The 96,182-nt window shown below is 71.3% G+C and carries 78 protein-coding genes and 12 pseudogenes; 40 read left to right on the forward strand and 50 right to left on the reverse strand.

The genetic code is table 11. The features are described from left to right. Positions 1-90: 90 nt before the first annotated feature. Positions 91-297 carry a hypothetical protein gene (locus ACIQHQ_RS28255; protein WP_283972647.1) on the reverse strand — a complete coding sequence of 69 codons (207 nt, stop codon included), beginning with the start codon at positions 295-297 and terminating at the stop codon, positions 91-93. Between the two features lie 214 nt (positions 298-511). Next, positions 512-1,621 (reverse strand): PP2C family protein-serine/threonine phosphatase, encoded by a 1,110-nt coding sequence (locus ACIQHQ_RS28260; RefSeq protein WP_402616801.1) that lies wholly within the window; start codon positions 1,619-1,621, stop codon positions 512-514. 565 nt (positions 1,622-2,186) lie between these two features. Here ACIQHQ_RS28260 and ACIQHQ_RS28265 point away from each other — a divergent pair. Further along, positions 2,187-3,077 (forward strand): GNAT family N-acetyltransferase, encoded by an 891-nt coding sequence (locus ACIQHQ_RS28265; RefSeq protein ID WP_402616804.1) that lies wholly within the window; start codon positions 2,187-2,189, stop codon positions 3,075-3,077. Here ACIQHQ_RS28265 and ACIQHQ_RS28270 read toward each other — a convergent pair. Beyond that, positions 3,055-3,999 carry a Gfo/Idh/MocA family protein gene (locus ACIQHQ_RS28270; protein WP_402616807.1) on the reverse strand — a complete coding sequence of 315 codons (945 nt, stop codon included), beginning with the start codon at positions 3,997-3,999 and terminating at the stop codon, positions 3,055-3,057. The two genes, ACIQHQ_RS28265 and ACIQHQ_RS28270, sit on opposite strands and share 23 nt — an antisense overlap. Positions 4,000-4,099: 100 nt before the next feature. Beyond that, positions 4,100-4,510 (reverse strand): VOC family protein, encoded by a 411-nt coding sequence (locus ACIQHQ_RS28275; RefSeq protein WP_402616810.1) that lies wholly within the window; start codon positions 4,508-4,510, stop codon positions 4,100-4,102. A 292-nt stretch (positions 4,511-4,802) separates the two neighbouring features. Between ACIQHQ_RS28275 and ACIQHQ_RS28280 the strand changes: the two are divergent. Beyond that, positions 4,803-4,979 (forward strand): annotated as a pseudogene (locus tag ACIQHQ_RS28280) (aldo/keto reductase); the annotation flags it as partial. A gap of 51 nt (positions 4,980-5,030) precedes the next feature. Here ACIQHQ_RS28280 and ACIQHQ_RS28285 read toward each other — a convergent pair. Next, positions 5,031-5,261 (reverse strand): hypothetical protein, encoded by a 231-nt coding sequence (locus ACIQHQ_RS28285; protein WP_402616813.1) that lies wholly within the window; start codon positions 5,259-5,261, stop codon positions 5,031-5,033. Between the two features lie 181 nt (positions 5,262-5,442). On the opposite strand from ACIQHQ_RS28285, the gene ACIQHQ_RS28290 reads away from it, so the two are divergent. Then, on the forward strand, positions 5,443-7,164 hold the full coding sequence (locus ACIQHQ_RS28290; protein ID WP_402616816.1) for a hypothetical protein: 1,722 nt from the start codon (positions 5,443-5,445) through the stop codon (positions 7,162-7,164). 71 nt (positions 7,165-7,235) lie between these two features. Here the strand turns inward: ACIQHQ_RS28290 and ACIQHQ_RS28295 are convergent, their stop codons facing one another. The 6 genes from ACIQHQ_RS28295 to ACIQHQ_RS28320 form a co-directional block, all read right to left on the reverse strand. Then, on the reverse strand, positions 7,236-7,877 hold the full coding sequence (locus ACIQHQ_RS28295) for a cutinase family protein (RefSeq protein WP_402616819.1): 642 nt from the start codon (positions 7,875-7,877) through the stop codon (positions 7,236-7,238). A gap of 151 nt (positions 7,878-8,028) precedes the next feature. After that, on the reverse strand, positions 8,029-9,249 hold the full coding sequence (locus ACIQHQ_RS28300; protein ID WP_402616822.1) for a PucR family transcriptional regulator: 1,221 nt from the start codon (positions 9,247-9,249) through the stop codon (positions 8,029-8,031). A 122-nt stretch (positions 9,250-9,371) separates the two neighbouring features. Continuing rightward, the gene (locus ACIQHQ_RS28305; protein WP_402616825.1) at positions 9,372-10,322 is read right to left on the reverse strand and encodes an alpha/beta hydrolase; all 951 of its coding nucleotides are present in this window, start codon (positions 10,320-10,322) and stop codon (positions 9,372-9,374) included. Positions 10,323-10,344: 22 nt separating this feature from the next. Continuing rightward, positions 10,345-14,313, reverse strand: a complete 3,969-nt coding sequence (locus ACIQHQ_RS28310; RefSeq protein ID WP_402616828.1) for an acyltransferase domain-containing protein — start codon at positions 14,311-14,313, stop codon at positions 10,345-10,347. Then, positions 14,310-16,067 (reverse strand): fatty acyl-AMP ligase, encoded by a 1,758-nt coding sequence (locus ACIQHQ_RS28315; RefSeq protein WP_402616831.1) that lies wholly within the window; start codon positions 16,065-16,067, stop codon positions 14,310-14,312. The genes ACIQHQ_RS28310 and ACIQHQ_RS28315 overlap by 4 nt, the downstream gene beginning before the upstream one ends. A gap of 61 nt (positions 16,068-16,128) precedes the next feature. Beyond that, entirely contained in the window at positions 16,129-17,703 is a 1,575-nt protein-coding gene (locus tag ACIQHQ_RS28320) for an acyl-CoA carboxylase subunit beta (protein WP_402616834.1), read from the reverse strand. 253 nt (positions 17,704-17,956) lie between these two features. Here ACIQHQ_RS28320 and ACIQHQ_RS28325 point away from each other — a divergent pair, with 253 nt between their 5' ends. Next, positions 17,957-18,814: an aldo/keto reductase gene (locus ACIQHQ_RS28325; RefSeq protein WP_402616837.1), complete on the forward strand. Its 858-nt coding sequence runs from the start codon at positions 17,957-17,959 to the stop codon at positions 18,812-18,814. Positions 18,815-19,004: 190 nt separating this feature from the next. After that, positions 19,005-19,256 (forward strand): DUF5133 domain-containing protein, encoded by a 252-nt coding sequence (locus tag ACIQHQ_RS28330; RefSeq protein WP_283972632.1) that lies wholly within the window; start codon positions 19,005-19,007, stop codon positions 19,254-19,256. Between the two features lie 56 nt (positions 19,257-19,312). Here ACIQHQ_RS28330 and ACIQHQ_RS28335 read toward each other — a convergent pair. Next, positions 19,313-20,275, reverse strand: a pseudogene (locus ACIQHQ_RS28335) (GlxA family transcriptional regulator); the annotation flags it as partial. A 185-nt stretch (positions 20,276-20,460) separates the two neighbouring features. Here ACIQHQ_RS28335 and ACIQHQ_RS28340 point away from each other — a divergent pair. Then, a complete protein-coding gene (locus ACIQHQ_RS28340; protein WP_402616840.1) occupies positions 20,461-20,916 on the forward strand; it encodes a hypothetical protein in 456 nt (151 codons plus the stop codon). A 139-nt stretch (positions 20,917-21,055) separates the two neighbouring features. Beyond that, complete coding sequence (locus ACIQHQ_RS28345; protein WP_031111422.1) at positions 21,056-21,259, forward strand: hypothetical protein; 204 nt, start codon at positions 21,056-21,058, stop codon at positions 21,257-21,259. 43 nt (positions 21,260-21,302) lie between these two features. On the opposite strand, the gene tgmB is transcribed toward ACIQHQ_RS28345, so the two are convergent. From tgmB to ACIQHQ_RS28380, 7 genes and pseudogenes are all read right to left on the reverse strand, one after another. Further along, a complete protein-coding gene (gene tgmB, locus ACIQHQ_RS28350) occupies positions 21,303-22,286 on the reverse strand; it encodes an ATP-grasp ribosomal peptide maturase (RefSeq protein WP_402616843.1) in 984 nt (327 codons plus the stop codon). Positions 22,287-22,302: 16 nt separating this feature from the next. Then, positions 22,303-22,494 carry a putative ATP-grasp-modified RiPP gene (gene tgmA, locus ACIQHQ_RS28355; protein WP_402616846.1) on the reverse strand — a complete coding sequence of 64 codons (192 nt, stop codon included), beginning with the start codon at positions 22,492-22,494 and terminating at the stop codon, positions 22,303-22,305. Positions 22,495-22,625: 131 nt separating this feature from the next. Then, positions 22,626-22,937 (reverse strand): YkvA family protein, encoded by a 312-nt coding sequence (locus tag ACIQHQ_RS28360; protein ID WP_402616849.1) that lies wholly within the window; start codon positions 22,935-22,937, stop codon positions 22,626-22,628. A gap of 440 nt (positions 22,938-23,377) precedes the next feature. Beyond that, positions 23,378-23,807, reverse strand: a pseudogene (locus ACIQHQ_RS28365) (molybdopterin cofactor-binding domain-containing protein); the annotation flags it as partial. Between the two features lie 34 nt (positions 23,808-23,841). Next, the gene (locus ACIQHQ_RS28370; RefSeq protein WP_402616852.1) at positions 23,842-24,990 is read right to left on the reverse strand and encodes a hypothetical protein; all 1,149 of its coding nucleotides are present in this window, start codon (positions 24,988-24,990) and stop codon (positions 23,842-23,844) included. Between the two features lie 107 nt (positions 24,991-25,097). Beyond that, complete coding sequence (locus ACIQHQ_RS28375) at positions 25,098-25,421, reverse strand: hypothetical protein (RefSeq protein WP_402616855.1); 324 nt, start codon at positions 25,419-25,421, stop codon at positions 25,098-25,100. A 321-nt stretch (positions 25,422-25,742) separates the two neighbouring features. Further along, the gene (locus ACIQHQ_RS28380; protein ID WP_402616858.1) at positions 25,743-26,036 is read right to left on the reverse strand and encodes a hotdog domain-containing protein; all 294 of its coding nucleotides are present in this window, start codon (positions 26,034-26,036) and stop codon (positions 25,743-25,745) included. A gap of 169 nt (positions 26,037-26,205) precedes the next feature. On the opposite strand from ACIQHQ_RS28380, the gene ACIQHQ_RS28385 reads away from it, so the two are divergent. Next, on the forward strand, positions 26,206-26,634 hold the full coding sequence (locus ACIQHQ_RS28385; protein ID WP_402616861.1) for an ATP-binding protein: 429 nt from the start codon (positions 26,206-26,208) through the stop codon (positions 26,632-26,634). 59 nt (positions 26,635-26,693) lie between these two features. Beyond that, a complete protein-coding gene (locus ACIQHQ_RS28390) occupies positions 26,694-27,056 on the forward strand; it encodes a hypothetical protein (RefSeq protein WP_402616864.1) in 363 nt (120 codons plus the stop codon). Between the two features lie 45 nt (positions 27,057-27,101). Here ACIQHQ_RS28390 and ppk2 read toward each other — a convergent pair whose 3' ends face one another. Then, a complete protein-coding gene (gene ppk2 / locus ACIQHQ_RS28395; protein ID WP_402616867.1) occupies positions 27,102-28,058 on the reverse strand; it encodes a polyphosphate kinase 2 in 957 nt (318 codons plus the stop codon). Between the two features lie 309 nt (positions 28,059-28,367). Next, a complete protein-coding gene (locus ACIQHQ_RS28400; protein ID WP_402617449.1) occupies positions 28,368-29,093 on the reverse strand; it encodes an SDR family NAD(P)-dependent oxidoreductase in 726 nt (241 codons plus the stop codon). Between the two features lie 440 nt (positions 29,094-29,533). On the opposite strand from ACIQHQ_RS28400, the pseudogene ACIQHQ_RS28405 reads away from it, so the two are divergent. Next, positions 29,534-29,779 (forward strand): annotated as a pseudogene (locus ACIQHQ_RS28405) (MerR family transcriptional regulator); the annotation flags it as partial. A gap of 95 nt (positions 29,780-29,874) precedes the next feature. Here ACIQHQ_RS28405 and ACIQHQ_RS28410 read toward each other — a convergent pair. After that, positions 29,875-31,250, reverse strand: a pseudogene (locus ACIQHQ_RS28410) (glycoside hydrolase family 43 protein). A gap of 715 nt (positions 31,251-31,965) precedes the next feature. After that, positions 31,966-32,364 (reverse strand): cupin domain-containing protein, encoded by a 399-nt coding sequence (locus tag ACIQHQ_RS28415; RefSeq protein WP_402616870.1) that lies wholly within the window; start codon positions 32,362-32,364, stop codon positions 31,966-31,968. Positions 32,365-32,521: 157 nt separating this feature from the next. On the opposite strand from ACIQHQ_RS28415, the pseudogene ACIQHQ_RS28420 reads away from it, so the two are divergent. After that, positions 32,522-32,946 (forward strand): annotated as a pseudogene (locus ACIQHQ_RS28420) (hypothetical protein). 53 nt (positions 32,947-32,999) lie between these two features. Here the strand turns inward: ACIQHQ_RS28420 and ACIQHQ_RS28425 are convergent. Next, positions 33,000-33,947 (reverse strand): MIP/aquaporin family protein, encoded by a 948-nt coding sequence (locus tag ACIQHQ_RS28425; RefSeq protein ID WP_402616873.1) that lies wholly within the window; start codon positions 33,945-33,947, stop codon positions 33,000-33,002. A gap of 195 nt (positions 33,948-34,142) precedes the next feature. Here ACIQHQ_RS28425 and ACIQHQ_RS28430 point away from each other — a divergent pair. Then, positions 34,143-34,477, forward strand: a pseudogene (locus tag ACIQHQ_RS28430) (GTP cyclohydrolase I); the annotation flags it as partial. Between the two features lie 82 nt (positions 34,478-34,559). Here the strand turns inward: ACIQHQ_RS28430 and ACIQHQ_RS28435 are convergent. After that, complete coding sequence (locus ACIQHQ_RS28435) at positions 34,560-38,213, reverse strand: LamG-like jellyroll fold domain-containing protein (protein WP_402616876.1); 3,654 nt, start codon at positions 38,211-38,213, stop codon at positions 34,560-34,562. A gap of 346 nt (positions 38,214-38,559) precedes the next feature. Between ACIQHQ_RS28435 and ACIQHQ_RS28440 the strand changes: the two genes are divergently transcribed. From ACIQHQ_RS28440 to ACIQHQ_RS28460, 5 genes are all read left to right on the forward strand, one after another. Then, positions 38,560-39,582 carry a LacI family DNA-binding transcriptional regulator gene (locus tag ACIQHQ_RS28440; protein WP_402616879.1) on the forward strand — a complete coding sequence of 341 codons (1,023 nt, stop codon included), beginning with the start codon at positions 38,560-38,562 and terminating at the stop codon, positions 39,580-39,582. A 130-nt stretch (positions 39,583-39,712) separates the two neighbouring features. Next, entirely contained in the window at positions 39,713-40,954 is a 1,242-nt protein-coding gene (locus tag ACIQHQ_RS28445; RefSeq protein WP_402616882.1) for an extracellular solute-binding protein, read from the forward strand. Positions 40,955-40,964: 10 nt separating this feature from the next. Then, positions 40,965-41,948 carry a carbohydrate ABC transporter permease gene (locus ACIQHQ_RS28450; RefSeq protein WP_402616885.1) on the forward strand — a complete coding sequence of 328 codons (984 nt, stop codon included), beginning with the start codon at positions 40,965-40,967 and terminating at the stop codon, positions 41,946-41,948. After that, positions 41,945-42,763 (forward strand): carbohydrate ABC transporter permease, encoded by an 819-nt coding sequence (locus tag ACIQHQ_RS28455; protein ID WP_402616888.1) that lies wholly within the window; start codon positions 41,945-41,947, stop codon positions 42,761-42,763. The genes ACIQHQ_RS28450 and ACIQHQ_RS28455 overlap by 4 nt, the downstream gene beginning before the upstream one ends. A 31-nt stretch (positions 42,764-42,794) precedes the next feature. Beyond that, positions 42,795-44,537, forward strand: a complete 1,743-nt coding sequence (locus ACIQHQ_RS28460) for an MGH1-like glycoside hydrolase domain-containing protein (protein ID WP_402616891.1) — start codon at positions 42,795-42,797, stop codon at positions 44,535-44,537. A 16-nt stretch (positions 44,538-44,553) separates the two neighbouring features. On the opposite strand, the gene ACIQHQ_RS28465 is transcribed toward ACIQHQ_RS28460, so the two are convergent. Further along, positions 44,554-45,915, reverse strand: coding sequence for a pyridoxal phosphate-dependent decarboxylase family protein (locus ACIQHQ_RS28465; protein WP_402616894.1), 1,362 nt, complete (start codon positions 45,913-45,915; stop codon positions 44,554-44,556). Between the two features lie 126 nt (positions 45,916-46,041). Between ACIQHQ_RS28465 and ACIQHQ_RS28470 the strand changes: the two genes are divergently transcribed. Next, the gene (locus tag ACIQHQ_RS28470; protein WP_402616897.1) at positions 46,042-46,524 is read left to right on the forward strand and encodes a MarR family winged helix-turn-helix transcriptional regulator; all 483 of its coding nucleotides are present in this window, start codon (positions 46,042-46,044) and stop codon (positions 46,522-46,524) included. A 191-nt stretch (positions 46,525-46,715) separates the two neighbouring features. Here the strand turns inward: ACIQHQ_RS28470 and ACIQHQ_RS28475 are convergent, their stop codons facing one another. Together ACIQHQ_RS28475 and ACIQHQ_RS28480 are read right to left on the reverse strand one after the other, a co-directional pair. Next, on the reverse strand, positions 46,716-48,656 hold the full coding sequence (locus ACIQHQ_RS28475; RefSeq protein ID WP_402616900.1) for a rhamnogalacturonan lyase: 1,941 nt from the start codon (positions 48,654-48,656) through the stop codon (positions 46,716-46,718). Between the two features lie 403 nt (positions 48,657-49,059). Beyond that, positions 49,060-49,221, reverse strand: a complete 162-nt coding sequence (locus tag ACIQHQ_RS28480; protein WP_402616903.1) for a hypothetical protein — start codon at positions 49,219-49,221, stop codon at positions 49,060-49,062. Between the two features lie 384 nt (positions 49,222-49,605). Here ACIQHQ_RS28480 and ACIQHQ_RS28485 point away from each other — a divergent pair, with 384 nt between their 5' ends. The 4 genes from ACIQHQ_RS28485 (at position 49,606) to ACIQHQ_RS28500 (ending at position 54,141) form a co-directional block, all read left to right on the forward strand. Then, positions 49,606-50,697 carry a rhamnogalacturonan acetylesterase gene (locus tag ACIQHQ_RS28485; RefSeq protein WP_402616906.1) on the forward strand — a complete coding sequence of 364 codons (1,092 nt, stop codon included), beginning with the start codon at positions 49,606-49,608 and terminating at the stop codon, positions 50,695-50,697. A 35-nt stretch (positions 50,698-50,732) separates the two neighbouring features. After that, positions 50,733-51,599 carry a GDSL-type esterase/lipase family protein gene (locus ACIQHQ_RS28490; protein ID WP_402616909.1) on the forward strand — a complete coding sequence of 289 codons (867 nt, stop codon included), beginning with the start codon at positions 50,733-50,735 and terminating at the stop codon, positions 51,597-51,599. Between the two features lie 110 nt (positions 51,600-51,709). Beyond that, on the forward strand, positions 51,710-52,417 hold the full coding sequence (locus ACIQHQ_RS28495) for a GNAT family N-acetyltransferase (protein WP_402617452.1): 708 nt from the start codon (positions 51,710-51,712) through the stop codon (positions 52,415-52,417). Positions 52,418-52,800: 383 nt separating this feature from the next. Beyond that, positions 52,801-54,141: a ricin-type beta-trefoil lectin domain protein gene (locus tag ACIQHQ_RS28500; RefSeq protein WP_402616912.1), complete on the forward strand. Its 1,341-nt coding sequence runs from the start codon at positions 52,801-52,803 to the stop codon at positions 54,139-54,141. 30 nt (positions 54,142-54,171) lie between these two features. Here the strand turns inward: ACIQHQ_RS28500 and ACIQHQ_RS28505 are convergent, their stop codons facing one another. The 10 genes and pseudogenes from ACIQHQ_RS28505 to ACIQHQ_RS28550 all read right to left on the reverse strand — a co-directional run bounded on the left by ACIQHQ_RS28505 (position 54,172) and on the right by ACIQHQ_RS28550 (position 65,994). Next, positions 54,172-57,003, reverse strand: coding sequence for a SpoIIE family protein phosphatase (locus ACIQHQ_RS28505; protein ID WP_402616915.1), 2,832 nt, complete (start codon positions 57,001-57,003; stop codon positions 54,172-54,174). 47 nt (positions 57,004-57,050) lie between these two features. Then, positions 57,051-58,148 carry an ABC transporter substrate-binding protein gene (locus ACIQHQ_RS28510; RefSeq protein ID WP_402616918.1) on the reverse strand — a complete coding sequence of 366 codons (1,098 nt, stop codon included), beginning with the start codon at positions 58,146-58,148 and terminating at the stop codon, positions 57,051-57,053. Positions 58,149-58,452: 304 nt separating this feature from the next. Beyond that, positions 58,453-59,055 (reverse strand): annotated as a pseudogene (locus ACIQHQ_RS28515) (NAD(P)-dependent oxidoreductase); the annotation flags it as partial. Positions 59,056-59,072: 17 nt separating this feature from the next. Next, positions 59,073-59,780, reverse strand: a pseudogene (locus ACIQHQ_RS28520) (aldehyde dehydrogenase family protein); the annotation flags it as partial. Then, the gene (locus ACIQHQ_RS28525; RefSeq protein ID WP_402617455.1) at positions 59,758-60,489 is read right to left on the reverse strand and encodes an ABC transporter permease; all 732 of its coding nucleotides are present in this window, start codon (positions 60,487-60,489) and stop codon (positions 59,758-59,760) included. The pseudogene ACIQHQ_RS28520 and the gene ACIQHQ_RS28525, both read right to left, overlap by 23 nt. 126 nt (positions 60,490-60,615) lie before the next feature. Further along, positions 60,616-61,296 (reverse strand): haloacid dehalogenase type II, encoded by a 681-nt coding sequence (locus ACIQHQ_RS28530; protein WP_402616921.1) that lies wholly within the window; start codon positions 61,294-61,296, stop codon positions 60,616-60,618. Between the two features lie 54 nt (positions 61,297-61,350). Next, entirely contained in the window at positions 61,351-62,430 is a 1,080-nt protein-coding gene (locus tag ACIQHQ_RS28535; RefSeq protein ID WP_402616924.1) for a phosphotransferase, read from the reverse strand. 23 nt (positions 62,431-62,453) lie between these two features. Next, positions 62,454-63,803 (reverse strand): aspartate aminotransferase family protein, encoded by a 1,350-nt coding sequence (locus ACIQHQ_RS28540; RefSeq protein WP_402616927.1) that lies wholly within the window; start codon positions 63,801-63,803, stop codon positions 62,454-62,456. 91 nt (positions 63,804-63,894) lie between these two features. Next, positions 63,895-64,452: a hypothetical protein gene (locus ACIQHQ_RS28545; RefSeq protein WP_402616930.1), complete on the reverse strand. Its 558-nt coding sequence runs from the start codon at positions 64,450-64,452 to the stop codon at positions 63,895-63,897. A gap of 264 nt (positions 64,453-64,716) precedes the next feature. Continuing rightward, positions 64,717-65,994: an NAD(P)/FAD-dependent oxidoreductase gene (locus ACIQHQ_RS28550; protein ID WP_402616932.1), complete on the reverse strand. Its 1,278-nt coding sequence runs from the start codon at positions 65,992-65,994 to the stop codon at positions 64,717-64,719. Positions 65,995-66,688: 694 nt separating this feature from the next. Between ACIQHQ_RS28550 and ACIQHQ_RS28555 the strand changes: the two genes are divergently transcribed. Continuing rightward, complete coding sequence (locus tag ACIQHQ_RS28555) at positions 66,689-67,858, forward strand: ROK family transcriptional regulator (RefSeq protein ID WP_402616935.1); 1,170 nt, start codon at positions 66,689-66,691, stop codon at positions 67,856-67,858. Between the two features lie 52 nt (positions 67,859-67,910). On the opposite strand, the gene ACIQHQ_RS28560 is transcribed toward ACIQHQ_RS28555, so the two are convergent. After that, positions 67,911-68,942 carry a saccharopine dehydrogenase family protein gene (locus ACIQHQ_RS28560; protein ID WP_402616938.1) on the reverse strand — a complete coding sequence of 344 codons (1,032 nt, stop codon included), beginning with the start codon at positions 68,940-68,942 and terminating at the stop codon, positions 67,911-67,913. 102 nt (positions 68,943-69,044) lie between these two features. Between ACIQHQ_RS28560 and ACIQHQ_RS28565 the strand changes: the two genes are divergently transcribed. After that, positions 69,045-69,989: a helix-turn-helix domain-containing protein gene (locus tag ACIQHQ_RS28565; protein WP_402616940.1), complete on the forward strand. Its 945-nt coding sequence runs from the start codon at positions 69,045-69,047 to the stop codon at positions 69,987-69,989. 12 nt (positions 69,990-70,001) lie between these two features. Here ACIQHQ_RS28565 and ACIQHQ_RS28570 read toward each other — a convergent pair whose 3' ends face one another. Beyond that, positions 70,002-70,661 carry a 1,4-alpha-glucan branching protein gene (locus tag ACIQHQ_RS28570; protein ID WP_402616942.1) on the reverse strand — a complete coding sequence of 220 codons (660 nt, stop codon included), beginning with the start codon at positions 70,659-70,661 and terminating at the stop codon, positions 70,002-70,004. Between the two features lie 132 nt (positions 70,662-70,793). Here ACIQHQ_RS28570 and ACIQHQ_RS28575 point away from each other — a divergent pair, with 132 nt between their 5' ends. Beyond that, positions 70,794-71,414 (forward strand): dihydrofolate reductase family protein, encoded by a 621-nt coding sequence (locus ACIQHQ_RS28575; protein WP_402616945.1) that lies wholly within the window; start codon positions 70,794-70,796, stop codon positions 71,412-71,414. Between the two features lie 208 nt (positions 71,415-71,622). Here the strand turns inward: ACIQHQ_RS28575 and ACIQHQ_RS28580 are convergent, their stop codons facing one another. Together ACIQHQ_RS28580 and ACIQHQ_RS28585 are read right to left on the reverse strand one after the other, a co-directional pair. Next, complete coding sequence (locus ACIQHQ_RS28580; RefSeq protein ID WP_402617457.1) at positions 71,623-72,204, reverse strand: acetoacetate decarboxylase family protein; 582 nt, start codon at positions 72,202-72,204, stop codon at positions 71,623-71,625. Between the two features lie 157 nt (positions 72,205-72,361). Then, positions 72,362-74,250 (reverse strand): annotated as a pseudogene (locus tag ACIQHQ_RS28585) (ATP-binding cassette domain-containing protein). Positions 74,251-74,896: 646 nt separating this feature from the next. On the opposite strand from ACIQHQ_RS28585, the gene ACIQHQ_RS28590 reads away from it, so the two are divergent. From ACIQHQ_RS28590 to ACIQHQ_RS28640, 11 genes and pseudogenes are all read left to right on the forward strand, one after another. Further along, a complete protein-coding gene (locus ACIQHQ_RS28590; protein WP_402616947.1) occupies positions 74,897-75,487 on the forward strand; it encodes a hypothetical protein in 591 nt (196 codons plus the stop codon). 1 nt (position 75,488) lies between these two features. After that, the gene (locus tag ACIQHQ_RS28595) at positions 75,489-75,923 is read left to right on the forward strand and encodes a phage holin family protein (RefSeq protein WP_402616949.1); all 435 of its coding nucleotides are present in this window, start codon (positions 75,489-75,491) and stop codon (positions 75,921-75,923) included. Further along, complete coding sequence (locus tag ACIQHQ_RS28600) at positions 75,899-76,570, forward strand: DUF3618 domain-containing protein (RefSeq protein ID WP_402616951.1); 672 nt, start codon at positions 75,899-75,901, stop codon at positions 76,568-76,570. The genes ACIQHQ_RS28595 and ACIQHQ_RS28600 overlap by 25 nt, the downstream gene beginning before the upstream one ends. Positions 76,571-76,675: 105 nt before the next feature. Further along, a complete protein-coding gene (locus ACIQHQ_RS28605) occupies positions 76,676-77,119 on the forward strand; it encodes an SPW repeat protein (RefSeq protein WP_402617460.1) in 444 nt (147 codons plus the stop codon). Between the two features lie 89 nt (positions 77,120-77,208). Continuing rightward, on the forward strand, positions 77,209-78,018 hold the full coding sequence (locus tag ACIQHQ_RS28610) for a YsnF/AvaK domain-containing protein (RefSeq protein WP_402616954.1): 810 nt from the start codon (positions 77,209-77,211) through the stop codon (positions 78,016-78,018). A 75-nt stretch (positions 78,019-78,093) separates the two neighbouring features. Then, positions 78,094-78,195, forward strand: a pseudogene (locus tag ACIQHQ_RS28615) (RNA polymerase subunit sigma-24); the annotation flags it as partial. Positions 78,196-78,478: 283 nt separating this feature from the next. Further along, complete coding sequence (locus tag ACIQHQ_RS28620; RefSeq protein WP_402616957.1) at positions 78,479-78,907, forward strand: hypothetical protein; 429 nt, start codon at positions 78,479-78,481, stop codon at positions 78,905-78,907. Beyond that, positions 78,904-79,740 (forward strand): hypothetical protein, encoded by an 837-nt coding sequence (locus ACIQHQ_RS28625; RefSeq protein WP_402616959.1) that lies wholly within the window; start codon positions 78,904-78,906, stop codon positions 79,738-79,740. Before ACIQHQ_RS28620 ends, ACIQHQ_RS28625 begins: the two co-directional genes overlap by 4 nt. Positions 79,741-79,778: 38 nt before the next feature. Next, complete coding sequence (locus tag ACIQHQ_RS28630) at positions 79,779-80,300, forward strand: roadblock/LC7 domain-containing protein (protein ID WP_402616961.1); 522 nt, start codon at positions 79,779-79,781, stop codon at positions 80,298-80,300. Positions 80,301-80,357: 57 nt separating this feature from the next. Then, positions 80,358-80,732: a hypothetical protein gene (locus ACIQHQ_RS28635; protein WP_398802004.1), complete on the forward strand. Its 375-nt coding sequence runs from the start codon at positions 80,358-80,360 to the stop codon at positions 80,730-80,732. Between the two features lie 107 nt (positions 80,733-80,839). After that, positions 80,840-82,354, forward strand: a complete 1,515-nt coding sequence (locus tag ACIQHQ_RS28640) for an FAD-dependent monooxygenase (protein WP_402616964.1) — start codon at positions 80,840-80,842, stop codon at positions 82,352-82,354. Between the two features lie 11 nt (positions 82,355-82,365). Here ACIQHQ_RS28640 and ACIQHQ_RS28645 read toward each other — a convergent pair. The 6 genes and pseudogenes from ACIQHQ_RS28645 to ACIQHQ_RS28670 form a co-directional block, all read right to left on the reverse strand. Next, positions 82,366-82,638, reverse strand: a pseudogene (locus tag ACIQHQ_RS28645) (alpha/beta fold hydrolase); the annotation flags it as partial. A gap of 94 nt (positions 82,639-82,732) precedes the next feature. Beyond that, positions 82,733-83,227: a lamin tail domain-containing protein gene (locus ACIQHQ_RS28650; RefSeq protein WP_402616967.1), complete on the reverse strand. Its 495-nt coding sequence runs from the start codon at positions 83,225-83,227 to the stop codon at positions 82,733-82,735. A 142-nt stretch (positions 83,228-83,369) separates the two neighbouring features. Then, on the reverse strand, positions 83,370-84,734 hold the full coding sequence (locus tag ACIQHQ_RS28655) for an FAD-dependent oxidoreductase (protein WP_402616970.1): 1,365 nt from the start codon (positions 84,732-84,734) through the stop codon (positions 83,370-83,372). A 128-nt stretch (positions 84,735-84,862) separates the two neighbouring features. Continuing rightward, positions 84,863-87,598 carry a SpoIIE family protein phosphatase gene (locus ACIQHQ_RS28660; RefSeq protein ID WP_402616973.1) on the reverse strand — a complete coding sequence of 912 codons (2,736 nt, stop codon included), beginning with the start codon at positions 87,596-87,598 and terminating at the stop codon, positions 84,863-84,865. Positions 87,599-87,728: 130 nt separating this feature from the next. Beyond that, positions 87,729-88,274, reverse strand: coding sequence for a hypothetical protein (locus tag ACIQHQ_RS28665; RefSeq protein WP_402616976.1), 546 nt, complete (start codon positions 88,272-88,274; stop codon positions 87,729-87,731). 28 nt (positions 88,275-88,302) lie between these two features. Continuing rightward, entirely contained in the window at positions 88,303-88,920 is a 618-nt protein-coding gene (locus ACIQHQ_RS28670; protein ID WP_402617463.1) for an ATP-binding protein, read from the reverse strand. 205 nt (positions 88,921-89,125) lie between these two features. Between ACIQHQ_RS28670 and ACIQHQ_RS28675 the strand changes: the two genes are divergently transcribed. Together ACIQHQ_RS28675 and ACIQHQ_RS28680 are read left to right on the forward strand one after the other, a co-directional pair. Next, on the forward strand, positions 89,126-89,356 hold the full coding sequence (locus ACIQHQ_RS28675; RefSeq protein WP_402616979.1) for a DUF397 domain-containing protein: 231 nt from the start codon (positions 89,126-89,128) through the stop codon (positions 89,354-89,356). A gap of 152 nt (positions 89,357-89,508) precedes the next feature. Next, a complete protein-coding gene (locus ACIQHQ_RS28680; RefSeq protein WP_402616981.1) occupies positions 89,509-90,423 on the forward strand; it encodes a helix-turn-helix domain-containing protein in 915 nt (304 codons plus the stop codon). A gap of 54 nt (positions 90,424-90,477) precedes the next feature. Here the strand turns inward: ACIQHQ_RS28680 and ACIQHQ_RS28685 are convergent, their stop codons facing one another. Together ACIQHQ_RS28685 and ACIQHQ_RS28690 are read right to left on the reverse strand one after the other, a co-directional pair. After that, a complete protein-coding gene (locus ACIQHQ_RS28685) occupies positions 90,478-91,302 on the reverse strand; it encodes an SAM-dependent methyltransferase (protein WP_402616983.1) in 825 nt (274 codons plus the stop codon). Positions 91,303-92,139: 837 nt separating this feature from the next. Further along, positions 92,140-93,366, reverse strand: a complete 1,227-nt coding sequence (locus ACIQHQ_RS28690) for an NlpC/P60 family protein (RefSeq protein ID WP_402616986.1) — start codon at positions 93,364-93,366, stop codon at positions 92,140-92,142. 448 nt (positions 93,367-93,814) lie between these two features. Between ACIQHQ_RS28690 and ACIQHQ_RS28695 the strand changes: the two genes are divergently transcribed. Continuing rightward, a complete protein-coding gene (locus tag ACIQHQ_RS28695) occupies positions 93,815-95,497 on the forward strand; it encodes a hypothetical protein (protein WP_402616989.1) in 1,683 nt (560 codons plus the stop codon). 363 nt (positions 95,498-95,860) lie between these two features. Continuing rightward, positions 95,861-96,034, forward strand: coding sequence for a CsbD family protein (locus ACIQHQ_RS28700; protein WP_104782404.1), 174 nt, complete (start codon positions 95,861-95,863; stop codon positions 96,032-96,034). Positions 96,035-96,182: the final 148 nt, after the last annotated feature.

Consider the following 96,182-nt stretch of genomic DNA (forward strand, 5'->3'; position numbering starts at 1 on the left):
ATCCACACCGAACCCGGAAGGCCCTCACCTGTTCAAGATCCCTCAACCGAGACCTGGCTCACCTGTCCACAACCTCCCCGGGCAGAACAGCTAGGGGAGCAGCTTCTCCAGGGCGGCCGGTCCCTCCGCCGCCAGCTTGCGCTTGGCCCACTCGATGGTGTGCGGGGTGAGGTCCTTGCCCGAGGCGAGGACCAGGTCCTCCGGCGACACGTCGGTGCCGGTGCGGGCGTGGAGCAGGCGGTCCGGGGTGGCGCGGTCCTCGGGCTGCTGGGACGCGGCGGGCTGTGATGTCGACATGTTCTCTGCTCCTAGGGTCCGGATCGCTGGTGCGGCCCCGGTGCTGAAAAACGGGTCCGATATCACCATTCCCCGCGGGAGCGCCGCGTGCATCCGGAGAGCGCGGGCCCGGCCCCGAACGTGAACGGTCTCCTGAACCCCGCGTTCGACCAACCAGTGTGAGATCAAGGACTGTGACGTACCGGTCGTACGGCCCCGCCGAGGGCGGCCGTTGTCATGGCCCTCCGCGCGGGCGGGGCGCGAGCACCAGCATCGTGACGTCGTCCCGCACATCCGGGCAGTGCCCCACGAGGTCGCTCCAGACCCGCTCGGCCAGCGCGGCCGGGTCCTCGGCGGCGAGACCCGCAAGCCGCTCTACCAGCGGATAGAAGACCCCGTCGGCGTCCCTGGCCTCGGTGACGCCGTCGGAGGCGAGGAAAAGCCGGTCACCGGCCCTCAGCGGCACCGAGACGGCCCGGGGCGGAGCGGCCTCGGCGAGTCCGAGACCGAGGGGAGTGCACGGCTCGACGTCCAGCTCCACGACCCGCCCGTCCCGCAGCAGCAGCGGTCCGGCCTGCCCGCACGCCACGATCCGCACCAGCCTGGCGTCGGCGGAGAAGTCGAGCAGCACCGCCGTGGCGAACAGCTCGGCGTGCGGCTCGCCCGCCGAGTCCACCGCCAGCCTCCGGTCGAGCCGGGCCGCCACGGCTTCCGGGGCCGGCTGGTCCAGCACCGCCTCCCGAAAGGCGCCCAGCAGCGACGCGACCGTCGCCACGGCCGACAGCCCGTGCCCCTGCACATCGCCCATGACGGCCCGTACGCCGTAGGGGCCCGCCCGTACGTCGAAGAAGTCGCCGCCGACCAGCGTTCCGCTCTGCGCGGCCCGGTACAGGCCAGCACACCGCACCGGCCCGACCCGTTCCGGCAGAGGCGGCACGACGGCGCGCTGGGCGACCTCGGCGACGGCCCGCTCGGTGACCAGTTGCGCGTCCCGCCTGGTGCGGACGTACGACAGCAGCACGCTCAGCACCGAGACGAAGCACACCGTCAGCAGGTCGGTGCTGCCGGGATCGTCGAGGTTGAAGACGGGCACGGTCAGCACGACCACCACCAGCGCGCCGAGCACAGCCGTCGTCACCGGTCCGTGCGCCAGCACGGCCAGGGGCGGGATGGCGCCCAGCAGAAAGCCGATGTCGAGGGGCTCCGGACTGATCAGCTCCGCCGCGCACACGGCCGCCAGCAGTGCCGACGGCAGCACCCGGGCCCAGCCGGGCGGCGGTGCACCGCGCAGCCAGCCCCGCCGGTCCGGGTCCCGGCGCGCAAACCGGCCGCGCACACTGTTCACACCACCACGCTGCTACGCCCGACCGGCCGCCGCACGCCGGGCCCGCGCCACCTTCAGGTCCCGGCCGGGTGCGGACTCGCCACCTCGTCGATGGCGGGCGCGAAGCAGTCCTCGTGTGAACAGTCGGGCGTCCAGCCCGTTGGACCGGCGCGATGACGCCGCGCGAACCCGGGGACTTGCCCCACCGCGGCGACACGCCCGCCCGCCGTCACGCAGCGTGCCGGTCGCCCGGTCCCTCGCCCAGGTCACCGGGAGCTGAGGGGCACACTGAGCACTCGACCATGGTCGTTCGGGGGACATGCCCAGGAGCTGTACGTGAATGCGGCGCAGTCGTGCAGCGCCCCCGCGGCCGGGGACCGACGTGACCCGGCCCGCGTGCCGGGAAAGCGATGGACGGCCCGCCGGGGATCCCGTAGCGTGTGGCGCGCCACGCCCTGAGACCGGCGAAAAGGAGGGCAGAGCCGTGCAGTTCACCCCGTACCCGCGCTCCCTCCCCGTTGTCCCGGCGTGCCTCGACTGACCGACCGGGAGCGCTCCGAGCAGCTTGCGTCCCGGAGGACATCCCATGACCGATCCGGTCATCCGCGCGCTCGACACGAGCGATGCCGAACTCTTCGACACCCTGCCCGACCCGCTGGGCGCCCGTGAGGGCCACCGGCTGACCCGCCACCGCCCCGACTGGAAGCGGGTGGCCCTGCGCGACGGCCGTGTCGTCGCCCGCGGCGCCTGGTGGGGCGGGCCCGACGACACCGAGCCCGTCAACCTCAACTGGTTCGACGTGGCCGAGGGCGAGGAGGAAGCGGGCGCCGCGCTCCTGCGCTCCGCCCCCTGGCAGGTCGAACTGGAGCTGAACCTGCCCACCGGCTGGCGCGACGACCCGGAACTGCGCGCCGCCGCCGAGACCCGACTCGCCGCCGCCCGCAAGGCCGGTTACGTCCTCCTGGTCGAACGCCTCCTGTATCGCTGGACCCCGGAGCACGGTCTGCCCGAGCGGCCCGGGCGCCTGGAGTTCCGGGCCGAACCGGACGACGCCGTGTTCTTCGACGCGCTGCGCCGCATCCACTCCGCCACCCTGGACGCCCACGCCCTCAAGGCCATCGAGCGGGGCGGACTCGACCAGGCGGCGCAGGAGGAGCTCGACTTCTTCCACTGGTGCCCGTCGCCCCGCGAGTGGTGGCAGGTGGCCTACACCCCGCAGGGCAGGATGGCCGGCATCCACATCCCGGCCCACAACCCGTCCGGCCCCTGCATCGGCTTCATCGGCGTCCTGCCCGACCAGCGCGGGCACGGCTACGCCTACGACCTCCTGGCCGAGTGCACCCACTTCCTCGTCGAACAGGGGGCGGAGTCCGTCGCCGCGGCCACGGACCAGGGCAACTTCCCCATGGCGGCGAACTTCGCCAAGGCCGGCTTCCCGGTGGTGAAGGAACGGCTCAACTTCGACCCGGCGCGGTAGCCGGGCCGTCGACCGGGAACCGGTCGGGGACATCCCCTGGCCAGGACCCGTCGTTCAGCAGGTCCTGGGCCGCCATGAGGATCTCCGTCACCCGCAGCCCGAACGCCGCGTCACAGGCATGCGGGTGGCCGGTCCGGGCGGCGTCGAGCAGGGCGTCCGCGGCCCGCATCAGCGCGGGCACCGCTCCGTCGGCGCTGTCGGGGAGCACCGCGACCCCGGCCTCTCCCCGTAGCTCCACGGCGGCACCGGCAGCGGCGGCCGGTGCCGTGAGGCTCAGGGTCAGGGTGCTCGACGCGCCCTCCGAGTGGTCGAGGACGAGATGGGACGTGTCGCCGGGCCCGTACGCCGCCGCCGTCACCCGCCGCACGTCGCCGAGGACCGGCAGCAGCACGGACAGGGCGTGCGGGCCGACGTCCCACAGGGCGCCCTTCTCCCGCCGCCACGGCGTCGCGAAGGGACTCTCGCCGGTGAACACCGCCCCGAGCCACTCGGCCCGCCCGGTGAACCAGCCCGGCACCGCGGCCTGCTCGGCGATCCACGCCGCCGGCTCGGGCTGGAAGCGCGTCGTGAAGAACACGATCGAGGCGACACCGGCCTCCTCGGCCGCCTCGACCACCGCCCGCCCCTGCTCCACCGTCGGCGCGAGCGGCTTGTCCAGCAGCAGATGGCATCCGGCCCGTGCCGCCCGCGCGGCGAGCCCGGCCTGCACCTCCGGCGGCAGCGCCACGGCCACGGCGTCCACGTCGGCGAACAACTCGTCGACGTCGTCGTACGCCCGCGCGCCGTGCCGCTCGGCCAGCTCCTCGGCGGCCTCCGGACGGCGGCCCCACACCCCGGCGAAGTCCAGCCCGTCGTGTTCGCTCAACGCGGGTGCGTGGGCCATCCGCGCCCAGGGTCCGGTGCCGAGCAGTCCTATCCGCATACCGCCGCCTCTCCGCGCTGCCAGGACGAAGAGCGTGCCACAGGACAACGGCACGGGCGGCCTTCGGGGCGGACGGTCCCGAACCGCCGGGCTCCGCTGCTCAGCTCTCCGAGCTGATGTTGACCATCCAGGGGACGCCGAAGCGGTCGGTGCACATGCCGAACACGTCGCCCCACATCTGCTTCTCCAGCGGCACCGACACCGAGCCGCCGTCGGACAGCTTCTCCCAGTAGCCGCGCAGCTCGGCGGCGTCGTCGCCGCTCAGGCTCACGGAGTAGGAGCTGCCCTGCTCGGTCTCCATGCCCGGCGGGTTGTCGGCGCCCATCAGGGTGAAGCCGCCGGTGGTTTCCAGCATGCCGTGCATGATCTTGTCGGCGTTCGCTGCGTCCGCCTGCCCGAAGTCTCCGTAGCTGTTGAGGGAGAGCGTGCCGCCGAAGACCTCCTTGTAGAACTCCATCGCCTGCCGGGCGTCACCGTTGAAGCTGAGGTACGGATTGAGACGCGAGGCCATGAGAACCTCCCAAAAGGGGATAAGAGGTGGTTGCGCGCAGCGTATCGCCGGGCACCGGCACCGGCTCGTCGAGCGGGCCGCGCTGGATCGGGGTCACGTGCCGCAGCAGCCGGAGTGCTCGCCGACTGCCCTGTTGATGTGGCCCCTTGAGCGGAGGGGGAGGCGGCGGCTCATGACATCCACGGTCCGCATCGGGGGAGATCTGGAGGTGCGCCGGCTCGGCTTCGGCGCGATGCACCTGCCGACCGGCCCCGGCCTCGACCGGGAGAACGCCCTCGCGGCCGCCCGGCGGGCCGTCGAGCTCGGGGCCACGCCCACGCAGGTCGCTCTGGCCCGGCTCCTCGACCGTGCGCCGGTCGTCCTGCCGATTCCCGGTACGGCCCGGATCCGGCACCTTGAGGAGAACCTCGCAGCGGCCGACCCGAAGCTGACGCCCGCCCAGCGCGACCGTCTGGACCGGTGGGCGAAGGGGCCGCAGGGGCTGGAGCGGACTGAACATCCGGGCCCGCCGTGCGCAGGCTCACGCCTCCTCGGACGCCCCGTTGTTCCAGTCGTACGGGCCGCCGCCCCGCCACTCGATCAGCTGGGTGTCGTCTACGGCCGTGTCGGTGGTGGGCAGGCCCTCGCGGTGCAGCAGATCCAGCACGTCGAAGAGACTGTAGGCGACGCCCATGCGCTCGCCACGGATGGTCACCAGCCGTCCGCCGTCCGTCGCGGGCGGCTGCACGACCACAGGGGGTTGACCGTCCATAGCCCCACCATGCTCCCGAAACGGCTGGTTCGCAGCTCGGTGGCGCCCGGAAGCGTTACGCACCCGTGCCGCGCCCCGGCGCCGGGGCGCGCTGTGCGCCGGTGACAAGGCACGATCCGGAAGCTGAGTTCTCATCAGCAGTGGCTGAGAGCGGTGACGGCGCCGCCCTAGCGTCCCTGGCATGGACATGAACCGTATGCGTAGAGGGAAGTGGTGCGGTGCCGTGCTGGCGGTGCTGCTGACCACCGGGACACTCACGGCTGCCGCCCCCGGCGCCCGAGCCGACGGGACGCGCACCGAGACGCCGGTGAAATCGACCTCGCCGGTGACCGGAGTGGTCGAATCGGTGGTGCGGGTGAAGGTGCCGTTGCCTACATCGGCCGGGGCTCGTCCGGCGGCGTGCGACTGGCTGTCGTACCTGCGCTACCGCTCCGCGGGCGGACCGGCCGCCTCGGCCGACGCGGACCGCGTCCTCATCGCCCAGCCCGGCATCCTCGAAGGAGCCGGCGCCTTCGACAGCGTCGCCCGCAACACCGTCACGAAGGCCGCTGAGCAGGGACTGCACATCGAGTTCTGGGCGCTGGACCGGCGCTCCAACTGCCTGGAGGACCGCACCGGCATCGCCTCCGGCGACCAGCACACCGCGGTCGACTACTACTACCGCGGCAAGCAGGTCGGCGGCCGGACCTTCGGCGGCTACGCCGGCAACGCCCAACTGGGCTGGATGGCGAAGCTCGGCATCGAGCAGACCGTACGCGACCAGTACGACCTCCTCACCGCCGAGTTGCCCTCCCAGGCGCTCCGCAAGCGGAAGGTGCTGTGCGGCGGGCACTCGCTGGGCGGTGTGATCACCGGTTACTTCGCCGCCGCCGACTTCGACGGCGACCGCGCCACCACGGCGGACGCCGGGTACAACCAGTGCGCCGGCTACTTCGCTCTCGACACGACCGTCTCCACCTCGCTGGCCGACCTCAGCGGGAGCATCCCCGACGACACCAACCTGCCCGACATCGGTCTCGGTCACGGCGTCGTGCAGGCCGGGCTCGACAGCGGAGTACTGCCGCGCACACTGTCCGCGCCGGTGCTGCTCAACCCCGAGACCATGACCCTGCTCGGCATCGCCGGTCTCGGCGCCCTGAAGGACCTGGAGGGCGAGGCCGACCTGCCCCGCTACCTGCCCTCCAACCTCAACATCGAGGCGACCCACCGATTCCTGTTCGCCAAGGACACCGCGGCCTTCCTCAGCGGCAAGCCCGCGGTGAAGGACTTCCGCCTCACCAACGGTGCCGTGCTCGGGGCGCTGCTGGACGACAACTCCGTACCGCTGGCGTTCCTGCAGACCAGCGTGGGCTTCTTCGACGGCGGACCGATCGCCGACAAGAGCTTCCCCGTCGCCAACGGCGGTGACGGGCAGGCCGGACCGTACGGCACCGCGTACAAGGCCATCCCCGACAAGCCGAAGGGCCCGCTCTACACCTGGCGCAACTACGACCGGGTCGGCGATGCCGACGACCCGGGGTACCGGTCGGCCGACGGCACCCCGTTCACCGGCGCCGGCGAAGAGGTCACCGACGTGCGGCAACTGGCCCGCAGCCTCGCCGAGCAGCCGCTGGACTTCACCGAGCAGTACTTCCCGACCAAGCTGGTCACGGACATCCAGCTGGCCACCTCCCCGCAGGTGAAGCAGCTCGTCGTCCATCCCGAAGGGCTCAAGGCCAATCCGGTGCTCACCGTGCTCGCCGGTGAGGGACTGCTGGCCGGCCGGGTCCCGGCCGAGCTGCACCCCGTGGTCGCCGACGGCTACCAGCACCTAGACGTGCTGACCGCCGCGCCCGTGCAGAACGACGGCCGGCCGGAGCCCGTCTCCACCAGCCTTGCCGGCTTCGCCCGGGCACCTCGCTAGCTAGCCGTCCGGCCCGCACGCCCGGGGCCCGGGAGGATCTCCTCCCGGGCCCCTTCGTGTACCGGCGTGACTCAGAGCCTGCCCGCGGCGAACGTGGCCGCCTCCTCGGCGTCGTCCCGGTAGCTCAGGTGCGCGCCGACGTCGCCCCCGCCGTTCTCGCAGACGGGGTCGCCCTTGGCGCAGAGGTCGAGCGTGCGGCCCTGGTACGTGCCGGTGACGCTCTTGCCGAGCGCCCGGATCGGGTTGCCGAACAGCAGCACCGCGGCGACCTTCGGCTCGAGAGCCGCGGGCAGCGTGGCCACGATGGGGCTGCCGACCACCGCGCCCGCGCTGCTGATGCCGATCGAGTTGTCGACGACGTTCGCGCCCTGCGAATAGCCGACGAGAACGAACTTCTGATTCGGGCAGGAAGCGGCCTGGCTCTTCACATGGTTCACCAGGTCCAGATTGCCCTGCGCCGCGGATGTGGGGGAGAGGTCGGCGGGGTAGTTCACCTTGTAGCTTGACAGATTCTTGCCCGCTGCCTTCTTCTGCAGCGCGGAATACACCGGGTCGCCGACGATGAAGCCGAGGGTGCCCGGCTCGAAGGTGCCGCGGGCTGCGACGACCTCGACGTCCGAGCAGGCCGCGGCCATGGCCGGGGGCGCCGTGAGGGTGGCGAGTCCGGCCCCGCCGGCCAGCGAGAGCGCCGCGAGACACATACGGATACGCATGGGGGATCCTCCGCGTGGGAGGCGCGTAGAGCGCCTGCGAAAAAGAACGCCCCGAACGTATTCGCTTTCTTCCGACCCCTGTTATGGACGGGATTATGGAAAAGTCGCCGGTTTTTGTCGCCGATTGAGTGCGCCGCCTGAATTCAGGACGTCAGTCCTGTGGCGGGCGCAGTGATTCCGCGCGCAACGCCAGAATGAGGTCGAGGCGGGTCTCCGGGTCGTGCAGGCAGTCACCGAAGAGCTTCTCCAGCTGGCGCAGGCGGTAGCGGACCGTCTGCGGGTGGATGTGCAGCCGCACGGCGACGTCCGGCACGTTGCTGCCGCTGAGCAGCCAGGCCAGCAGTGTCTCGGCGAGCCGGTCGCGCTGCCCCGCCGACACGGTGCCGAGGGGCGCGAGGACCCGTGCCCCCAGCCGCTCCAGCAGTGGCTCGTCGCCATACAGCAGCAGCGTCGACAGATGCTCCGAACAGCGCACCACGCCCTGACGGGGGAGCACCCCACGGCCCATCAGTCCGAGCGCCCGGGTGGCCAGGCGCAGCGACTGCGCGGCCTCGGTGACCGCGACCGTCGGCCCGACCGCGGCGGGCCGGCCGCGCAGCGCGAGCGTGAACGCCCGGCCGCCGATGCCGCCCGGACCGTCCGGTTCGGGCACCAGCATGCGCGGCGGACGGGGCCCCATGTCCACCAGGGCACCCGCCGCCGCCAGCGGCCGGTCCTCCTCCCGCCGGTCCGGCGCCGCCGCGAGCGCCACGACGGCGACCGTCCGGGGCACCGGCCAGCGCGCGCTGTGCGCCAGGTCCTGCACGGCCTCCAGCGGCACCGGCCCGTCCTCCAGGAGCAGGTCGAGCAGGCGCTTGCGGCGGCGCTCCACCTCGTCGCTGCTGCGCAGCTGGGCCTCCGCGTACCCGGCCGCGGCCGCCTGGGCGACCTCGTGCACGGTCCTGAACGCCAGCTCCCCCAGCCCGGCCACGACCGCCGAGTCCAGCCCCAGTTCCTCCGCCGTACGCCCCATCAGCCGCCAGGCGCGCATGCCGCCGACGCGCAGCGCGGACTGCAGCGCGTCCAGGCTGCGGCCCTCCAGGGCCTCACCCCGCCCGAGTTCGTAGTACGTCGCCGCGATCGCGCCCCCGTCGTCGCGCGGGTCGGCGATGTGGTCGACGAACAAGGTCAGCGCCTGCACCACCCCGGACCGGAGGTTCTGGCGGTAGGTCCCGTCGGCGGGCCGCGCGTACTCGGGGACCTGGCGGCAGACTTCCTCCTCCACCTCGTCGGCGACGGCCGCCAGATTGGCGCGCAGCAGCTCCGCCAGCTCGGGCGGCACCTGTGGCGCGGCGGGGCGGTGCGGCACGCCGTGTGGAGTGGGCACGGCCATCACGGACACTCCTTTCGACCGGAAGCGGCTCACCCGCGGGCTGTCGCCTGTGGGACGAGTGGGAAGTCCCGTGTTGGACGGACGACCCCTCCGCTCCGTTCCGTGCCCCGACGGCACCCCCGTCACTCGGGCACCCCCAGTGCACGGGCGAGGACAGGCCACGAGGCCGTGAACTCCGGCTTCCAGTGCGCCCAGTCGTGCCCGCCTCCCCCGTAGAAGTGCGTGGTGGCCGGTACCCCCAGGAGGGCCAGCGTGCGGGCGAAACCCTGGGCCGAGGGCCACAGGGCGCTCTCCAGTATTCCGGGCAGCGGATCACCGCCGCCGCCCACCCCGCTGCCCTGCGAGACGTACAGGGCCGTGCCGCGCAACCCGGTGGCGCGGGCGCGCGGGTTGAAGTCCCGCCAGGTCAGAAGGTTGAGCAGTGGATTGCCCCACAGGGACGCGGCCGGCAGGTTCTCGCGGGCCACGATCGCGTCAATGATGGCGGGAACACCGGGGGCGGTGGTGTCCAGGATGCCGCTGTAGGAGGCCGCCGCGGCGAACGCCCCGGGGTGGCGGGCCGCGTGGGCCATCGCCCCGTAGCCGCCGGTGGAGACCCCGGCGACCGCCCGGACGCCGGAGGCCCGGTAGTCCCGGGCGAGCAGTGCCGGCACCTCCCTCACCTGGAACGTCTCGTAGTCGGGGCCGCCGCGCCAGACGCTCGGGATGCCGGTGGGGCCCGCGTCCGGCATCGCCACGATCAGGTCGCGGCCCGCGGTGAACGCCTCGATGTCCGTCTCGCGGGTCCAGGAGGTGTAGTCGTCGTGGGCGCCGTGCAGCAGGTACAGCACGGGGTACTTCTTCTCAGGGCGCGTACCGAAGTCCGACGGCAGGATCAGCCGGACCGGTGCGTTGCGGCCGAGGGCGGCGGAGGGCACGGACACGTCCAGCGTGCGCGGCCCGAGCCGGCCGGCCGCCCGGGCGGGGGCGGTGCCGGCCGAGGCCCCGAACAGGGCGGCGAGACCGGCGGCCGTCGCTCTGGCGACGGTGCGGCGGGACACTCCGGCAGCGGGCTGGTGCGGCAGGTCGGGCATGACGGCTCCTCGGGCTCCAGGGTCAGGGGGCCGGCTCGGCGAGCAGGCGGCTCAGATGGGCGGCGATCGCGTCGACGTGCGGCGGATCGAGCAGCGACAGATGGTGGCCGGGCACCGGCACCACCTCCAGACGGGGGCACACCTCGTCCCAGCCCAGCGCCGGGTCGTCCCGCTCGTACGCCGGGTCGCGCACGGTGTGCGGCGCGGATTCGGTGGCCCGGTAGAGGACGACCGGCCCGCCGTGGCCGCCGGGCCGGTGAGCCTCGCCGATGCCCATGTCCAGGTAGGAGGCCCGCTGGTGCTCCAGCGCGGCGGACGGCACGTCGGCGGCCTCGCGCAGGGCCCGCAGCACGGAGTCGATCCGGGCCGCGTCGTCGTCCATGGCCACGAGCGCGTCGTACGGCAACTCCAGCCGCACGCCGTAGGCGTCGGCGACATGGTGGGCGAAGCCCTCGAAGTGTGCCCGGATCCGGTCGGCCCGCGTCAGGCCCGGGCGGGGGAGGGGCCGTACGGAGTCGATGAGCACGACCAGCCGCACCTCCCGCCCGGCGGCGGTCAGGTGCCGCGCGGTCTCCTGGGCGACGAACCCGCCGAAGGACCAGCCGCCCAGCAGGCAGGGCCCGTCCGGGTGGGCGGCGTTGATCGCCTCGGCGTAGCGCCGCGCCTTCTCGGGCACGGTCCGGGCCTCCTCGATCCGCTCCAGCCCGTACACCGGCTGGTCGGCGCCGAGGCGTTCGGTGAGCGCCCGGTAGACGGTGACCGGGCCGCCGGCGGCGTGGACGAGGAACAGTGGGGGCCGCGTGCCGCCGGTGCGCAGGGGCCGAACCGGCCCGTCCTCGCCGGGGAGGGCGCGCTGAACGCGGGTGGCGGCGTCCTCGACGGTGACGGCGGCGAACAGGTCGCGCAGGGGCAGTTCGACGCCGAAATCGCGTTCCACCGCCGTGCGGATCCGCACGGCCATCAGCGAGTCCAGCCCGAGGTCGGTCCACGCGGTGCCCGGGGCGATGCGGGCGGGGGAGTGGCCGGTGACGGCTGCCGTGTGGTGGATCAGCCGGGCCAGGACCGAGGAGGATTCCGTCGGTGCGGCAGCAGGCTCCTCGGGCAGCGGCTCCGAGCTCGCCCTCCGGCCGTCGGTCCACCAGTGCCGTACGTGCCGCCACCGGGGCAGCGGCAGATCGATGACCCGCCCCGGCGGCACGGGCAGCCGCTGTCCCGCCGCGTACAGGGCACCCAACTGCCCGGCGAACGCCTCCGATCCGTCGGCGTCCCGGCGCAGGGTGGCCAGGGCGAGGGCGCCGGGCACGGTGTCGGCGACGGCACCGGTCAGCACGGGGTGGGGGGAGATCTCGACGAAGGCCGTGTGGCCGTCGGCCGCGGCCGAGGCGAGGGCCCGGTCCAGCCGCACCGGCCGACGCAGGTTGGCCGCCCAGTGCGCGGCGTCGAAGAGGCAGTCTCCGCGCGGGTCGTCGAGGACCGTGGAGTGGACCGGGACGCGTGGCGGCCGTCCCCGGATCCCCGACAGCGCGTCCATCAGCTCCGGCAGCAGCCCGTCCACCTGCGGCGAGTGTCCGGCGCCGACGACCCGCATGGCCCTGGCCGCCCGGCCCTGTCCCTGCAGCCGGCGCACGAGCGCGGCCACCGCCGCCCCCTCGCCGGTGACGACCTTCTGCCGGGGGGAGGAGTGCACGGCCACATGCACCGCCGGGAAGTCCCGCGCCAGGCCGTCCAGTTCGGCGTCGTCCAGGTCCACCACGGCCATCGCGCCGCCGCGCAGACCGCTCAGCAGCCGGGCCCGTACGGCGATGACACGCGCCCCGTCCGCCACGTCCAGCGCGCCCGCGCACACCGCCGCCGCCACCTCGCCCATGGAGTGGCCGATCACGGCGGCGGGCTCGACCCCGTGGGAACGCCACAGCTCGGCGAGCGCCAACTGCACTCCGAACAGCACCGGTTGGGCGACCTCCAGACGGTCGAGACCCTCACCCGAGGCCAGATGGTCGTAGAGGGACAGGCCGCACTCCGGGGCGAGCTGCGGGTCGAGCTTCTCGACGGCGGCGGCGAAGGCGGGTTCCTCGGCCAGCAGCCGGCGCCCCATGCCGGGCCACTGGCTGCCGTAGCCGGAGAAGACCCACACCGTGCCCCGCCCGAGGCGGTCGCGGTCCCCGGTCGTCACCCGCGCGTCGGGGTGTCCGGCCGCCAACGTGTCCAGGACGTCCGCCAGTTCGGCGCGGTCGCGGGCGACCACGGCGGCGCGTACCGGGCCGCGGCCCGTGCGCCCGGCCAGGGTCCGGGCCACGTCGGCGGGGTGCGCGGCGCTGTCACGCAGCCGGGCCGCGAGCCGGCCCGCCGTGTCGCGGAGGCGCTCGGTGTCGACGTCGGAGAGCAGATGCAGGCGGGCCGCCGGCTCCTCGGCCGGCCGGACGGGAGCCAGGCCGGGCGGCCCTTCCTCCAGCACCACATGGGCGTTGGTGCCGCCGAACCCGAACCCGGAGACGCCCGCGACGGCCGTGCCGCCGTAGCGGGGCCAGGGCTCCGGCTCGGTCACCACCCGCAGCCGGGCATCGGCCAGCGAGCTGCCCTGCTCGCAGTGCAGCGACGGCGGGATGGTGTCGTGGTGCAGCGCCAGCACGGTCTTCACCAGGCCCGCGACACCCGCCGCGGACTCCAGATGACCGATGTTGCCCTTGGCGGACCCCAGCAGCAGCGGCTGATCGGGGTCGCGGCCCGCGCCCAGCACCGCGCCGAGCGCACCCGCCTCGATCGGGTCGCCCAGCGGGGTGCCGGTGCCGTGGGCCTCCACGTAGTCGACGTGCTCGGTGGCGAGCCCGGCCTGCGCGTACGCCCTCTCCAGCAGCGCCCGCTGTGCGGCCGGGTTGGGCGCCATGAGGCCGTTCGAGCGGCCGTCGGAGTTGACGGCGCTGGCCCGGACGACGGCCAGCACACGGTCGCCGTCCCGCTCGGCGTCGGACAGCCGCTTCAGGATCACGGCCGCACAGCCCTCGCCGCGCCCGATGCCGTCGGCCGCCGCCGAGAACGGCTTGCAGCGCCCGTCCGGCGCGAGGGCGCCCGCCCTGCGGAAGGCGACGGTGACGGTGGGTGACAGCAGCAGGTTGACGCCCGCGGCGATCGCCGTGTCGCTCTCTCCCGTGCGCAGGCTGACGCAGGCGTGGTGCACCGCGACCAGCGAGGAGGAGCAGGCCGTGTCGACGGCCAGGCTCGGCCCCCGGGTGTCCAGGACGTAGGCGAGCCGTCCGGCGGCGACGCCGAGGGCACCGCCGGCGGGCGCCCAGGGATCCACGGCGGCCGGGTCGGCGCCCGTCAGCTGCCCGTACTCCGGCGCGGAGATGCCCACGAACACGCCGGTGGCGGTGCCCGCCAGGGACCCGGCCGGCACGGCGGCGTGGTCGAGCGCCTCGTGGACGACCTCCAGCAGGAGCCGCTGCTGGGGGTCCATCACCGCGGCCTCGCGCGGGGTGACGCGGAAGAAGTCCGCGTCGAACCCGGCGATGTCGTCGAGATAGCCCCCGTAGGGGTGCGCGTCGGCGGGCGGGAACGCGGTGAAGTCGCGCCAGCGGTCCTCCGGGACGCGCCGGATCGCGTCGACGCCGTCGGTGAGCACACGCCAGTAGCCGTCCGGGCCGTGCGCCCCGCCGGGCAGGCGGCAGCCGATCCCGATGACCGCGACCGGCTCGGCCGCGGTGCCCGAAGCCGTGGGACGCGACGCCGGCGCCGCCCCGGCCCCCACACCCTCCGGGGCGCACAGCCGCGCCACCAGGGCGTCCCCGGTGGGCGCCTCCCACAGCAGCGTCGTCGGCAGCTCACGGCCCGTGGCGCGGGACAGCTCACCGGCCAGGGCGACGGCGTCGCGGGAGGCCATGCCGAGGTCCGCGAGCGGCCGGTCCATCGGGACGTCCTGAGGGGACGCGCCGGTCCAGGCGGCCACCCGCTCGGCGATCAGCCGGCGCAGCGCGCTCTCGTCGACGCGCCTCATTCCGCGGCACCCGCCCGGTCCTGCCCGCCGTAGACGCCCTCCAGGTACCGGGTGCGGGTCAGCGCCCGGGACACCTTGCCGCTGGAGGTCCGTGGCACCGTGCCCGGCGGCACCAGGACCACATCGGTCAGCCGCAGCCCGTGCCGGGCGGAGACGGCACCGCGCACGGCACGCACCAGAGCCGCCACGTCCAGCTCGGCGAGCCGCACGGTCCGGGCGTGCTCCGCCACCACGACCGCGCGCTCGCCACCGGCGCCACCCGGCACGGCGAAGGCGGCCAGCCGGTCCCGGCGCACCGCCTCGTGTGCCTCCTGGGCCGTCGCCTCGACGTCCTGCGGGTAGTGGTTGCGCCCGTCGACGATGATCAGGTCCTTCAGCCGTCCCGTGACGACCAGCTGCCCTTCCAGCACCGTTCCCAGGTCTCCCGTGCGCAGCCAGCGGCCCGGACCGGCCGCGGTGTCCGCGAACTGCGCGCCGAAGACCTCCTTCGAGTCCCGGTTCCGGTAGCCGCGGCCCACGTTCGGCCCCTGCACCCAGATCTCCCCGACCTCGCCCTCCGGCAGCGGCACCCGCGTCACCGGGTCGGCGATCCGGACCCGCTGACCCGCCGGGGTGCCGCAGCCCGCCAGCAGCACCGCCCGGGGATCACCGGGAGGGGCGGGCAGGGCCTTTCCGGCCGCCAGGGCGTCGCGGTCGAGCGCGAACCGGCTCAGCGGCTCACCCGGGCGGGCCGCGCACACGAACACCGTGGCCTCGGCCAGCCCGTACGACGGACAGTGCGTCCCGGGCGCCAGGCCCTGGCCCGCGAACGCCGCGTGGAAACGGTCGGCCGTGCCCGGGCGGACCGGCTCACTGCCGTTGATCAGGGCGGTCACCTTGTCCAGCCGCAGACCCTCCTTCTGGTCGGCGGTGACGGTCGCGACGCAGTAGTCGTAGGCGAAGTTGGGCGCGGCGCTCACGGCGTTCGGATGCGCGGCGAGCAGCCGCAGCCAGCGCACCGGCTCGTGCAGGAACGCCGCCGGGTCCATCAGCACGGACAGCTCCCCGCGCACCACCGGGGCCGCGACGCTGAGCACCAGCCCCATGTCGTGGTAGAGCGGCAGCCAGCCCACGCAGGTCACCGGGCCGCTGTCCACGCCGTAGGCGGCCAGCGCCTGGCGGGCGTTGGCGACGACGTTGCCGTGACTGATCTCCACGCCGGCCGGGGCCCGGGTCGAACCGGAGGTGTACTGGAGGTAGGCGGGTGCCCCGGCGTCCGGGGCAGCCGTCTGCCGGTCCCGGCCCTCGTCGTCGGGCACCTCGTCCGCGACGACGATCCGCGGCCCTCCGGACCCGAGGAAGGCCCGCACCTCGTCCCGGGCCCGGCTCGTGGTCACCACGACCGAGGGGCGCGCGTCGGCCAGGACGCCCGCGAGCCGGTCCGCGTGCCCGGGCAGACCCGGCGGATACAGCGGCACGGCGACCAGCCCGGCGGTCAGGGCCGCGAGGAAGGCGGTCACGTACTCCGTGCCCTGCGGGCACAGCAGCGCGACCCGGTCCCCGGGGCCCGCCTGGTCCGCGAGGCGGGCGGCGAGCGCCCGGACCCGCACGTCCAGGCGGCGCCAGGTCAGGGTGCGGTGGACGCCGCGGGAGTGCGGGGCCGGGTGCTCGACGTAGGTGAAGGCCCGGCGTTCGGGGGTGGTGTCGGCCCAGTGCCGTACGTACTCCGGCAGTGTGGGGCACACGGGCGCGAGCGGGGGGCGGCGGCTGTCCATCAGGCGGGGCTCCTCACGGCGCGGATCGGCCTAGGGGTCGCAAAAGGGGGGGAGGGGACGGCTAGAGGGGGATGTTGCCGTGCCGGCGTTCCGGCATCGGGGCGCGTTTGCCGCGCAGTGCGCGCAGGGCGCGGCAGACCTGCTCCCGGGTCTCGCGCGGTGCGATGACGGCGTCGACGTATCCGCGCTCGGCGGCGAGGTACGGAGTGCCGTGGGTGTTCTCGTACGCGGCGAGGAGGCGGGCGCGCAGCGCCTCCGGGTCCTCGGACGCGGCGAGTTCACGCCGGTGCAGGACACCGACGGCCCCCTCGGCGCCCATGACGGCGATCCGGGCGGTGGGCCAGGCGAGATTGACGTCGGCGCCCAGGTGCTTGGAGCCCATCACCGCGTATCCGCCGCCGTACGCCTTACGCACCACGACCGTGACCTTGGGGACGGTGGCCTCGGCGTAGGCGTACAGCAGTTTCGCCCCGCGCCGGATGATGCCGGCCTGCTCCTGACGCACCCCGGACAGATAGCCGGGCACGTCGGTGAAGGTCAGCAGCGGGATGCCGAACGCGTCGCAGAACCGCACGAACCGCGCCGCCTTCTCGGACGCGTCGATGTCGAGGACCCCGGCGGAGTGCAGCGGCTGGTTGGCGACGACGCCCACCGAGCGGCCCTCGACGCGGGCCAGGGCGCAGATGATGTTCGGCGCGAACAGCTCCTGCACCGGCAGCAGTTCACCGTCGTCGACGACCGCGCGCAGGATGTCCCGCATGTCGTAGGCCTCGCCGAGCCGGTCCGGGACGACCTCGTCGAGCCCGGTCCCGGGCGGAGCGTGCCCCCGGGCGTACTCCGGGGGCCGTTCCAGGTTGTTGGCCGGCAGGTACGACAGCAGGTCCCGCACCGTGTCGAGGGCGTCCTCCTCGTCGGCGGCCAGGAAGTGCGCGTTGCCGTTGACCGTGTTGCTGGTGCGGGCGCCGCCCAGCTCCTCGGCGGTGGTGCGCTCGCCGGTGACCGTCTCGATGACGTCGGGGCCGGTGACGAACATGTGCGAGGCGCCGTCCACCATCACCGTGAAGTCGGTGATCGCCGGCGAGTACGCGGCGCCGCCCGCACACGGGCCGAGGACGACCGAGATCTGCGGGATCACCCCGGACGCCTTGACGTTGCGGCGCACCAGTTCGGCGTAGAGGGCCAGCGAGGCGACGCCCTCCTGGATGCGGGCGCCGCCGGAGTCGTTCAGGCCGATCACCGGGCAGCCCGTCTTCAGGGCCAGCTCCATCAGGGCGACGGTCTTCTCGCCGAAGGCCTCGCCCATGCTGCCGCCGAACACCGTGGAGTCCTGGGCGAAGACGCACACCGGGCGGCCGTCGACCGTGCCGTACCCGGTGACCACCCCGTCGCCGTAAGGGCGGCGCGCGTCGTGCCCGGCGGGCCGGGCCCGGACGAACAGGCCGGTCTCGGTGAAGGAGTCCTTGTCCAGGAGCCGTTCGATGCGCTCCCGGGCGGAGAACTCCCCGCGTCTGCGCGGCCCGCCCGGGGCCACCGCCCGCTCCCGGCGGTGCTCCAGGCCGGCGACGCGCTCCGCGGTGCCTCCGGGCGTGTGCGTCACCGTCTCCCCCGGACCGGATGCTGTCACCTCTGTGCTCACAACCACCTCCGAAGTGGTTCTCGAATATGGCAGCGAGGCGGAGGCATGCCCTACGGATCGACGGTCTGTGTGGGGGAGATGAGTCCTCGGACGCGGGGTTTCATCCCCCTGTGACAAGGGGGCTTCCGGGGGTCCGGCGCGATTCAGTGGCCGGAGTGCTGAATGCGTTCTCCTTCTTCTATTGGACCCCCGGCCGTGCGGCGTCCAGGCTGGAGTGCACCATCGCCCGACAGCCGGAAGAGGTCACGAACCCATGCACACCCGCCGCATCGGTGACGTCGAGGTCAGCGCGATCGGCCTGGGCGCCATGCCCATGTCCATCGAGGGACGACCGCAGGAGGAGCGCTCCCTCGCGACCATCCACGCCGCCCTCGACTCCGGTGTGACCCTGATCGACACCGCGGACGCCTACCACCGCGACGCCGACGAGGTCGGTCACAACGAGACCCTGATCGCCAAGGCCCTCGCCTCCCACGACCGCGGCGGCGACGTCCTGGTCGCCACCAAGGGCGGCCACCTGCGTCCCGGCGACGGCAGCTGGACGCTCGACGGCAGCCCCCGCCACCTCAAGGCGGCCTGCGAGGAGTCCCTGCGCCGGCTCGGCGCCGAGGCCATCGGCCTCTACCAGTTCCACCGTCCCGACCCGCGCGTCCCGTACGCCGAGTCCGTCGGCGCGATCCGGGAACTGCTGGACGAGGGCAAGATCCGCATGGCCGGTATCTCGAACGCGAACCCCGAGCAGATCCGGCAGGCGAACGAGATCCTCGGCGGCCGCCTGGTCTCCGTGCAGAACCAGTTCTCCCCCGCCTTCCGCTCCAGCGAGCCGGAGCTGCGCCTGTGTGACGAACTCGGCATCGCCTTTCTGCCCTGGAGCCCCCTCGGCGGCATCTCCAAGGCCGGCGAACTGGGCTCGGGCCACGCCTCCTTCGCCCGCATCGCCGACGCGCACGGCGTGAGCCCCCAGCGCGTGTGCCTGGCCTGGATGCTCGCCCAGTCGCCCGTGGTCGTCCCGATCCCGGGCGCGAGCAGGCCCGAGACCATCCGTGACTCGCTCGCCGCCGCCGACCTCGTCCTGAGCGCCGAGGAGCTGGCGGAGCTGGACGCCGCCTGAGCGGCCCACGGGACCCGGGGACGGCCGCCCGCCGCCCCGGGTCCGGTGCTGTCGACGAAGAAGCGCCGGCTTGCACGTACGCCCCCGCGCATCCGATCGGTTCTCGTCAAATCCGCCTCAGGTGAGAAAAAGGTGTGAATGTTTGCGTGCGGCTCGGGCATACGCAGCGAAAAGAGAGAGGGGCGCTTACGTGCTTGTACCGGACCGGAAGATCGTCAGGGAGCTGCTGACGCGGTACGCGTCGCTGAGGATCGCACAGTCGGAGAGGCACGTGCCGACGGCGGCACGCGAGCTGGAGGACGTCAGCTACACGCTGTGCGTGATGATGGGGACGTCCGACATAAGCGACGCCATCGCCAAGGCGGACGTCCTGCTGCTCACCGAGGGGCGGCCCGACGCCGCCGACGCGGACGGGGAGAACGGCCTGAAGCTGGTCGGCTGACAGGTGGAGAGGCCCGGCACGGACCGGGTGGCGCGCCTCGGCGGCTCCCGGGAAGGGGCCGCCGAGGCGTTTCTCCGCCCGTGGAACGCCGTGCGGTACGTGTGCGGCGTGGTGCCCACCACCTTGCGGAACCGCTCCCGGAACGCGGTCGGCGAGCCGAACCCCGTCTGGCGCGCGATCCGCTCGACGGAATGGTCGGAGTTCTCCAGCAGGTACTGGGCGCGGCGCACCCGTGCCCGCAGCAGCCATTGCAGCGGTGTCGTGCCGGTCTGCTCGCGGAAGCGGCGGCTGAAGGTCCGCTCGCTCATTCCGGCCCGTGCCGCCAGCCCGCCCAGCGTCACCTCGTGCGCCAGGTTGTCCTCGATCCACTCGAGCAGCGGTTCCAGCGCCGAGCCCCGGGGCACGGGGGGATGCTCGTGCACGATGAACTGGGCCTGCCCGCCCTCCCGCTCCAACGGCATGACCGACATGCGGGCGATGTTCGCGGCGACGGCCGATCCCAGGTCCCGCCGGATCATGTGCAGACACAGATCCAGGGCGGCGGCCGCCCCGGCCGAGGTGAGGATCTGGCCGTTGTCGACGTACAGCACGTCCGGCTCGACCTCGACCAGCGGGAAGCGGCGGGCCAGTTCGCCTGCGGCCACCCAGTGCGTGGTGGCGCGCAGCCCGTCCAGCAGCCCGGCCTCCGCCAGCACGAAGGCGCCGACACACACCGAGGCGATCCTGGTGCCGGCCTCGGCCGCCTCCCGCAGGGCCGCCAGCACCCGCGCGGACGGCGGGGCGCCGTCGGGGGAGCAGCCCGGCACGATGATGGTGTCCGCCTCCGCCAGCGCCTCCAGCCCTCGCTCGATCCGCAGGGTGAAGCCCCCGTCCGCGCGCACCTCGGGTGTCTCGGCGCACAGCCGGACCCGGTAGGCGGGCCGCCCGTCCGGCATCTGGGTCCAGGCGAACGTCTGCTGGGGCGCCGCCATGTCGAACGGCACCACATGATCGAGGACAAGGATCGCCACGGAGTGCATGAACGACCACCCTAGGCGCATTCCCGCCAGCCGCGCGGAGCGGGGCCTCGCGGCCCGGGGCGAGGGGGAGGCAGGTCAGCACAGTTGGCGAGAACCCGTTGGAAGCTGTCGTTTCAGCCTCTGGGGCGATCACGCCGGGGCGTCCTACCGTGGGCGCCGTTGATCACATCCTGGAAAGAGCCCCGGTGACCAAGATCCTGCTGTCCCTCCATGTTCTGGCCGCCATCGTCGCCATTGGCCCCGTGACCGTCGCGGCCAGCATGTTCCCGCCCGCGGCGCGGCGCGCCGCCCCCGACGCGGCGGGGGTGGGAACCGTCGCGCTGCTGCACCGCATCTGCCGCGTCTACGCCGGCGTCGGGCTGACCGTCCCGCTCCTCGGGTTCGCCACCGCGGCCGTCATGGGCGTCCTCGGCAGCGGATGGCTCGTCACCTCCATCGCCCTGACGGCCGCGGCCGCCGGCATCCTGGTCGCCTTCGTCCTGCCCCGCCAGGAGGAACTGCTCGGCCGGTTGAAGTCGGAGCAGGGCGTCGACCGGGGGAGCACCGCGCAACTGGCCATGTTCACCGGCGTCTTCAATCTGCTGTGGGCGACGGTCACCGTACTGATGATCGTCCGGCCGGGTTCCACGACGGGAGCCTGAGAAGGCGCCGCTTTCCCTGTCACGGATGTCCGGTCTGCGTCAAGTCATCCCAAGGAATTCACACTCAGGGACATCCAGCCGCCTACACTCGCAGTCTCGCCCCCGCACGGGGCCGACGAGCAGAAAGGCACGTTGACGGGTGTTCCAGGATTCCCCCATCTACGACCGACTCATCGCGGAGCGTGGCGATGTCCCCGCACAGGTGCGCCGCGAGGCCGAACGTGTGAGCAGGGAACTGGAGCTGGTCATGCGGCCCTCACAGTCCCTCGGCTACGACCGCCCGCACTCCCCGGGCGCCGGCTGGCAGCGCGCGGGCATGCTCCCCGGCCCTCGGCCCCAGTGACCCGGGCGGGGGAACCGGGCCCGGTCCGGGCCGGGCCCGGTACTCAACGAACCTTCGTGTTCCAGCCGTTCACATGGGACGGCTGGACCGGAACGGGCCGGGACAGCCACTCGGCGATGCTGCGGGCGATCGGCTGACCCGTCTCCACCTCGACGAACCCGAACTGCCCCGACTGGTTGCACTCCAGGAACCACCACGTCCCGTCGGAGTCCTCCACGAAGTCGAAGGCACCGTAGGCCAGTTCCGCCTCACGCAGGTAGGACAGGACGCCCGGGGCGACGGAGGCCGGCACATCGACGGGGTCCCACGGCGAGCCGGGCGGGGCGAACCGCACGTCGACCTCGTCCGGGTCCGTGTCCCGGACGGTCGCCTTGCGGGCGGCGAGCATCCGTTCGCCCACGACGGTGAGCCGGATGTCGGCCCTCTTGGAGATCCGCCGCTGCAACAGCGTCGGCCCGAACGCGACGGCGGAGAAGTCGGTGTCCGGCGCGACCCGGCTGGTCGGCACGGCGCGCGGCGGATCCTGCGGATGCGCGCCGGACACCGGCTTGACCACCAGGTCCGGGTAGCGCTCGGCGAACTCGCGGGCGGCGCGCGGAAAGGTCGTGATCAGCGTCGCGGGCACGGGCAGGCCGCATCTCTGGGCGAGACGCAGCTGCCATGGTTTGTGCCGGGCGCGGCGCGCCGCGTCGGGCTGGTTCATCCAGCGCGCGTCCGAGCCCCGCAGCATGCCGTAGAGCGCCTGGGCGGCCTCCTCGGTGAGCCATGCGGACGGCTGGGCCGCCCGCGCGGCCGGGACGCCCGGGCGGCGTACCCACACGGAACGGAGCCCCCCGATGCTCACCAGCCGCCCCCCGGCGGACAGATGACCGCGGAACCGGCCGTGCACGTACTCCCCCGACAGCGCGACGCCACCGGTCAGATCGGCGGGGTCGATGCGCACCACCGGAACCCCCGTCGCGTTCAGGTGCACGACCACCATGTCCGCGGTCACGTCCTCCTCGCAGGTGAGGATCAGTACGGTCATCTTCGGCGACCCGCGGTCAGTCGTCGAAGTGTGTCTTGGAGCCGGCGGTGGACGTGGTGGTGCCGAACTCTCTCAACAGGGCGAAGTCACAGGCCGCGACACGGCCGTCATGGAGCACGTTCAACTGCAGTCCGGCGTCGTACACGTACGGAACGGCAGCTTCAAACTCCACTGCCGGGCGCGCGTAGTTGAGCGCGAACGGTTGCATCGTCTCTCCCTCGTCGGTACTGCGCCGATCAAGCGGCGCCCGGGGGCGCGGCCGCCCGGTACGCCGACGTGTTTCGGCTTCCAGAGACTTATACGAATCGAACGGGTGGTTGGTTTCCTTACTTTCCGTAGTTATTTGGCCGGTTGCTGATCCGGCCGGTGTGCCGTACTGCGCTCCCGTTCGCCGAGGGAGCCGCGGACGGTGCGCAGAGCGAGCAGTAGGACGCCGATGTCGTCCAGGTAGACCGGGTCGGGCAGCAGGTCGGTGGGCAGCACGAGATAGAGCACCGCGCCCCAGAAGACCCAGCGCGGCCCCGTGGGCAGGCCCGCGTGCCGCAGATCGCGCCGGGTCCGGACCAGCCGCACGAGGACGGCGACGGCGAAGACGAGGACGACGGCCGCGAGAACCGCCGCCAGGATGATCACCTTTGTGGTCGTATCCACGAGTTGCCCTCCTCATGGCGTGCCGCGGCACGGGGTGTCCCTAGCTGGTTTCCCGTTTCCGGCGGCTGTATTGCGGCCGGGCCCGACATGTCGGCGAGTCGGCGGATTTTCCGTGCGCGTGGCCATCCCCGTGGCTCACACGAGTGGCACGGGGTGACGGGGACGCCCGGTGATGGTCAGCGTAACGCCGCTCGTCCGCGCACGAACGAACCCGCCATGCCCAGCGAGCCGAACGGGTGCGCCGAGACCACCGTCGTGACCGGCACGTACCCGGTGCGGCAGACGAGCGCACAGCCCGCCGCAGACCCGTACGCCACAGACCGGACGGGGTACTCCGAGCCCGCCGCGGCCGGCCCCGGCCGCAGGAAGCGGCCGTGAACGCCGGGGTCATGCCGGCGAGCCGCCTTCCGCGCACGGCGATCGAACAGATCGTCAGCATCCCGGCCGGGTGTGAACAGCAGTTCACGCAACCGGGCGCCCGTGGCGTGGTGGGCCGCGTTGCCGGTCGCGGCGGCCGTCCCGACGATGCCGACCTCCCCGATCCCCTTGCTGCCCACCGGGTTGACACACGAGTCCTCCTCGTCGCACCAGAGCGCCTCGATCTCGGCGACGTCGGCGTGCACGGGTACGTGATACGACGCCAGATCCGACTCGGTGAAGTCACCGGACGCGGCGTCCATGGTGCTGCCCTCGGTCAGCGCCATGTCCGAGCCCATCGTCATGCCGCCGGCGAACGGGGAACGCGCGGTACGGACGTTGAGGATGCGGCCGGCCGTGTACACCCCGAGAAGCCGGCCGACCCGCACCTCGCCGGTGACCGTGTCCACGGTGACCTCGGCGAAGTGCGCCCCCGAAGGCATGCCGTGCGAAGGAATGCGACCCGTGCGCCGCACGTGGGAAGGCGCTACCGCTCCGACACCACGTGCTGGGCGGTGGCGCCCTTCTCGTCACCGGCCGTGATCGCGGGACGCTTGACCTTGAAGCGCTCGAATGTCCGTGTGAGCTGCTGGAGCGGGGACACCGCGGGCGGACCGGACGGCTGCGGTCCGACGGGTGCGATGCCCGCGGACTCCTGGTAGGCGGACAGGGCCTCGTGGGCGCTTTCGGCCGCCTCCCGGTACAGGTCACGGGACTTCGTCATGGCCTCCAGGGCCTCGGCGTACATGACCACCAGAGCGCGCTGACGTTCCAGTTCCTCCTCGAGCGTCAGCAGGTGCCAGTCCTCCCGCAGCGCGGTCAGGGCGTCCTCGGCGCCGTCGGGCAGGGGCCTCGGGAGCGCGGCGAACCGCGTCACGGCGTCGACGAGGTCGGCCGGTTCGGAACCGTCGAGGAAGACCGCGCGCACGGAGAAGTCCTGGGCGTCGTAACCCTCCGGCGCCGGGACACCGGGCAGCACCACCGCTCCACCTCGGGGCACCTGCACGCCGAAGTCCCGCAGGGCCCAGTTCAGGCCGCGCAGCTGCTGCGGGGCGGCGTGATGCTCCACCACACGGTGGCGCAGGCCCGGAGGCAGCCACCGCGCCAGCGGTGTACGCCCCCGGTCGTCGGTGGTCATGGCCTCGTGGACGACCACGTGGATGTGCCATCCGCCGCGCACCGCGTTCCTCAGCAGGCGGCGGGTCTCCTTGTCGTCCCGGGGCAGCGGATTGATCTCCCCCAGGGCCAGTCGGGTGCCGGGATCCTGCTCCCAGGCGGTGTCCGGCTCCTCCGGCCAGAACAGGGCGGTGGGGGAGGGCCACGCCGCGTCCCACGGGGCTTCGGCCTCGGCGACCAGGACCCACTCCTGCCCGGGCACGTCGCCCGCGGCGGGCTTCACGCTCAGTCGGGCGCGCACGGTCACGTCGTCGCCGGCCCGCCAGCGCGCCTCGAAGATCCGCTCCGCCAGGGCGGCGCCGTCTTCGGGCAACTCCAGGAAGTCGTCGATGGCGTGACTGTCCTTGCGCTGCTGCAGCGAGCGCCGGAGAGCGTCTTCCGCGGATCCCGAGGCGTGGCGGCCGCGCGCCGGCCACACCGTGGCGGGAGTCATGGAGCGGGCGGTGAGGGAGGTCTGCATGGGTCCATCTATGAGCGGGGGTACGTGCGTCTGCCAGTATCGTCGCCGCGGGCCGTTGGGTGCTACCCGGGGTCGCACCTGGCTCCGTGCGCCGGTGACGTACGTACTTACGAGTCATCACCTCCCCGGTCCGGTCGCGGCTCACGCCCCTGGGCGGCATCGGTCACGCCCGACTCCTCGGCGGTGTCCTCATCGCCGGGCCGGGGCGTCCCCCGGCCGCCGGCCTGGCCGCCGCTCGTGGTGCCGTAGCCGCCGGGAACGCCGGGAACGCTGTCCGCGTCGGCCTGCTCGCGGCTGATGTGCCGGGTGGCGCGCACCCCGGCACGCCGCTGCGGATGCGGATAGCTGAAGGGGCGGGCGGCAGCCCGCTCCGCCTCGGCGTTCTCCACCTGCTGGGTCCGGTCGTCGTCTTCGGTGTCGCCGTTGGTCATGCGGACCGCGTACCCGTACGGGGCCGTGCCATGTGAGGTGACGGCAGTGCCAAGGGGTGATCGGGCGGCGCGATGCGGTACCGGACCGTGTGACGCGGCGTGCGGCAGCGCCCTCGGGTGGGTGTGGGACGTGCGCGGGATGTACGCCTTGCGCGCGGGGTGTGCGCGCCGCGCGCACACCGGCGGATCTCACGCGTGGCCCACCCACCGGTGCGGTCCCGACAATGGTGCGCACGAGCAGGACCCGCCCGTCATCCGCATCGGGGCGGGTCCTGCTCGCTCCGCGAGGGGTGACGGGCCACCGGTCCCGGCTCGCAGACCTCACCGGCGAGCCGGAGGCGGAGAGAGCCTGGCGCGGGGCTCTCGCAGGCCGGGAAACAGGGCTTGGACGTGCTCGGGGTCCGGCGAGACGAAGACTCCTTCCGCCGCTACCAGGACCGTGGCGGGGTGTACTTCGGTGGTGATCGAGCCGGCCACGTACACCTTGCGGTCCTCGGTGCCCGTGACGTGGGCGGGCAACCGGAGCGGGGATTCCAGCGGCACGGGGCGGTGATAGCGCATCTGCAGGGAGACGGTCATGCCCGGCGTCCCCACGGCGGCGCACGCCCAACCCACTACCCAAAGATGTAACTAGTGTAATAGTCGGGGCGGTCGGGGGAGAGGCAGATCGATCCGGTGGGGCCGCCGGAGGCCAGCCGCCCCTGCGCATCATGCCTGCCGGGGCGGGGACCGGGTACACGGTCTCAGCACTGACTGTGCTGACGAAGGAGAGGGGACCGGGGGAGTGGCAGTGAAGGCGATGGGGTGGGCGCACTCGTTCCGTATGTCCGAAGGCGTCCGCGCCGGACGGGAGTGGACGCGCGAGCGGCTCGACTCCCTGCCGTGGGCCGCTGACGAGCCCGACACGGTGGACGGCATCGTGCTGGCCGTGTCCGAGCTGATCACCAATGCGCACATCCACGCGCACAGTGACGCGCACCTGGTCCTCACGTGGGACGGCGACTGCCTCCATGTGAGCGTCCACGACGAGGACCCGACGCTGCCGCGTCAGCGCGAACCCGAGCCGGGAGAGGTCTCCGGCCGCGGGGTGTCCATCGTGCGGCAGCTCGCCGACGAGTGGGGGATCAGCTGCCGGCGGCACGGCAAGACGGTGACGGCGTGCTTCCGTCCCGCCCACCCCGACGGCGGTTCTGACGCCGGCGCAGACCGGTAGGACCGCGGCGGCGGTCGACTTCTGCTCACCCGGTGAGGATCGCTTCCGAAGGGAGTGTCGTGTACCTGGCACGTGGATCGAATGACGACCCCTACGTCTGGCTCTGGGTCCTGGGGGCTCTCGCGCTGTACGCGCTGATCAGCTACGGACTGGCCTACCGCGCCCGCTCCCGGCGCGGCTCCGCACACCCGGCTCATGACGCCCTGCACGACCTCAAGGACCGCGAGGATCCGCAACCGCCCGAGAACCGCTTCTTCAGTCGCCTGATCATGCTGGGCGGGGCGGGGCTCACCGGTCTCGTCGCCTACCTGACCAGTGGCGCCCTGCGCGTCCTGACGGTGGGGCTCACCGTCGTGCTGGCGGTGGCCGTCTGGGCGTACTACGACCACCGCACGCAAACACGAGCCGCCGCCCAGCGCTGAGGCGGACCGGGTCCCCTCGACCTGGGCGGGAGGGCCCGCAGGCGGTCAGTCCGTCCCGGGGTGGTTGCCGGGTCCGTCGACCCCGGGGGACAGCGGAGTGGGGGACAGTGCGCTGTCCTCCTCCCCGGGCTCCAGAAGGGTGTCGGCCGCGCCGACGATGAGGGGGTCGGGTGAGCCGACCGCCTCGGGGTCCTTGCTGGCGTAGTCGATGCGCGACAGCAGACTGCGCATGGTCTCGAGCCGCGCGCGCCGCTTGTCGTTGCTCTTGACCACGGTCCAGGGGGCGTGTGCGGTGTCCGTGGCGCGGAACATGTCCACCTTCGCCTCGGTGTAGTCGTCCCAGAGGTCCAGCGAGGCCAGGTCGGTGGGGGACAGCTTCCACTGGCGCACGGGATCGACCTGCCGGATCGCGAAGCGTGTGCGCTGCTCGGAGCGGGACACGGAGAACCAGAACTTCACCAGCAGGACGCCGTCGTCGACCAGCATCCGCTCGAAGGCCGGACACTGGTCGAGGAACAGCTTGTACTCGTCCTTGGAGCAGTAGCCCATCACGCGCTCGACGCCGGCCCGGTTGTACCAGGAACGGTCGAAGAAGACGATCTCCCCGGCGGTCGGCAGATGCGCGATGTACCGCTGGAAGTACCACTGGCCCGACTCGCGCTCGGTGGGCTTGTCCAGGGCGACCACGCGTGCGCCACGCGGGTTGAGCCGCTCGATGAACCGCTGGATCGTGCCGCCCTTGCCCGCCGCGTCACGTCCTTCGCACACGACGATCACCCGAGCGCCGGTGTCCTTGACCCATCTCTGGAGCTTCAGCATCTCTATCTGCAGGACCCGCTTGGCCCGCTCGTACTCCTTGCGGCCCACCTTGCGGTCGTACGGATAGTTCTCCTGCCACGTCCGGATGGGGCGCCCGTCTCCGTCGAGCACGATCGGCTGCTCGCGTCGACTGTCGTCCACGGTCAGTCCGTCCAGCAGTTTGTCAGCGTCGTCGGCGTTCATCACGCGGCTCCCCGCTCGGCTCGTTCGGTAGGCGACGGCCATCGGGTGCCCCGCTCGGGCCCTCCCATGTGAAGAGCGGCGGACCGGTGCCCGGCGGGGACTGCGTACCCGGCGTGTCCGCGGTGATCAAGGCAGGTCCGGGGTCTCCACGGGCACCCGCGCCCGGGTCGAGGAGCTGTCGGCCGCTACGTCCGGCGCACGCAGCTGCGGGCAGCGTCCCCGCCGACCGGTTCGACCATGAGCCGCTCGACGCCCGAGGGCCGCGCAGCCGCTCGCGGACGCCGAGGCCGATGAGGGGGAAGCGTCGGCTCAGAGCGCGGTGCCCGTCTCCTCGGCCAGCACCCGCACGAGCCGGTCCTGGAACGCCGTGTCATGGACGGCGCGATGCGGCTCCAGCCGGCGGCCGTGGTACCAGTACCCACCGGTGATCAGGGCCTCCGGTGCGTCGCTCGACGCCAGCCACTCCTGGGTCTGGTGGCCGAGCGCCAGGTCGTCCGGCGCGCTCGGCCCGCCCATCCTCGTCGGTACCCACCCGGGATCCACGGCGTTGCTCAGCACCCCGGGGCGCAGCCGGGCCACCACGGCCGCGAGCGTCGTGACGAAGAGCTTGCTGTCGGCGTACGACCCCGCGCTCTCGCCCCGCCAGTCGACCCCGTCCAGCGACGGACGGCCGCCGAGATGCGAGTTGCTGCTCAGGTACACCAGCCGGCGCGGCCCCCGCAGCAGGGCGGTCAGCAGATACGGCGCGACGACGTTGACCGGCATGACCGCCGGTCCGCTCCATACCCCGGCGTTGTGGATGACGGCGTCGAGCGGCCGCGAGGCGTTCAGCTCGTCGGCGACCTTCCGTACGGCGTCACGGTCGGCGAAGTCGCCCACCACGAGCTGTGCCCCGCGACCGGACAAGTCGTCCAGGGCCGCCGCGCGCACCTCGTTCCGGGCGTGCACCACCACGTCGTGCCCCGCGGCCAGCAACGCATCCGCCGCGGCACGCCCCAGTCCGTCCGCGGAACCGGTCACCAGGATCCGGCTCACCGCTCCTCGCATGGAACTGCCTCCCTCTCGAGGTTCGCGTCCCGCGAAGAGACACGTACCAGATCACACAGCCGTTATCCCGGGTACCCCGGCGATCCGGTTGGTGTTGTTCTCGACGCGGTAGCCGGACATGCTTCCGTACGTGGTCCAGCCCCGGCGGGTGACCATCAGCCGGGAGGGGGGTGCCGCCGACCGACTGGCCCGGGATCTGGCAGTACACCAGCACCTCGCCCCCAGGAGTTGATCCGGCCGATGATCGTGGGGCAGTTCGTGGTGCTCGGCGCATGGATGCGGTTGCCCTCGTTGATGGCGCGGACGTTGACCCCGTCCGCCCGGACGCCGTACCAGCCCTTGCCGTGCGTCGGCTGCGGCGCTCGTCGAGGTGATGATCATGAGGGCGAGTGCTCCGGCAGCGGCCAGTGCCGCGGTCGCTCGCGCGGGTCATTCGCCGTATGAAGCCCCTCGGGTTCACCCTCGACGAGATGCGCTCCCTCCTGGAGGTCACCGACCGTCTCGACTCGGACGAGGAACCACCGCCCGGGGAGCGCGAGGAACCGCTGGACCGGCTGCGCGGCTTCGAGTGGGCCGCGCAGCAGCGGGTCGAGGACCTGCGCACGCGGTTGTCCCGGGCGGAGGAGTTCGCTGCCACGCTCGGGCGGCGCCTCGCTCGGTGTCCCGCACCCTGAGGTCCGCGCAGTCCTGCTCATGCCGCTCGGCACCTGGCTGCGCCCCGCGCACTCTGCGGGCGAACCACATCCAGTGCTCCGCGCCCCGCCGGGGTTCAGTAGCCGACGCGGAAGGTCGCGTCCTGCCGCTCGGTCGTCGTGGAGATCGGGTCGATGCGCAGGGCGTAGTCGGTGTGACGGATGTAGCGGGTCGGATTGTTGTGCGAGCGGAACGAGGACCAGCTCGCGTCCGCCAGGCCCGCCGTGCGGTGGAACGTCGCGTCCGCGGCGAACGTCGACGTGCCGTCGTTGGCGTCGAGGCGGAGCGCGTAGTTGTAGTGCCGCAGGTAGCGGGTCGGGTAGTTGACGGACCGGAAGGAGACCCCGGAGCTGTCGGCGAGTCCCGGGACCAGCGTCCACAGGGAATCCTTGTACGGCTCGATCGGGTACTCGTCGATACGTCCCAGGTAGTCGGAGTGGCGCACGTAACGGGACGGGAAGTTGTAGGACTTGAGCCGGTTCCACGTCGGCGCGCCCCACTTCGCCAGGAGGTTGCCGTACTCTGCGGCGGTGATCGTCGTGATGCCGCAGTGCTTGGAGTTGACCGGCTGGGTGTAGCTCTTCTGGTCGAGGGCCGTCCAGGTGCCGGAGGCGAGGTTGCCGGACTGCCAGGCGTAGAAGACACCGTTGGGCGTGTAGGTGTCGCCCCACAGCCACCAGGTGCCGGACGTCAGGGACTTCACCAGGGTCGGTGCCTCGGTGCCGCCGTGCGCCACGCCGGTGCTGAACTCGGTGAAGCTGCCGGGGGCCAGGGTGGTGGATCTGGCCCCGACCAGGGTCTGGTTCTTCTTGAAGTAGAGGTAGTTGTAGCCGTTCACGCCCACGGCCATGTCGCCGTCGATGACGTCGTATCCGGGGTCGAAGAAGACCTGCGGGGCGGAGGCGGTCACGAAGTCGGTCGTGTAGTTGACCATGATCACGTTGTGGCCGCTGGAGTTGACCGAGGAGTAGATCACCGCGTACTGGCGCCGGCCCGCGTCCCAGAACGCCTCGGGCGCCCAGCTGTGGGTGGCCATGTCGTGCAGTTTCAGTCGCCGGTAGCCGGTGAAGGTGCGCAGGTCGGCCGAGTCCCAGACGTGGATGTACTGGCTGTTGTAGTTCCAGTCGGTGCCCTTGAGGTCGGTGGCGAGCACGGCGAACGTGCCGTCCTGCTTGCGCATCAGGAACGGGTCGCGCAGCCCGAGCGCACCCGCGGTGGGGTGACCAGCGGGTTGTTCTGGTTGAGCGGCGTCCAGTTGAGCCCGTCGGGGCTGACGGCGAGGTGCAGGCCGTAGTCGGTGCCGTCACCGAGCTTGGTGGACTCGGTGAAGTAGACCATCGCGTACGCCGAGTCGGCGGCGTGGGCGGTGCCGGTGCCGAGGGTCAGGGCGAGCGGTACGGCGGCGGTCATGCCCAGCAGGCCGCGGCGGGAGAGGTGGGGGTTCGCGCTCATGGTCTTCTCCAAGGGGGAAGTGCGGGGAATGCCGATCTGCCATTGCTTCAAGGGCCGTTCGGAGAACCGTTCGAAAGGGGTCGGGGTATGCCGCACGCGCGTGTGCCGGTTCCTCGGCGGTGCCGTCACCGGTGTTGTCCGTCACGACGGTGGGCCACTCGACCCGGTGGGTGCCGGGCGCCGGTGACGCAGTCCCGGCCCGTCGCCACGTCCGGGCGTGCGTGCCCGGCTTCCGGAGGGAGTCGCCCTTCACCGCCCTCGATCGATATGTCGAACGACGTTCGTGGTGCCGGATGGGACCGTAGGGTGCGCGTAGCGCCACCGTCAATACTCGTGCTCGTCCCGGCGCCACGACCTCGACCGCAAGGAACCGGTGAACCGCCTCGCCGCCCTTGACCCGCCGTCAGGACGGCTTCGGCCACGGCGGTGCGTGCGTACAGCCCTGGGCGGTCGGCCCGGCGGGCCGTGACGAAGCCGGCGTGGCGCGGGGCCGTCGGGTGGCCGTCAGATGCCGGGGGACCCCGGTCATGGAGACCCGGTCCGGTGCGCCGGTTCTGTCCTGGTGGCCGGAGCATCCGGCTCGGCGAGCGGCAGGGCCCGCGTCAGGCCGGGGCGGGCGCCGCCGAGTACCCGGAGGTTCCGGCCGTCGCCCGGCCACGGGGTGTCTGCCCCGCGCAGGTCAGGAGCGCCCGGACTCTGCGTCCGGATGCCGCTGTCACGCGCCGGGCCGGCCCTGGATCTGCAGGCCGGGGCGGCGGCGGTGCACCGTCACGTACGACAGGCCGCTCTCGCCCGCGGCCATGCTGCGGACGCTGCCGTGCGGCAGCCAGACCAGGCTGCCGGGTTCCAGCGGGCTCGGTCCGGCCGCGGAGCCGAGGGTGCCGTCGCCGGCGACGACGAGCAGGAGGACGTCGAGGTCGGGTTCGGCATGAGCGTCGATGGACGTCCGGGGCGGGACGCGGATGAGGTTGGCGTCCAACTGGCGGCCGGTCTCGGCCAGGCGCCACAGGGCGCCGGACGATGCCGGGTCGGACGCGGCGAGTGAGGCGGTGTTGCACAGGACCCGCGGAACGGGAGCGTCGGCAGGGCCGAGGGGCGCCTGAGGGTCAGTCATGAGTCGTACCACCATCCGATATGGGCCTGCCCCGGGCAGGTTCACCCGCACGGCAGGCGATCCGCCGTTCACGGGCGGATACACGAAATAGCTGGCATCGGCCGCGTCCGTCAAGGCGGGCGGTCGCGTCAGCGAACCGGCGCGAAGGGGAGCACGGATGAATGTCGCAGGCGCGGTGACGGCTGCCGTCCCGTTCGTGTGGCTCGGAACGGTGCTGGAGATCTCCTTCCTGTGGGCGCCGCTGAAGTCCCGGGCGCGCGGTGTGGCCGTGCCCTGGGCCTCGGTGTCGGCCGGCTGGTTCTCCGGGCGCTCAACCGCGTCGAGGCGGTGTTCGCCGTCGCCGTCACCGCGGCGGTCAGGGCCGGTGACCCTCCTGTGTCCGGTCCTCGTGCCGGCCGGTGGCGCGGTGGTCGTGCCGGCCGCGCGCCTGCTCGTGATCCGGCCGGTTCTCAACCGCCGCTCCGACCGGATCCTCGCCGGTGAGGACCTGCCCCGGTCGCGAGCCATCTCCTCCGCATCGCGGCCGAGGCGGTCAAGGTCCTCGTGCTCCTCACCCTGGGCGTCAGTGCCCTCATGGCCTGAGGGCGTTCCTGGCGAGGGTCACCCGTGCCAGCGGACCGGTCTCCCGCGGTGCGTCACTCGTCGTCGGAGGTGGTGGTGGGGCGCGTCCGCCCGGGCTCCGGTACCTCGCCCTGCTGTGCGCGGGCGTGGAGCACGTCGCCGATGAACAGGTCGTACACGAGTACGCCGATCACGCCGCCGACGAGCGGCCCGACGATCGGGATCCACCAGTAGTCGCTGAAGGCACCTGACAGGCTGCCCGGAAACGCCAGGTCCTGCCATCCCGCCATCCAGGTGAACAGGCGCGGGCCGAAGTCACGGGCCGGGTTGATGGCGTACCCCGCGTTCGCGCCGAAGGACATGCCGATGGCGGCCACCACGAAACCGATGATCAACGGGCCGAGATTCGCCTTCACGGCCGTGTTGCGCAGGTCGATGAGGGCCACCACCAGCATGACCAGGAAGGCGGTGCCGACCACTTGGTCGATCAGCGGACCCCAGATCCCGCCGTTGAAGTACGGCGCCGGGAACGTGGCGAAGATCGAGAACGAGGCGAGGGTGTGGCCGTTGGTCTTGGGCCCCTCCATGGCGGCGTCGAAGGCGTTGATCGCATCGTGGTACACGGCGTAGACCAGGGCCGCTCCGGCCAGGGCGCCCAGTACCTGGGACACCCAGTAGGGCACGACCTTGACCCAGGGGAACCTGCGGCGGACGGCGAACGCCAGGGTCACCGCCGGGTTGATGTGCGCGCCGCTGACACCGCCGGCCACGTAGATGCCGAGGATCACGGCCATGGCCCAGCCCCAGGTGATCAGCAGCCAGTCGCCGGCGCCGAGGAAGAAGACGGTGGGTCCTTCGGTACGCCCCGAGCCGGGCAGCGCCGCGACGGTCATCGCCACCACGCCACATCCGAAGGAGATGAGGATGAACGTCCCCAGGAACTCCGCCAGGCACTCGCCCGCCAGACCTGCGCGGTGTCTGAGCCTCGAGGATTTCACCAGAGGCTTGATCTCCACTGCCATGTGATCTCTCCCTGGGGTCGCCGCGTCCCGGTTGACGCGGGGTAATCACGTCGTAACCCGGCGCGAGAGCCGCGGCAACCGCAGGAGAGCCTTGAGGTGGCGCTCTCGCTCTCCCCCCGGACGGCTCGCTCGCCCTGCCCGCTGGACGAGCGGGCTCCGGCGCGTGCGCCTCCTGGCGATCCTCAGCCGCTCTCGCACCATCTGCTGCCGGTGGTCGGCGTCGCGCACGTCGGCTGTCTGCACGGCGCCCGCATCCTGGGTCTGTCCAAGCCGGCGCGTGTCGTCGAGCACTTCGCCTGCCGGGCCCAGGTGCAGGAACGCCTGACCAGGCAGGTCACCGACTGGTTGCAGGCCCATCCGGAACCCAAGGGCGTCGGCGTGGCCATCGCGGCCGAGCACTCCTGCATGACGCTGCGCGGCTTTGGGCCACCGGCTCCGACACCCTGAGCTCCACCCTGCTCGGCCTGCTGCGCTCCGACGCGCGCTCCCGCGCCGAGTTCCTCGCCCTGACGGGGGTGGCCTCGCCGTAGCGGCGGGGCCCCGTGACGAGGCACGGCGGCACGGCGCCCGGGACCGTCGAGGGGACGGTCCCGGGCGCCGCGCACCAGCGGCTCAGCGCACCTCGCGGGCGTAGGGCGCGACCGTGATCCGGTCGATCAGCGGCGCGTACCGGGAGCGGAGCAGCACGCCCGGGAAAGTGTCCGAGGCGTAGGTGGTGCCGTCGAAGTTGGGCAGTTCCTCGGAGCGGAAGCCGACCGTGTTCTTCCCCTTCTTCAGCTGTACCGGGACGGTCAGCTCCCAGAAGTTGTTCTGGTGGAAGCTGTGCGGGAAGCCGACGCGCCGCGCCGTGCCGCCGTTGACACTGATGTCGGCGTGGCGGGCGAGCGGGTCGGGGTTGTAGTGGGTGGCTTCCGACTGCTCCGGGTTGGAGTAGCGGATGCGCAGCGCGTACAGCCCGGCCCGGTCGGCCGTGACGGTGAACGTCGCCGTGTTGTCGTTGCCGGGGGCGCCTCCGATGCCCGTGATCGCCGTGCCGTCGGTGGCGAGGGAGAGCGGGGCGAGCGCGGCCGAACCGGCGAGAGCGGCGTCTCCGGCCTCGTACGTGCGCACCGGCAGCGTGCCCTCGGACGGCGTGACCGTGAGGCGGTCGACGAGGGTCGTGGACGCGCCTGCCGTCACGGTGACCTTGTTGACACCGCCGGACAGGGAGACCGCCGCTCGGCTCCTGTTCCCGGCCAGACGCAGGACGTCATGGCCGTTCACGGAGAGCCGGGCGCCCGTGCCGCCGAGGGTGTCGACCCCGAGCGTGGCCTCGCCGTCGGCCGGTGAGTACACCCAGAAGGTGGCGCTCTGGCCCTTGGCGAGGCGCATCGCGCCCGAGCCGGTGGCCGCCGGCCTCGGCAGGTCGTAGACCGGGCGCGCTCCGCCGGCCGGCCAGGCCAGTTCTCCCTCGTACACCCGGGTGTCCGCCGAGGGGCGGGGGAGGGAGAGGGTGAGGCGGTCGACGATGGCGTCGCCCTTCGTGGCGCGCTTGCCGTCGGCACTCTTCGCGGCCAGCGTCAGGGTGTGCTTGCCCTTGGTCAGTTCGACCTCGGTGTCGGTGTGGTCCCAGACGACCCACTTGTAGCCGAGCGGCAGGTGCAGTTCCCGTTCGCTGCCGGCCTTGCCGTCGACGCGCAGGAAGACGTTGGTGGGGCCCTGTTCCCTGACCTTGTCGAAGGTGTTCAGGGAGTTGGCGAAGACGCTCAGGTCGTAGGTGCCGTCCTCGGGCACGTCCACGGTGAAGTCGAGTGTGACGTCCGAGCCGGTGCGCAGGCCGCCGACGTCGTGGCCGCCGGAGGTGTAGAACTTCGACACGTCCTTCGGTGAGCCCTCCGGGCCGTTCTTCGACCATCCGGAGCCGGTGTGCGCGGCGTCCTCCGCCTCGTAGGAGGACTGCCAGCGCACGGGCGGCGACTGCGTGCCCTTCGCCTCGCCGGCCGGACTGAGGACGACCTCGTAGGCCGAGGACTCCTTCAGCTTCGGCAGGGCGCCGTCGCCGAAGTCGAAGGCCACCGTGCCGTCGTCGCCGACCTTGAGATTCGACTCCGCGAGCAGCTTCGGGCCGGACGAGTCGCCGACCTGCCCGCTCCACTCGATCTCCCGCACCCAGGCGTGCACGCGCTCGCCGAAGACCTTCTTCGGGACGCCCGCGAAGGTGATGTGCCCCTTGCCGGTGGAGCCGCCGAAGACCAGCCGGGACTGCTTCCTTCTCTCGTCGAGGGTGGCGACGCCCTGCATGGTGTAGTTCTCGCCGGGGAACGGCGGGGTCACCTTCACCGTGTGCCCGCTCATCGAGGCGTACGCGTTCAGCAGCCACCACTGGCCGTTGCCGCGGCCCGACTGCACCGCGGAGTCGGAGAGGTTGCCGTCGATGTTCCAGTACGCGATGTCGGCGTCGACCTTGGACTCCTCGATCGCGGACACCCACTGGATCATCTGACCGGGCACGGAGGTGTGGTAGTTGAAGGCGTACTCGTTGATGTTGACGGGGAGTCGGGTGCCTTCGCGGTCGGTGCCCTTGAACAGATCCTTCTCCCAGGCCCGGTACGTGGCGACGCTCTGGCGCACCGCCTCCGGGTGGCTCAGCTCGTGCCAGGTGATGACCTGCGGGAGGGTGCCGGCGGCCAGGGTGTGGCCGAGGAAGCCCTTCACCTGGTCATACAGGACGCTGGTGTTGGGTCCCGCGATGCGGGCGTCGGGCATCTTGCCCTTGATGAGCTTGTAGGTGTCGTCCCAGGCGGCGAAGAAGGCGTCGGGGTCGCTGAGCCAGCTGACCTTGTCGTAACTCCACTCGCCGGTGCCGAACATGTTGCCCTCGGGCTCGTTGAACGGCACGAAGACGATGTTGTCCCGGTACCGCTGCGGCAGCTTGAGGACCTGGTCGACCTGCTCGGCGATCTTCTCCTTGTAGAGCTTGAGCTTCTCCGCGGGGGTGTCGCCCGGCCACTGGTACGGGAAGCCGCGGTGGATGTCGGTCATGTAGATGTACACATCACCGTCGGTGGAGTCGGCCAGCGGCTTGACCACCTCCAGGGCGTCGGCACCCGGGTGCTGCGGTCCGTCCTGCGCCTTGGTGGAGACCGTGCGCAGGCCCATGCCCTCCATGAGGTTGTTGGTGGGGACGTCCGGCCCGTACACGCCGTACAGGGTGCCCGAGGCGCCGCCGTGGAAGGCGCCGGTGTTCGAGCCGAGGTCGACGGTGAGCTGCCCCTCGCGGATTACCGTGACGGTGGCCTTCACCGCGCGCCCGGCCGCGGTTCCGGCGACCGTGAAGGTGCCCGGCGCGGCGTACTTGTCGGAGGGGACGGCGTCCCAGGTGATGGGGGTGTCGCGGTCGTAGCCGTCGGAGAAGGAGGAACGGACGGCGGCCGGCAGGGACGGGGCGGTCCCGCTGGTGGTACGGACGTCGAACGACGTCCGTGTGAGCTCTTGGACGGTCGGCACGGCACCGACGGTGCCGGCCACCTGCTCGGGGCTCAGTGCCGTGTGCCACACCGTGAAGTCGTCGATGGCGCCCTTGAGCAGCGGGTCGGGGTAGAGGGACTTGCCTATGCAGCCCGCGGCGGTGGCCGAACCGTCCAGCAGGTCCCCCGCCTTGATGCCGGTCGCGGTGGAGGAGACCGCCACGCCGTCGAGGTAGGTGGTGAGCCGGCCGGCGGTGGTGTCCAGGGTGACGGTGACCGTCCGCCACTCGTTCGCGGGCAGGCTCGCGTAACCGCGGATCTGGGCTTCCGCGCCTCCGCCACCGGTGGTCACGGAGGTCTGGAACACACCTCCGCCGTTGTACGGGGTGACGAAGAGGTACTTGGTGGTGTCCGTGCCCAGGTCGAAGATCCGCTGCCAGGGCGACGTGTCACCGCTCCACTTCACCCGGGCGGAGACGGTGAGGTCGCTCGTCCCGGCGATCACCTGGCGGGGCAGGCGGACGTACGCGCCCTCGGAGGCCGGGGCGCCGCCGGGCAGGGACAGTGCCTTGCCTCCGGCCGTGCCGTCGACCGACCGGGCGGTGGAGCCGTTCACCAGGGTCGCCGTCAGGCCGTTGCCCGAGCTGTCCGTGATCTTCCCGGAGGTGAGGTCGTCCTGGTCGAAGGAGTAGTGGGCGGCGGGCTGGGGTGCCTCGGCGGCCTGCGCGGGGGCGGCCGGTGCGGCGAGCAGACCCGCCCCGAGGGTCAGCGCCACGGCGGCCGGGGCCCGGCGCCGCGTGAATCTGTCAGCGGATGGCATGGATGGCGTCCTCAGTCGTCGTGTCGTCGCTGCGGCGCGCAGCGGTTCTGGTCGGCACGTGCGTCGAGCCGGTTCGATCCCTCGTGCGCGCGGGGGCAGGGGTCGTGGGGCGGATGCGTGGCTTCGCGGACGGGGGCATGAGGTGTGCCGCACCGCTGCCTGAAGGGATCGCAGTGTCGAACCGGTTCGCGAAGCTAGCACCGGGTCTCTCGGCGGACAATCCCTGCGACACGAGGATCTTGGCGGGACGCCCGATCTCAGGGAAGTGCGGCACGGATGTTGACAGGAGTCCGGGCAGTTCCTACCTTCCTGCCAAGCGAACCGGTTCGACGAACTAGGAGTTGCCGTGAACATCGGTGAGATCGCCAAGCGTGCCGGTGTCTCGCGGAGCACCGTGTCCTACGCGCTGAGCGGCAAGCGCCCGGTCTCCGAGGACACCCGTCGGAAGATCCAGCAGGTCGTCGACGAACTGGGTTACCAGCCCAGCGCCAGCGCCCGCGCCCTGGCCAACGGGCGGACCAGCACGATCGGCCTCGTCTTCCCGCCGGCCGGAAACCACTACACCGGAATGCAGCTGGACTTCATCGGCAGCGTCGTGGAGGCCGCCGCGGCCTACGACTACGACGTGCTGCTGTCACCGAGCGGCGTGGACAGCGACCGCTCGTTCCAGCGGCTGCTGGGGGAGCGGCGGGTCGACGGCGTCATCCTGATGGAGATCAGGCTGGAGGACGACCGGGCCGATCACCTGGCCGCCCTGGACTTCCCGGCCGTCGCCATCGGCCGCACCGCCCGCCCGGAGAACGGCTGGTGGGTGGGCCTGGACCACACGGCCCTGGCCGCGGCCTGCGTCCACCACCTCGCGGACCTCGGCCACCGCCGGGTCGCCTTCGTCAACCGGCCGGAGCAACTGCTGAAGGCCGGGTACGAGTCGGCACACCGTGGCCTGGACGGATTCACCAAAGCCGCGGCCGAGCGCGGGCTGACCGTCCGCACGTACTGCTGTGGCGACGACGCCGCCTCGGGCCAGGCCTGCCTGGAGCGGATCCTGCACGACGACCCGGAGACCACCGCCCTGGTCACGCTGAACGAGGCCGCACTGGGCGGTCTGTACCGGGGGCTGGCCCGGGCCGGCCGCCATGTGCCGCGCGACTTCTCCGTCACCGGAGTGGTGGCGAGCCGGTGGGCGGAGACGGTCACCCCGCAGCTCACCGCCGCCGACGTACCGGCGGAGGAGTTGGGCCGGCGCGCCGTCGACCTGCTCGTGGAACGGCTCGACCAGCCCGGCGCCCCCGCCCGGCACCACCTGCTGACACCCCCCATCTCGCTGCGGGCCAGCACCGGGCCCGCCTCCGGCTCCCAGCGGCCCTGACACCGGCCGCCCCTCCCTCCCTCTTCTTCTCCGAGCACGCCCTCCCCCTCACCGCCTCCCTCCGGTGTGCCCGCTCCCCTCATGCCGCCCCTGCCACGGCACCCCTGTGCCAAGAACGAAGGAACCCGCCATGCGCACCTCCTCCAGACGGCGCCTCGCCGCAGTGACACTCTCGACGGTCCTCGCCGCCGCCGGCACCGCCTGCTCCTCCGGCTCGGGCAGCACCGGCACCAAGGGCGCGGACAGCGGCACCTACACCATCTGGGACCCCTACCCGCAGTTCGCCAAGGGCTCGGCCTGGGTGAAGCTGCTGGACGCCTGCGGCGCCGAGGCCGGTGTGAAGGTCAAGCGGACCGGCTTCGACACCAGCGACCTCGCCAACAAGACGCTGCTCGCGGCCCAGCAGGGCAACTCCCCGGACGTACTCATCGTCGACAACCCGGTGGTGTCGACCCTCGCCGAGGCGGGCGTGCTCACCACGACCGGCGACAACAAGCTCGACACCTCCGCCGTGGACCCCAACCTCCTAGCCGCCGGCCAGTCGGGCGGCAAGACCTACGGCACCCCCATCGGCGCCAACACCCTCGCGCTCTACTACAACAAGAAGGTCCTGAAGGAGGCCGGCGTCGACATCACCTCCGTCAAGGACTGGAAGTCGCTGACGGCAGCCCTGGACAAGGTCGAGAAGGCGGGCAAGAAGGGCATCACCTTCTCCGCGATCGGCACGGAGGAGGGCAGTTTCCAGTTCCTGCCGTGGTTCTGGGGCTCCGGCGCGAAGCTGACGGAACTCGACTCCGCCCAGGCCGTCTCCGCGCTGTCCCTGTGGAAGAACTGGCTCGACAAGGGCTACGCCCCCAACTCCGTGCTCAACAACACCCAGACGACCAGCTGGCAGGAGTTCGCGAGCGGCGACTACGCCTTCGCCGAGAACGGCACCTGGCAGCTCGCGGCCGCCAAGAAGGCCGGACTCGACTACGGAGTCCTGCCCATACCCGCCTCCGGCGGAGGCGCCGCCGCGGCCCCGACGGGCGGCGAGTTCGTCACCGTCCCCGTCCAGGGCGACACCGCCCGCTACACCACCACGAGCAAGCTCACGAGCTGTCTGACCAGCACGACCAACCTGTACGACACCGACACCACCCTCTCCTACGTCGCTCCCACCGACGAGGTCCGCAAGAAGCAGGTGGCGGCCGACCCCGCGCTCACGCCGTGGGTCGACGCGGTCAAGGCGGCCAAGGGCCGCACCAGCGACGACCTGGGCACCAAGTACCCCAAGATCTCCGAGCAGATGTGGAAGGCCGTGCAGTCCGCGCTCAGCGGGTCCACGTCGCCCAAGGACGCGCTGACGTCAGCCCAGGCCGCGGTCAAGTGACATGGCACCGATGAAGCAGACCATCCACCCGCCGGACCACCGGTCCGTGCGGCCCCGGAACGGGGCGGCCCACGCCGCCCCGCCCCCGGACCGCACCACGACCCGCCGCCGGCCGGGCTCCCCGCAGTGGGCGGCCTGGGCCTTCCTCACCCCGGTGACGCTCTACCTCGTCCTCTTCTACGCCTATCCGCTCTACCGCAACCTCGACCTGAGCCTGCGCGACTACACCGTCCGCTCCTTCGTCCGGGGCGATGCGCCGTTCACCGGCCTGCAGAACTACCAGAAGGTCTTCGACGACCCGACCTTCGCTCCGGCCCTGCTGCACACCGTGGTCTTCACCGGCGTCTGCCTGGCCTTCCAGTACGCCATCGGCCTGGCCCTCGCCGTCTTCTTCAACCAGCACTTCCGGCTGTCGGCGACCTTGCGGGCCCTGTTCCTCGTCCCCTGGCTGCTGCCGCTGATCGTGTCGGCCTCGACCTGGTCGTGGATGCTCAACAGCGAATCCGGCATCGTCAACGCGGCGCTGCACGCCGTGGGCGCCGACCCCGTCAACTGGCTGACGTCACCCTCCTGGTCGCTGACCTCGGTGATCATCGCGAACATCTGGATCGGCGTCCCGTTCAACCTGGTCGTGCTCTACAGCGGCCTGCAGTCCATCCCGGCCGGCCTGTACGAGGCGGCGGCCCTCGACGGGGCGGGGCCCTGGCGCCGCTTCTGGAGCATCACCTTCCCCCTGCTGCGCCCGGTCTCCGCGATCACCCTGCTCCTCGGGCTGGTCTACACGCTGAAGGTCTTCGACATCATCTGGATCATGACCAAAGGCGGCCCGGCCGACGCGTCCACGACCCTCGCCACCTGGTCCTATCAGCTCGGCTTCGGCAACCTGCTGCCCGCCTTCGGACCGGGCGCGGCCGTCGGCAACCTGCTGGTGGTGGCCGCCCTGGTGTTCGGCCTGGTCTACACGAGGGTCCAGCGAAAGCAGGCGTACTCATGAAAAGCCGACGCACCTGGGGAAAGACGACCCTCGGCATCCTGCTGACCGCGATCATGCTCTTCCCGGTCTACTGGATGCTCAACGTGTCCCTCACCCGCGACCAGGACATGCGCAAGTCCCCGCCCGGCCTGTTCCCCGTCCACGGCACCCTGGCCGGCTACCGCACCGTCCTCGACGAGCAGCTGCCCTACCTCGCCACCAGCCTGGCCATCGGCCTGGGCACCGTCACCTTGACCGTGGCCCTGTCCGCCCCGGCCGGCTACGCCCTGGCCAAACTGCGCCCGCGCGGCGGAGGAGTGCTGAGCTTCCTCCTGCTCGCCGCGCAGATGATCCCCGGCATCATCATGGCGATGGGCTTCTACGCCATCTACCTCCAGCTCGGCCTGCTCCAGTCCGTCCCCGGCCTGATCGTCGCCGACTCCACCCTGGCCGTCCCCTTCGCGGTGCTCATCTTCACCGCGTTCATGTCCGGCATCCCCGGGGAACTGCTCCAGGCGGCCCGGACGGACGGCGCCGGCCCGGTGCGCACCTTCTGGTCGATCGTCCTGCCGATGAGCCGCAACGCCGTCGTCACGGTGTCGCTCTTCGCGTTCCTGTGGTCCTGGTCCGACTTCGTCTTCGCCAGCACGCTGGTCAACGGCGGGGCGCACGAGCCGATCACGCTCGGCATCTACCACTACATCGGCAACAACAACCAGGAGTGGAACGCCATCATGGCCACCGCCGTCGTGGCCTCGCTGCCCGCCGCGGTCATCCTCGTCCTGGCCCAGCGCTATGTCGCCGCCGGCGTGACGGCCGGCGCGGTCAAGGACTGACCCACCCTGCTCGAGAAACGAGTGACCTTTCATGACCGCCGACCATTCCGGCCCGGCCTTCTCCGTTCAGGACATCCCGTTCAGCACGTACGGATCCTGGTTCGGCATCTCGCCCGTGGTGGCGGAGAAGACGTACGCCGAGGATCTCCACCTCGTCTCCCACCAGAACGGCATGCACGCCGTTCTGCGCCTGACACCGCTGGACCCCGTGACGGGTGACCGGGCCGAGACCCGCGTGGAGGCGAGACCGGGCCTGCTCAGCTGGATCGGCGTGGGCGGACGCGTCGACCTCGCCTACGAGTCGCCGGACACCGTACGGCTGCGCGGGAGCGGCCTGGGGATCGCCGTACGAGCGGCCGCTCAGATCCTGACACCGTTCAGCGGAACCTACTTCTTCCACGACGCCGCCGCCGACGCCCCCGTGTTCACGTCCTACGAGACCGGACGCCGGTACCGCGTCACCGTGCTGTCCGGCACCGCCGACATCGCCGGAGCCCAGGCGCTGGGCAGTGCCGAACGCGGTCTCGCCACCACCGCGGAGACGGGCGGGACCTGGGAGATCGCGATCGAGGAACTCGACGCGGCTCGCCCGCCGTACACGTCCGCGGCGGCCTTCGACGAGATCGTGGCAGCCGGGCGACGCGCGTTCACCCAGTTCGTGGACGCCGTCGCCCCCTGGCGCTCGTCCGCCACCCCGGCCGCCGAACTGGCCGCCTACGTCATCTGGTCGGCCACCGTACGCCCGATGGGCCTCGTCACCCGGCCCGCGGTGCTGATGTCCAAGCACTGGATGGACAAGGTGTGGAGCTGGGACCACTGCTTCAACGCCCTCGCGCTGGCCCCCGGTTGCCCGGAACTGGCCCGGGACCAGTTCGCGCTGCCCTTCGACCACCAGGACGGCAGCGGCGCCCTGCCGGACTCCGTGACCCACTCCGAGGTCCTCTACAACTTCGTCAAACCGCCCATCCACGGCTGGGCCTTCGGGCACCTGCGCCGCCGTCTGCCGACGCCCCCCGGCCCGGCCGACCTGGCCGAGGTCTACCACCGGCTGGAACGCTGGACGAACTTCTGGCTCACCGCCCGGCGCGCCCCTGGTGCCGCCTTCCCCCACTACCAGCACGGCAACGACAGCGGCTGGGACAACGCCACCACCTTCGACCCCGAGCGGGTGGTCGAGAGCGCGGACCTGTCCGCCTTCCTCGTCCTTCAGCTCCATGAACTCGCCGAACTGGCCAAGGAGTTGGACCGAACGGACGAGGCCGGGCGGTGGAAGCGGGCCGCCGAGGAGACCCAGGCGGCGTTGCTGGAGCACCTCTGGAGCGGCGACCGGTTCGTCGCCCGGGGCGTCGGCACGGGGGACACCTGGAGCAGCGCCAGTCTCCTCGACCTGATGCCGATCGTGCTCGGGGAGCATCTGCCGGGCGACGTCAGCGGCGCCCTGGCCGGCCATATCAAGGCGCACCTGACCCCCTACGGTCTCGCCACCGAACTGCCCACCTCGCCCCACTACCTCGACGACGGCTATTGGCGCGGCCCCATCTGGGCCCCCGCCACCGTCCTCATCGAGGACGGCCTGCGCCGCGCCGGCCACCACCGCCTGGCGGACGACATCAGCACCCGCTTCCGCGCCCTGTGCGAGAACCACGGCTTCGCCGAGAACTTCGACGCCCTCACCGGGACGGGCCTGCGCGACCGCGCCTACACCTGGACCGCGGGCAGCTACCTCCTCCTCGCGGAGGCGCACGTACGCCGAGGTGACCATGCCCTGACGTGAACGCCGGGGCATGCGCTCATGACCGGGCGAGCCGCTCGACCCGGTCGTGGAGGCGCTCCACATGGTCCTCGGACTCGGGCTTCATCAGGACGCTGCGGAGGATGCGTGCGCCGTCGGCGTCGGCGGTGATCTTCGGGTGGCGCGCGGTGAACGCGTCGCGGTCGGCCTTGAGGGTGCTCAGGAACACGGGGTCGGGTTCCGCCATGCCGTCGGCCAGGACCCGCGCGGACGCCGCGTCGACGGCGGTGAGGGCGGCGGGTTTCACCGCCGGGAAGTAGCCGACGATGTCCAACTCCGGCTGCTGGTACAGCTCCAGTGCGTCGGAGGCGGTGATCAGGTCGGCCCAGCGCAGGGCGGCCCGGCGGCCGGCCCCGAGGACGCGGCCGAGTTTGTCGGGGGTGGGCGGGAGGACCTGGAAGGTGAGCCACAGGGCGGCGGCCGAGGCGCCGGCGCGGGAGCACTCCAGGCTGATCTCGCCGAGGTGGAGCTCGCTGGAGGTGAAGTAGGTGTAGGGCGAGTCGTGCAGGTAGAAGCGGCCCACCTCGGGGTCGCGGAACAGGACGGCACCGCAGCCGTAGGGCTGGAGTCCGTGTTTGTGCGGATCGACGACGATCGAGTCGCACCGGGCGATCGCACGCCAGGGCTGGGAGGGGAGCCCCTCCGGTCCTTCGGCGCCGGCGAGCAGCGTGAAGAAGCCGCCGTAGGCCGCGTCGACGTGGAGCCGGACACCGTAGCGCTCCCTGAGGGGGAGGGCGTGGTGGATCGGGTCCACGGCTCCGAGGCCGGTCGTGCCGGCGGTGAGGACGACCGTGCCCACCTCTCCCGTCCGCAGGATGTCCTCGAGTGCGTCGAGGCTGATGCGCCCGCGGTCGTCGGTCGGGATCGGGTACCCCTTCATCCCCAGGACGTGGCACATGCGGCCGTGGGTGTAGTGGGCGTCGGCGCTGTAGGCGATGCCGCGGCCGGGGTGCAGCTCGCGGGCGACGAAGAGGGCCTCCAGGTTGGCGATCGTGCCGCTGGTGGTGAGGTGGCCGAGGTGGGTGTCGTAGCCGAACATCGTGGCCAGTCGGGCGACGGCCTCGCGTTCCATGCGGGCGGTGGCGGGGCCGCCGTCCAGCGCGTGGTTGTTGGGGTTGATCAGCATGGTGGTGAGGTGGCCGACGATCGCCGCCGGGTGCGGGGGCTTGAGCATCTGCCCCGCGTAGCGCGGGTGGAAGAAGGGATAGTTCTCCTTCAGTCTCCCGGTGAGCTCCTCGAAGGCGGCGGCGAAACGGTCGTCGTCGACGAGGAGGGACGGGTGCTGCTCGTAGGGACCGAACGTGTCGGACCACTGGTTGATCGCGTCGTTGGCCCGGCCGAGCCAGTGCTGCAGGTCCACTGATCTCCCTCTCTTGCCGACGTACTGGGGTGGTGGGTGTCGACCATAGGAGGTAGTTGACTGCTCAGCAATTGATTGTTCAGTAATTGAGACGACAGTAGGTGAAGAAGCAGTAAAGTCGGCCGGGTGAACCCCGCGAAACGAGACAACGACGAAGCGGCCCGCGCCGCCGACAGCAGGCTCGTGCACGACTTCGGACTGCTGATCAAGGCCGCCACCCGCCTGGAACACCGGATCGACACGGCGCTGCGCAAGGAGTGCCAGGTCAGCCACACGATGTTCGAGGTCCTCATCCGACTCTGCCGGCACCCGGACGAGGAGATCTCACAGCGCAGGCTCGCCGACGACCTGACGCTCACCAGCAGTGGCATCACCCGGCTGATCGACCGCATGGAGGGCGCCGGCCTGGTGCGGCGCCAGCCGGCCCCCGGGGACCGCAGAAGCGTCCTGGTCGAGACGACCGATCACGGCCGTGCGGTGTTCCTCCGGGCCGCCGCCGTCCACGCGCAGGTCGTCGAGCGGTACTTCGTGACACCGGTGCCCCCTGCCGACTACGGACGGCTGACCCGCTCCCTGGGCCAGATCGAGACGGCGCTGCGCGACAGCTGAAACGACTACGGGCGGTAGGGGGCCGTCGCGGGTGAGAGGAGGCGTCGACGAGCCTTTCCAGAGGAACACGGACCGGAATCCCGGCGCACCGCCATGCACGCACTCCGCCGCGGTCCCTCGTCGTCGGCCGTTCGCGGACATGTGCCTCTCCTGGGATCGCAGGAGAGGCACATGTCCGCGCAGCAGGTGGGTCAGGGAGTGTAGACGGTCGGGCGAGGAGCCGTCGGCATGGCGTTGCCGATGAAGAAGCTCGGGTGCGGGGGCTGGTTGTATGCGGTGTTCTGCCAGGCCAGCGCCGTGCGGTACTGGGTGTCGTGGAGCAGGGTCGTGATCTTCGTGTTGGTCTCGCGTGGGGTGGAGTAGATCCGCAGCGCCCTGTTGTCCCCGGTGCGCCAGACGACCTCCTCGCGCCAGTCGCCGAGGATGTCACCGGACAGGGCCGGAGTGGACTTTGTGCCGTTGTTGGACGCGACGCCGGAGCCGGTGAGCAGCCGGGTGTCGCCGGAGGTGCCGTACTTGTCGATGCGGGTGCCGTCGAGGAGCTCACGGACGGGGTCGCCGTCCCACCAGGACAGGAAGTTGATGCTGGACGGCTCCCTGCCCAGGGAGGCTCCGGTGGCGGAGCGCAGGGTGGTGTCGGTGGCGGACCAGGCCTCGGCCCCCGCGCTGCCGGGGTAAATGTCGGCGGCGACGCCCCGGCCGTTGTCGGAGCCCGACGCCGTCTGCCACAGCCTCGCACCCGTGCGCGCGTCGGCCATCCAGGAGCCGGGTTTGCTGGAGTCCTCGGAGACCTTGAAGTACTCCAGGCCCGGACGGGAGGGGTTGAGGTCGCCGACGTGGCCGGCATCGCCGTGGCCCAGCCTGGTGGTCCACAGTCCGCTGCCGTTGTCGTCGACGGTCATCGCGCCGTAGACGATCTCGTCCTTGCCGTCGGCGTCGACATCGGCGATGGACAGGCTGTGGTTGCCCTGGCCGTCATAGCCCTTGCCGCTGTTGCTGGAGGAACTGGTGTCGAAGGTCCAGCGGCGGGTGAAGGCGCCGTTGCGCCAGTCCCAGGCGGCTATCACCGACCGGGTGTAGTAGCCCCGCGCCATGATCAGCGAGGGGCGGGCGCCGTCGAGGTAGGCGGTGCCGGCCAGGAAGCGGTCGACGCGGTTGCCGTAGTTGTCGCCCCAGGAGGAGACGGTGCCGCGCCCGGGGACGTAGTCGACACTCTGCATCGCCTTGCCCGTCTGGCCGTTGAACATCGTCAGGAACTCGGGCCCGGACAGGATGTAGCCGCTGGAGTTGCGGTGGTCGGCGGAGGAGCTGCCGATGATCGCGCCGGTGCCGTCGCGGGTGCCGTCGGCGGTTTTCATGGCGACTTCGGCCTTGCCGTCGCCGTCGTAGTCGTACACCTGGAACTGCGTGTAGTGCGCGCCGGAACGGATGTTGCGGCCCAGGTCGATGCGCCACAGCCGGGTGCCGTCGAGTTTGATGCCGTCGACGATGGTGTTACCGGTGTAGCCGGACTGGGAGTTGTCCTTGGCGTTGGTGGGCTGCCACTTCAGAACCAGGTCCAGGGCGCCGTCGCCGTCGAGGTCGCCGACGGAGGCGTCGTTGGCCTCGTAGGTGTAGGCCGAGTTGCCCGGAGCGGTACCGCCCGCGGGCGGGGAGATCGGCACGTCCTTGTAGCCCGTGCGGAACTGGACCGCGGGCGGGGAAGCGGCCTGCTCGGTGCCGTTGACGACGGCACGCACCGTGTAGTCGGCCGAGGCCGCGGCGCCCGCGTCGAAGTAGTTCGTCGAGGCGGTGACGGGCGAGGGGTTGAGTCTGGTGCCGCCCCGGTAGACGTTGAACGACACGTCGTTCGGGTCGGTCGCCAGCCACCGCCATGACACCAGGTTTCCGCTGCCGGTGTGCACGCTGGACAGGCCGCGGTCGAGCTTTTCGACCTGCCTGGCGGTCGCCGCTTGCGCGGGCTGCGGCAGTGCGACGAGTGCGGAGACGGCCAGTGTGGCGGCGAATACGCCGCTGACGAGCCGGCCGCCCGGCCGGTGGGGTGATCGCCACGGTCGTGGCGTGGTGCGGGGACGCCGGTGCGAGTCGGTCACGGTGGCCTCCGGGGCGTGGGGGTATGGGAACGCTCCCATGTGGAGGGAGCGTAAGAACGGGCTGATGCCTCGTCAAGGATTCTGTCCAGTCCACTGTTCGGGCCTGTTCAGATCCGTGAGTTTCTCGTGCCCTATGGATTGACAGCCGGATGGCGGGCCTTGAACACTGCGGGAGCGCCTCAGTGGGCAACTCGGGTCGAAGGCCGTCGAACTGCTCGCCCCGCTCGTGAACACAGGCGCCTGGCAAGGCAGTTGATAGAGATTCCCGCACCGGCCAGCTTTCCCTTCGAGGAGGAGCGTCTCGTGCCCCCCACCAGTTTGTGAACGCTCCCAGCATGGGCAGGCGGATCTCCCCAGTCCCGGAAACTCCACCCCCCACAACCCGCTGCCCGCCGGCCGCGACGTCCCACGCGCGGCCGGCGGGAAGGGAGGAGCGACCATGTCACCGATTCCTGCTCCCGCTCGGATCGGCCGCCGGACACTGCTCGGTCAAGGCGGTGTCCCCCGACTCGACGGTGTGCATCCACCTGGCCCAGCCGCAGAAGTACGACGTGGTGACGACGTTCTTCAGCCGCTTCGCCGCCAGCGGCGGCGAGTGGGGCATGTCCGTGTTCTCCTCCTACGGCAGCGCAGACGTCGCCCCGGGGATCGTGGAGAACATGCGGAAGATCGCCGCCGCCGACGGGAAACCATTCCTGCGGAGCGAGTTCGGGGGCCGGGTGGAGCGGATCTCCTCCACCCAGGCCGCGCTGGTCGCCTACACCAAGGCGCTGAAGGCCGCCGGGGGCAGGGCATTTTCTACCGGGAGCCGGAGTGCATGTCTCCGTTCACCGGCTACCGCATGGGTGCCTGGGACTCCGCCGGCAAGCGACCCACCTCCATCATGAACGGCTTCACCCAGGCCTGAGCCACGCGAACCGGGCGAGGTGATCCGCGGCCTGCGTGCCGCCACCCCGCCCTCTACCTCCCGGTGATGAAGGACGGACTCATGAGTGTAATGAACATGCCGTTGAAGGGCGTTGGCCGACAGGGCGCCCGGCTGGCGACGGCGGGCCTGCTGACCCTTGCGGTCCTGGCCGGCACAGGCGCGGCCCACACCGCCTCCGCCGCGCCACGCGCGCTGCCCGCCGGTTGTTCCGGCACCTCGGCGATCACCTGCCACTACGGCGTCGCGCCGGGGAACTACGACGTCACGGTCTCCGTCGGCGGCGCCTCGGCCGGACAGACCGAGATGTGGGCGGAGGCCCGGCGGCTGATGCTCCCTGCCACCAGAACGGCGGCCGGAGCCGTCGCCACCTACTCGTTCATCATCAACGTGCGCCAGCCGGAAGGGCAGCCGACCGGCCAGGGGGGCACCGGCAACCCCGGCCTCGACCTGCGCTTCACCGGCTCCGGCCCTCAGGTCTCGGCCGTCTCGGTGAAGCCTGCCTCGCAGCCACTGGTCGCCTACCTGGCCGGTGACTCGACCATGTGCGACCAGCCGACCGCTCCGTACACCGGCTGGGGGCAGATGATCACGTCCGCGGTACGTCCCGGTGCGGCCATCGCCAACTACGGTGACTCCGGCGAGAGTTCGGGAAGCTTCCTCGGCAACTCGGCACTCTTCCCCGCACTGCTGGCCAAGGTCAAGGCGAACGACCCGGTCTTCATCCAGTTCGGCCACAACGACAAGCAGACCAGCGCGTCCGCCTACCGGAACAACCTCACCACCATGATTTCGCGGGTCCGTGCCAAGGGCGGCGTGCCAATCCTGGTGACGCCACCGGTCCGCCGGCTGTTCGACGGCAACCGGCTCACCTCCACCGCCCTGCACGTCAACGGTGTCGGTGTGAACCTGCCGGCCGAGATGCGCGCGGTCGGTACGGCGCAGCGGGTCCCGGTGATCGACCTGACCGCCCGGAGCAAGGCGCTGATCGAATCCCTCGGACCGTCGGCCTCCGCACAGCTCTTCCTCCGCTCCTCCGTCGACGGCGTCACGGACAACACTCACTTCTCCCAGTACGGCGCGACCCAGATGGGCGGGCTGCTGCTCCAGGCCGTCCGGGAGCAGAACCTGCCCCTGGCCGCCCATCTGCGCTGACCGATGCAAGGGACACCGTCCCCGGGAGGGAACCGATGAAGAACCTACGGACCGTCGTCACCACCGTGCTGGTGATCGCCCTGTCGAGCCTCGGACTCGGTGCGGCCTCAGCGGCCGACGGCGCCGCGACGCACTGCTCCGGCAACTCGGCCACCGCCGCCACCGCCGCCCGCGCTGCCGCCCAGCCGGTCACCGTGTGGCTGGCCGGCGACTCCACCATGGCCAACCCTGGCTCCGCCCGCTGCCCGGTCGGCTGGGGCAGCCAGTTCGACGCCCTGTTCAACGCCGATGTCACCGTCAGGAACCAGGCCGTGGGAGGCCGCAGCATCCAGACCTGGATGTACGAGGGGAACGTCAGCGGCACCAAGGGCTCGGACGGCGAGTGCCGGCTCACGTCCAACGGCTACTCGTCACGCTGGCAGTCGATGCTGAACGCGAGCACCGGGATGAAGGCGGGCGACTACCTGTTCATCCAGTTCGGCATCAACGACTCCTCCTCGACCTGCCCCCGGCACGTCGGCCCGACCCGCTACCGGCAGCTGATGACCACGATGGTGCAGGCCGCCCTGGCACGGGGAGCGCACCCCGTGCTGCTCACGCCGGTCGCCGCGATCACCTGCTCCGGAAGCACGGCGACGAAGAACCGCGGCTTCGTGAACGAGACCTTCGCCGTCGGCTCCGCCACCAGGGCACCGGTCGTCGACCTGCAGTCGCTCAGTGTCTCCCTCTACAACAGCCTGCGCTTTTGCCCGCACAACGGCGACTACGGATCGGGACCCGTGGGCGCCTTCTTCTGCAACGACCACACCCACTTCGAGAGTTACGGCGCGCAGCGGATCGCCGGACTCGTCGCCGGTGACGTGCGCCGGCAGAACCTCCCGCTCGCCGCGTACCTCAGGTAGTGCCGACAGCCGGTCGTGAGGGGCTGACTAGCATGGCTGTCGGCATCCGAAGACGCCGCGTCGGCCTCCCGGCCGACCGGCTCGGCCGAGGGCAGGAAGGGCACAGCGCGATGACGGGGCTCAGTGACGCCGCCGCACTCGACGACCCGGTGGGCGAATCGCTCCGCGGGCACCACGCACATCTCGCCCGCCGGCTCGGCGGCGCCCTCACCTACGAACCCACGGTCGCGACCTTCTCCGCGGTGTCCGCCGAGCCGGACGCCGAAGCATGGGCGGACCTGGCGAAGCTGCTGGGACCGGGCGAGTTCGCCGACATGTTCAGCTGCCCGGTCCTGCCGCCGTCGGACTGGGAGCCGGTCTTCGTCCTCGAAGGCCGCCAGATGATCTGGACCGGCGACAGCAGCCCCGACCCCTCTCCCGCCGAGCTCGGCTCCGGCGTCGTCGAACTCGGCGTGGAGAGCGTGCCCGAGATGCTCGACCTCATCGAGCGGACCCGCCCGGGGCCCTTCTGGCCGCGCACGCACGAACTGGGCACCTACCTCGGCGTCCGCGAGGGCGGCACACTCCTGGCGATGGTGGGGGAGCGGCTGAGGCCTCCCGGCTGGACCGAGATCAGCGCCGTCTGCACCGCCCCCGACGCACGCGGGCAAGGCCACGCGGTCCGCCTGCTGCGCGCGCTCATCGCACGCATCGTGGCGCGCGGTGAACGCCCCTTCCTGCACGTGGCCGAGGCGAACAGCGGCGCGCTCGCGCTCTACCAGCGGCTCGGGTTCGACACCCGCAAGCACGTGACGTTCCGCGGTTTCCGCACCCCGTGAGCCGTCGGATCCGCCTCTGCCGCCCGCCCCGGGCGGTGGCGCGGGCCTGGTAAAGCGCTTGCGTCCGAAAGGTTCCGCCCCAACCATGCGGCGAGCCGACGACGGCAGGGACCGTTGACGGTCGAGGACGCGAGGCGGCACTGCGTCCCGGATGGCGCCCGGCCCGGCACGTGGTGCCCGGCATCGTGGCCGCCGCCGGGCGGACACCCATGGATCTCAACAGGTCCGAACAACAAATCCCGACAGGATTCTTGACGGCACGTCAGGAGTCTCCCTACGCTCACCTGACCTGGGAGCGCTCCCAGAGCACCTGTTCGCGCACCCCCCACTCGCGTACCGCCCCGCCCTCCTCGGACAGGGCGCGGGCAAGGAGGAACAGGACCATGCAGATACCCCGGCAGAGAAGCAGGACGCTCGGGCTGAGGACCGCTCTGGTCACAGCCGTCACCGGCCTGCTCGCCACACTCCTCTCGCTCCAGCCGGTGTCCGCGCAGCCGGCGCCGCAGCGACAAGGGCCCGCCCGCGTGGCGGCAGCGGACAACCCCTACGAGCGGGGCCCGGCCCCCACGCTGAGCAGCGTCGCGGCTCAGCGGGGCACGTTCGCCACCGCGGAGATCACCGTCTCGCCCGGCAACGGCTTCAACGGCGGCAAGATCTACTATCCGACCGACACCAGCAAGGGCACCTGGGGCGCGATCGCCGCCGTGCCCGGCTACACCGCCCGGTGGAGCGCCGAAGGCGCCTGGATGGGGCCCTGGCTCGCCTCCTTCGGGTTCGTCGTCATCGGCATCGACACCAACAGCCCCACCGATTACGACACCGCCCGGGGAACCCAGCTCCTCGCCGCGCTGGACTACCTCACCCAGAAGAGCCCGGTACGCGACCGCGTCGACCCCGGCCGGCTGGGCGTGCTCGGCCACTCCATGGGCGGCGGCGGCGCCATCAGCGCGGCCGTACGGCGACCGTCCCTGAAGGCGGCCCTCGCGCTCGCGCCGTTCTCGCCCTCGCAGAACCTGTCCGCCCTGCGCGTCCCGACGATGATCATGGGTGCCCGGGACGACGGCACGGTCACCCCGTCCTACCTCGACGGTCTCTACGGCGGCATGCCGGCGGCCACGCAGAGCGCCTTCATCGAGCTCGCCGGGGGTGGCCACGGCTTCCCCACCTGGGGCAACTCCAACGTGACGCGCCGTACGATCCCCTGGCTCAAGATCTTCCTCGACAACGACACCCGCTACACCCAGTTCCTGTGCCCGTCGCTGGCGGACCGCGGCAACATCTCCCGGTCGAAGACCAAGTGCCCCTACGTGCCGCCGGGCGGCACGACCCCGCAGCCGGCCGGCGGCAAGATCGTGGGTGCCGGCTCCGGCCGCTGCCTGGACGTGCCGAACTCCTCGCAGACCAACGGCACTCAGGCGCAGTTGTGGGACTGCCTGGACCGCGCCGGCCAGAAGTGGACCCGCACCGACGCCGGCGAGCTGCGCGTGTACGGCGGAAAGTGCCTGGACGCCGAGGCCTCGGGCACCTCCGCGGGCACGCGGGCGGTCATCTGGGACTGTCACGGTGGCCAGAACCAACGCTGGAGCGTCAACGCCGACGGCACGATCACCAGCGCCCGCTCCGGCCTGTGCCTGGACGCGTCCGGCTCCGGTACCGCCAACGGGACCCGGGCGGTCCTGTGGAACTGCAACGGCGAAGCCGGCCAACGCTGGACCCTCGGGTGACGCGGATCGGTTCCGGCCACTGCGCACGCCTCACCAGGCCGCGTCCTCCCACTGGTCCAGCAGGGCTTCGGCCGACACCTCCTCGGGCTCGCCGACCGGGCTCCGGGTCGACTGTTCGGTCCAGATGACCTTGCCACGGGCCATGTAGCGGGTGCCCCACCGCCGGGCGAACTGAGCGACGAGGAACAGTCCCCGTCCGCCCTCGTCGGTGGTCGCGGCCCGGCGCAGATGCGGTGAGGTGCTGCTGCCGTCGGCGACATCGCAGATCAGGCTGTCACCGTCGTGCAGCACCCGCAGCCGGATCGGTTGGATGCCGTAGCGGATGGCGTTGGTGACCAACTCGCTGACGATCAACTCGGTCGTGAACGCCATCTCCTCCAGTCCCCAGGTCCTCAGACGCCCGGTGACCTCCGCCCGGATGCCCGCGACGGCCGCCGGATCGCCGGGCACGTCCCACTCGGCCACCTGGGACGGATCCAGCAACCGGGTGCGGGCGACGAGCAGGGCGATGTCGTCACTCGACCGGGCCGGAAGCATCGCGTCGAGGACGTCCCGGCAGGTCTCCTCGGGGGCCCGGCCCGAGCGGGACAGGGCGTCCCTCAGCGCCGCGAGACCGCCGTCGATGCCCCGCTTGCGGTCCTCGATCAGACCGTCCGTGTAGAGGACCAGCCGGGAACCCTCGGGGAGGACGAGTTCGGCGGTCTCGAAGGGCAGACCGCCGCCCAGACCGAGCGGCGGGGAACCGGGCACCCGCAGGAATTCCACGGTGCCGTCGGGATGCACCAGGGCCGGCTCCGGATGCCCGGACCGGGCCAGGGAGCACATCCCGGAGGCCGGATCGTAGACGGCGTAGAGACAGGTGGCGCCCGACACGCTCTCGTTGTCCTGCTCGGTGTCGCCGTCGATCCGCGCGACCAGCTCGTCCAGATGTCCCAGGAGCTCGTCCGGGGGCAGGTCCAGGGCGGAGAAGTTGTGCACCGCGGTACGCAGCCGGCCCATCGTCGCCGCGGCATGAAGACCGTGCCCCACCACGTCCCCGACCACCAGCGCGACCCGTGCACCGGGCAGCGGAATGACGTCGAACCAGTCGCCGCCGACGCCCTCCAGGGCAGGCAGGTAGCGGTGGGCGACCTCCACGGCCGCGTGGTCGGGCAGGGAGCTGGGCAGCAGGCTGCGCTGAAGGGTCTCGGCCAGGGTGTGTTCCCGGGTGTAGCGGCGGGCGTTGTCGACGGCCATCGCCGCCCGCGCGGCCAGTTCCTCGGCGAAGGCCAGATCCTCCGCGCCGAAGGGAACACCGTCCGAACGCCAGAAGCTCGCCATGCCCAGCACCACGCCGCGGGCCTGGAGCGGCACCGTGATCAGGGAGTGGAAACCGAGGTCCAGCACACGCCGGGCGCGAGCGGGATCCTGGGCGCTCATCCAGCCGCCGGAAGCGGTCAGGTCGACGTCCAGGACCGCGCGGCCACGCTCGGCGCCGATCGCCACGGGCGATGTGGGCACGAAGCGGATCAGCTCACCCACCGGATAGAGGGACCGGGCACCGTCGGCGCCGTGCACCGCCACCCGACGCATCTGGGGACCGGGCCCGGCCGACACCGCGCCCCGCAGGATCGGATCGAGCAGATCGACCGTCGCGGCGTCGGCGAACCGGGGGACCGCCACCTCGGCCAGTTCCTGCGCGGTGCGCACCACATCCAGAGTGGTTCCGATCCGCACCCCGGCCTCGTACAGCAGCCCCAGCCGTTTCCGGGCCACCTCCGCCCGCCCCGCCAGGGCACGCAGCTCCGTCGTGTCACGCAGCGTGGCCACGCTGCCCGCAGAGCGGTCGTCGGGGCCGACCGGCCGTACGTTGACCGCCAGCAGCCGGTCGCCGGCCAGGTGCACCACGTCGGTGACCGGCCGGCCCGAACCCAGCAGCGCGGCGGTGCCCGCCTCCAGACCGAGATCACGGACCCGGCGCTCCTCGGCGTCCACGGGCAGATCCAGCAGCCGCCGGGCCTCGTCGTTGGCGAGCAGCAGCCGCCCGTCGCCCCCGATGATCAGTACGCCCTCCCGCACCGCGTGCAGCACCGCGTCGTGGTGCTCGTACATCCGGGTCATCTCGGACGGGTCCAGGCCGCGCGTCTGCCGCCGCAGCCGCCAGGAGACCAGCGCCGTCCCGCCCGCGGCCACCGCGAGAGCCCCGCCGGCGAAGCCCAGCAGCTGCGGCAACTGGTCCTGCACCACGTCGTCGACGCTGGCGACGGTGACCCCGACCGACACGAAGCCCACGATGCTGATCCCGTTGGTGTCGTAGACGGGGACCGTCGTGTCCACGGCAAGGCCCAGGCTGCCCTCGAACGTCTTGGTGAACGGCCGGTCGGCGGCTGCGCCCTCGCGCTTGGCATAGATGTGCTTGCCGATCAGCCCCGGGTCGGGATGGGTCCAGCGAAACCCTTGAGGATCGAAGGTCACCACGTAGTCGACGCCGGTGTTCTTCCGGGTGTCCTCCGCGCGCGGTTGCAGCAGGGCGGTGGGGTGGCCGGAATTCATGGCATCCAGCGTGCCCGGCGCCCGTGCGAAGGACTGGGCGACGCCCTTCGACAGCTGCCGGGCCTCCTGCGTGCTCGACTCCCGTGCCTGCACCACGAGAGCCCCTCCCGCGACGGCGGCGAACAGCACCATGATCACCAATTGCAGCAGAAACACCTGGCCGGCGACGCTGCGCACCCTCGGCAGGTCCCTCCATCGCGCTCTCGGGGGCCGGTTGCCCGGCTCCTTCCGGGCGTCGTGCTGCGCGGCACGCCGCGAGGCCCGCCGCGTACGCCCGCCATTGTGTGCGGGGAAGCGAAGGGCCGAGAATCGGCCAAGGTGCCGGACCATACCGACTCTCTACCACGCACTCTTCATATTCAGCCATATGGCTGCATTCAGTCGGTTCGGATGCGAGCCCATTCCCGCCAGCGCCTGGTCACGGAGTCCCCGTGCTCGAGCCACCACTCGATGTCGAGGTCGAAGCCCGACAACAGGTGGCCTGGAGTGCTCGCCAGATGCACGGCGGTGGACTCGGTGAGGTACCCGTAGGCGGCGGGCACCACAGGGCCGTCGGGGTAGAGCCGCGCCATGTGGGCCTGCACCTCGGGCCTCAGCGCGAAATCGATGAGCCGGTAGGCGGCATCCGGGTTCGCGGAGCCCTTGGGGATTCCGTAACCGTTGCTCTGCCTGCGGGCACCGTTCCACTCGTACGCGAGCGGAGTCCCTGCCGCGAGCAGGGGCTGGAGCCTGCCGGCCCAGGTGCTGGAGGCCACGACGCTGCCGCGGGACAACAGCTCACCCGGCTCCGCCCCGTACTCCCAGAACGTCCGTACCGAGCCCCTGATCTCGTCGAGGGCCTTGAAGGCCCGGTCCACATCGAGGGGGTAGAGCCGGTCGAGCGGCACACCGTCGGCGAGCAGGGCGAATTCCAGTTCCGGCCAGTCCACCTCGCCCTGCAGCGCACGGCGGCCCGGGAAGGTTCCGAGGCTCCAGAAGTCCGCCCACGACTCGGGCCCGCGCCCGTCGACGGCGTCGGTGCGGTAGGCGAGGACGCTGGCCCAATAGCTCTTGCCCACGCCGTTGGGAGTGAGCAGGGAGTGCGCGATGCCCGCTTTCCTGGTGTTCTTCAACCGGCCGTAGTCCAGTTGCTCGGAGGCGCCCTCACGCTCGAAGAGCAGCAGGTTGGACATGTCGATGTCCATGACGTCGAACCGTGGACTGCCCTCCTTGATCTGGGCGAGCATCTGCGCGTGCCCCAGGTTCACCGTCTGGATCCGGATGCCGGTCTCCCTGGTGAACGGGTCGTACACCGCCTTGCGGTTCGCCTCGCCGTAGGAGCCGCCGAAGTTCCGGACGACGAGCGTCCTGCTGCTCTCGGTGGTGCTCCGGCCGGTGCGGCTCTCGCACGCGGTGAGCGACACCGCGGATGCGCCGGCCGCCGTCCCCCCGACTGCGGCCAGGAAGGCTCTGCGGCCGATTCCGACGTCTCCCACCGGCTGCCTCCCCAGTGTCGTCTGGATCCGTGAGGGAGGGTGGTCCCGACCGGCCCCTTCTCTCCTGCGGCTTCAATCGGTTCTTACCAGGAAAAGTGTCGCCTTCACGGACGTGATGGGTGGGAGTCCACCACGTATCCGTGGCTCTTGTCGACGACGTTGCGGACGGGCGGCCCTCGACGTGGCGGGTGAGGTTGTCCAGGAACGGTTCGATGAGTGCTTCCCTCTCACCCGCGGGCTCGCCCGCCATGTACGGCGAGACGAGGACGCCGGGCATGTCCCACAGTGGTGATTCGGCGGGCAGTGGTTCCTGGGCGAAGACGTCCAGGGCGGCTCCGGCGAGCCGTCCGGCGGCGAGGTGGTCGACGAGCGCCTCCTCGTCGACCAGTCCGCCCCGGCCCACGTTGATCAGTCGTGCTCCCGGCTTCATCGCGGCCGGCACGGAGGCGTCGACCATGCCCCGGGTGTCCCGGGTCAGCGGTGCGGCCAGGACGACGTAGTCGGCCTGGGCGAGTGCCGTGTGCACGGTGGACGGGGCGTGGACGGTCCCGAAGTCGGGGTCGTCCGGGCGGGCTGTGCGGCCGGCGCCGCACACCCGCATGCCGGCGGCCGTCAGCAGCCGGGCGATGGCCCGGCCGATGGGCCCGGTGCCCCACGCCAGCACGGTGCGGCCGGTGATCGTCTCGCTCTGGTGCGGACGCCATGCGCGGTGCTGCTGGTGCTCCCAGGCGCGGGGGAAGTCCTTGGCGAGGGAGAGGATCAGTTCGAGGACGTACTCGGCAATGGACTCGTCGTACACACCAGCGTGACGCCGGGATCCTCGACCAAGGCGGAGAACAGGAACGAGTCCACTCCGGTAGCCGTCGCGTGGACCCAGCGGGGTGCTTTGTCGGGGTTGTCGGGCCATGCTTCGCGGATGGCGGCGGTGGAGCCGGTGAAGGAGAGCTTGCGGATCTGCCCGCCGCGCAGGAGGGGTTCGATGACGCCGGCGGCGTCGGTGGTGGTGACGATGTTCAGCACACCGGCGGGCAGGCCGGCTTCGGTGAGGATCGCGGCCAGGGCGAGGCTGGTCAGGGGGGTCTGGGGGGCGGGCTTGAGGACGACGGTGCAGCCCGCGGCGAGGGCCGGGCCGATCTTGCGGGTGCCCATGGCCAGCGGGAAGTTCCACGGGGTGATCAGCAGACAGGGAACGACCGGCTGGCGGGTGACCAGCAGACGGTTCTTGCCGTCGGGGGCGGTCATCATGCCGCCGTCGATCCGCACGGCCTCCTCGGAGAACCAGCGGAAGAACTCCGCGCCGTAGGCGACCTCGGCACGCGCCTCGGCCAGGGGTTTGCCCATCTCCAGCGTCATCAGCAGCGCGAGATCCTCGGTGCGTTCGATGATCAGGTCGTAGGCGCGGCGCAGGATCTCACTGCGTACCCGGGGCGCGGTCGCGGCCCAGGCCGGCTGGGCGGCCACGGCGGCGTCGACGGCGCGCTGTCCGTCGGCCGGGGAGGCGTCGGCGACACGGCACAGTTCCTCGCCGGTGGCCGGGTCGTCGACCGACAGCGTCCGGCCGGACTCCGCGTCCTGCCAGCCACCACCGATGAAGAGCTGCTTGGGAACATCACGGACGACCGGCGTGGTCATGGCTCTCTTCTCCTTGAGATCGTGGTGCAGGTGGTGTTTGCGGAGGTGCGGCCGCTGTCGTGCCCCTTGAGCAGACGGAGGGGAAGCGGGGCCGGGCACCGGGGGAGAGACGCCCGGCGGCGACCAGGGCGAGGGCGAGGATCGCCAGGGCGATGAGGACGGCGCTGACGGCGGTGACGGTCGGGTCGACGTCGAACCGGAGGGCGTTGAAGACCAGGACCGGCAGGGTGCGGGTGTCGGGGGTGGACGGGAACTGGGCGATGAAGAACTCGTCGAAGCTGGTGATGAAGGAGAACACCGCTGCGGCGATGAGGCCGGGGGCGGCCAGGGGAAAGGAGATACGGCGGGCGATGGTCATGCGGCTGGCGCCCATGCTGGCGGTGGCGTCTTCGAGGCGTTCGTCGATGGCGCGCAGGGTGGAGATCATCATGATGAGGATCGCGATGGGCGCGGCTAGGACGGTGTTGCCGAGGGCGATGGCCAGAGGGCTGCCGAGCGTGCTGGCGGGTTCGAAGAACAGGAACAGGCCGAGCGCGATGACCACTTGGGGGATGAGCGTGGGGGCGAGGACCAGTCCGTAGACGGCCGCGTGCAGGGGGAGGCGGCCGCGTGCGAGTGCGGCGGTGACGCCCAGGCTGAGAGAGAGGACGGTGGTCCGGGCGAAACCGGTGTGGTGATCGGCACCACCTCGGTGGGGGTGCCGCGCGATACCGGGGAGAGAGAAGAGAACGCTGCTTCAGGTGCGGAAAAAGCACCGGATTCTCGTCCGGCACGGCAGACAGAAACCGAAGGAGAAACCTGGGCGTCTGCCGTGCGGGACCGTTGTCGCCTTCGGTCAGATGCCGAGCATGGTGTTGAGGTCGTCCAGGGACTTCACGGTGACGTAGTCGTAGCCGTGGGTGACCGGGTCGTAGCCGCGGTCCAGCAGGACCAGGTTGCGGAAGCCCATGTCGTGCATCGACTGGTGGTCGTAACGGGTGTGCGAGGCGACGTGCACGAAGTCCTCGGGGGACGCGTCGAGCTTCTCGAGCATGTACTCGAACGCGGCGTAGCGGGGCTTGTAGTAGCCGGCCTGCTCCGCGGTGAGGACGGCGTGGAAGTCCGCACCGAGCTTGGGCACGCTTTCCGCGAGGAAGGAGTCGTCGGCGTTGGAGAGGATGACCAGCTTGTAGTGCTCGGCCATCTTCTTCAGCGGCTCCACCACGTCCGGGTGGGGGCCCCAGCTGCGCACACCCTCGGCGAAGCGCTTGCCGGCGTCCGGGGCCGCCTTCACACCCCACTTGCGGCAGACCCGCTCGAAGGAGTCCTGCAGCACCTGCTCGTAGGGGTAGTACTCGCCACGGACCTGGTCGTAGCGGTAGCCGCGGAACTCCTTGACGAACTGGTCCCACTGCTCCGCGGGGATCTGGTCGCCGACAAGCTCGTAGGTGATGGGGGTGATCGGGTACTCGATCAGCGTGCCGTAGCAGTCGAACGACACGTACTTCGGACGGAACTGCAACGAGGGAATGGCCATGGAGATGTTCCAATGTCTCTTCTGAGGGAACCGCACGGGTTCGGGACGGTGTTCTCAGGAATGCCCGTGAGGGGCTTCCCGCAGGTGCGCGACGACGTCGTCCAGGCGCACGGTCAAGGAACGCTCGATATTGATCCAGTCGTCCTTGGCGTGATCGAGGAGGTACTCGCGCCGTTCGGGTGCACGTTCAGCGCGCCAGTTCGTGATCAGCGCACGCAGTGTGAGCCGTGCCAACGCGGCAACCGGGAGCAGTGGAAGTTCCGAGGCCCGGATCGGCCGTTCCCGCTGGTAGCCGGCGACGAAGGCGCAGGCGTCCTGCCAGGGGTGATCCGGAGTCCTGCCGAGCAGGTTCGCCATGGGAACGGCGGGGTCGAAGATCACGGCACTGCGCACGGTGTCGCCGAAGTCGATGACCCCGGTGACGAAGTGATCACTCGTGGGATCCACCACGATGTTGTAGGGGCTGAAGTCACCATGGATGACTTGCGTCTCGAGATCGCCCAGCTTGGGGACGACGTTTTCGCCGAAGAGCCGGAAGACCGTTCGGGCCGACCGGCGGTGCTCGGGGTGAGGCGTGTGCTCGACCAGTTCGGTCAGCTGGTGGAAGTGCCGGATGTCCCACGCCAGACCTCGTCGGTCGGCCGGGTGGGTGAACTCCTTGAGCGCCACGTCGATCAGCCCGAGCATCTCGCCCGCCCTGGCGAGCCGCTCGGCGTCCGGGTTCACGTCGGCCAGGACCTGGCCTTCGACGAAGTCGAACACCCGCAGGACCCGAGTCCTGCCGTCGTTCAGCCGGATGGCCACATGGTCGTCGCCGCCGGCGGTCAGCTTCACCCGCTGGACGGGCAAGTGCGGGGCGGTGTTCTCGAGGTAGCGCATCGCGGCGGTCTGGAGGGCGACGACCGCCTCCGCCTCTTCAGGGGGTGAGATCTTCACGAGGTGGTAGCTCGAGCCGGTGCCGAGTCTGAACGTGTCGTCCTTCTCGGTCGCCAGTCGCTCCAGACGCCCGCTGAGGCGGTAGTGCTTCTCAAGGAAGATGCTCACCAGCATCACGTCGATGGGCTGATGGGACGACGTCAGGCCGCTCTGCTCGAGGAGCCGTTGGGCGTAGGTCGGAGCTGGTGAGGTGTTCACGGTCAGTCCCTTCGGCCGGCCTGCTACAGGCGGTTTTTCGCGACCTCGGCGAAGGTCTCGAGGAAGCGGGTCACATCGGCGGAGTCGAAGGCCAGCGGAGGGCGGATCTTCAGTGTGTTCGCCGACGTGCCCGTGCCGTTGATCAGGATGCGGCGATCGCGCATGTCGTTGATGACGTCTTCGGCAAGTGCGCGGTCGGGCTCGAGCGTCTCCCGGTCCTTGACGATCTCCACGCCGACGAAGAGACCGGCGCCGCGGACTTCGGCGATGTAGGGGGAGTCCTTGGTGATCTCCCGCAGCCCGGCGCGCAGAGCGTTGCCGCTCTCCAGAACGCGCTGTTGCACATTCTCCTTCTCGAGGACGTCCAGCACCGCGGCTCCGGCGGCCACGGGGATGGAACTGCCGCCGAAGGTGTTGAAGTAGCGGACGTTGCGTCCGAACTCCTCGCAGACCTCGGGGCGGAAGACGACACCCGAGATCGGCAGGCCATTGCCCATCGGCTTGCCCATGGTGACGATGTCCGGCAATACGCCGTGGCGGCTGAATCCCCACATGGAGTCCCCGAGCCGGGCGAAGCCCGACTGGACCTCGTCCGCGACGTAGACACCCCCGGCGGCGTGCACCTCCTCCACCATGGCCTGCATGTAGCCGGGCGGGTCGGTGAAGATGCCGTCGCTGCTGTAGGCGCAGTCGGTGATCAGCGCGGCGAGCCGGTAGCCGTGGCGTTCGAGGTCGTCGATCGCGCCGCGCACCTGCTGCCGCATGTGCTCGTCGAGCGTGGAACCGGGCGCGACCAGGCGCGGGTCGGGAGCGTCGATGAGCCGGACGTTCGGGCCGAGCGGTGAGCCGGCGCCCAGGGTCGGCGAGAAGCTCGCCACCTCGCGGGTGATGCCGTGGTAGGCCCAGCGGGTGACGATGATGCCCTCGCCGCCCGTGTGGAACCTCGCCACGCGCATGGCCAGGTCGTTCGCCTCCGAGCCACTGCACGCGATGCTCAGCTTCGACAGCTCCTCGGGGAAGGTCGCGAGAAGCCGCTCCGCGTAGTCGACCAGTGCTTCCTGGACGTAGCGCGTGTTGGTGTTGACCGCGGTCATCTGCCGGGCGACGGCCTCGGCGACGTGGGGGTGGGCGTGTCCGACGCACGGGACGTTGTTGTAGGCGTCGAGATAGTCGTTGCCGTCCCGGTCGATCAGGTGGGCGCCGTGACCGGAAACGAACTCGACCGGCTCCTTGTAGATGAGCGTGTAACCGGGGCCCAGCACCCGCTCGCGGCGGTGGATGGTCTCTTGGATGTGGTCGGGGAGTTCGCTCACTGCGCCCGGGTCGAACCGGTTGGGGTAGTGGGCGATTGCCCGACTGAGCGTCGAAGTCATCTGCAGGCACACCTTCAGTCTGGTTTTCGTCGAGGTTGCTCGCTGCTGTGGCTGAGACCATACCATCGTTTGTTCCAGTTCCAACCTGAAACTAGAAGAATTTTCGGCTGGATCTGCAGAGCCATCCGAGAGCGGGGAGCCGACTGGTAACTCCCCTTGGAGGAAGGGAAGTTCGGGGATCTTCTCGAACAGGTTGGGCCTGGTCGGCGACGGCGAGGGAGGTGTCGTAGCGCTGCGCCTCGAAGTCGAAGTTGCCGACCGGTCCGCAGCACAGATCGTCCTGCGGCGTGCAGGGGATACCGGCGTCGGCCAGGACGCGACTGGTGGCACCGGCGATCCCGGGGCGAAAGGCGCGGGTGAAGCTGTCGACGAAGAGGATCGCCTTGGCCGGCCCCCCGGGTTTGGCCGCGCGCAGGGTCGTGCGCAGGCTCCGGCGGGAGGCGAAGGCGGGGATCTTTCGCTTGGTGGTCACCCCGCCCAGGCGGGCCAGGAGAGTGCCGAGCGGGCCGCGCGGCAGCAGGTTGATGGGGCGGGCGGCGTATCCGGCCAGGGTCGAGGTCAGGGGCAGCCGGCCCAGCGAGTAGTGGGAACGCGGACGGATCCTGCCTTTGTAGTGCTGGTGGAGGAACTCGGCCTGGTAGGTGGCCATGTCGACACCGACCGGGCAGTCGCTGGAGCAGGCCTTGCACGACAGACACGGATCCCACGCGTCGCGCACTTCGGTGCGAGCGGGGAAAACCACTGCCTGTGGCGGGCCACGGTAGTTGGAGGCGTCGTAGGCGTGCGGTTCGGTGCCCCCCCCCGGGCCGGCCTCCACCCGCAGACCGGGCGCCGGTTCGGCGAGATGTACATCAGGGACGTGAGGGGGGCTCTCATCGATCCACCGCCCATCCTCTCGGCGTCTGTCCGACGCCTACTTGATGAGATCCTTGAACTTGTAGTAGCCGCCCGCGAAGGGCAGGAACCAGGGCGGGCCGAAGTGGCCCGGGATGCGCTTGAAGGGCAGGTCGCTCCACGGGTTGGCGCCCGTGGCCCCGTTCATGTGCTCGGCCATCTGCTTGCCCATGTGTGTGGCCATCTGGACGCCGTGGCCGGAGTAGCCGAGTGAGTAGAACAGTCCGTCCTGTTCGCCGGCGTGCACCATGCGATCCATGCTCATGTCGACCAGTCCGCCCCAGCAGTAGTCGACGCGGGTCTTCGTGAGCTGCGGGAAGACCTCGGTCATCGCCTTGTGCAGGATGCGTCCGCTCTTCTCGTCCGACTGCGGGTTGGACATGGCGAACCGGGCGCGGCCGCCGAACAGCAGCCGGTGGTCCGGGGTGATGCGGAAGTAGTTGAGCAGGTTCATGCTGTTCGACGCCATCCGCCGGTTCGGCAGGAGCATGTCGCAGACGTCCTTGCCCAGCGGCTCGGTCACGATGATGAAGCTGCCGACCGGCGCGATCCGCACCTGGTGCCAGCGCAACGGCCGGCTGGTGTAGCCGCTGGTCGCCACGAGCACCTGGTCGGCGCGGACACGCCCGCGCGGGGTGACCAGCTCGTGCTTGGTGCCGCCCAGCCTGTCGATCTTCTCGACCGGGGCCTTCTCGTGGATGGTGACGCCGAGCCGCGCGGCCGCCTCGGCGAGCCCCTTGGTGAACTTGCCGACGTGCAGCCCGGCGCTCCGGGTCTCGACCATCGCGCCGTGGAAAGAGCCGGAGCCGATCTCGGAGTGGAGTTCACCCTTGGGGACCAGACGGGTCTCCAGCCCGAGCCTGCCCGACATGATCTCGTGGGTCTTGCGCAGGCCCTCGAAGTGGGCCGGCTTGGACGCCAGGTTCAGCTTGCCGGTACGGGCGAAGTCGCAGTCGATGTTCTCGTCCGTGACGAGCTTCTCGAGGGTGTCGACCGCGTCGTGGTAGTGCATCAGATACGCCTTGGCGGTGTCGAAGCCGTAGCGGGAGACCGCGTCGCGGAAGCCGATCGACATGCCCGTGGTGGCCATGCCGCCGTTACGGCCCGACGCACCGAAGCCGACCGTGTCCTTCTCGAAGACGTGCACGTCGGCGCCCTGGCGGGCCAGGTGCAGTGCCGCCGACAGACCGGTCAGGCCCGCGCCGATGATCGCCACGTCGACATTCCCGCCGATGTCCGTCCTGGACCGGTCCGGTCCCTGGGGGGCGGTGTCGAGCCAGTAGGGGGTGAACTTCATGTCGCTGCTCTCTCCTGCCAGTGCCGTCAGCCGCTAGGGGGGTCGGAAGCTGCTCGCTGCTGCGCACAGACCATAGCACTTACAGTTCCAGTTCCAATCTGAAACAATAAGGTGAGGGTGATGCGGTCCGGCGGTCAGGTGCGGAGTGCTGTGTGCGGCGATCCCGAAGCTGTAGATCCGGGTATACCGGCTCAATCTAGACGTCGAAGGGGGTGGGCGACCAGCGTCTTGCGTGGAAGAGATGCCCCTGTACGGCGTCGGACATCGACCAAAAGGCGTAGATCGCGAGTGGTACGCTCACCGGTATGCGGTCAAGTCGCCCTGAACACAGGGGCGATCAGCCCGGCGACGTCACTGCGTCGCGGCGGCTGGCCGCACAGGGGTCCACCGTCTGATCGATGCTCGCTGCCGACCATCAGTTCGTCATCGACCCCCAGTCTCCTGGCCCGCGCCGCGGTGCGGCGATGCCGCCTGGAGTACTCCGGGGACCCTTCGGAGTGCATGACAGATGAGCCGAGAACCGTCCGGCACAGCGGAAGACGAGGGCGAGAGCCGCAAGGGCACCCTTCAACGCTCCCGGGTGACGGTGGCAGACGGGCGCGAGCAGCCTCGCGTCACCCCGCTGAAGCCCGTGATCATCACACCCAGGCCGGTCCCGGCAGGACCGGCGTACCGGGCTCGCTATGGTCATCACGTGACCTCTAACCCCACCCCTCGCGACTACAACAAGGCATCGGTCCTCGACGTGGTCCTCTCCCACGCGCCCCTGACCCGGAACCAGCTGATCGAGCTGACGGGCCTGAGCAAGGCCACCGTGTCCAGAGCGGTGGAGGAGCTCCGGGCCGACGGCTTCGTCGTCGACGGCGGTATGGACGAGGTCACCGGCCGCGGCCGTCGGTCCACCTATCTCGACCTGCCCGGCACGACCGGACACGTCGTGGGCATCAGCTTCGGTGCGCAGACCACCGGTGTGCTGGTGACCGATCTCAGGGGCCGCGAGGTGCAACACCTGGCTGTCCCCACCGCCGAGCACCAGGACGTCCAGGACGCCGCGCGATGGCTGGTCGACCTGATCGCGCAGGCCGCCGAATCCGCGCAGGGCCCTCTCCGCCAGATCGTCGCCGCGGTTCCCGGCCGGGTCCGGGGTGGCACGGAGATCTTCGGCCCCGCGGAGTCGATGAAGATCTTCGAGGGCCCCGACCTCCACCGGGCCATCGAGGGCCTGGTCGACGCCCCCGTGCTCCTCGACAGCGATGCCAACGCGGCCCTGCTCGGGATTCTCACGAACGACGCCACCATCACCAATGCCGCGCTCTTCAGCGTCAGCACCATACTGAACTTCGCCAGTTGCACGGAGCGCGAGCTCGCCCGGGGGAGCACGCCCACCTTCGGCGACATCGGTGTGCTGTCGTCCGGGGACGGAAACGAGATCCTCGACGAACTGCTGAGCACCAGGGGCCTTCTCCGCTTCGCGCGTAAGCGGGGGCTCGCCCTGGAGCGGGTCGAGGACCTCTGGCTGGAGTCGCACCCCGAGGCTCCGCATGCCGAGGTGCTCGAGGCGTTCACCACGGCGATCGTGACCGCTGTCAGCGTCGTCGCCGTGACGCTGGACCCCGAGTCGGTCTACTTCGTGGGCCGGCTGCGTCCACTCGTCGACGAGGTGCTTCCGGAGGTGCGCGGCCGACTCGACCGGAGCCTGCCGGCCGTCCCCGAGATCAGGCCGGTGGAGCATCTGATCGGTCTGTCGACGGCACAGGGAGCGGTGTACGCCTGCCTGACGATGGCTCAGGAACGTCTGCGGGACGCCGTACTCGGGGCACGGCGTCAGAACCAGCCCGCCGAACAGTCGGCACCTGCGTTCTGAGCCGGACCGAAGGCGACGCTCACCGCCGCGCACCTGAGCGATCGTCGGCCCGCTACCGAAGCAGCTCCACAGAGAGATGCGAGGACAGCGCGCCGAGGAACCCGGCCGCGTCGAAGATCTTGCCGGCGGAGGCGACGCCGACCGTCCGGGTCTGCCCGGTGAGGATGCGGTGGACCGCCTCCACCGCGAGCGGCGCCGTCACGGCGTAGATGTCCTGCCCCCTCGCCACGGCCCGCCGCTCCCTGCCACCGGAGCGCACGACGACGTCGACGAGGAAGGTCTGGGCGGATCGTCCCCGGTCGTCGACCGCGGTCGGTGCCGGCGTGTCCGGGGCCGACACGTCCCGGGCCGCCTCGGCCGTCATGTGGGTGCGCACGTCGGGGACGGACAGGTGGCTGGGGATGGTGACGACATCGGCCATCGAGAACTCCCCGATGACCGCCCGGGAGCCCACCGGCTCGGGAAAGGGCCACTGGAGCGTAGGCGCGGCGTCCCGGCGGTAGTCCAGCCGACCGTTCCGGTACACGACGCGAGCCCCCTCGCGCCGCTGCCGGGAGACCGTGCCCGCGGCGCGCGTCCCGTGCGTGGGCTGCCAACCGCTCAGCGCGTACGCGACGTGCACCTCGTCGGCCGTGGCCCAGTCGTCCATCGCCGCGGTGGCCAGCAGGTCGCCGAGTCCGCCGAAGAAGGCCATCGCCGGGACGATCACTGCACCCGCGGCGCGGGCCCGGTCCGCGAAGTACCCGAACGTGTCCGCGTTCGCCTCGATCTCCGCTGCCACATCGACATACGGGATGCCGGCGCGCAGGGCCGCCTCGATCACGGGGGCGGCGGTCGTGGCGAACGGCCCCGCACAGTTGACCACCGCCGCCGCCCCCGCCAGTGCCCGGTCGAGCGAGTCCGGGTCGTCGGCCGACGCCGGCCGGGCCTCGATCCCGGGATACGACGCCGCCAGCGCCTTCAACCTGCCCTCGTCGCGGCCGGAGAGGACCGGGACGAACCCGCGCGCCCACAGCTCCGCCACCACGAACCGCCCGGTGTGCCCGTACGCGCCGAACACCGCAACCGTCTGCACCGATCCCATGAGCTCTCCCCTGTGCTCGAATGATCCGACTGCGCCCATCCTGACGGCGTTGAATACCTGGCCGTGAGTGTCTGGAACGACATGCCCCATACAATTACGGACATGACCACTGTCGCGCTGGCCGCCACCGACGGGATGCTGCACTTCGAACTGTCCCTGGCCCACGAGGTGTTCGCCGCCGCCCCGGCCGGGGTGACGGCCCCCTGGTACGACCTCACCGTCTGCGGACCGGCCGCCGTGCGGGTCGGCCGGTTCCGGCTGGAGCCCGACGCCGGACTCGACCGGCTCCGGCACGCCGACACCGTGATAGTCCCCGGCTGGGCCGACATCGACGAGGACCCGCCCGCCCCCCTGGTCGACGCGGTGCGCGAGGCGCACGAGGCAGGCGCACGTGTGGCCTCCCTGTGCACGGGCGCGTTCGTACTGGCCGCAGCAGGGCTTCTCGACGGGCGGCGCGCCACCACGCACTGGGCGCACACCGAGGCCCTGGCCGACCGCCACCCCGGGGTGGCGGTCGATCCGGACGTGCTCTACGTGGACAACGGCAGCGTGCTCACCTCCGCCGGCAAGGCCGCCGCGCTGGACCTGTGCCTGCACCTCGTGCGCCTCGACCTGGGCTCGTCGGTCGCCAACGCCGTCGCCCGCCGGCTGGTCGTACCCCCGCACCGGGCCGGCGGCCAGGCCCAGTTCGTCACCGCCCCGGTGCCCGACCAGGACGACCACCCGCTCGCCGCCCTGCTCCCGTGGGCCATCGAACGACTCGACCAGCCGCTGACCGTGGAGGACCTGGCCCGCCGGGCGGGCATGAGCTCCCGCCACCTGAGCCGCCACTTCAAAGCGGCGACCGGCACGACCCCTTTGCAGTGGCTGCTGACCCAGCGCATCCGGCGCGCCCAGGAACTGCTGGAGAAGACCGACGACAGCGTCGACAGCATCGCGACGGCCACCGGTATGGGGACCTCCACGACCCTGCGCCGCCACTTCAACCGCACGGTCGGCGTGCCCCCGGACGCGTACCGCAGGACGTTCCGCTCCCGGACGCCCTGATCACGGACGACGCTACGTCCGCCCGGCGCTGCGAAGAACGGCGAACACCCCCCGGACGCGGGTGCCGTCCGGCATCTGCCAGGAGCCGCTGACCTCGCCGATCACGCCCTGCGGAGGGAGCGTCGAACCGGCCGGGACGGGCCGCAGGACCCGGTGCACACGGAGGGTCGTGCCCTGCGACGTGCTCAGCGCGGTGCCCTCCCGGTCGTCGGCGGCTGTGAAGTCCGTGGGAAGGGAGCCGTCACCGGTGCCGGTGACGATGACCTCTCGGTCGGGGACGTCGCTGAGGTTCTGGTCCTGGGCCTGAACCCGGCCCTCGATCAGGGCCGCCAACTGGCCGGTCAGCACGGAGTCCTGGCAGCCGTCGTAGGCCCAGCGCCTCCCCAGCACGCCGTGCTCCATCGTGCCCACGAGGGCGTGCTCCGCCCCTTCGCGCGGGGCACCGCGGTAGGTGAGGGGCACCAGGTACGTGGTCGGCCGGGGCCCGCGGGTGTCGGTGGCCACGATGAACTCGATCCCCACCTCGCCCCGCGGGTCGTCGAGCCGGAAGCCGCCGGCCTTCGTCAGCTCCGGTTCGGCCGCGCCACCGCGGTACCACGGCCGGGAAGGCAGCCAGGAAGTGAGCAGGTCCAGCTTGCTCGGCTCAAGGGTCGTGTCGTGGATGACGGCCATACCGGAGGAATCCTTCCGTTGCGTCCGTGCGGACGCTCACACTTTCGCATCCGCGCACCGTCGGCAGAGCCCCCGGGGCGGGGGTTCGAGCGCGTAGCTTCGGATGCCGAACGCCACGAGGAGGAGAACGCCATGACCGAGCCGGCAGGCAGAGTGATCTGTGACATCACGATCTCGGCCGACGGGTACGCGGCCGGACTCGACCAGACCGAGGAGCGGCCGTTCGGAGACGACGGCGGAGACGGATCGGGTGCCGGGCTGCACTCCTGGATGTTCGACACACCCGACGAGAACCGGGCCGAGATCGACCGGCTGAACACAGCCGGGGCGTTCATCATGGGGCGCAACATGTTCGGCCCGGTGCGCGGCGCGTGGGACCGGCCGTGGAACGGCTGGTGGGGTGGCGATCCGCCGTTCCACGCGCCGGTGTTCGTGCTCACCCACCACGCCCGCGAGCCGCAGCCGATGGACGGCGGCACCACGTACCACTTCGTCACCGACGGCATCGCGTCGGCCCTCGCCCAGGCACATGCGGCGGCCGGCGACGGCGATGTCACGGTCCTGGGCGGCGCGACCACCGTCAACCAGTACCTCGCCGCCGGTCTGATCGGCGAGCTGCGGCTGCACATCGCGCCGCTCACGCTCGGCGCCGGCACGCGGCTGTTCGAAGGCGTCCCGCCCCTGAAGCTGGAGCAGGTCACGTCGCGGGCGGCGAGCCGGGTCACGCACGTGACCTACCGCGTGCTGCCCTGAAGCGCGCGCCGGCCGTCACTTTCGAGACACCCCTGGGGGAGTGACGAACCCAGGGCGGGCCGGGCGGCTGCGCCGGGTCTCGGGCCACGGGGGCCGAGAAGCCGACGTGCCGTCGCGTCCGCGCTCACCCTGGCGGCGGTCCGGGGCTCGCCGCGAGCGGGACGTCCGGGCCGTCCACGACGGCATCGACCGACGGCCTGATGTGCGCTCAGTCGCCCACCATGCCGCGGAAGTCGCGCAGGGCTACGGACAGCAACGGCTGGTGCCGGGTGAGGACGGACAAGGGAGCTTCGCGCTCAGCCGTGACGCGGCCGCGGCCCAGCGCCGGGCGTCCGCTGATCCGCATGGGGACGCTGCACACGGTGCCGTCGGACAACTGCTGGATCAGACGGCCGCGGGCGGGCAACCGGACGGGGAGCCGCAGCGCGTCGCCGTAGGCGAAGCGGACAGGCGAAACGCCGCCGGCGGTCAGTTCAGCCCGGGCGCCCCGGCTGCCCACGTGCAGCGTGATCGTGCCCAGCTCCTTCGGGATGCCCCACAGCGCCCGCCCCCCGGCCACGGACTGCTCGCTGTCGACCCACGCGGCCACGGTGCTGGCGACGACGCGGCGCCCGTGACGTGCGGCCAGGGCGATGAGGAACTCGCGGTAGGCGAGGACACCGCCGGGCCGGTAGTCGACCCAGAAGGTGACCAGCGTGGCGCGACGCCGCACGATCCATGGGCGGACCCCGGAAGGGAGCGACCAAGGCGGCAGCTCGGCCACGGGGACGCGCCACAGCGAGACGACCATGTCGCCGGTGAGGCGCCACGGCGAGGGAGGGAAGGGGGCGACCTGCTGCTCCACGGCGCGCCCCCTTCCTCGGCTCGGTCCTGTGCAGGGGCACGGGTGGCTGTGTCCGCTTCTGCTGCGATGGTGCCTGTGCGCAAGGACGTGCGCAAAGGGTGGGTCAGCGGTCCTTGGCCAGTGCCACGAGTTCGGCGAACAGCCCACCGGCGTTGACGAGGTCCTCGTAGGTCCCCTGCTCGACGACCCGGCCCTTGTCCATGACGAGGACGCGGTCGGCGAGGCGGGTTTCTCCAGTTGGTGGGTGACGACGATCGTCATGCGCTCGGCGGCGATCCTCTTGATCTCCAGGAAGATGGCGTGTTCGCCACGGGCGTCCATCTGGGACGTCGGCTCGTCCAGGATGAGGAGCGGCGTCCGGCGGTACAGGGCGCGTCCGCACACCAGGCGCTGCCACTGGCCGCCGGAGAGCTCGGCGCCGCCCCACAGCTCCTTCGCGAGGAGCGTGTCGAGCCGGCGGGGCAGTTTCTCGATCGCCTCGCGCATGCCGACGGCGTCGACCACGTCCCACACGGGACCGTCGTCGAACGTCCTCGGCTGTCCGAGGGTGATGTTCTCGCGGGCGCGCAGGGGCCAGCAGGCGAAGTTCTGCGGTACGAGCGCGGTTCGTTTCCACACGGCGTCGGGGTCGGCGTGGGCGAGGTCGACGCCGTCCCACAGCACGCGTCCCTTGTCGGCCAGGAGGATCCCGGTGATCAGCTTGGCGAGGGTGGACTTGCCCGAGCCGTTCTCACCTACGATCGCCAGGATCTCGCCCCGGCGGAGCGTGAGCGACACCCCGGCGACGGCCGGTTCGTCCTTGCCCGGGTAGCGGTGCACGACCTCGTCGAGACGAATCTCGTCGACGCGTTCGGGGATGGTCGACTCGCCGCGCCGCGGGGCGCGTTCGGCGGCCAGGTCGAGGAAGGCCCGCATGTCGGCCAGATAGAGCGAGGTGTGGAACATCGCGGCGCCGTGGATGACGAACTGGCCGAGCGCGGCGAGGGTGGTCTGCACGGCGACGACGGCCGTGGCGGCGACGGGCAGGGCGACCCGGCCACCGGCGGCCAGCCAGGCGAGGGTGGCCCAGGTGCACAGCAGGAACACCCCGCCCAGGGCGCTGGTGGCCAGCACGATGCGCAGCTGACGAGGAGCGGCGGTGAGAGTGCGCCGGTCGATGCGGTCGGACAGGGCCCGGTACCAGTAGATGAGATAGCCGGTCATGCCGTTGGCGCGAACCTCGTCGCCGAACCGGGAGTAGGTGGCCCACCAGCGCATCATGGAACGCACGTTGCGGTCACCGACGTTGAGGTAGTGGGTCTCGTAGTCGACGCGCGCGGACAGGACGGCTCCGGCGCCGGCCGGCAGGACGGCCAGGAGCAACAGGGGCAGCATCAGCGGGTGCAGTGCCGTGATGACTCCGCTCGCGGCGATCATGCGGACCAGGGCCGACAGGAACCGCTGGGCGTCCTGGACCATCAACCGGGTGCGGGTGACCCCGACTTCGGCGGCTTCCTGCCGGTCGGCGAAGCCGTCCTCGCCGTAGGCGGAGCTCTCCACCCGGCACACCGCGGCGACCAGGGCGATATCCGCTTCGGTCGTCAGCAGGGGAGTGATGCGGCCGTCGGCGTAGGAGGCAAGGGCGCCGCTGCCCCGGCCCACGGCCGCGGCTGCCGTCACCACGATGAGGGCGGGCAGCGCACCGTGCAGCCGTTCGGAAACAGCGCCGCCGCCGAGGACGTGCGTCATGGCCTGCGCGGTGAACGCGAGGACGACGGCCGCCGCGATGCCGGTGAGGAGCTGGCACGCCAGGAGCAGGACGACGCCGGCCCTGTCGACGGCCCACGCCATCCGCGCGGTGTGGCCGAGGACCGGGGGAAGGCGGCGGCACATCGCACCGAAACCGGCGTCGGCCAGCGGGTTCTTGCCGTACTTCCCGCCGAACGTGAGCGTCGCGGGTGGGGGAGGGGGCGGAGTGTTCTCGTCGGCGGTCGAGGGGTCGGTCGTCGTCACCCGGTTCCTCCTGGAGGTCCGTGCCGCGCCCGGACGGCCCGGCGGTGCACGGCCTAACGACGTGGCGCCCGAATCGAACGCGCTCGATTCCGGACGTGCGGGGACCCTTGCCGCACAAGGGATCGACCGGGGCGGCTCATTGTTGGGGCCGATCCGGCGAGCACGGGGTTGGCCGAATCGCGGAGGCTTGAAATGCCTGTGGCAGGCGGGATTTCGGCGGCCTCCGGCGCCGGGGAATCCGATGCCGGATCATCCCTACGGGTCGACGGTGCCGCCGGATCGCGCGTCGCCGACTCGGGACGCCACTGGGCGAGCGGCGCGAAATGGCGGGCTCCGGGTGCGCACAGGGTGATGCGATCGAGCGACTGTCACAGGTGTCCGCCGGGAGAAGGCGACGACCCTCTGACGCCCGATTGGCCGGATGGTCCGAAAAATCCTGTTCATGCAGTTTTGTTCTGACGGGCGTGGTTAACCGAGGAGAGTGCGCGAGGGACGGACGCCGGAGCACGAGGGGTCGGCGACGAGCCCCGGCACCCGGCCGCCGGACGCGCCCGAGCGCGGTGGTGGAACGGCGTATGCCGTCGCCGCGGGCGGCCCGGTTTCCGACGAGAGCAGATCCACGGGCGGTGCCTGAGGGAGAGGACCCATGAGCGAAATGGCGAACATGAGCACCGGTCGTGCTCAGCAGGCCGGTCAGACGGCGAAGCAGGAAGCGTCGGCCACGGCCGGTCAGGCCAGGGAAGGGGCGAGTGAGGTCGTCGGCACGGCCGCCGAACAGGTCAAAGCCGTCACCGGTGAGGCCAGGGCACAGGCCGGCGCGATGGCCGGTGACCTGCGGTCACGGGTCGCGGAGGAGGCCGAGAGCCAGGCACGACGCGGAGCGCAGGTGATGCGGGGGTGGGCGGACGACCTGTCCGGTCTCGCGCAGAGCGCCGAGAAGGACTCACCCGTCAAGAGCCTCGTCGTGCAGGCGGCAGACCGCGGTCACCGAGCCGCCGACTACCTGGACGCACGGGGCGTGGGAGGTTTGGCCGGCGAAGTGCAGGACTTCGCCCGCCGACGTCCCGGGGCCTTCCTGGGCGGGGCGGTGCTGGCCGGGTTCGCTGTCGGCCGGCTGGCCAAGGCCGGCAGCAAGGCGGACGGTTCCGGCGCGGCGGCGCAGCCACGCACCTCCGGCCCGCAGAGCCTGCCCGAGGACGCGGCGCCGCCGGAGCTGCCGGGTTACGGGGAGGCGTGAGATGGCATCGCTCATGCCACATGCCCCGCAGCGATACGCCACCAAGCACCGCGGGCAGGAGGACGCCTCGGTGGGAGAGCTGCTGTCGACGGTGGCGTCGGACGTGCAGCAACTGCTGCACCAGGAGGCGGAACTGGCCAAGGCCGAGATCCGGGAAGAGGCCACCAAGGCGGGCAAGGCCGCCGGGATGTTCGGCGGCGCCGGTTTCGCCGGTTACATGGTGGCCCTCTTCCTGACCCTGGCGGCGATGTTCGCCCTGGGCAACGTCATGGACCTGGGTTGGGCCGCGCTGATCGTCACCGCGGTGTGGGCAGTGATCGGACTGATCCTCTACCGCCGGGGCCGGACGCAGATGCGCACGGTGTCACCGAAGCCGGAGCAGACCATGCAGACGCTGAAGGAGGACCTGGAATGGGCACGGCACCCGACCGGATAAGGGCCGACATCGAGAACACGCGGGAGAGGCTGTCCGAGGACGTCTCGCGGCTGGCCGACCGAGCCCGCCCCCGCCAGATGGTACGGCGTCGCACCCGGCGCGTCCGCGGCGCACTGCACGGAGCCCGGGAACGGGTGATGGGCAGCGCCTCGGAGATCACCGGGCAGGCCTCCGACCGCACACAGCGGGCAGCCCAGTCGGTGCAGGACACCACGGGCCAGGTCGCGGACACCGCCCGCCAGGCGGCCGAGCAGGCGGGTCAGGCGGCGCGGCAGGCTCCGGAGCAGGCGATGCGGCAGACGCAGGGCAACCCGTTGGCGGCCGGCCTGATCGCGTTCGGCGCGGGACTGCTGACCGCCTCGCTGCTGCCCACGTCGCAGGCCGAGGAGAAGGCGGCTGAGCGGGCCGGACAGGCCGTCGAGCCGGTGAAGCAGGCCGCGCTGGAGTCCGCGCAGAAACTGAAGGAGGAAGCCGGCGAAGTCGGCCGTCAGGCCGCCCAGGAGGTCAAGGACACCGCCTCCGAAGCCGCCCGCACCACCAAGGAAGAGGCAAAGGACCAAGCCGGGCAGGTCACCGAGCAGGCCCGTCAGTCCGCACAGAGCACGGCCGAGGAAGCACGCGGGCAGACCCGCAGCACCGGACCGTAGACACCCCCACGCCCGCCTGGTCAGCCGTACGAGGGCGGTGCGACCCATCCCGACCCACTGTCTCCGGAGACGATCACAGTGACATCACCCAGCACCGGCTCGACCATGGAGAACCACCCCGACATCCTCGACATGCGCCAACGCCACGCGATGGCCGAACGCGCCACGACGACCTCCCGGGCGCAGGCGATAGAGACCCTGGCCCTGCTCACCGGCCTCTACCTCGCCGCCTCCCCGTGGATCGTCGGATTCAACGGCGGCGGCTTCGCCCGGCTGGCCGTCACCAACCTGATCACCGGCATCGGCTACGCCCTGCTGATGAGCGGGGGCTTCGGCCGTGCCTACGACCGCACGCACAGCATGGCGTGGGCCGCGTGCGCCCTGGGCCTGTGGACGATCGTCGCGCCCTGGGTGGTGGCAGGCAATGTCGACACCACCCGCACCGTCGTCAACAACATCATCACGGGCGTGATCGCCCTGCTGCTCGCCCTCGCCGCCAGTGCGGCAGCGTCCATGGGCTCCGACAGGAGCGGACGGGGCGGCAGGTAGGGGGCGGACACGGCGGCGCGGACCGCTGATTTGCGAGCCGGTCGGCCATACGCCGACCGGGAGCCTCCCACAGGAAAGTCAGGAGAAACATGATCACCCGAGAGCAGATCCCCACCGTGCTGGACCATCCGGTCCATGACGCCAGGGGCGACAAGATCGGCGACGCCAGGCACGTCTTCCTCGACGACGCCACCGGCGAGCCGGAGTGGGTCAGCGTACGGACCGGCTTGTTCGGCACCAGCGAGTCCTTCGTGCCCATCCATGACGCGGCCGTCGTCGAGGACCACCTCGAGGTGCCGTTCGCCAAGGACCACGTCAAGGACGCGCCCAACGTCGACGTCGATGCCGGCGGTCACCTGTCCGAGCAGGAGGAACAGCGCCTGTACGAGCACTACGGCATCGACTGGGGTGACCCCGCCTGGCAGGACACGGATTCCGGCACCGGCCAGACCACCGGTACCGCCGGCACCGGCCAGACCGCCGACACCGAGAACGCCATGACGCGCTCCGAGGAGGAAATGCACGTCGGTGTCGAACGCCACGAGGCCGGTCGGGCGCGGCTGCGCAAGTACGTCGTCACCGAAGAGCAGCAGTACACCGTCCCCGTACGTCATGAAGAGGTCCGCGTCGAGCGCGAGCCGATCACCGAAGCCAACCGGGACAAGGCCATGTCCGGCCCGGACATCACCGAGGCGGAGCACGACGTCACCCTGTACGAGGAGCAGCCCGTGGTGGAGACCAGGGCGGTACCGAAGGAGCGGGTACGTCTGAGCACCGAGGAGGTCACCGAGGAGGAGACCGTCACCGGCGAGGTCCGCAAGGAACGCCTGGAAACCGAGGGGACCACCGAGGGAACCGAGGGAACCGACGAGTCCGGAGGCCGGCGGCGCCGCCCCTGAACCGCAGTGAGCGCCCGGGAGGGAGGGCCGAGGGCCCTCCCTCCCGGTGTGTCGTCGCCGGGCCGGCGCCGGCCCGCTCGGACCGAGCGCCATGTCGGCGCCTGGCTGCCCGAGCCGCTGCCCGACCGCACCGAGTGGGGCCGCGCGGGTGGTTCCGGCCCCGCCGACCAGATCGTCCAGCCCTCCGCGCCCACGGTCGTAGCTTTCTCGGGGGCGCGGACGGCCCAGCTCCGGGTGTTGGCCGTCTCTCGCCCTCGGGGCCGCCGGCACGATGACCTGTAGTACCGCGTGGGGTGTTTTGCGACGCATCCTGCCCGCCTTGCGTCCGTCCTCGCTCACCTTCGCCCGCTTCCCTGCACATTCATTTGGAAAATGCCAAAGCGTTCACCTGGGCCGAGCACATTCCGTAGTGTCGTGCTCACGTTCGCGGGAACGGCCGTGCAGGGGGAGGGGGTTCGGCGTGCCCGGAATCGACGAGAGTCTGCTGGAGGCCATGCGGCTGCCAGGTGCTCGAGGGGCGTCGGTGGTCGACTGGATCAGTGGTCTTGCGCTCGGTGCGGTGGGTGACGCACCCGGTGGCGATGTGGAGGCGACGGCTGCGGAAACCGCGGAACTCGCCCGCCTCGCCACCGAGAGCGGCGCCCTCGCCCTGACCGGTGGCGAGCCGGGTGGACCGCCGGATGACGACCGGGGTGGTCCGTCCGGCAAGGAACCCCCCGTACAGGACCTGATCATCACCAACGCCGACTCGTACCACCTGCTCAGGTTCGTCACCACGACCTTCGACAGCACCGTGTTCGTGCACTTATGGCTCGACCGCCACGAAGGGAACCTGGCCCTGGCCCGCATCCGGCTGGCCGAGATGACGGACCGGCTGGTGCTCGGATGACCACGTCGACCCTGACGGCGCGCTCGGGCGAACCGGCCTCGGCCACGCTCGGCACCCTCGCCGCGCAGGGCGCCACCGGCGCCCTGTCCACCGAGTCGGGGATCGTCTACCTCGCGGCGGGACACGTCGTCCACGTCGAATCGGCCGTCACACCCGACCTGGGCGACCTGCTCACCCACAGCGGTGCGCTCGCCCCGGACGGCTGGTGGGAGGCGATCGACCGGGCCGGCCGCCGCTGCCGCGTCGGACGGCAGCTGGTGGACAGCGGTCACCTCGCCGCCGGCGCGCTGGAACTGTGCCACCTGGGCGCACTCTTCGACGCGGCGTACTTCGTCCTCGCTCATGACGGACCCGCGCTGCGGTTCCGCCCCGGAGCCGCGCACTGGCTCGGGGCGGTCCGTTCCGTACCGGTGGACACCGTCCTGCGCGAGTCCAGACGCCGTCGGGAACTGCTGCACCGCATATGGCCCGAGCCCGCCGTCGACCGAGCGCCTCTCGCCCGGGTGCCCGGGCCGGACACCGCCGACCTGCCGGCCCGCCGCGGCCGGACGCTCGCCCAGGTCGACGGTGTCCGCACCGCCGCCCAGATCGCCACGGCCCTCGCCTGCCGCACGTTTCACACCCTCGTGGAACTCCGGCGACTCGCGGCGGCCGGGCTGGTGACCCCCGTGGCCCCCCCGCTCCCCGCCTCTTCCCCGGCCGCAGCCCCAGCGTCCGCCCCCGTCCCCGCCCCCGCGTCCGCCGAGCCGGGCCCCATCCCTCGTCCCGCGGCACCGGACGAGCCCGACACCGCACTGCTGCGACGGCTCCTGCACGCCTTGGAGGCACTGTGATCCGCGCGCGAAGACAGCGTGCCGAAAGGAGACTGCTCATGGCCGTCGAGACCGACGTCCTGGACGAACTGCGTCGGCTCCGCACCCGCGTACCCCGGCTGACGGGCTCCCTCGCGGCCACCGTCGACGGACTCGTCCTCGCCCACGACGTGCCGGACACCGAACCGGAGGGACTCGCGGCGCTCACCGCGGCCGCCCTGGGCGTCGCCCACCGCATGACCGACGCCGCCGCCCGCGGGGACTTCCGCGAACTATTGGTGCGGGGCTCCGGAGGCTACGTGGCGACCTACGCCGCCGGAACGACCGCCGTCCTCACCCTCCTCGCCGAGGACCGTGTCAACGTCGGCCGCCTTCATCTCGAAGGCCGACGCAGCGGCGCCCGGATCGCCGACCTCGTGACCACGCGCGTGGTGCCCGGCACCGGCCGCCACGCCGACCGGCAGGCGCCCGAGGAGCACCTCACCACGGTGGCCCCGGCCGCGGACCGCCCCATCGGCACCCTCCCGGTACGCACCCCGCAGCGCCCCCCACACCAGCCGCGCCCGCAGGCAGGCATCTGAGCCATCCGAACCGCCCGACCCACCGAAGTAGCAGACCGAAGGAAAGGAACCGAGCGCATGGCCAACACGGAGACCGCGCTGAAGGAATGCCTGAGCTCCATCGACGGAGCGACTGCCGTCGCACTCGTCGACTACACCAGCGGCATGGCCCTCGGCACCCTCGGCGGCAGCAAGGACTTCAACCTGGAAGTCGCCGCCGCCGGCAACACCGACGTCGTGCGGTCCAAGCTGCGCACGATGGAGCACCTGGGGCTGAAGGAGGAGATCGAGGACATCCTGATCACCCTGAACACCCAGTACCATCTCATCCGCCTGCTGAAGGGGCGCGGAGGCAGCGGACTCTTCCTCTACCTCGTGCTCGACGGGAGCCGGGCCAATCTCGCGATGGCCCGCCATCAGCTGCGCCGCATCGAAACCGACCTGGAGGTCTGAGCCGCATCACCGGACGGGAGCCCTCCGCCACGGACACGTCGCGGAGGGCCCCTCCATGTCGCGCGGCGACGACTTCCGCACAGCCGGCCGCGTCTACGGTGGGTGCCATGACGGCATCCCTGGACGTGCTCGTGGTGGGCGCGGGCCCGACCGGACTCGCCCTCGCGACCCAACTGCGCGCCTGCGACACCCCGTTCCGGATCGTGGACCGCTCATCGGACCGCGCCCGGGAGTCACGTGCCCCGGCGATCCAGCCCCGGACCCTGGAGATGCTGTCGGCGTTCGGCGCGGCGGACGAGCTCGTCGACCGGGGCAGTACGGCGGTCCGGCTGCACCTGCATCTGCCCCGACGGGTGCTGCAGGTGCCGGTGTTCGACGTCGGCTGCGACGACACGCCGTACCCCTTCCTGCTCTTCCTGCCGCAGTCGGAGACGGAGGCCGTCCTGACGGCCCGTCTGGCCGCGCGGGACGTGCCGGTGGAGCGGGGCACGGAGCTGCTGAGCGCCGAACCGGAGGGCGAGCACGTCATCTGCCGCCTGCGTGACCGGGACGGGACCGAGGAGACCGTACGGGCGCGCTACGTCGTCGGCTGCGACGGGGCACACAGCACCGTACGTGCCCAGGCGGGCATCGGCTTCGAGGGGTACGCCTACCCGCAGACGTTCCTGCTGGCGGACCTTGAGGTCGACGGGCTGGAGCCGGGTGTCGCGCACACGTACATGACCGCGGCCGGGCTGCTGTTCTTCTTCCCGCTCGGCACTCCGGCCACCTGGCGGATGATCGCGATGCACCCGCCGGGCGCCCCGGGTGGCGAGGTGACCCTGGGGCTCCTCCAGGGGATCGTCGACGACTGGGCACCCGAGCGACCGTCCCTGCGCGACCCGGTCTGGATGACGAGCTTCCGCATCCACAACCGCGGTGCCACCCACTACCGCAAGGGCCCGTTCTTCCTCGCCGGCGACGCGGCACACATCCACAGCCCGGCAGGCGGACAGGGCATGAACACCGGCATCCAGGACGCGCTCAACCTGGGCTGGAAACTCGCCCACGTCTGCCGCGGAGCCGCACCGGAGGCGTTGCTGGACACGTACGAGGCGGAGCGCGCCCCGATCGGCCACGGCGTACGCCGCCTCACCGACCGCGCGTTCACCGTCGGTACGAGCAGCCACCCGGCCCTGCGGCTGGCACGGACGCGGCTCGCCCCCCGCCTGGCCCCTCTGCTGCTGCGCGCGACCGGTGCCCGGGCACGTCTCTTCCGTACGGTCTCCGAACTCGGCATCCACTACCGCCGCGGCCCCGCCTCCGGCACCGGACCGCTCAGGCCGCGCCGGGGCCCGCGCGCGGGAGACCGCCTGCCCGACACCCCCGCCGGACTCCAGCGGCGCATCGCCGGGCCGGGCTACCACCTGCTGCTCACCGGCCCCGCCGGCCTCTGGCCCCAGGACCCGCCGCCGGGCGGACTGCACGGCCTGGTGAGCGTGCACCACCTGGACACCCTAAGCCCATGGCCCGGCGTCACCCACGCCCTCGTACGGCCCGACGGATACGTGGGTTACGTGGCCCGCGGCACCGACCTCACGGGCCTGCGCGCCCACCTCGACCGCTGGCTGCCGGGCCGCTAGGCAGGAAGGCCGGCGAGCCATTCGAGCATCCGGTACGCGTCCGGCTCCCGGGGGCCGGGGGCCGGGGGCCGGGACGAGCGTCCGTAGCCGCGTACGTCCACGGCGGCCGCGCGGTAACCGGCCGAGGCCAGAGCCGGGAGCTGGTGGCGCCAGGAGTACCAGGACTCGGGGAATCCGTACAGCAGGAGCACGAGTGACCCGGCTCCCTGCTCCACGAGGTGGGTGCGGCCGGCCGGTGTGGGCAGCAGGCGATGCGTGCGGTCGGCGGCGGACGTCTGCGGCATGAATCCTCCCGCGATCCGGAGGGGTGCTCGGTCCACCGGTCATCCAGCGCCCGCCGCGCCGCACGCGGGGCCTGTCGCCGGTCCGGCAAGAGGCTCAGCCGTGGTACGTGATGTACCCGTTGTGGTCCGGGTCGGAGCCGCTCCTGGTGTACGAGTGCACGTCGGCACGGCTGCCGGACGGCTTGTACACGTAGATCGTGTCCTTGTCGTTGTTCCACATGAAGTTGCAGTTGTCGCGGTAGACGACGTTGTTGGTGTCGGAGTCGGACCCGTTGCCGCCGCGCAGCTTCACGTAGTCACCCGGCTGGAGGGTGTGGCTCGCGGTGAAGGTGAACGTGTTGCCCGCGGCGTCCTTCACCACGTACCCCTTGAGGTTCACCGTCGTGGAACGCGAGTAGTTCTTGATGGTCAGGTACTCCTCGGCGGTGTTCCCGCCCGAGCAGCGGTTGGAGTCGCTGCCGGGAGCGTCGTACTGGATGCCCCGGATCTTCAGCGCGGAGTTGTACTCGGCGGCCTGAGCCGGAACCGCCGACAGGGCGGTGAGGGCCCCGGCGGCGACGGCCGTGGTGGCGACAAGGCGTATACGCATGGACGTTCGTCCCCCCTGCATGGCCTTCACGTGAAGGCGATGTGATGGTTCGGTGAAGCATCCGGATCGTACACGCTTCAAGTACGCAGCGGGGCGGGTCCGGTGACATTGCCACCGGACCCGCCCCGCGGGGTGTGTGACGTCAGGCGCCGCTGGCCCGCAGCATGTCCTCGCGCTCGACGATCTTCACGCGCTCACGGCCCTCGGGCTCGCCCAGGGCCTTCTCCGCGGCGTCCAGCTTGTACCAGCCGTCCCAGGTGGTGAAGCGGATGTCGCGCTCGGCGAGGAACGCGTCCACGGCCTCCGGGGCGGGGGTGGCGGGCGTGTGCAGCCGACCGTCCGCGTAGTCGGCCAGCAGATTCGCCACGGTCTCGTTGGCGTCGCCCTTGGTGTGCCCGATGAGGCCGATGGGGCCGCGCCGGATCCAGCCGGTGACGTACGTGGACTGCAGGTGCTCGCCGGACTCCTGCATGACCCGGCCGCCTTCGTCCGGGACGGTGCCGGAGTCGATGTCCCAGGGGATCTTGGGGAGCTTGTCGGACAGGTAACCCACCGCGCGGTACACCGCGCCCACGTCCCAGGTGTGGAAGGTGCCGGTGCCCTTGACGTTGCCGGTGCCGTCCAGCTCCGTGCGCTCGGTGCGCAGGCCCACCACCTTGCCGTCCTCGCCGAGGATCTCGACCGGCGACTCGAAGAAGTGCAGAAAAAGCTTGTGAGGCCGGTCGCCGGTGTCGCGGATCGCCCAGTTCTCCAGGGTCTTGGCCACCATGTCGGCCTGCTTGTTGCCGCGCCGCGTGGCGATCGAGCCCTCGTCGTAGTCGATGTCCTCGGGGTCGACGATGACCTCGATGTTGGGAGAGTGGTCGAGCTCCCGCAGCTCCATCGGACTGAACTTCGCCTGCGCCGGGCCGCGGCGGCCGAACACGTGGATCTCCTTGGCCCGGTTGGCCTTCAGGCCCTCGTAGACGTTGGCCGGGATCTCGGTGGGCAGCAGCTCGTCCGCCGTCTTGGCCAGGACGCGCGCGACGTCGAGCGCGACGTTGCCGACGCCGAGCACGGCGACCTTCTCCGCCTCCAGCGGCCAGGTGCGCGGCACGTCCGGGTGGCCGTCGTACCAGGACACGAAGTCCGCGGCGCCGTACGAGCCGTCGAGATCGATGCCCGGCAGCGAGAGCGCCCGGTCGGCCATCGCGCCGGTGGCGAAGATCACGCCGTCGTAGAACGCCCGCAGGTCGTCCAGGCCGATGTCCGTGCCGTAGTCGACGTTGCCGAAGAGCCGGATCTGCGGTTTGTCGAGCACCTGGTGCAGGGCGGTGATGATGCCCTTGATCCGCGGGTGATCGGGGGCGACGCCGTAACGGATCAGTCCGAACGGAGCCGGCATGCGCTCGAAGATGTCGATGGACACACCGGGTTCGGCGGCCACCTCGGACTTGAGCAGGGCGTCGGCGGCGTAGATCCCGGCGGGGCCGGATCCGACGATGGCTACCCGCAGGGGGCGGGGCATGGTCAGGTTCCCTTCGAGCGGCGACAAGCGATCTCGACGGGAAGCCTAAACTAAGGCAAGCCTAAGTCGGTACGGGGGTCCGGCCTATGAGCCCATAAGGCTACTTTATGGGTGGTCCCTGGTGGCGCTTATGGCAGGGGTTGCTCCGCCCAGATCACCTTCCCGGCGGGCAGATAGCGCGTCCCCCAGCGCTCCGAGAGCTGCGCCACCAGGAACAGACCGCGTCCGCCCTCGTCCGTCATGGTGGCGTACCGCAGGTGCGGCGAGGTGCTGCTGCTGTCGAACACCTCGCAGATCAGGTTGCGGTCGCGCAGCATCCGGACGCGGATGGGGCCGCCGCCGTACCGGAGCGCGTTGGTGACCAGCTCGCTCAGAATCAGCTCCGTGCTGAACGTCAGTTCCTCCAGGCCCCACTCGGCCAGCCGCCTGCTGACCGCCGCCCGGACCTCGCCCACGGCCGCCGGATCGGCCGGCACCGGCCACTCGGCGACCCGGTCGGCGGCGAGCGCCCGGGTGCGCGCGACGATCAGCGCGATGTCGTCGCTGGAGCGGGCGGTGAGCTGCGAGTCGAGCACGACCCGGCAGGTGTCCTCCGGGGACTGCCCGGCCCGGCCCAGCGCCTCGCGCAGCATGTCCAGACCGACGTCGATGTCCCGCTCCCGGTCCTCGACCAGCCCGTCGGTGTAGAGGACGAGCCGGCTGCCCTCCGCCAGGTCCAGCTCCGCCGTCTCGAACGGCAGACCACCGAGCCCGAGCGGGGGACCGGCGGGGACGTCCGGGAAGTCCACACTGCCGTCCGGGTGGATCAGCGCCGGCGGGGGATGCCCGGCCCGCGCGACGGTACAGCGCCGGGAGACCGGGTCGTAGACGGCGTACAGACAGGTCGCGCCGGTGACCGGGGCGCTGCCGCCTTCCTCCGCCTCGTCCTGGTCGATCCGGGCGACCAACTCGTCCAGCAGGGCGATGAGTTCCTCGGGCGGCAGATCGAGGGCGGAGAAGTTGTGCACCGCGGTGCGCAGTCGGCCCATCGTCGCCGCGGCGTGCAGCCCGTGGCCGACCACGTCCCCGACCACGAGCGCGACCCTGGCCCCCGACAGCGGCAGCACGTCGAACCAGTCACCGCCCACCCCGGCCTGCGCGGGCAGATAGCGGTAGGCGATCTCCAGCGCTCCCTGCTCCGGCAGGTTGCGGGGGAGCAGACTGCGCTGGAGCGTCACCGCCATGCTGTGCTCCCGTGTGTAACGGCGCGCGTTGTCGATGGAGACGGCGGCCCGCGCCACCAGCTCCTCGGCCAGGGTCAGCTCGTCCGCGTCGAAGGGCTCCTGCTTCTCGCAGCGCCAGAAGCTGACCACGCCGAGCACCAGGGCGCCGGCCCGCAGTGGCACGGTGATCAGGGAGTGGATGCCGTACTCGACGATCTGCGCGGAGCGCTCCCGGTCCTGCGCCTGCCAGCCCGGGGCCTCGCTCAGCCGGGGCTCCAGGACGGGGCCTGCGGTGGCGAGGCTGCGTCCCTGCGGGGAGGACTCGACGAACCTGATCCGCTCGCCGACCGGATAGAGCGGCGCGTCCTTGCGGATCCCGCTCACCGCCGTCCGGCTGAGCGCGCCCACCGCGTTCGGCTGTCCGCCGCCCAGCACCGCGTCGAACAGGTCGACGGTGACGAAGTCGGCGAACCGGGGTACGGCGAGCTCCGTGAGCTCCTCCGCCGTGCGGGTCACGTCCAGGCTCGTCCCGATGCCCACTCCGGCGTCGTACAGCATGTTGAGCCGTTCCCGCGCGGTCTCGGCCCGCCCGGACAGGGCCCTCAGCTCGGTGGAGTCGCGCAGGGTGGCGACGCTGCCGGGCGGGACGCCCGCTCGGTCCGTGGTCCGCTGGTTGACGGCGAGGAGCCGGTCGCCGACACGGTGCACCTCGTCCGTGGCGACGCGACCGGAGGCCAGCAGGTCGGCGGTGCCCGGGTCGAGACCCAGACTGAGGATGTGCCGGCCCTCGGCGTCGGCGGGCAGCCCCAGCAGCCGGTGCGCCTCGTCGTTCGCCAGCAGCAGGGTGCCCCGGTCGTCGACGATGAGCACTCCCTCCCGTACGGCGTGCAGCACGGCGTCGTGATGTTCGTACATCCGGGTCATCTCGTGCGGCCCGAGCCCATGGGTCTGGCGCAGCAGCCGACGGCTCACCAGCGCGGCACCCGCCGTCGCCAGGGCGAGCGCCACCGCCGCGGCGGCCAGCACGAGCGGCAGCTGGCGGTCCGCGGTGCCGCCGACGTTCTTCGTCGTGATCCCCGCCGAGACCAGGCCCACGACCCGGCCGTCCGGGTCCTTCACCGGCACCACGGCCTGAACGAGCGGGCCGATGGTCCCCTCGATCTCCTCGGTGAACGCCTGCCCGGCCAGCGCCGGCGCGATGGTCCCGACGAACTTCTTGCCGATCCGGTCCGTCTTGGGGTGGCTGTAGCGAATCCCGTCGGTGTTCATCACGACGATGAAGTCGACCTTCGACCGCTCACGGGCCTCCTCGGCACGCGGCTGGAGCACGGCGGTGGGATCAGGGCTGTGAAGCGCCTCGACCGTCCCCGGCGCGTTGGCGAAGGTCTCCGCCACGGCCAGCGACCGGTTGCGGGCCTCCTGCGTCGTGTCGTGCCGCACTTGCAGCACCAGCGCCACCACGGCCGCCATGACCAGCAGCAGCACGATCACCACGACCAGCAGGAACACCTGCCCGGCGACACTGCGTCCGCCCAGCACCGACCGCAGCCCCGCCGCCCAGTGCCACCGCGACGGGCCCGCCTCCTGCCGCTGCCGTGCGGACGGCGCAGCGCCGGGCCGCAGGGGCGATCGAGTCCCGGATCGACCCAAGAGTCGGACCATGTGCCATGTCTACACTGCCGGGCCCCGGGAGGCGAGGGGCATCACCCATGGTGACAGGGGGTCCTCACCGTTTCGTCACGTCTCCCGGCGTGTATGGACTCCCGCCCCGGAGGCCGAGCGTACGACGCTCTCAGGCTCCCAGCGAGCGGGCCAGCTCCGTTGTGGCCCGGGCGATCTCGCCGTCCTCGTCGGCCATCAGACCGCCGAGCTCACCGCGCCGGGCCCGCACCGCCTGACGCGCGGCGCGCTCCCACACCACCGGGTTCTCCCGATGGTTCAGCAGCTTCGGGTAGACGGCGGCGGTGCTCTCCCACTGCCGGGCGTCGGCGATGCTCTTCAGCAGCCGGATGATCTGGGGCCGGCAGGTCACCTGCGGCAGCTTCGCCAGCTCCCACAGGAAGGGGACGGTGGCCGCGGTGGCCTGCTCCACGACGAAGCCGAACTGGCAGATCCGTTTCCTCAGGTCGTCGAGGGCGCAGCGGGCGGTGTCGGCGTCCCCCCCGGCGATGCCGTTGAGCAGGAGGGGGATGGCCGCCGCCGAGCCGGTGGAGTCCTGGATCTCGCCCCACGGCACGCTGTCCAGTGCCGTGAGCGGCGTGTTCCGGACCACCGCGGCCGGGGTGTCGGGGCGCTGTGGGCGCTCGCTGCTCGGGTGTTCCGTCGAAGCGCTGCGCATGGCGAGGGGCCTTTCCGCGGCAGTCGTGTCAGATGGGTGGACAGGGCGTGCACGGCCGGGTCGACAACCTGGCCCAGACCGTCTTGCCCGTCGGAGGGCTCGGGGCCCAGCCCCACTCCTCGGACAGGGCGTCGACGATGCCCAGGCCCCGGCCGCGCTCCTCCAGGGACGAGCCGGTCGGCGCGTACACGGGCGGGGTGTCGTCGGGGTCGGAGACCGTGACGAGCAGGTGCGCGGGGTCCAGAAGGAAACCGAGCCGGATCTCCGGCACACCCGGTGTCCCCGCGGCCGTCGGCGCCGCGTGGGTCGCGGCGTTGGCGGCGAGCTCGGTGATGACGAGGGTCGTGTCGTCGCAGCGGTGGTCCAGCGACCAGCCGCGCAGGGTGTCCCGGGTGAAGGTCCGGGCTTGTGCGAACCCCTCCCGGCTGCACTCGACCCGCAGGGCGGCCGAGGCGGACAGGACACCCGAGAACTGCGGCAACATCTTCGGCAGTGAGGGCGGGGTCCCGCACGGCGTGACCGAGGGCGGTCCGGCCGGGAAGGCGTGGGCCGTCCCGGGTGTGCCCGCGTGTGCCGCAGCCCCACTCGGCGGCCGGAGCGCGTGCTGCGCAGGTGATGACACGGCATCTCCCCGATGCGACGTCAGGACGGGTCGTCAGCCCGGGGGTTGACGCCGCGGCTATTATCCACGCTGAAGGCGCTCGCGTGCAATTGCACGAGAAATTGCGTGAGAATCAAGCCATTGTGGGTACGCAAGCCGGGACGAGTGCGGTCGAAGGGACGCGGCCGCGCTCGGCCGGAGGCCGGGCACACCGTGCGCGGCGGGGAACGAGAACAGCAAGGAGACTGCGGTGCCACCAGTGCGGAACGGAGTGCAGGCAAGCTCGTTGGACGCCTGCTGGATCAAGAGCCGGCACAGCAACGCCGAGGGCAACTGCGTCGAAGTCGCCCCCCTCCTCGACGGTGGGATCGCCATGCGCAACTCCCGTGACCCTGACGGGCCCGCCCTCGTCTACACCCCGGCGGAGGTGGCGGCCTTCCTGGCCGGCGCGAAGGACGGCGAGTTCGACCACCTGCTGTGAAGGGCGGTGTCGTCTCGCCTGTCGTGTGATGCTCGGGGGGAGAAGCGGAGCTCAACTCCCCACTTCTGCGGGGGTGCTGTGGACGGATGCGTGAAGGCCCGGTGAAGTGCGATAGTGTAAGTCGCCCTTGTGCCGGTCTGCTGGGAGTCAGGATGTCCGCCGCGTCGCATCGCATCTCCCGTCTGGAACCCTACCTGGACAGGCCCGAGCCGGCGCCGACTCTGCTGAAGATGCTGGTCGGTGTACAGCTCGCCGGTTTCCGTGAGGACGCCGGACTCGCTCAGGACCAGGCGGCGCGCGCTGTGGGGTTCAGCGCAGCGAAGTTGTCCCGCATCGAGTCGGGCAAGGGTCGCCGCCCGCCGACGGAGAGCGACGTCCGCGCTCTGCTGGAGCTGTACGGCACCGACGCATACGAGGCTTCGGTGCTGCTCAAGCTGTTGCAGCGCGCCGGAGAGCCGGGCTGGTGGCAGCGGTACGACAAGCGGCTGATGCCCGAGTGGTTCGACCGGCTCGTCGGGCTGCAGGAGGCCGCCGCCACCATCCGTACCTTCGAGATCCAGTACGTACCCGGCCTGTTGCAGACACCGGCCTACACCAGGGCCGTGGTGGAGCGTGGCCTGCCGAACGCGCCGGCGGGCGAGGTGGAGCGGCGCGTCGAACTGCGCAGGCACCGGGCCCGTCTGCTGTCGCGGGCCGACGCCCCGCAGCTGTGGGCGATCATCGACGAGTCCGTGCTGCTGCGCGTCCTGGGCAGCACCGACGTGATGCGGGAACAGCTCACGCACCTCGTCGAGATGGCCGAACGGCCCAACGTGACCTTGCAGATCGTGCCGCTGAGCGTCACCAACGCCTCGGCGCCGGCCATCCCGATCACGTATCTGCGCTTCGGCGGCCTCGATCTGCCCGACGTGGTCTACCTGGAGCACATCAAGAGCGCGAACTTCCTCGAGGACCGGGACGAGACCGAGGAGTACCGGATCGCGCTCGACCGGCTCGCGGACGAGGCGCTCAAGCCCCGTGACTCGCTGGAGCTGCTGCGGCAGACGACGGAGCAGCGCTACTCCTGACGCGCGGATGCCTCGTGCGGGACGGCATCCGTCCCGCACGAGGCACCACTTCGGTCACTTTTCCAGGGGAATCCGCCCGACACCGCCGAACTCGATCCACTCGTGGGAGAGCTGACGAGGCGCCACCTCAGTGTCAGGGCGCCAGGTCGACACCTCCACGAGCCCCGGCTCCAGGATCTCCAGACCCTCGAAGTACGTCTCCACGTCCTTCGGTTCGCGCACGCGGCCCCAGTTGCCCTGCGTCGCCTGGTCCATGAAGTTCGTGACGAATTCGCGGACCTCGGGGTCCTCGCTGACCAGCTGACACATGACCATGAAGCTGCCGGGCGCGAGACGTTCGCGCACACGGCGGGCCACCGCCAGCGGCCCGTCGGTGTCGCTGTCCGGGATGCAGTGGAACACCGAGTTGAAGAGCACACACACGGGCTCGGAGAAGTCGATCAGCCGCTTGGTGTCGGCGTGGCCGAAGATCTGGTCGGTCTCGCGCATGTCCGCGTGGATGACGGTCGTCCGCTCGTCCTGCTCCAGCAGGGCACGACCGTGGACCAGCACCATCGGGTCGTTGTCGACGTAGACCACGTGGGTCGTGGGGTCGATGCGCTGGGCGACCTGGTGCACGTTCTCCTGTGTCGGCAGGCCGGATCCGTGGTCCAGGTACTGCCGGATGCCGTAGTCCTCGGAGAGGATCTTCACGACCCGCTGGAGAAAACGCCTGTTGTTCAGGGCCAGGCGGCGTGTGCTGGGAACGACCTTGTCGAGCTCCTCGCACGCCGCGCGGTCGGCCGCGTAGTTGTCCTTGCCGCCCAGATAGTGGTCGTACATGCGCGCTGCCGTCGGCACGTTCGCGTCGATCTCGGTGGACAGTTGCTTCTCGGGCATCGTTCCCCCTGCAAGGTGCCGCGCCAACGACTGGCTGGACAGGAAGTACATCCTAGGGAGCGGGAGTTGACCGGTGCCAGCCCGCTGGCGAAGGTGCTCACGATCGAACGACAAGATGATCGTTCCCACATCGCCCGGCGCGCCATTTGCGGCTGTTCGCACGCTTTGTGTCATGGACGTCTGGGGGGAGGGGGACCCACCGAGGAGAAAGTCGCGTGTGTGGGAGGTGGGGCCGTGGACACCTCGACTGACCGGATCGCGGACGTGGGGCGCGTGCACACCGTACGAGCCCGGCACGCCTTGGCCGTCCCGGACCGACGGCACCTCGCGGAAGGGTCAGGATCTGGGGGCCGGGATCTTGATCATGGTGTTCGTCCAGCGGAGCTGCGGGAGTGCTTGCGTTCCACGGGTACCGGGGCCGTGACCGACCTCCGGCGGCTGTGACGGCCCAGGTCGGACGCCGAGCCGCCCTTCGGCCCCCCGCCGCCGCGCGGCGTGGTCGACACGGACGATCCCGAAGCGCTTGCCACACCGGCGTCCATCGCCGTCCACGGTGGAGGCGGGGCCGGGGGCGGCGGCCGGTGCGACGCGGCCCTCGCGGGCGCCCGGGGCGTGCCGGCCGCGGAGTAGCTCGCCTTCCGCCAGGACCTGCGGACAGGCCCCAGAGGTAGAGCGTGGCGGCGGGATCGATTCGGCGCCGCCAAGAGCTCGTTCACCAAGCGTGAGCAGAAGTCCGGCCCTGTGACGTGCACCGGGCCGGACCCGTCCGGCACGACCCGGGCCCGGGCGAAGCCGGGAAGGGACACCCCGGAGCGGGTCGGCCCGACGCTCGGCGGATCAGAACCAGGCGGTGCATTCGATGGCACCGCCCGGGCCGTTGGTGCCGCAGGCTCGCATCACGAGGCCCGCGTCGTTCCACTGGGTGGTGTGCGCGTCGTTGCCCGAGGTGATGGTGGTGAAGCCGAGCATCGAGTCCCAGCTTCGGCCTCCGTCGGCGCTGCGGTCGACCCAGATCTCGTCGCCGATCGTGCCGCCGACGATGCGGCCCCAGGCGCACTGGGTGGTGCTGTTGTAGCGGAGCTCCACGGTCCGGCCGAAGACGGTGGTCGACTTGGCCGTCCAAGCACCGGCGGAGTCGGGCTCCGTACCGTCACCGCAGGAAGTGTTGTTCTCCGCGCCGGCCAAGGTGCCGCCGATCTCCGGGTAGTCACCGCAGGACGGCACGTCCTTGAGAAGGGCCGGACCCTGGACGAAGAGGTTGCTGATCCAGCTGTGGTAATCCGGCAGGAACGACCAGACGTTGTTCACCATGCCGTCGACCGTGGCCCGCTCGCCCACCCGCTGGCACAGCACCCGCACCTTCACGGAGATGCCGTTGCCGTTGGTGAAGTTGATGCCGCTGCTCGTGTTCGAGTCCTGCCGCAGGTTGGGCTGGCCCCAGGTCTTGTGGAACCCGCCGCGGCCGTCCCAGGACCAGACCTGCGGTGTGACATCGGCGTGCGGGCGGAACGCGCCCTGATAGCGCTCCCAGCGGGCACTGATGGTGTTGACCTGGATCTTCATGCCCGACTCCGGTGCCTCGACCATCATGCCGTTGCCGAGGTAGAGCGCGACGTGCGTCGGGCCGAAGCCCTCGCGGCCGAAGTACATGATGTCGCCGGGCCGCAGGACGCCCGACCCCTGTGACTTCACGAACTTGGTGTGCGCGTACCCCGGCGCGGCGAAGGTCGCCTGCGTCGTGCGCTCGGTGATGAGGTCCCGGCCGGTCGCCTTGTACCAGGCCCAGCGCACCAGACCGATGCAGTCGAAGCTCCAATAGGTCGGGTCGGCGGCCGATTCGGGGGACGTGTGGTCGACCATGCCCTGACTCGGACCGGGCACGCCCTGCGCGTGACCGCCACCCCAGGCGTATGGCTGGCCGACGTACCGGCACGCGACCTCGACGGCCGCCTGCGCCGCCGCGCTGGCACCGGACTGGAGCGGCGCGCACCCCGAGGCGGCGGCCGCGGGAGCGGCCGAGACGGCCGGCAGGCCGAGACCCACCACCGCCACGAGCGCGGCCACGAGGAGCCGTACCCGGCGACCCCACGACCGCGCTGCCCATCCTGTTCCCCGGGGCCCTGTGCTTCCAGACGCTGCTCCTCCCGACCGTCTTCTCACGGTTCCTCGCATGGTGCGGACTCCGTTGATCACGACGCTCCCCCTGGTCTCGGTGGTCTCCCGCGAACGTACGGACTCCACCCGCCCCCCGGTCCCTGTCATTCGTCAGGGTGGGCCACCCCGTCGTGCGGTGCTGATCGTTTTCCGGGTCGGGAGGGTTGTGCCGGGACTTTGGTCCTCGAACCCGTCAAACCGCCGGGGTCGGCGAACGGGCGTGCCGGTGCGCCAGGGCTGCCGCGCACCTCACCGCCGGCCGAACCGTTACTCTGGAAATACGAGAATCGAACGGAATTCGTGGACGTGTCGGCAACCGCTATTCTCACGGCCCCGGCCGCTTTCCCAGGAGAAACCCATGGGCGACTATTACGATCTCGGCCCGCACAGCCGTCCTGTCACCACGTCCTGCGCCGATGCTCAACTCTGGTTCGACCGCGGCTTGGTGTGGACGTACGCCTTCCATCACGAGGAAGCCGTCGCCTGCTTCGAAAAGGCGGCCGAAGTCGATCCGGAGTGCGCCATGGCGTATTGGGGCATCGCCTACGCGCTCGGACCGAACTACAACAAGCCTTGGGAATTCTTCGAAGGTGAGGAACTGGCGCGGACCGTCGAACGCACCCACGGCGCCGTGGAACGGGCCCATGAGAAGGCCGCCCGCGCCACCCCCGTCGAACGAGCCCTCATCGGCGCACTGCGGGCCCGCTATCCGCAGTCGAAAGCCGTCGAGGACTGCTCGGTGTGGAACGAGCCCTACGCGGACGCGATGCGCGCGGTCTACGAGCTGGCCCCGGACGACCCGGACGTCGCCGCCCTCCACGCCGACGCCGCGATGAACCTCACCCCGTGGCGGCTGTGGGATCTCAGGACCGGGCAGCCGGCCGGGGGCGCGCGGACCACCGAGGCCAAGGCCGCGCTGGAAGGCGCCCTCGACACCGAGGCCGGCAAACGGCATCCCGGGATCCTGCACCTGTACATCCACCTGATGGAGATGTCCCCGACGCCGGAGCAGGCCCTCACCGTCGCCGACCGCCTGCGCGGCCTCGTGCCCGACGCCGGGCACCTGCTCCACATGCCGTCACACCTGGACGTCCTGTGCGGCGACTACCGCCAGGTCGTCGCGGCCAACAGCGACGCCATCGCCGCCGACGAGAAGTACCACCGGCAGGCCGGGGCGATGAACTTCTACACCCTCTACCGGGCGCACAACCTCCACTTCAAGATCTACGGCGCCATGTTCCTCGGCCAGGCGCAGGTCGCCCTCGACACCGCCGCCCGGCTGGAAGCCGCCATTCCGGAGGAGCTGCTCCGTGTCCAGAGTCCCCCCATGGCCGACTGGCTCGAGGCCTTCCTGGCCATGCGCGTCCACGTCCTGATCCGCTTCGGCCGCTGGAGCGAGATCCTCGAACTGCCCGCCCCCGCCGACCCCGAGCTCTACGCGGCGACCGTCGCCATGCGGCACTACGCCCGGGGCGTCGCCCTCTCCGCCACCGGCGAGGTCGGCCGGGCGGAGGCCGAACGCGAGCTCTTGCGCGCGGCGATGAAGCGCGTGCCCGAGACGCGAATGCTGTTCAACAACACGTGCCGGGACATCCTCGCCATCGCGTCCGCCATGCTGGACGGCGAGCTCGAATACCGCAAGGGCAGGTACGACCTCGCCTTCGCCGCCCTGGAGCGCTCCATCGAGCTGGACGACAACCTCCCCTACGACGAGCCCTGGGGCTGGATGCAGCCCACCCGTCACGCCTACGGCGCGCTGCTGCTGGAGCAGGGCCGCGTGGCGCAGGCCGAGGCGGTCTACCGTGCCGACCTCGGCCTGGACGACACCCTGCCCCGCCCCCTGCAGCACCCCGGGAACGTCTGGGCCCTGCACGGGCTCCACGAGTGCCTGCTGCGGACGGGCAAGACCGGTGAAGCGGCCCTCGTGGCCCACCAGCTCAAGCTCGCGACCGCTCTGGCCGACGTGCCGATCGAGGCGTCCTGCTTCTGCCGTCTCGACACCGCGCCCGGCCCCCGAGCGGCCGACGCGTGCTGTCACTGACCCCCGGTCACGCCCGGTTCAGGCCCGCGCGTTCCAGCGCCCCGGTCCTGGCCGGCCGGTCCCGCTGGCGCCGGTGGTGTCGGCGGTGAAAGGCATCAGCACCTCCGGGGTCAGCCGGTGGTTCTCCGCGTGGGCCGTTCTCCGCGTCGCGGGCCGGCGTGGCACGGTGCTCCTCGTCGGCGATCATTGCGCAGCACGTCGATCCGGTCGGCGAAGCGGCTCAAGCGGCAGTCGAGCCCGGCGTCGTCCACCGTGGCAAAGGCCCGCACGGACCGAACGACCGCGCGCCACGTTTCAGCTGCCGATTCACGGTCACTCGTGTCCTGACCCCGTAGTCGGACACGACTTGGATGTGAACTAACCGTGGCTGGAGAGCAGAAGGGCAAGGCCAAGGCCGAGCAGGCCAAGGGCAAGGCCAAGGAGACGATCGGCCGTGCGGTGGGGAACGAGCGCCTGACGGCCGAGGGCAAGGCGGAGCAGTCGAAGGGCGACGCCCGCCAGGCCAAGGAGAAGACGAAGGACGTCTTCAAGCACTGAAGACCGAGCACTGAAGTCACGTGGCGGGGGGGGGGGGCGGCCGGGGGGGGGCGCCCCCCCCCCCCCGCGGCCGCCCCCCCCCCCCCCCCCCCCCGGCGCCCGCGCCCCCCCCCCCCCCCCCGCGGCCGCCCCCCCACCCACAACTCCG

This window comes from Streptomyces sp. NPDC092370 (genome assembly GCF_044755265.1).
GTDB lineage: Bacteria > Actinomycetota > Actinomycetes > Streptomycetales > Streptomycetaceae > Streptomyces.

Coding starts and splice junctions, on each gene's coding strand:
- ACIQHQ_RS28550 (WP_402616932.1), bottom strand. CDS start 65,994: ATGAAGTTCACCCCCTACTGGCTCGACACCGCCCCCCAGGGACCGGAC.
- ACIQHQ_RS28285 (WP_402616813.1), bottom strand. CDS start 5,261: ATGGACGGTCAACCCCCTGTGGTCGTGCAGCCGCCCGCGACGGACGGC.
- ACIQHQ_RS28545 (WP_402616930.1), bottom strand. CDS start 64,452: ATGGCCACCTACCAGGCCGAGTTCCTCCACCAGCACTACAAAGGCAGG.
- ACIQHQ_RS28695 (WP_402616989.1), top strand. CDS start 93,815: ATGGGCGACTATTACGATCTCGGCCCGCACAGCCGTCCTGTCACCACG.
- ACIQHQ_RS28625 (WP_402616959.1), top strand. CDS start 78,904: ATGACCACGTCGACCCTGACGGCGCGCTCGGGCGAACCGGCCTCGGCC.
- ACIQHQ_RS28600 (WP_402616951.1), top strand. CDS start 75,899: ATGGGCACGGCACCCGACCGGATAAGGGCCGACATCGAGAACACGCGG.
- ACIQHQ_RS28475 (WP_402616900.1), bottom strand. CDS start 48,656: ATGGGAGCGTTCCCATACCCCCACGCCCCGGAGGCCACCGTGACCGAC.
- ACIQHQ_RS28415 (WP_402616870.1), bottom strand. CDS start 32,364: ATGACTGACCCTCAGGCGCCCCTCGGCCCTGCCGACGCTCCCGTTCCG.
- ACIQHQ_RS28310 (WP_402616828.1), bottom strand. CDS start 14,313: ATGAGGCGCGTCGACGAGAGCGCGCTGCGCCGGCTGATCGCCGAGCGG.
- ACIQHQ_RS28275 (WP_402616810.1), bottom strand. CDS start 4,510: ATGGCCTCGCGTCTCAATCCGTACCTCAGCTTCAACGGTGACGCCCGG.
- ACIQHQ_RS28300 (WP_402616822.1), bottom strand. CDS start 9,249: ATGGCCGTGCCCACTCCACACGGCGTGCCGCACCGCCCCGCCGCGCCA.
- ACIQHQ_RS28505 (WP_402616915.1), bottom strand. CDS start 57,003: ATGGTCCGGCACCTTGGCCGATTCTCGGCCCTTCGCTTCCCCGCACAC.
- ACIQHQ_RS28325 (WP_402616837.1), top strand. CDS start 17,957: ATGCACACCCGCCGCATCGGTGACGTCGAGGTCAGCGCGATCGGCCTG.
- ACIQHQ_RS28530 (WP_402616921.1), bottom strand. CDS start 61,296: ATGGCCATTCCCTCGTTGCAGTTCCGTCCGAAGTACGTGTCGTTCGAC.
- ACIQHQ_RS28635 (WP_398802004.1), top strand. CDS start 80,358: ATGGCCAACACGGAGACCGCGCTGAAGGAATGCCTGAGCTCCATCGAC.
- ACIQHQ_RS28455 (WP_402616888.1), top strand. CDS start 41,945: ATGAAAAGCCGACGCACCTGGGGAAAGACGACCCTCGGCATCCTGCTG.
- ACIQHQ_RS28560 (WP_402616938.1), bottom strand. CDS start 68,942: ATGGGATCGGTGCAGACGGTTGCGGTGTTCGGCGCGTACGGGCACACC.
- ACIQHQ_RS28500 (WP_402616912.1), top strand. CDS start 52,801: ATGCAGATACCCCGGCAGAGAAGCAGGACGCTCGGGCTGAGGACCGCT.
- ACIQHQ_RS28540 (WP_402616927.1), bottom strand. CDS start 63,803: ATGACTTCGACGCTCAGTCGGGCAATCGCCCACTACCCCAACCGGTTC.
- ACIQHQ_RS28595 (WP_402616949.1), top strand. CDS start 75,489: ATGGCATCGCTCATGCCACATGCCCCGCAGCGATACGCCACCAAGCAC.
- ACIQHQ_RS28565 (WP_402616940.1), top strand. CDS start 69,045: ATGACCACTGTCGCGCTGGCCGCCACCGACGGGATGCTGCACTTCGAA.
- ACIQHQ_RS28255 (WP_283972647.1), bottom strand. CDS start 297: ATGTCGACATCACAGCCCGCCGCGTCCCAGCAGCCCGAGGACCGCGCC.
- ACIQHQ_RS28685 (WP_402616983.1), bottom strand. CDS start 91,302: ATGCCCGAGAAGCAACTGTCCACCGAGATCGACGCGAACGTGCCGACG.
- ACIQHQ_RS28570 (WP_402616942.1), bottom strand. CDS start 70,661: ATGGCCGTCATCCACGACACGACCCTTGAGCCGAGCAAGCTGGACCTG.
- tgmB (WP_402616843.1), bottom strand. CDS start 22,286: ATGACCGTACTGATCCTCACCTGCGAGGAGGACGTGACCGCGGACATG.
- ACIQHQ_RS28450 (WP_402616885.1), top strand. CDS start 40,965: ATGAAGCAGACCATCCACCCGCCGGACCACCGGTCCGTGCGGCCCCGG.
- ACIQHQ_RS28305 (WP_402616825.1), bottom strand. CDS start 10,322: ATGCCCGACCTGCCGCACCAGCCCGCTGCCGGAGTGTCCCGCCGCACC.
- ACIQHQ_RS28575 (WP_402616945.1), top strand. CDS start 70,794: ATGACCGAGCCGGCAGGCAGAGTGATCTGTGACATCACGATCTCGGCC.
- ACIQHQ_RS28485 (WP_402616906.1), top strand. CDS start 49,606: ATGAGTGTAATGAACATGCCGTTGAAGGGCGTTGGCCGACAGGGCGCC.
- ACIQHQ_RS28680 (WP_402616981.1), top strand. CDS start 89,509: ATGTCCGCCGCGTCGCATCGCATCTCCCGTCTGGAACCCTACCTGGAC.
- ACIQHQ_RS28295 (WP_402616819.1), bottom strand. CDS start 7,877: ATGCGTATCCGTATGTGTCTCGCGGCGCTCTCGCTGGCCGGCGGGGCC.
- ACIQHQ_RS28480 (WP_402616903.1), bottom strand. CDS start 49,221: ATGCCCCACTCGCCGCCGCTGGCGGCGAAGCGGCTGAAGAACGTCGTC.
- ACIQHQ_RS28630 (WP_402616961.1), top strand. CDS start 79,779: ATGGCCGTCGAGACCGACGTCCTGGACGAACTGCGTCGGCTCCGCACC.
- ACIQHQ_RS28460 (WP_402616891.1), top strand. CDS start 42,795: ATGACCGCCGACCATTCCGGCCCGGCCTTCTCCGTTCAGGACATCCCG.
- ACIQHQ_RS28370 (WP_402616852.1), bottom strand. CDS start 24,990: ATGCAGACCTCCCTCACCGCCCGCTCCATGACTCCCGCCACGGTGTGG.
- ACIQHQ_RS28640 (WP_402616964.1), top strand. CDS start 80,840: ATGACGGCATCCCTGGACGTGCTCGTGGTGGGCGCGGGCCCGACCGGA.
- ACIQHQ_RS28610 (WP_402616954.1), top strand. CDS start 77,209: ATGATCACCCGAGAGCAGATCCCCACCGTGCTGGACCATCCGGTCCAT.
- ppk2 (WP_402616867.1), bottom strand. CDS start 28,058: ATGAACGCCGACGACGCTGACAAACTGCTGGACGGACTGACCGTGGAC.
- ACIQHQ_RS28315 (WP_402616831.1), bottom strand. CDS start 16,067: ATGGACAGCCGCCGCCCCCCGCTCGCGCCCGTGTGCCCCACACTGCCG.
- ACIQHQ_RS28655 (WP_402616970.1), bottom strand. CDS start 84,734: ATGCCCCGCCCCCTGCGGGTAGCCATCGTCGGATCCGGCCCCGCCGGG.
- ACIQHQ_RS28660 (WP_402616973.1), bottom strand. CDS start 87,598: ATGGTCCGACTCTTGGGTCGATCCGGGACTCGATCGCCCCTGCGGCCC.
- ACIQHQ_RS28265 (WP_402616804.1), top strand. CDS start 2,187: ATGACCGATCCGGTCATCCGCGCGCTCGACACGAGCGATGCCGAACTC.
- ACIQHQ_RS28270 (WP_402616807.1), bottom strand. CDS start 3,999: ATGCGGATAGGACTGCTCGGCACCGGACCCTGGGCGCGGATGGCCCAC.
- ACIQHQ_RS28650 (WP_402616967.1), bottom strand. CDS start 83,227: ATGCGTATACGCCTTGTCGCCACCACGGCCGTCGCCGCCGGGGCCCTC.
- ACIQHQ_RS28665 (WP_402616976.1), bottom strand. CDS start 88,274: ATGCGCAGCGCTTCGACGGAACACCCGAGCAGCGAGCGCCCACAGCGC.
- ACIQHQ_RS28435 (WP_402616876.1), bottom strand. CDS start 38,213: ATGCCATCCGCTGACAGATTCACGCGGCGCCGGGCCCCGGCCGCCGTG.
- ACIQHQ_RS28445 (WP_402616882.1), top strand. CDS start 39,713: ATGCGCACCTCCTCCAGACGGCGCCTCGCCGCAGTGACACTCTCGACG.
- ACIQHQ_RS28495 (WP_402617452.1), top strand. CDS start 51,710: ATGACGGGGCTCAGTGACGCCGCCGCACTCGACGACCCGGTGGGCGAA.
- ACIQHQ_RS28590 (WP_402616947.1), top strand. CDS start 74,897: ATGAGCGAAATGGCGAACATGAGCACCGGTCGTGCTCAGCAGGCCGGT.
- tgmA (WP_402616846.1), bottom strand. CDS start 22,494: ATGCAACCGTTCGCGCTCAACTACGCGCGCCCGGCAGTGGAGTTTGAA.
- ACIQHQ_RS28490 (WP_402616909.1), top strand. CDS start 50,733: ATGAAGAACCTACGGACCGTCGTCACCACCGTGCTGGTGATCGCCCTG.
- ACIQHQ_RS28290 (WP_402616816.1), top strand. CDS start 5,443: ATGGACATGAACCGTATGCGTAGAGGGAAGTGGTGCGGTGCCGTGCTG.
- ACIQHQ_RS28580 (WP_402617457.1), bottom strand. CDS start 72,204: ATGGTCGTCTCGCTGTGGCGCGTCCCCGTGGCCGAGCTGCCGCCTTGG.
- ACIQHQ_RS28425 (WP_402616873.1), bottom strand. CDS start 33,947: ATGGCAGTGGAGATCAAGCCTCTGGTGAAATCCTCGAGGCTCAGACAC.
- ACIQHQ_RS28605 (WP_402617460.1), top strand. CDS start 76,676: ATGGAGAACCACCCCGACATCCTCGACATGCGCCAACGCCACGCGATG.
- ACIQHQ_RS28375 (WP_402616855.1), bottom strand. CDS start 25,421: ATGACCAACGGCGACACCGAAGACGACGACCGGACCCAGCAGGTGGAG.